Source organism: Rivihabitans pingtungensis (assembly GCF_003201855.1).
GTDB lineage: Bacteria > Pseudomonadota > Gammaproteobacteria > Burkholderiales > Aquaspirillaceae > Rivihabitans > Rivihabitans pingtungensis.
In genome coordinates this window covers 1-115,343 of record NZ_QJKI01000007.1, presented here as the reverse complement: position 1 = coordinate 115,343, position 115,343 = coordinate 1, and the positions used below count along the sequence as shown (strand labels likewise).

Genomic DNA, 115,343 nt, shown 5'->3' with positions numbered 1-115,343 from the left:
ACACACCCCGCACGGCACGGACATGACAACGCCCCGACAGGCGGGGCGTGGACAACAACATCAACACACTACACTCAGGCGACTTTGGCCAGCAGCTCTTGCAGCTCACCAGACTCATACATCTGCGCCATGATGTCCGAGCCGCCGATGAATTCGCCGTTGATGTACAGCTGCGGAATGGTCGGCCAATTGGAGAACTCTTTGATGCCCTGGCGGATGTCCGGGTCTTGCAGCACATCCACGGTGGCCAGTTTGCTGACGCCACAGGTTTTCAGCAGCTGCACGGCGCGCGCCGAAAAACCGCACTGCGGAAACTGGGCCGAGCCCTTCATGTACAGGAGCACCGGGTTGTCGGTGACTTGTTGCTTGATGACGTCTTGAATATTGGCGGACATGCTGAATCCTTTGCGGGTCGGTGAGGGGCAGGCAATAATACCCGAGTAATTTGTTAGGATTTTAATCCGCTGCTTTGACAGGGTCAATCCGGCATGGCTCCGCATTCTGGCCTGCACACAACAACGCCACGCAGATAGCGTGGCGTTGTTGTGGTTACTGTGGCTGCGGACTCACTCGCCTGCCTTGCGGTTGTGCAGCAGCATGTCGCATTCCAGCTGACAGATCTGCACCCCCCGAAGGGTTTCAGTGTTGATCACCAGCGGGTTGCGCAGATTGGCGCTCAGCGATTTCAGCAGCGGGTGGGTGTTGGCGTCAATCTCCTGGTTGCCCTTGTAGATCATCACCAGCACGGCGGCGTCTTCCGGCTTGGCCAGTTGCAGCGCATCCACTTGTTCGGCGCTGAGCTCGACTTCGTAGCGCACGCCAAACTCTTCCGGCGTCACCACGCTGAACAGCACGTCGGCGTCGTCCAGCGACTGCATCCAGAACACGCGCGGGGTGTCGGATTCTTCATGGAACAGCTTGAAGCGCTGGCAGGATTCGAACCCTGGCAGCCCATTCGGGAAATTCAGGACGGTGTTTTCATCAACAGTGACTTGTCCGAGCAGGTTCGATTGAAACAGCATTGTAAGACTCCTCCGCAGGGCGGATGACATGGAAACATGAAGTATTCTGGCATAGTCATTCTGTGCCAGCTCTTGCGGCAAGTCAAAGCCCATCCATATCGTTCGCCCTGTCGTGCAGGCGGATGGCAGATCACGCCAGCGTGCCAGCCCGCATATCGGCAATCGCCTGCTCAATCTCGGCGCGAGTGTTCATCACAAACGGTCCCCACTGGGCAATCGGCTGGTGAAGCGGCCGCCCGGCCAGCACCAAAAGGCGCGCCGCCTGTGTTGCACGGACAATCACCCCGTGGCTGCCTTCGGTCTGGCTGAGCACTGCCAGCGTGCGCGCCGCGGTCTGGTGGGCTTGCTCACCCAACTGCGCCTCGCCCGCGTAGACATACACCGCCGCGTGATGGCCAGGCGGCAGCGCCAGGTATTCGCAAGCGCCGGCCGGCAGGCGTACATCCCAATACTGCGGCTCGGTATCTGCCTCTTGAATCGCCCCATCCACACCGTCCAACTGCCCGGCAATCACCCGGATCAGGCTGCCACTGGCGGTGCGCAGCTCGGGAATTTGATCCGCCTCCAACTCGCGGTACGCCGGCGCGCTCAGCTTGCGGCTGGCCGGCAGGTTGATCCACAGCTGAAAGCCATGCATCAGCCCATGCTGCTGCTCGGGCATTTCTGAATGCAGGATGCCGCGCCCGGCGTTCATCCACTGCACCGCCCCCGGACCAATCACCCCTTCGTGACCAACACTGTCGCGGTGGCGCATACGTCCGGCCAGCATATAGGTGACGGTCTGAAATCCCCGGTGCGGGTGCTCGGGAAAGCCGGCCAGATAATCCCCCGGCTGATCCGAGCGAAACTCGTCCAGCATCAGGAAGGGGTCGAGCCGGCGCTGCCAGCCCGCGCCGCTGAGTACACGCAACAAGCGCACCCCGGCGCCATCAGAGGCCGGCTGGCCAGGGACAAGATGCTCGACTTCTCGGCTGATGAAAGAGGACATGGCACAGACTCCAGTACAGGCTTGCTTCAAGGGATCCGACCAAGAGCAAACCGGGTTGAATTGATGATCTGCACTGGATTTTAGGTGCGCCGCCCAGATCAAGATAGCGAGGATTTTGCGCAGGTTTGTTCAGAAAATCCGAACCTTTGCCCATGCCTGCCATATGGCACAATCTCCTGCCATTCTCCTGCTGGTCACCCTCCATGCCCGAACGCCTGCCCCCACTGGATGTCTTGCCCGGTTTTGTCATGGTTGGGCGCACACTGAGCATGACCCGCGCCGCTCAGGCGCTGTGTCTGAGCCAATCCGCCGTCAGCCGGCAAATCCGCCAGCTGGAAGCCGCCGTCGGCCAGCCCTTGTTTCTGCGCGAACACCGCGCGCTGCGGCTGACCGATGCCGGCGCGCGGCTGTTGCTCAGCGCCGAAGCCGCCCTGCGCGCCTGGCAAGACGGGGTGGCGGCGCTGCGCGACGACGCCGCCCGGCAAATCACCGTCAGCGCCAGCATTGGCGTGATTGGCCTGTGGCTGTTGCCACGGCTGGGCGACTGGCAGGCCGCGCACCCGCAGCTGGACATGCGCCTGCTGGCCGACAACCGCAAGCGCGAGCCGCGCGCCGCCGGGGTGGATCTGGCCATCCGCTACGACGCCGCAGACGCCTTGCCGGCCGACGCGCTGCCGCTGTTTGACGAAACCCTGGCCGTGGTGGCCAGCCCCCAGCACGGCCCCGCCGCGCTCAGCCAGCCAGCCGCGTTAGCCGACGCCACCTTGCTGACCTTCGACAGCCCGGCCCACCCCTGGCTGTCCTGGCCGCATTGGCTGGCGGCGCAGGGTTGGCGCGTGGCGCCGCGCATGCTGCATTTCAATCAATACGACCAGCTGATTCACGCCGCGCTGGCCGGCCAGGGCCTGGCGCTGGGCCGGCTGCCGCTGCTGGCCCCCTTGCTGGCCAATGGCCGTCTGCGCCGCATCCCGGCGCCGGCTGGCCCGGTTTGCCGTCATCGCTACGCGCTATTGCGCGCCGCCGAGCCGCCCAGCCTGGCGGTGGCACAGGCGGTGGAATGGGTGCTTAGCCAGGCGGCGCAGACGCGGCGCACATTGCAGGCGCTGGCGAGCGACTGAGCGCGGGCGGCGTTTCGCCCGGCCAGGGCGTTGCCGTAAAACCTGGCGGGCAAGCGCCATGCAATAGCCAGTCGCGGGCAATCGGCCACAGCGTGTCGGCAAAGCGATCATGAAAAAACGCAAAATGGCCGATGGCCGGCACGCCGATCTGCGCCGGGCGCACATGCAGCCGCCAGCGTCGGCAGCCGGTAAAATAGGCCAGCAAGCGCTCGATGGCGGCGTCGCCGGCAAAGGGATCATCGCTGATCGACAAGGCCAGCAAATCGGCGCGCGGCTGCGCACATTGGGTGAGCCACTGCGCGCGCATGCGCGCCGTCACCCGCTCGCCGCCGCGCCGCGCCACCGCCTCAAAACGCGGCGCCCGCGCCGTCCAGTCCTCCACCACCCCGGCCGGCGCATCCTCCATCCAGCCCAACCGCCGCCCCGGAAAATACCCCAAACACGCGGTCAGCGCCGGCATCAGCACATGCCACTTCCACCACATGCCCAGCCGCTGGCCCGGCGCATAATCGCGCCAATGGGCAAACTGTGCGCCCATGGTGAACGCCCGCGTCACCAGATGATTGGACGGCGCCAGCCCCAGCGCCAGGCCGCCGGCGCTGTGCGCCGCCACCAAAATCGGCTGCCCGGCAAAACGCCGCTGCACTTCACGCAAGGCGCCTTCAAAATCCAGGCTGCCCCACTCGATCCAGCCGGCGCGAAAGCCGCGCAAGCGGGCTGGGCGCGAGCCGCCAATGCCGCGATAATCATAAGTCAGCACCTCGCAGCCAGCGGCGTGCAGATAGGCGGCAAAGCGCGCGTAATAACGGCTGAGCACCGCCGTGGCCGGGTTGACGATCACCACCGGCCGGCTGGCGCACGGCTGGGCGTGCGCCCAGACATGGCCGTGCAACACATAGCCATCTGCGGCCGGAAAGCTCAGGGCAAGCGGAACAGACATGACACACACTCCAGCAACATCATCACGCCCCCACTGTAACCAGCCGGCGCGCCCGCTTCAAACGGGTTTTTTGCGCGCTTCGCATGCGTGGCGCGCATGCGAAAACATCCGCTCCGCAGGCTGAACCCCATGCTTCAAGCACCCGTCACCCCATTGGAATTCTGGTTCGACTTGGCCAGCCCCTACAGCTATCTGGCCGCCGCCCGCCTGCCGGCGCTGGCTGCTGAGCACGGCCTGGCGGTGGTCTGGCGGCCGTTTTTGCTGGGGCCGATTTTTCAGCGTCTGGGCTGGGCCAGCACGCCATTTGCCGAACACCCGGCCAAGCAGGCGTATCGTGGCGCGACCTGGCCCGCCAGTCTGACAAGAGCCGCGCACAAAACCCTCCTGGCGTTGTTGTGTGACCTTGCCGTACTTGTTGTACTGTCTGCGGTCACACGCCTAGCCAGGACCGCTTCGCTGGGTTTTGTGAGCGGCTCTAAAATACGGCCTGGCGTTTTGCCAGCCGGCGCGCTTTCCGCAACCGGCGGTGCTGGCCACCCGCCTGGCAGTGCGCCATGCCGACGCCGACTGGCTGCCCGACTTTTGCCAGGCCATGCTGCGCGCGCAGTTTGTCGAGGGCGCAGACCCCGCCGCGCCCGAGGCGATCGACCGCGCGCTGACGGTCAGCGGCCTGGCTCCGCACCGCGCCCGCGCCGACGCCGCCCAGCCGGCGGTGGGCCAAGCGCTGCGTGCACGCATTCACCAAGCCGAAGCGCGCGGCCTGTTCGGCGCGCCCAGCTTCTGGGTGGCGGGGGAATTGTTCTGGGGGAATGACCGACTGGAGGAGGCGGTGGAGTGGGCGGTGCAGCGGTGAGACGGCGCAACTATGTTCTGAGCTGAGGGTGGGCAGCGCCAAGTATTGTTCACCACACTCAGCGCTGCGCCTGCTGACTGGGCGCGCGCAGCCAGTGCGAGGCCGTGCCACAAGGCCAGCAGGCTTTGGTGAGCGGGGCTCAGCCTACCCCGCCCGCCGGCAGCGCTCGCTGCAATACTTCACCTGCGGCCAGTCTTTCGCCCATTTGCGCCGCCAGCTGAACGGGCGTTGGCAGACCGGGCAGATTTTGCTGGGCAAGTCAGCTTTGGCCACGCGGCGGGGCATGGGGCGGCTCAGCGACGGTGGCGGATGCGGGCGAAGGCGGAGTGGTTGTGGATGGATTCGAAGTTTTCGCTTTCCACCACAAAGGCCTGCACGCGCGGGTCGGCCACCAGGGCGCGGGCGATGTCGCGCACCAGATCTTCCACAAACTTCGGGTTGTCGTAGGCGCGTTCAGTCACCCATTTTTCGTCCGGGCGCTTGAGCAGGCCAAACAGCTCGCACGAGGCGCTATGCTCGGCCACCCGCACCAGATGCTCCAGGCTCATGTCGGCGTCGGCGGCCAGCTCCACGCTCAGGGTGATGGCCGAGCGCTGGTTGTGCGCGCCATAGCGGGAGATCTCTTTCGAGCACGGGCACAGGCTGGTGACCGGGGTGGTGACGGTCAGCGTCAGCGTCCAGCCACGGTCGGCGCGCCATTCGCCGCGCATGGCGGCTTCTACGTCCAGCAGGCTGACCGCGCCAGACACCGGCGCGGTTTTGCGCACAAAATACGGAAAGCGCAGGCTGACTTCGGCGGACTCCGCGTTCAGCCGCTGCGCCATGTCGCGCACAAAGCCATGCAGCGCCCGCCCGTCCAGCGGGCCTTGGTGCGCGTGCAATTGCTCAAGAAAGCGCGACATATGCGTGCCCTTTTGCGTGGGCGGCAGCGCCACATACATATCCAGCGTGGCCACGGTGGCTTGCGCGCCACCGTCGGCACTGGCCACTTGCAGGGGGAATTTCACCGATTTGACGCCCACCTGATCGATGGTGAAGCCAAAATCAGCCAGCATGCCTTGTACATCGGGCAGGGTTTCGGGTGCGCCCATGGCGTGTCTCCGGGGGGAAGAAAAATCAAAACTCAGCGGCGCTCGGCCGTGCGTAAATAAGGCTGGATCACTTTCAGCAGCTGCGGCGAATCTGGCTCGACCTCAGAGGCAAACGCCCACACCTGCTTGCCGCCGGGGGCAATCACATATTTATGGAAGTTCCAACGCGGCGCCTGGCCGGTGGCGGCCGCCAGCTGGCGATAAAACGGCATGGCCTGCGCGCCGCTGACCTTGGCCTTTTCGATCATCGGGAAGTCAACAAAATAGGTCAGCTTGCAGAACTCGGCCACTTCCTGATTGCTGGCCAGCTCCTGGTTAAAATCATTGCTGGGAAAGCCAATCACCAACAAACCCTGATCGCGCCAGCGCCGCGACAGCGCTTCCAGCGGCTCAAACTGGCGGGTGTAGCCGCATTTGCTGGCGGTGTTGACCACCAGAATTACTTTGTCCTGCTGCGCGCACAAATCCAGCGGCTGGCCTTGCAGCGTGGTGAAGCGGTGCTTGAGCAACGGCGGGCAGTCGGCGGCCTGAGCCAGGCCGGCGCTCAAGGCCAGCCAGAGCGCGCTAAGGCAATACAGCGGACGCAACATGACGGTTCTCCCGGCGCATGCGCCAGGCGCGCGCCAAATGGTCGGCAATCGATTCAACATAGAATCAGCCCCTGAGTTTGTCAATGTTTTGTCCTGGACAAAATCGTTTCGCCCTGCGCAATGCGGCAAACAGCCCTTGCCGGGCGCTACAATCGGCGTATTGAGTGTTTTTCTGGTGCGCATGATGAATTCCCGCATTGGTTTTGACTGGCGCGACCTGGAAGTCTTTGTCGCAGCCGCCGAAAGCGGCAGCATTGCCCGCGCCGCCGAGCGCTGCCGGCTGGCCCCCTCCGCCGCCAGCAAGCGGCTGTCCGACCTGGAGGCCGCGCTGGGCGCGCCGCTGCTGGAGCGGCACAACCGTGGCGTGCGCCCCACCGCCGCCGGACAGGCCCTGTTGCAGCGTTCGCGCGGCCTGCTGGAAGAAGCCCGGCGCATCGAGCGGGAGGTGCGCAGCTATGGCGAAGGCCTGAGCGGCCATGTGCGCTTGTTCGCCAATATTTCGGCGATTGTCGAATACCTGCCGGCGGCGCTGGCGCAGTTTGCCAAGGCCTGGCCGGGCATTCGTGTGGAATTGGAAGAACATGTGTCCAGCGAGGTGGCGCAGGCGGTGGCGGAAAATGTCGCCGATGTTGGCGTGGTCAGCGACCTGAGCGACTTTGACGGCGTGGCGCTGCATCCGTGCTGGCGCGACCAACTGGCCCTGCTTGCTCCCGCCGGCCACCCGCTGGCCCACGCCGCGCGCGTGCGCTTTGCCCAGGCGCTGGAACACCCGATGGTGGGCCTCAAGCCCGGCAGCACCCTGCACAGCCGGCTATTGCGCGCCGCCGCCGAATTGGGCCGCAGCCTGCCCATGCAAGTGCAGGTGGGCAGCTTTGACGCCATGTGCGCCATGATCGCCGCCGGCATGGGCGTGGGCATCATGCCGCGCGCCGCCTCGCTGCCCTATCTGGACGCCCTGCGCCTGACCGCCACGCCGCTGGACGAAAGCTGGGCCGAACACCAGCTGTATCTGTGCCGCAAAGCCGACGGCGAGCTTTCTCCTGCTGCGGCGCGGCTGTTTGCGCACCTGGCGGCGCAGGCCAGCCCAGCATAAACCGGCTGAGATATGGCGCGGACGATATCGGCGTTGCCAATGTGGGCAAATCGCCACAACTTCCCATCCGTATAAATACCGGATTTTCTTGCATGCAGCGATTTTGCGTAGTTCTGCGCTAGCCAACGGCTTGTTTTGCTTCTTACTCTGTGTCCATCTCCTGTTGCGCCATGGGTTTTGCCTGCTTGCATTGATATGCTGAGTGCAAGATTAAATTGAACCTCAGACGCAACAGGTGATGCTTTGGCATCGCTCATCAAACCCTGCGCAGTGGTTCTGGCCAAGCGTGTGTATACATGCAACAGCGCCCAGAGGAGTTTGTGGGCGACAACCCTTCAACCTGACACAGGAACGCATCATGCTCAACATGATTTCCTCACTGGCCAGTCTCAGCCAGACACTACGCACCAGCCATAGCAAGCCCACAGCTGCTGACTCTTCGACTCATACTCCTCAGTCCTCCCCTTCCGCCAGCACCGCAAGTATCTCTGAGCAAGGCCAGGCGATGCTGGTGCAGTCACGCATGGCAACACAGCAAAACGCGACTGCCGAGCAAGCCCGCTTGGCAGAAGAAGCCAGAGCACAGTTCGCCGTGCCCAAATGGCTGGCAGAGATGAATCCTGCGCCTTATCTGAATGCTGAATTAGGTGGGTCTGAGTGGAGCGGCACACAAAATAGCCCTGAAAAAATGTCATGGTGGGCTTCGCTCAGCCCAACGCAACAACACAGTCGGCTGGAGTTTCAAGAAAAGCTGCATGGCTATTATGCCCAGTTTGTTGATGAGCAAAAGTTCTCTTCTGAGGCAGAACGCTATCAGCGCATGATAGGTGATGCCGTCAGTAGCCAGCGCATGCACAGTCAGTTCAGGGAAATTATTTTAGGTGACAAACGCATGATTGAGCTGGCCAGCTCAATCAACTGGTCGATTTGATCGCAAATCCACCAAGCAAATATTTTATCAAGGAGCTCTTATGCTGGGCATCCATAATAATATTTATGTTCTTGCTGGAACAGCATCAGCAAGTTTAACCAAGCCATTGACCAACCCGCCGCCAGTAAAAAATGAGGTAGCCAAGGCGACAATATCCAGTATTTCTGCACAAGGCCAAGCCATGCTGGCGCAAGAGGATGCCCATCATGCCAGCTCTTCTGCCACATCGAGCGAATGGCCGGTCGAGATGTATCAAATTCCACCGTGGTTGGCTTCTGTGTTGCCGATGTCAGGTGGTGAGCTGCCTAAACTGCTGAATGGTTTTGGTGATGGCCACGTCACGCTGAACAAAGATTTTCTTTCTGATGGCAAAGACGCCCAGCGTGTGGCGTACACCAATATGTTCAATCAGCATTGGCGTAATTTGCTGGATGAACACGGCATTCATACGCCAGAAGTGTTTCATCAGAAGATGATCGCCGATGTTCAGTTCAGTGAAAAAATCCACCAGCAACTCAAGGAGTTGATACAGGGAGACCGGCAGATGATTGCCTTGGCATCACAATTTGACTGGAATCCAAGCTAAGGTCTTTTCGGAGCGTTACGCCATGTTGAACATCGTGTCTTCTATTTCTGAAGCCAGCCGAACTTTTCGTCAGAATAGCGTAAAACCAGCCGCTGCCACCGCTGCTTTAGCGAGCGAAAATACTCGGTCTGCATTCAGCACTGTCAATATTTCTGACCAAGGCCGAGCGATGGCGCCTCAAGTGGCAGCGCCATCGGATGCTGCCGAGCAGGCCAGACTCTTTGAAGAAGTAAAAATGTTTTGCGCCATTCCAAAATGGTATGCCGCAATGATGCCAGCGCTTTATGCCGAGTGCGGCGAAGGTGAAAGCCTGAATACACCAGAGCGAAAAGCCTGGTTTGAGAATCTGAACTCAGAAGCAAGCAGGGTCGAGTATCTTGGCAAGCTTCAGGATTATTACCAGAAATTTCTGAGTGAAGAAGGCATCACCTCCCGCGAAGCACATTATAAGGTCATGGTGGAGGACCAAAGCAACAGCACAAGAATGCACGAAAAGTTCCGGGAAATCATTCTGGGCGACAAGCGCATGATCGAGCTGGCCAGTTCGATGAATTGGCAGATCTGAACCTGAGGGTCTGGGGAAGTATGCAAAAACCGAGTTTCTGATTTTTGCTGCGCTTTATCCTGTCGCCCCACCCAAATCCAGAGGCTGTTGCGAGGGTTGTGGCCAAGCGCCACCGCTGTCGCGATGGCCTCTGTCTTTTGTGGCAAGCAAACACGCCTGACTTCTCTGTGCGCGTTTCTTGCCTTGTCTTGCTGCACTGAGCGCAGCGCTGAGTACAAGCCACACTTGAGATGGCCCAAAGCGTCACACACGGCACACAGGCCATGCCCCCTCACTCTGTCGCCAAATTGCGACAGTTTTATCTCCGTATGAATACTGAATTTGCCAGCATCATGCCGGGCTTAGGTAGTTCTGCGCTGGTCAAGCGGGATGGTCTGTCCCTAAGCTGGGTTCGTTGCTACGCCGCACCAAGCATCGACCCAGATGCATACAGACGGCTTTTTCTGACCGACAGGATTTGATCATGCCCAACCTTGCCACTGCCCGAACCAGTCTTACCCAAATAGCGCGCGCCCAGCGCGCCGCACCTGGCGCTACGCCGGCGGCTGACCGTCGTGCACCTTGGCTGGCGCGTTTGCGGGTGTGGTTGCGCGGTGATGCGCGTTTGGCTGAGCGTTTGAATGCGGTGGATTGGTCGCTGTAAGCGCTGCTAAGGGGGTGCGGATTGATTCAGTAAAACCGCGTTTTCCAAAAGTAAAATCTTGAAAAATCAAAACCCTGGATTCCCGCCTTCGCGGGAATGACGGTTTTCTCAACGTCTTCTAAACAGAACGCGCCTGGCGCATGAAAACGCGCGTCAACTGCGCCTGCTGTTCGCGCCGCTCATAAAAAACCCGCCGCCAATTCTGGCGACGGGTTTTTTTGTCCAGTCGGGCCTCACCAGGCCGCGCACGTCATCAGTCAACGTGGTAGTTCGGCGCTTCTTTGGTGATTTGCACGTCGTGCACATGCGATTCGCGCATGCCGGCGGAGGTGATTTCCACAAACTCGGCGGTTTCGCGCATCTTGTCGATGGTGGCGCAGCCGCAGTAGCCCATGGACGAGCGCAGGCCGCCCATCAGTTGGTGGATGACGGCGATGGCCGAGCCCTTGTAGGGCACGCGGCCTTCGATGCCTTCCGGCACCAGCTTGTCGGCGTTGGCTTCGTTGTCCTGGAAGTAACGGTCGCTGGAGCCTTGCTGCATGGCGCCCAGCGAGCCCATGCCACGGTAGCTCTTGAACGAGCGGCCTTGGTAGAGCTCGATTTCGCCCGGCGCTTCTTCGGTGCCGGCCAGCAGGCCGCCCAGCATCACGCTGTTGGCGCCAGCGGCGATGGCTTTGGCGATGTCGCCAGAGAAGCGGATGCCGCCGTCGGCGATCATCGGCACGCCCGTGCCCTTCAGCGCTTCGGTGACGTTGTGCACGGCGGTCAGCTGCGGCACGCCCACGCCGGCGACGATGCGGGTGGTGCAGATCGAGCCGGGGCCGATGCCCACTTTCACGCCGTCAGCGCCGGCTTCCACCAGCGCCAGCGCGGCGGCGGCGGTGGCAATATTGCCGCCGATCACGTCCACTTGCGGGAAGTTCTGCTTCACCCAGCGCACGCGGTCCAGCACGCCCTGGCTGTGGCCGTGGGCGGTGTCCACCACGATCACGTCCACGCCGGCTTCCACCAGCAGGGCCACGCGTTCTTCGGTGCCTTCGCCCACGCCGACGGCGGCGCCCGCGCGCAGGCGGCCTTGCTCGTCTTTGTTGGCAAACGGTTTTTCGCTGGTCTTGACGATGTCCTTGACGGTCATCAGGCCCTTGAGTTCAAAGGCGTCGTTGATCACCAGCACGCGCTCCAGGCGGTTGGCGTGCATCAGCTCGCGCGCTTCGTCCAGCGAGGCGCCTTCCTTGACGGTGACCAGGCGCTCGCGCGGGGTCATGATGCTGCGCACCGGGGCGTCCAGGCGCGATTCAAAGCGCAGGTCGCGGTTGGTGACAATGCCCACCACCTTGCCGTTTTCGATCACCGGCAGGCCGGAGACTTTTTTCTCGCGCACCAGGCGGATGACCTCGCCGACGGTCATGTCCGGCTTGATGGTGATCGGATCCTTGACGATGCCGGACTCGTGGCGCTTGACCTTGGAGACTTCCGCCGCTTGACGGGCGGCCGACATGTTCTTGTGGATGATGCCGATGCCGCCTTCCTGCGCCAGGGCGATGGCCAGGCGGCTTTCGGTGACGGTGTCCATGGCGGCGGACACCAGCGGCAGGTTCAGGCGGATGTTGCGGGTCAGCTGGGTGGCCAGGCTCACGTCGCGCGGCAGGATGCTGGAATGGGCGGGGACGAGCAGGACGTCGTCGAAGGTGTAGGCTTTCTGGACGATGCGCATGGGAATTCCTTTGCGGCAAAGGCTTATTATACCGAAAAATCCTTGCTTGGCAAAATTTGGTCAAGGGCGCACAATACCCGGTTAACCGCTGTGGGCATTGCCGCCCACCCCCGCCGGATTGCCCGCCCATGTTCGACCCCAAACCGATTCTGGACACCCTGCCCAATCTGCCGGGTGTTTACCGCATGCTGGACGCTGACGCGCAGGTGTTGTACGTCGGCAAGGCTATCGACCTGAAAAAACGGGTCAGTTCGTATTTCCAGAAAACCGACCTCAGCCCGCGCATCCAGCTGATGGTGCGCCAGATTGCCGCCATCGAAACCACGGTGGTGCGCTCTGAGGCCGAGGCGCTGATTCTGGAAAACAACCTGATCAAGGCGCTGGCCCCCAAATACAATATTCTGTTCCGCGACGATAAATCCTATCCCTACCTGATGCTGTCCGGTCACGACTGGCCGCAGCTGGCGTATTACCGGGGGGCGCTGAACCGGCACAACCAGTATTTTGGCCCCTACCCGAATGGCTACGCGGTGCGCGAGTCGATTCAGGTGTTGCAGCGGGTGTTCCGCCTGCGCACCTGCGAAGACAGCGTATTCGCCAACCGCTCGCGCCCGTGTTTGCTGCACCAGATCAAGCGCTGTTCAGCGCCGTGCGTCGGGCTGATCGACGCCGCCAGCTATCAGGCCGATGTGCGCCGCGCGGCGGCGTTTTTGCTGGGCAAGCATTCCGAGCTGATTGATGATCTGTCGGCGCAGATGCAGGCGGCGGCCGAGGCGCTGGCGTTCGAGCAGGCGGCCACCTTGCGCGACCAGATTCAGGCGCTGGCGCGGGTGCAAGAGCGCCAGTTTGTCAGCAGCAACGCCTCGCAACTGGATTGCGACGTGATTGCCGCCGTGGTGGCGCAAGGGCTGGCCTGTGTCAATCTGGTGATGATTCGCGGCGGCCGTCATCTGGGCGACAAGAGCCATTTTCCTGAGCATGCCGCCGATATGGATGCCGGCGCGGTGCTGGAGGCGTTTTTGGCCCAGCACTACGTGGGCGCGCCGCTGCCGCCGGTGATTTTGGTCAACCAGCCGGTCAACGAGGCTTTGGTGGCGGTGTTGCAGGCGCAGGCCGAGCAGCGCCTGACGGTGGTTCACCATACGCATAGCGAGCGGCGGGTGTGGCTGGAGATGTCAGAAAAAAACGCCAGGCTGGCCATTGATCAGCGCGCCTTGTCCAAGGCCACCCAGCACCAGCGGCTGAGCGCGCTGGCCGAGGCGCTGGCGCTGCCCGGCGTCGAGCGCATGGAGTGTTTTGACATCAGCCACACCCTGGGCGAGGCGACGGTGGCGTCCTGCGTGGTGTACGACCACGGCGCCATGCAGTCCAGCCAGTACCGGCGCTATAACATCAGCGGCATTACCCCAGGCGATGATTACGCGGCGATGCGCGACGCGCTCATCCGCCGCTACAGCAAGCTGGCCGACGGTGAAGGCGAGCTGCCGGATGCGCTGCTGATCGACGGCGGCAAGGGCCAGGTGGGCGTGGCGGTGGCGGTGCTGGACGAGCTGGGTTTGTCGTCGCTGCCCATCATTGGCGTGGCCAAGGGCGAGGGGCGCAAGCCGGGGCTGGAAACGCTGATTCTCCCGCGCGAACAAAAAACGTTACAATTGCCAAAAGATCATCCGGCGTTGCACTTGATTCAAACCTTGCGCGACGAGGCGCACCGCTTTGCCATCACCGGCCACCGCGCCCGCCGCGCCAAGGCGCGCACGCAGTCGCGGCTGGAGGACATCCCCGGCGTGGGCCCCAAGCGCCGCCAACGCCTGCTCACCCGTTTTGGCGGGCTGAAAGGGGTTATGGCCGCCAGTGTGGCCGAGTTGGCCCAGGTGGAAGGCGTCAGCCTGGCGCTGGCGGAAAAAATCCACCAGGCGCTGCACTGAGCGCCGCTCAGCGACTCAGAGCGGCTCACAACACGCAGCGCAGCGCGCCTCGCTGCCCGCCCGGATGAATCTTGTGTGACCCTGCGCCCTTGCTTGCACTGGCGCGCCGGCCGTCGCGCTACACTGACGGCTGTTCCCCGAAACTGTTATTGCCGACGCGCCGCCCGCCGGCGGAAAAGCGCCAGATCGCCCATGCCGTTCAATGTTCCCATTCTGCTCACCTGGTTGCGGGTGGCCCTCATCCCGGTGTTTGTCGTGCTGTTTTATTGGCCAGACCCCTCTTTGCATCTACCCATGCGCAATGGCCTGGCGGCGCTGATCTTTGCCCTGGCGGCCATCACCGACTGGCTGGATGGTTATCTGGCGCGCAAGTGGGGGCAAACCTCTTCTTTTGGCGCTTTTCTTGACCCGGTGGCCGACAAGCTGATTGTCGCCGCCGCGCTGATTTTGCTGGTGGAGCTGGAGCGCACCCAGGCCTGGCTGGCGATGGTGATCATTGGCCGCGAGATCACCATTTCGGCATTGCGCGAGTGGATGGCGCAAATTGGCGAGCGCCGCAGTGTGGCGGTGGCCTATATCGGCAAGCTCAAAACCGCCGCGCAAATGCTGGCCATTTTGCTGCTGTTGTACTGGCAGCCCTTGTGGCCGGGTTTTGATACGCCGCTGTACGGAAACATCCTGATGGTGATTGCCGCCATTTTGACTTTATGGTCAATGGTTTATTACCTGCAAATGGCTGGCGCGCAGTTGCGCGGCGAAAAAAAATTGCAATGAAGTGTTGACACAAAAAAAAACCTGCTTATAATGCGCAGTCTCTTGCAGCGATTGCTGTAACGCAAGAAACAACAGCGCGGGAATAGCTCAGTTGGTAGAGCGCAACCTTGCCAAGGTTGAGGTCGCGAGTTCGAGCCTCGTTTCCCGCTCCAGTTTCTTATGTTTCAGCATGCGACAAGTTTGGCGATGCGGGAATAGCTCAGTTGGTAGAGCGCAACCTTGCCAAGGTTGAGGTCGCGAGTTCGAGCCTCGTTTCCCGCTCCATCCCTTCCTGGGGCCGCCAGAATTGTCATCGTCGCCGCATCTGCGGGAATAGCTCAGTTGGTAGAGCGCAACCTTGCCAAGGTTGAGGTCGCGAGTTCGAGCCTCGTTTCCCGCTCCAGTTTTCGCGCAAGGCGCAGCCTGACTGCGAATTGCAACGCCTTCGGCGGGGTAGCAAAGTGGTTATGCAGCGGCCTGCAAAGCCGTCCACGCCGGTTCGATTCCGGCCTCCGCCTCCAAGACGCACCCATCAAGCCCTGGACACTGGTTCAGGGCTTTTTGCATGGCGCGCCGTCTTTTGATCCATGCCAAAATCCCACGCAAAACCCGTCACCCACACCCTTGGGTAGCTACCCGCTCTCGCCCGACAATGGTAGTCTCTCGGCCTGATTGTTGTTAACGAGTGGCTGACGATGCTGGTTTTCCATCCGGCAAGACATAAGCTGCCCCAGAGGGTGGCAAACGCATGAAGGGCGTGCTGCACACCTGGCTTTGGTTGCTGGGCCTGGCGCTGGCGTATTTTGCCAGCGGCCAGTTGGGCCTGACCGTGCCCTATCTGGGCGCATTTGTGTCGCTGATCTGGCCGCCCACGGGCGTGGCGGTGGCGGCGCTGTGGCGCGGCGGGCTGTCGCGCTGGCCTGGCGTCTGGCTGGGCTCGCTGGCCATCAACCTGGACTCGGGCGGCACACCGCTGATGTCGGTGGCGATTGCCTGTGGCAATACCCTGGCCCCCTTGCTCACTGTCTGGGCCTTGCGCCGGGTGGGCGCCAGCCTGCACTTTGACACCCGCCGCGACATGAACCACTACCTGCTGGCCATCAGCGGCGGCATGCTGGCCTCGGCCTCGGTGGGCACACTCAGTCTGTGGCTGTCCGGCGTCATGCAGCCGGCGCAACTGCCCAAGATTTTTTTGATCTGGTGGGCTGGCGATGCGGTGGGGGCTTTGCTGCTGGGCATTCCGCTGCTGACCTTTGTGCCCCGGTTGTGGCACGAATTATCACCTACCCGCCGATTGGAAGGGCTGGGCTGCCTGGCTGGCATGCTGATCATCGGCCAGTTGCTGCTGTATTCCCCCTCGCACGCGGCGCTGTTGCCCTTGGTGTTTATTCCCTTCCTGCTGCTGTCCTGGCTGGCGGTGCGCACCGGGTTGATGCTGTCTTCGCTGGCGGTGCTGCTGTTGTCGGCGCTGATGGCCTGGGGCACGGTGCAGGGCATGGGGCCGTTTCATCGCCCCTCGGTGCACGAAGGCCTGGCGCTGCTGTGGGGCTATATGGCCACGCTGATGGTGGTGGCGCTGCTGCTCAGCGCGCTGGTGGCGGAACTGTCCGCCAATGAACGGCGCTGGCAGTTTGCCCTGGAAGGCGCTGACACCGGGGTGTGGGATTGGCACGCGCGCAGCCAGCGCATCCAGTATTCGCCGCGCTGGCGCATGCTGCTGGGGGTGAGCGCCGCCGAGCTGGGTAATAAACTTACCGGCTGGGAAACCCGTGTCCATCCGGACGACTTGCCTGCTTTCATTGCCGTACTGGCCGGACGTGAGCAGCCGGCCAGCAGCCACGAACTGCGCCCGCACGGCAGCGAAATCCGCCTGCGCGCCGGCAATGGCCAGTGGCGCTGGTATGGTCTGCGCAGCCAGGTGGTCAGCCGCGACCGTGACGGCGCGCCGTCACGGGTGATTGGCACCCTCACCGACATTACCCGCTACAAAGACACCCTGTACTGGCTCAAGCTCCTGGAGCGGGCGCTGCATTCGGCGCGCAATGGCGTCATCATCAGCGATGTGCGCCAGCCCGATCAGCCGATTATCTACGTCAACGACGCTTTTGAGCGCACCACCGGCTACCGGCGCGACGAGGCGCTGGGGCGCAATTGCCGCATGCTCAATCAGGGCGACCGCGAGCAGCCGGGGCTGGACGCCTTGCGCACGGCCATGGCCGCGGGTAAATCCTGTCAGACCGTGCTGCGCAATTACCGCAAGGACGGCTCGCTGTTCTGGAACGAGCTGAGCATTGCGCCGGTGTATGACGAGCGTCAGCAGCTCACCCACTATATTGGTGTGCAAACCGACATCAGCGCGCAAATTCTTGCCCAAGAGCGCTTGAGCGCGCGCGACAAGCTGCTGCATAAATTATCCGAACAGGCGCCAGGCCTGATCTGCCAGATGCATATGGACGGCAAGCGGCTGAGTCTGCCTTATGCCAGCGAGGCGATTCGTGAAGTATTTGGCCTCAGCCCGGAAGACGTGCGCGAAGACGCCAGTCCGCTATGCCGGGTGCTGCACCCGGATGACCGCCTGCGCCTGTATCGCGGCCTGCATCAGGCGGCGCGCCAGCAAGCGCCATGGCGCGATGAATTCCGCGTGGAATTGCAGCCCGGTCAGCCCGAATGGCGCGAAGCCCACGCCATGCCGGAAGCGCTGGAGGACGGCAGCGTGCTGTGGTATGGCTATGTGGCCGACATCAGCGAACGCAAAGCGGCCATGCTCAAGCTGGAAGAAGGCAGCGCCTTTTATCAGGCGATGTTCGAAACCAATAACGCCGTCAAGCTGCTGGTTGACCCGGCGCGCAAGCAGGTGGTGGACGCCAACCCGGCGGCCAGCGCGTTTTATGGCTACCCGCACGAGGTGCTGGTGGGCATGCCGATCAGCCAGATCAACACCGCCACCCCAGAACACATCCGCGCCGCGCTGGCGCGCGCCCAAGCCACGGGCCAACAGCGTTTTGAATTTGTTCACCGCCTGGCCGACGGCAGCACCCGCGATGTGGAAGTCTATTCCGGCCCGATCCGCCTGGGCGGGCGCGAGCTGTTGTTTTCCATTATTCACGACATCAGCGAACGCAAGCGCGCCGAAGAGCAACTGCGCTTTACCGCCAGCGTGTTCGAACACGCCCACGAAGGCATCATGATCACCGACGCCAACGCCCAGATTGTTGACGTCAACCGCACCTTTACCGAAATCACCGGCTATGCCCGCGAAGACGTGCTGGGTCGCTCGCCCAATCTGCTGCGCTCGGGCTACCACAGCCAGGCGTTTTACAGCGAAATGTGGGCGGCTTTGTACACCGAAGGCTATTGGCGCGGCGAAGTGTGGAACCGGCGCAAAAACGGCGAGGTGTACCCCGAGCTGCTGACCATCTCCAGCGTGCGCCCGCCCGACGGCCGGGTGACGCACTATGTGGCGGTGTTCTCCGACATCACCGTGCTGAAAGAACACCAGCAAAAACTCGAGCGCATGGCGCATTACGACGCGCTCACCCAACTGCCCAACCGGGTGTTGCTGGCCGACCGGCTGATGCTGGCGCTGACCCAGGCGCGCCGCTCGGGCAAGCTGCTGGCGGTGTGTTATCTCGATCTGGACGGCTTTAAGCCGGTGAACGACACCTTTGGCCACGAAGCCGGCGACGCCCTGCTGGTGGAAGTCGCCAGCCGGCTCAAGCAGGTGCTGCGCAATGGCGACACCGTGGCGCGGCTGGGCGGCGATGAGTTTGTGCTCTTGCTCTCGGGGCTGGACGACATCGGCAAATGCCAGCAGGCGCTGGACCGCGTGCTGCACACCATTGCCCAGCCGTATCAACTGGGCAAGGAGCGGCTGGCCAATCTGTCGGCCAGCATCGGCGTCACCCTCTATCCGGTGGACGGCGCCGACGCCGACACTCTCTTGCGCCACGCCGACCAGGCCATGTATCTGGCCAAACAGGCCGGCCGCCATCGTTATCACCTGTTCGACCCCGAACACGACCGCCAGGCGCACGCCCACCGCGAGGCGGTGGCGCGCATTGAGGCGGCGCTGCACGCTGGCGAATTCAGGCTGTATTACCAGCCCAAGGTGAATATGCGCCACGGCGTGGTGGTGGGCGCCGAGGCCTTGATCCGCTGGCAGCACCCCGAGCGCGGCCTGCTGCCGCCGGGCGAGTTTTTGCCCATCATCGAAGACAGCGAATTCTCGGTGGAGCTGGGCGAATGGGTGATGGAAGAAGCCCTGCGCCAGATGGCCGCCTGGCGCGCACAAGGGTTGACCCTGCCAGTGAGCGTGAATATCTCCGCCCGCCACTTGCAACACCCACAATTCAGCCAGCGCCTGCACACCCTGCTGGCGCGTCACCCCGACACCCCGCCCGGCCAGTTGGAGCTGGAAGTGCTGGAAACCGCCGCGCTGGACGACATTGCCTATGTCTCTGCGCTGATGGAGCGCTGTCGTGCGCTGGGGGTGATGTTTGCGCTGGACGACTTTGGCACCGGCTATTCCTCGCTGACCTACCTCAAGCGCCTGCCGGCCAATGTGCTGAAAATCGACCAGAGCTTTGTCCGCGACATGCTCAAAGACCCGGAAGACCTGGCGATTATCGAAGGCGTGATCGGGCTGACTCAGGCCTTCCGCCGCACGGCGATTGCCGAAGGGGTGGAAACCCTGGAGCACGGCGCGCTGTTGATTCAGCTGGGCTGCGACCTGGGCCAGGGCTACGGCATTGCCCGACCAATGCCGGCCGAGGCCGTGCCAGGCTGGGTGGCCGGTTTTAGCGCGCCGGAATCCTGGCGGCGCGCCGGCTTGCACCCCTGGTCACGCGATGATTTTCCGCTGCTGGGCGCCAGCATCGACCATCAGCACTGGATTGAAGAGCTGGTGCAATGCCTGGAGCAAGACGCCAGCCACTGCCCGCCGCCGCTGGACATTCACCACTGCCGCTTTGGCCGCTGGTATCACGGGCCAGGCCAGGACCGCTATGGCCAGCTGCCCGCCTTCCGGGTGATCGACGCCAGCCACCATCAGGTGCACGAACTGGCCAGCCAGCTGCACGCCGCCCACCTGGCCGGCGAGCTGGCGCGCGTGCGCGCCGGCATCCCTGAGCTGTACGCCCTGCGCGACCAGATGCTGGCGCAATTGGATGCCCTGCGTCGGGTGGTCGCAAGCCGCAGTGGCGGGCAGGATATGGGCGGGTTGTAGCGCGGGCGGAATTTGTCGTCGCGATCACCCCCAGCACGGGCCTTGCACAATGCAAGGCCCGTGTTGCTTTCTGCCGGCTTTGCTGTGCAGTAGCATCAGACGGCCTGTCGCTCGACTGTGGACACTATGTCTATTTTTGCAGGTTTATGCGTACCGGATGATTGCCTAAGTGTCTAATTAACCGTAATCTGCTTGTGAGTATCCAGTAAGTCTGGATTTTACCTCGCTTATTCACGTAAAAATTAGACATTTTGACAAAGAGCCAGCTCTCATGCCGCTTGCCATCGAACAACTGATCGCCGACTTTGGCGGCGTGGCCCGCCTGGCCACCCTGTTGGCCGAACATTTTCCGGCCGAGCCGGTGTCGCGCGGCGCGATTTACAAATGGCGCGAGCGCGGCAGCCTGCCGCTGGCGCAGGCCGAGCGCCTGCGCGTGCTGGCGCAGCGCCTGGGGCGGGGGTTTGAGCTGAGCGACTACCAACGCGGCCAGGCCGCCAGCCCGGCGCCGGTGACGGCCTTGCGGGTGCTGGACGTCAGCCTGGCCCAGGCGCCGGCCGGCGTGCACGCGTCTTGGTTGGCGGCGCTGGATGCGTTGGGCCTGACCGGGGTGTGTCTGGGCGATGCGCTGGGCGCGCCGCGCGCCCTGCTGGCGCACTGCCACACCCCGCCCTGGCTGGAAGCCCCCACGCAAGAAATGGCGGTGTGGCTGGCGGCGCAGGCGTTTGCCGGCCGGCGGCAAGGCGGCGTGCGCCTGTGTCTGGACGCCCACCCGCCCGACGCCGACGAACTGCGCCGCTGCCTGCGCCTGCTGGACGCACTGGGCCTGCGCGCCGCCTTGCGCCTGCCGGTGCGCGCCGAGTGGCCCGCTGACTGGCTGCATGCCTTGCGCCAGGCGACGGCGCTGGGCGCAGATAGTCTGACGCTGGACGACGCCGGCTTGCACTGGGTGCCCGAGCAATGGGCGGAAACCCTGCGCCGCCTGCGCGCCCGGCTGGGCAGCGAAGTGTGCCTGGGCGCGCGTTGCCACAATCGCCACGGCCTGGCGCTGGCCAATGCCCTGGCCGCGCTCAGCGCTGGCGCGCGCCAGCTGGATGGCGCGCTGTCTGGCGAACACGCTGCGCCGCTGCCGGCGCTGGCCGCCACGCTGGACATTCACGCCGCGCGCTACCCGGTGCGACTGAGCATGCCGGCACAAGCGCTGGCGCGCGCCCAGGCGCTGCATATGCACTGAGTAACCCACACAACACTAAGAGTCGCTCACAAAACCCAGCGCAGCGATCCTGGCTAGGCGCACGACCGCAGACAGTACAAAGGCGTACGGCAAGGTCGGGCAACAACGCCAGGAGGGTTTTGTGAGCGGCTCTAACGCCCCATCCTGCGCGCCCATCAGGCTCGCCGGGAGGGCGGTGTCTTGCCCTGAGCATCCACCACCACAGGAGAACCCTCAATGTTGCGCCAACCTCAGCACAAATACCCGGCTTTTGTCCCGCTGGCCTTGCCCGACCGGCAATGGCCCAACCAGATCACCCGCACGCCGCCCGTCTGGCTGAGCACCGACCTGCGCGACGGCAATCAGGCGCTGATCGAGCCGATGTCGGCGGCGCGCAAGCGGCAACTGTTTGCCTTGCTGGTGGAGATTGGCTTCAAGGAAATCGAAGTGGCGTTTCCATCGGCCTCGCAAACCGATTTTGATTTTGTCCGCCAGTTGATCGAACAAGACGCCGTGCCGGCGGATGTGACGCTGAGCGTGCTGACGCAATCGCGCGAGGATTTGATTGCCCGCACCATTCAAGCGCTGCATGGCGCCCGGCGCGCCATTGTCCATCTGTACAACCCGATCGCCCCGGCGTTTCGCCGCATTGTGTTCAATAGCGACCGCGCTGGCGTCAAGGCGCTGGCGGTGCGCGGCGCCGAGCAGATTCGCGCCCTGACCGCGCGCTGCCCGGATACCGAGTGGGTGTTTGAATACTCGCCAGAAACCTTCTCTGCCTGCGAGCCGGAATTCGCCCTAGAAGTCTGCGATGCAGTCAGCGCAGTGTGGCAGCCGACGCCGCAGCACAAGATGATCATCAATCTGCCGGCCACGGTGGAGCTGTCCACCCCCAACACCTACGCCGACCAGATCGAATGGATGCACCGCCATCTGGCGCGCCGCGACAGCCTGATGCTCAGCGTGCACCCACACAACGACCGTGGCACGGCGGTGGCGGCGGCCGAGCTGGCGATGATGGCTGGCGCCGAGCGGGTGGAGGGCTGTTTGTTTGGCAATGGCGAGCGCACCGGCAATGTGGACTTGCTCACCTTGGCGATGAATCTGTACTCGCAGGGCGTGGCGCCGGGGCTGGATTTTTCTGACATCGACCGCGTGCGCGCGGTGGTCGAGGACTGTACCCAACTGCCCGTGCACCCGCGCCACCCGTATGCTGGCGATCTGGTGTACACGGCGTTTTCTGGTTCGCATCAGGACGCCATCAAGAAGGGCTTTGCCCAGCAGCACGCTGGCCAAGCGTGGACGGTGCCGTATCTGCCGATAGACCCGGCCGACGTGCGGCGCGGCTACGACGCGGTGATTCGGGTCAACAGCCAGTCGGGCAAGGGCGGGGTGAGTTATCTGCTGCAACAGGCCTATGGCCTGGCCTTGCCGCGCCGGCTGCAAATTGAATTCAGCCGGGTGGTGCAAACCTATAGCGACACGGCTGGCGGCGAGGTGGACGCCGCCGCGCTGCACCGATTGTTCAGCGCCGAATATCTGGACATTGACACCCCGTATGCCTACGCCAGCCACCAGCAACACGACAACGATGGCCGCACCCGGCTGAGCGTCACCCTGCGCCGCCAGGGCGAACCGTATGCGCTGCACGGCGAGGGCAACGGCCCGATTGACGCCTTTGTCGCCGCGCTGGGCCTGCCGCTGACCGTGCTGGACTACCACGAACACGCCATCGGCGCAGGCGCCGATGCCCGCGCGGCGTGCTATGTGGAGCTGCGCCTGGGTGAATCGGCCGGTGTGTTTGGCGTGGGGGTGGACAGCCATATCGTCGCCGCAGCGCTGAAAGCCGTGCTGTCGGCGTTGAACCGGCAACTGCGCGCCGGGCGCTAAGCGTTGTCACAAACCCCGCGCAGCGATCCTGGCTGGGCGTGTGCAGACACGGCAAGGTCAGCCAGGAGGGGTTTATGCGCAGCGCTAAAACCCCAGCGCCAGTTGTTGCGGCGGCGGTTGGTGGCGGCTGCGCCGCGCGGGCGCGGCCGGGGTGATGATGCGCGCTTCGCGCGGTGGCTGGCAGGCGCGCAGCTGTTCGCGCGCGGCGCGCTGGGTGGGCTCCCATGGCACGCAGGGCGCTGGGTAGTCGTGGCCGATGCGCACGCCGCAGTGGACTTGCACATCCAGCGGCATTTTCCACGGCTCAAAGCGCCAGGCCAGCGGCACTTTGCCCAGCACAGGCAGCCAGCGGGCGACAAATTTGCCGTGTGGGTCCAGCTCCAGCGCCTGTTTGACCGGGTCGTAAATGCGCAGGGCATTGCGGCCGGTGCTGCCAGACTGCATTTGCGCCTGCGGCCAGTGGATGCCCGGTTCGTAATCGACAAACAAGCGCGCCAGGTGCTGGCCGGTAAGCTGCCAGGGCAGCCACAGGTTATAGCTGGCAAAGCTCATCAGCATGGCGCGCATGCGAAAATTCAGCCAGCCGGTGGCGCGCAGCATGGCCATGCAGGCGTCCACCAGCGGATAGCCGGTGTGGCCGTCGCGCCAGGCGGCCAGCCATTGCGGGTTGGGGTCGGCGCGCAGCGCGTCCACCGCCGCCAGTTGGGCATGATGTTCCAGCTCGGGGCGCTGTTCGAGTTTTTGAATAAAGTGGCAATGCCAGGCCAGCCGCGATTCAAAGGCGTGCAGGCCATGCGCCAGGCGCTGGGCGTGTGGATCAAAGGCATCCAGCCGCGCCAGACGCGCGCGGGTGGCCTGGGTGACTTCGCGCAGCGACAGCGTGCCCCAGGCCAGATGCGGCGACAGCCGCGAACAGGCGTCCACCGCGGTCAGCGGGCTGGACAGGCCGTGGCGATAGCGCGCGGCGCGCTCATCCAGAAACCCCGACAGCAGCGCCAGGGCCAGGCCGCGCCCGCCGCGCTGGCGACGGCAGGGGCCGGGGTCGAACAGTCGCCAGCGCGCCGGCGCGTGCGCCAGCGGCGGAATGTCGGCGGCGATGATGCGCTCGGGCAGCGTGGCTGGTGGGGCGCTGACAAAGGCCTCGCGCCGGCTGGGCCAGTGGCCGCGTTTGCCGCCGCGAAACACCGCCATTTGTGGGTATTCATGCCAGGCGATGTCGTGTGCGCGGCTCCACTGCGCCACGGCGCGGTCGCGGGCGTAGCTGAGCGCATTGCCGGTTTCCTGATGGCTGTGGATGGCCGCCAGCGGCAAGGCCTGGCGTAGCGCCTCCAGCACGTCCACCACCTCGCCGCGCAGGCGCAACAGCGGCAGGCCCAACTCGGCCAGCGCCTTGCCCAGCGCAGTCAGGGATTCTTCGACAAAGCCCCATTGCCAGGCCGAGGCGTCGTCGCCCTGCCAGAGCGAGGGCTCGGCGATATACAGCGGCAACACCGGCCCGGCGCGACAGGCGGCGGCCAGGGCGGCGTGGTCCACAGTGCGCAGATCGCGCTTGAACCAGACAAGATGAACAGGGTCAGCGGCATTCATGAGCGTGACAGTAACGCAGAAAAACTCGCGACGGCAAGTCTGGCGCAGTACTGATCGGCAAGAATGCAACAGTCAGCGTGCGGCCAGGCGTTGGCGCCGATAGCGGGCCAGCGCCAGCGTATAGCCCAGTTGGTGCGTCAGCCACAATCCCAGGCAGGCAGGCGTCAGTCCGCGCGCACTGGCCTCGGCCCATGACAGGCCAGGCGACAGCCACAGCGTTTCCAGCATGCGGTAGCCCAACTGGCTGACGGTGAACAAAAACACACTGCCGCCCAGCCAACGGTCAGGCTGATAAAAAATGCCCTGCCGGGTGGGCTCAAAGCGGGTGCGCCGCCAGCTCAGCCAGGCCAGCGCCAGACCTAGCACCGCGCCGCCGGCCAGATGCAGCAAAACGGATGGCTGCGCACGCCATAGCCAGGCCAAGGCGGCCAGCAGTGTGGTGAACAGGCTCAGGTGAATCTGCGTGCGCCGCGGCGAGATGCGCTGGCGTGCAGTCAGCCGCCGCCAGCGCGCGTGCAAGCGCCAGGCCAGCAACGGAACAAGCCACAGCAGGGTAAAAATGGTCAACAAGTGGCCAGGGGGTTCGCCTCCGGGTACGGTGGTCATGGTGTCAGCGCAGACGCACCGAGGCGCCATCCGTCAGCTTGGCGGAAGGCGCCAGCACCACTCGATCGCCTGCGCGCAATGCTCCTTGAACCTCTACCCAATCGCCATGTGTGGCGCCGGCTTCCACCTCCACACGCTGCACATGGTTTTGCGTGACTTTCCACAGCTGGCGATGGCGGCCTTCTCCGCGCAAGGCATGCTTGGGGGCGACCAGACGGCTGCGCCATTCATCAATGCTGGGACGGCGTTGCAGACATTGCACTTTCACCGGGCTATCTATCGGCCAGGCAGCATGGGCCGGCACCTGGACGTCCACACTGACCCTGGGGGAGGCACCCAGTGGCGTCATATTGACGATTTCGCCCAGCAGACGCTCGTCTGGGTGAGCGTCGAGAATCAACAGGCAGGGTAAACCCACTGAAAGCTGTGGATTCAGCGGAAACTCTACTGCCACGCGCAGGCTGGCTGCATCGGCCAGGCTGATCAACGGTAAGGCTGGCGATACTTTTTCGCCGACTCCGGCATAGATATCGCTGACCATGCCGGCAAATGGCGCCAGCAATAGGGTACGGGCCAATGCCTGTCCAGCTGCCTTGAGTGCCAGTTCGGCACGTGCCAGGGCCAGTTGCTGGTCACGTTCGGCAGCCTGGGCCAAACCCAGCTGCATGCGTGCTTGTTTGATTTGTTCAGGTGTTTTTGCCTGAATCAGGCTGTCGCGCGCCTCTGCCAGAGCACCCTGGGTGCGTCGGGATTGGTCGCGCGCCACCGCCAGTGCCGCTTCGGCATGTTCACGAGCCAGATCCACTTTATCCGGTTGCAAGCGCACCAGTACATCGCCGGCCGCCACCCGTGCACCAACTGGCAGATGCCATTGCACCCGTCCGCTTTCATTGGGCTGGATCTCCACTTCGCGCAGCGCGCGCACCCGTCCGGTATCGTGAGCCACCACCAGTGCCTGCACAGGCTCGTACCATCGCACAGGCACGGCATCTACCGATGGGGTCAGCCAGTCACAGCCAGCCAGACCCAGGGCCAGCAGGCCGGGCCAGACAATGCGAGACAATACGGGCCACAAGGTCACGGCGTACCCTTCATGGGTTTGGACACGAATCAGAAACAGGCAACAGGCAGAGCAACGAACAGCCGGCCGCCTCGGGAAGATACGCTGACTTGATCCCCATTCAGTGCGGACAGTGTTGTGCACTGGCTGTGGATAAATGCGCTAACTGATTGTCAGAGAGGGGCTTTCCGCTGCCGCGTATTTTTTAGGCAGAACAGGAAAAAAGTACAGTCATACGGATTTTACGTGTTTTTACGTTTGCTGTTTGTGTAAATCATCAGCAGAACAACATTCGCCATGGGCATATCCGGTGTACATGGGCACACCGGCATACGCCATCTCCATCGGCTTAGAGCCGCTAACAAAACCCCCTGTCGTTGTTGTGTGACCTTGCCGTACTTTGTTGTACTGTCTGCGGTCACACGCCTAGCCAGGGGCGCTTCGCTGAGTTTTGTTAGCGACTCTTAGCTCCGAACGCCCACCTGGCCAGATCACCGTGCTGGTTTTGTCCGTGCCGCCTGGTTGTATGGACGCCATCTGGCGTCGCACAGTTAACCCGCCACGCCGTGGCGGGCAATGGCAAGCAGCTCAACCGCGCCAGATACGTTGAGTCAGCAGTGCTCAGGCCAGCACGTAACCCCAGATCTTGGACAGATTGGTGATCTTGATCGAATCCGCCGCTGGCAATGAAGTTTCGATGCCGAATTCAGCCGAACGGGTGTCGCGCGGAATCGGCATGGCATAGGGCATGCCCTGGCCGCTGGCGATGCTCATCACCCTGGGGGTGCTGGCATTGGCGCCGCGGTGGGTGACCAAGGCCACATCGCCATTGCGGATGCGCACATACGAGCCGGGCGGGTAAATGCCCAGTTCTTTTACCAGCAGTGCGGCATATTGCATGTCGATGGATTTGCCACGGTTCATGAACACCTGCGACAAGGCCACATTGGGGCGCACCGGGTCGCGGTAGCGGCGCGGCGTCAGCTTGGCACCCACCACATCGGCCAGATACAGCAAATGCGACAGTGGGTGGATTTCTTCTTTGGTCATCCGGTAGGGATAGCCCGAGCCTTCCCAGTTTTCGTGGTGTTCGAGCACCACACGCAGCCAGAGTTCATCGCCGACAAAACAATCCTGCAGGATGCGCACGGATTCTTCCGGGTGATGGTCGATTTCCATGCGCTGGTTGTCCGACAGCGGCAGCGCCTGGTGATACAGCTGGTTTTGCACCTCGTACATGCCGATATTCATGGTCAGCGCCGCCGACAGCAGGCTGATGCGCTCGGGCAGGGTCAGCCCCAGACGCTGCATCAGGATGGCCAGCAGAATACTCACATGCAAGGAATGCGCAGAAGAATAATTGGTGAACGGCAGCAAAAAAATCGAGCCAATGCAGGCGTCTGGCGCTTTTTGCACGGTTTCGTCCACCACCACCGCCAGCGAGCGGATGCGCTTGCCGAATTCATGACGGAAACTGGCCGGGCGTGCCAGCATGGCGTCCAGCGAAGCGTATACCTGATCCAGCCGGCGGAAGGGGTTGAATGGCTCATTGACAGGTTTGGGCGCGGTGTAATCCTCGGGCGTGGCCACGCTGCGCACATACAGCCCCAACTTCAGCAGCTGATCGCGCTGCTTGTCGTTGAGAATCATATTGCCTTTGCGCAAAATCAGCCGGTTGCCCTTGGTGTAGATGTCCCAAGGCAGCGGAACGCCCACCATCAGGTGTCTTGGTTCCAACTCTTCCATAATATGCAGGTTCCCCGTTGAACTCGCCGATGGCTCAGGGGAGAGCCCTGGCCGTGGGCGGCAATGCCGCAGTATTCTAGGGAGGCGGGGCAGGTCAAACAAGCCACCCACCGGTTTTTTGCCCGGATTACCGGGTAATTGTCGGTAAAATAATCATATAGCATGCATTGCTGTATTTTTTATGCAATCAATGGAAATCTTCAGCACTTGCCAAGTCTTATGTAAACGCCGCAAACTTTTGGCCGTTTTGCGACGTCTACCCACGGCTCCTTTGCCCAGAACACTCACACCATGACTTCTTCTGTTTTTTCATCCCGCGCTGCGCTGCTGGCGCTGCTGTGCATGCTGAGCGCCCTGGTGCTGGCTGCCCCTGATGCTCCGCCTGCGGCTCGTCCGGCATTGAAACTTTCTCCGCAGGACCTGGCCGTCGCCAGCCGCGCGCCGCTGGCCGAGCGCCTGTCGTTCACCGGCGCCCTGCAAGCCCTGCGCGCCACCACGCTAGCGGCGCGCACCGAAGGTGTGGCGGTGGAAGTCAGCGTGCGCGAGGGCGAGGCGGTGCGCGCCGGCCAGGTGCTGGCGCGGCTGGAGGCCGCCGACCTGCAAGAGCGGGTGAACGAGCAGGCCGCGCTGGTGGCCACCGAACGCGCCCGACTGGCGCTGGCCCGGCAAAAGCTGGAAAAACAACGCGAGCTGTACGCGCAGAACTTTATCTCCAAACTGGCGTTTGACGAGCTGGACAGCAATTTTCAGGTCAGCCAGGCCCAGCTGCGCGCACAAGAAGCCCAACTGGCGCGGGCGCGCAAGGCGCTGGAAGACACGGTGATCCGCGCGCCGTTTGCCGGGGTGATTCACGAACGCGCCATCAATCTGGGCCAGCGGGTGGCGGTGAACGGCAAATTGTTTGCCCTGGCCGATCTCACCCAGCTGGAAATCGCCGCCAGCGTGCCGGCGCGGCAAATTGCCCGCATCGCCATTGGCCAGCGCGCCCGCTTTACCGTGGAGGGCGGCGCGCGTGAGTTTGCCGGCCAGGTGGCGCGCATCAACCCGGTGGCGCTGGCCGGCACGCGCAGTTTCAATGTGTTCATCGCCGTGGACAACCGCGACGGCCAGCTGCGCGGCGGCCAGTTTGCCCAGGGCGCGCTGCTGCTGCGCGACGCCGGCCAGGCGTTGTCGCTGCCGATTCCCGCCATCCGCGACGCCGCCAGCGCCCAGCCCTGGGTGCTCAAGCTGGTGGGTGACAAGGCCGTGCGCCAGGCGGTGACGCTGGGCGTGCGCGACGACGCCGCCAACCGCGTGCAGATTATCGCCGGCCTGCAAGACGGCGAGCGCGTGTTGCTGGCCGGGGTGCTGGGCGTGCAGGCGGGCGACCGCGTGCAAGCGCCGGCCGTCGGCAAATAAGGGGGCGGCGCGATGTGGCTGACCCGTGTGGCGATTGGCAACCCCTATCTGGCGGCGGTGGCCATGCTGGCCATTGTCGTGCTGGGTTTGTTTTCCTGGCAGCGGCTCTCGGTGGAGGAGTTTCCCGATATTCGTTTTCCGGTGGCGGTGGTCACCGTGGGCTATCCGGGCGCTGCGCCCAGCGTGGTGGAAAGCGAAGTCACCCGACCGCTGGAAGAAGCGGTCAACGCCATCAATGGCGTGAAAAACATCCGCTCGTATTCGTTTGAAGGCTCGTCAGTGGTGGTGGTCGAGTTTGTGCTCACCATCGACCCCAACCGCGCGGTGCAGGATGTGCGCGACAAGGTGGCCGGCGTGCAGGGGCGCTTTCGCCGCGAAATCGGCGTGCCTACCGTCAATCAGGTCAACCCCAACGACGACCCGATGATGACGGTGATTGTCGCCTCGGCCAGCGCCAGCCCGCGCATGCTGACCACTCACGCCGACCAGGTGGTGCGCAAGCGCCTGCAAACCGTGCCCGGCGTGGGCGAAGTGCAGCTGGTGGGCGGCGTCAAGCGCGAGTTGCGCGTGCATATCGACCCCTACCGCATGCAGGCGCTGGGGCTGGACACCACCGAAGTGGTCAACGCCCTGCGCAACGCCAATCAGGATTTTCCGGCCGGTCGGGTGCAGGACATCAACCGCGATTATTCGGTGCGCCTGTCCGGCAAGCTGGCCTCGCCCGAGGCGTTTGGCCAGATCACCGTCGGCGTGCGCAATGGCGCGCCAATCCGGCTGGACGACGTCGCCCAGGTGCTGGACGGCCAGGAAGAATACAACTCGCTGGCGCTGATCAACGGTCAGCGCGCGCTGTCCATCGAAATCAAGAGCGCGCGCGGCGCCAATGTGGTGGACACCTCGGCCGGGGTGTACGCCGCGCTGGACGAGTTGCGCAAAAATCTGCCCGCCGGCATGACGCTGACTGTCATTAAAGATCAATCCCGCCAGGTGAAAAACTCGCTGGCCGACGTCAAGATGACCCTGCTGGAAGGCGCGGCGCTGACCGTGCTGATCGTGTTTGTATTTCTGGCGTCGTGGCGCAGCACGGTGATCACTGGGCTGACCTTGCCGATTGCGCTGATTGGCACGCTGTTCGCCATCGCCGTGGCGGGTTTCACCCTGAATGTGATGACCCTGCTGGCGCTGTCCTTGTCGATTGGCCTGTTGATCGACGATGCCATCGTGGTGCGGGAGAACATCGTCCGCCATGCGCGCATGGGCAAGGGGCATTACCAGGCGGCGGTGGATGGCACCGAAGAAATCGGCCTGGCGGTGCTGGCCACCACGCTGACCGTGGTGGCGGTGTTCCTGCCGGTGGGCTTTATGGGCGGGATTATTGGCAAGTTTTTCCAGCAATTTGGCCTGACCGTCACCGTGGCGGTGCTGATCTCACTGCTGGTGAGCTTTACCCTCGACCCGATGCTGTCGTCGATCTGGCACGACCCGCACGCCGCCGGCACCGCCGCGCGCGGCCGCCTGGCGCAGGCGCTGGCGCGCTTTGAAGCGTGGATGGACCGCCAGGCCGAACGCTACGCCCGCGCGCTGGCCTGGGCGCTGGCCCACCGCAAAACCACACTGGCCGCCGCCAGCGCGCTGTTTGTCGGCAGCCTGCTGCTGGCGCCCGTGGTGGGCGGCGAGTTTGTGCCCAAGAGCGACACCGGCAAATTCATCGTCAAATTCAAGACCGCGCCTGGTTCATCGCTGGAATACACCGAAGCCAAGGCGCGCGAGGTGGAAGCTCTGCTGCGCCGCCAGCCAGAAATCAAGGACGTGTACAGCAATATCGGCGGCGGGTTTGCCGCCGGCCGCAACCAGGCCACCCTGCGCGTGTTCGCCACCCCCAAGGCCGAGCGTCAACGCAGCGTGTTTGCCCTGTTTGCCCCCATCCGCCAGGACATCACCCAACTGGCCGGCGTGCAGTTGGAATCCATCGAGGCCGAGGGCGGGCCGGGCGGCGGCGGCAAGCCGGTGCGCGTGGGCATTCGCGGCGCCGACTTTGCCACCCTGGCCGTCATCGCCAACCAGCTGCGCGGCAAGCTGGCCGCCATCCCGCATGTCAGCGATGTGGAATCCAGCTTTGACGACGCTGACCCGGCGCTGTCGGTGGAGGTCAAGCGCGACGCCGCCGCCCGCGCGGGGGTGAATCTGGACCGCGTGGGCGCCACGCTGTCCACCCTGCTGGCCGGGACCACCGCCACCACCTGGGAAGCCCCGGATGGCGAAAACTACGATGTGCGGGTGCAAATCCCGCGCGACGCCCGCTCGACTGAGCTTTTGGACGTGCTCACCGTGGCCAGCGACCAGCGCGACGCCGACGGCCAGGCGCGCATGATTCCGCTGTCCACCGTGGCCGACGTGAAAGTGTCCACCACCCCGCGCCAGATCGACCGCATGGACCAGGCGCGCGAAGTCACCCTCACCGCCAATATCCAGGGCAAGGACGCCCGCCAGGTGTTCCAGGCCATCGACCAACTGCTGAAAGACACCCCGCTGCCGCCCGGCTATCGTTTTGACCACGGCGGGCAAAGCAAGGACATGGCCGAATCGTTCAGCTATGCGGTGCAGGCGCTGGCGATTGGCGTGATCTTCATTTACATGATTCTGGTGGCGCAGTTCCGCAGCTTCAGCCAGCCGCTGGCCATCATGATGTCGCTGCCGCTGGGCATCATCGGCGTGATGCTGGGGCTGCTGCTGTGGGGCAGCACGCTGAACCTGTTCTCGGTGATCGGCGTGATCATGCTGATGGGCCTGGCGGCGAAAAACGGCATTCTGCTGGTGGATTTCGCCAACCAGGCGCGCCGCGAAGGCATGTCGCTGCACGACGCGCTGCTGGAAGCCGGCCGCGTGCGCATGCGCCCGATCCTGATGACCAGCTTTGCCATGATTTTTGGCATGCTGCCGCTGGCCATGGCGCTGGGCGAAGGCGCCGAAACCCGCGCGCCCATGGCCCACGCGGTGATTGGCGGCATGGTGAGCTCCACCGTGCTGACGCTGATCGTCACCCCGGTGGTGTATAGCTATCTGGAAGGCGTGGCGGCGTGGTGGCGGGGACGAAAAGCCAAGACGCGCTCGGCATGAGCGCTTGCAGCATCAGCAAAGCGATGGACTGACGCCAAGAAAGTGAAGCGCCGGGCGGGTGGACATGCCGGCCCGGTGCAGGGGATTTTGCTCGACGGCTTGTTCGGTCGTTCACCGCATTTCAACCTCCACAGCATCCGCCTCGTCTTGCTCAGCTGCCTATTCGGCAGTTCACACGCGCGAACGCCGATGATCTCGACCGGCTTCTTTCTCAGCTGCCTATTCGGCAGTTCACCGAGATCAGCGCGCTGTACATGCCGCTCGGCTTTTCTCAGCTGCCTATTCGGCAGTTCACTAGACCGCTTCTGCGCCAAGTCTTTGCCTGGTCAGGCTTTTTCCAGCGCATGCCGCAGTGTACCCTTTTTTTCTGCCGTTGAATAAGTCATTGATTTTGCGACACCCAAATATGGCGGCAAAAAAGAGGGTTGATGCAGGGGAGGCCCGCCGCGCGGGGAGTGGCGCGGCGGGTTGGCGCTTAGCCTACCTTGAACTGATTGACCAGTTGTTGCAGGCGGTTGGAGGCAAACAGCGTTTGCTGGGTGGTGTGGCCGGTTTCGGCCAGCACCTGGCTGGTGCTTTGCGTGGCGTCGCTGACTTGTTTGACCTTGTCGTTGTGCGCGCGGCTGGTGGCGGCGATGCCGTCGATGGCGTGGAACAATTGTTCGACCAGCCGATGCACTTCGCCGTTGTCCGAGGCGGTTTCTTCGGCCAGTTTCAGGCCTTCTTCCATTTCGCGCATGCCCACCCCCATGCTTTGCACGGCGCCGTGGGCCTGGGTTTGCACGCCTTCGATCATGCCGCGAATTTCGCCGGTGGCCTTGCTGGTGCGTTCGGCCAGCTTGCGCACTTCATCGGCCACCACGGCAAAGCCGCGCCCTTGTTCACCCGCGCGGGCGGCTTCAATCGCCGCGTTCAGCGCCAAGAGATTGGTCTGGTCGGCGATTTCGCTGATCACGCCCACCACGCGGCCGATTTCTACCGTGCTGGTTTCCAGCTGGGTCAGCGTGCGGCTGGATTCGGCCACCGAGTCGCGGATGCCTTGCGAGCGCTGGCGCACCAGCGACACTTGCTGGCTGGCGGCTTCCATCATCTCTTGCATCAGCCGCTTCATTTCCACGGCGGACAGATTGGCGGCGTCGATTTCGCGCATCTGGCCGGCCAGCGAGGCGAACATATCGTCCATCAGACCCAGCACTGAATGGGTGGTGTCGCGGGTGTCCTGGTGGCCGCGCTGCATCACCTGGTTGGTGGTGGACAGCTCGTTGGAGGTGTGGATCACCCGGCGCACGATCCCTTCGAGGTTGTCGATAAAGCTGTTGAACCATTGCGCCATGACGGTGAGTTCGTCGGTGCGGCCGGTGCTGCGGTCCAGCCGCTGGCGCAAATCGCCCCCGCCTTCGGCAATGGTGCGCACCATGCGGATCATCTGGCGGAAGCGGTTGGTCAGCTTGCGGGTGCCAAAGGTGAGAAACAGCCACGCACCAAACAAGTGCGCCATTAACGCAACTGCACTACGATAGTGCAAATCCAGATCAAATACCGCGTCCATACCACTGGCGGCTGCCCAGGTAATGAGCATGGTGGTGATATAAAGCCGGGTCAGCCGGTAACTGATGGTGCGGTGGCGGTAGACTTCTTCCAGGTCGGCTTCGCACATCATGCCCCAGGTGTCGGGCGAGCCCGGCAGCTGGAAGGTGACCCCCCGGCCGATGACCGGAATATGCCGGTAGTCGGAATAGCCGGGGTAGGTGACAAACAGATTCTCGCCACAGCGGATGGTTTCGCGCACGCCAGGGTGCAGCTGGCCGGTGGCCGGGTCGTTGAACACCAGTTCAAATTCAGTGTGTTGCTGCACGCGCACCACGCCCCAGGCGGTGCGGATGCCGTCCTTGAGGTTGTCGCCCAGCGAGAAGGTTTTGTCTTCAAAGCGCGAGCGGGACAAGGCGGTGCCGGGGGCGATGTTGGGATCAAACGCCGACTTGGCCATGAACAGATAGTTGTCGCCGGATTCATGAAAGATATGCCCGGCTTCGCGCTGGATCAGGTCGCTGACCACGTCGTTGGGCACGCGGCCGCACACGGCGCCCACCGGCTGGCCGTTTTGCAGCAGCGGCTGATAAAACATCAGGGTGACGGCGTCGTGAAATTTGGACGTGCTCGGGCCCAGCGCCAGCGTCACCGGATCGACATACGGGCCGTGCAAAAAGCGCTGCTGCACGCCGCGCGCCACGGCGGCGGCCGGCAAGTCCTGGCGGCCTTCGCGGTTGCTGGCGGTAGAGGCCAGCACCACGCCACGCGCATCAATGACAAATAGCTCGGAAAAGGCATCGGCCAGTTGATGGCGAAAACGCAGGATGTCTGCATCCACCTGCGGCATGCCTTCTGCCAGTTGGTCGGCCAGCGCGTCCAGGTGCTGCCATTGCTCCTGCGCCCATTGTTGCAGGATGTTCACCCGGGTTTCGGCAATACCGGTGAATGATTGCTCAAGCCCTTCCAGTCGGTGGCGGTTCAGGAAGGTAGCCCAGCGCATCGACAGTTTGCCGGTCTTGCCCAACCAGGGCAGCCATCGTCGTTCGCGGTCGCTGAGCGCCATGCGCATGCTGGCAAGTGCCATATCGAGTTTCCCTCTCGGTCTGCATTTTTTAGGGCGGCTTAATCTGGCTGCCAAGGCAACATCGGGATGTTGCTGACCGCACTTCCCGGGTGCGGTCTGGCTTGGTACGCCCTGTGCCGGGCGCTTTTCAGCGAGAGTAAGACGCGTGTTCGAATGTTATCTGTTGTAATGTGCGGGAAAGCAAAGCACATGCCTAATTGAACAGGCGTTTTTCCCGCATCCTTGGCGGCCCGGACTGGCACATGACGCTGACACGGGGCACGTGGCGCAAAAGTAAAAATATGCTAGAATCGTGAACGCTTGTCAGATGGGCGTTTTCGCCATCTATCCCCCTTCTTGCGGGCCTGTAGCTCAGTCGGTTAGAGCAGAGGACTCATAATCCTTTGGTCGTGGGTTCGAACCCCACCGGGCCCACCATCTTCCCTGATGGCTTCCTGATTTTTTCTCTGGCATGCCTCTGGCGGACGCACCAAGCCGGCTCTTGTGCACCGCAGCGAAACCAGTCGGGCAGTGTCCGCGACCGTGTGGCTGTCGTCAACTGTCCCGGGAGTCCATCCTGGCCATGTCGCATTGTTCTGGCCCCTGCGGATGTGATATACCCATTGGGCCTTTCACGGAGAAGCCCTATGCATCCGGATCTTAGTCTGGCCAACAGCCAGGACACCCCAGCAGACACCCTGCATGCGCTGGCGCAGTCGAACGACGAAATGCTGCGCGCGGCCGTGGCGTTGAACCCTGCCAGCGAACGACGCACGCTGGACATCCTTAGCCAGGATAAAAGCACTTGGGTAGCCGGGTTGGTCGAGCAACGTGCCCAGCGTGAAGCTGGCCTGCTGTCGATTCATCCCAGCGCCATCATTCATCCTGAGGCTCAACTGGGCGCCAATGTCACCGTCGGCCCGTACACCGTCATTCATGCCAATGTCTGTATTGGTGACAATACGGTGATTGGCTCGCATTGCGAGCTGGGGCATCCGGTGTTTCGTGGCGCCAGTGGCCCGCTGACTATTGGTCGGGACAGCCTGATTCGCAGTCATTCGGTGTTTTATGCCGGATCGTCGTTTGGCGATCGTCTGGTCACTGGCCATCGGGTTACCGTGCGCGAAGCCACTCATGCTGGCGCCAATCTGCAGATCGGCACTTTGTCGGACATTCAGGGCAGCTGCGAGATTGGCAACCATGTGCGTTTTCACAGCAATGTACACATCGGCCAGCATTCCAAAATCGGCAACTATGTGTGGATCTTCCCGTATGTGGTGCTGACCAACGACCCGCATCCACCCAGCGACATGATGCTGGGGGTGACAGTCAAGGATTTCGTGGCCATCGCCACGCTGTCGGTGGTGCTGCCGGGCGTGACCATTCACGAAGGCGTGCTGATTGGCGCGCACAGCTCGGTGGCGCGTGATGTCGAGGCCGATATGGTGGCCGCTGGCGTGCCGGCCAAGGTGGTGTGCCCTACCTCGCAAATCAAGCTCAGGGACGGCAGCGGTCAGCCAGCCTATCCATGGCGTCGGCATTTTCACCGTGGTTACCCGGATGATGTGGTGGCGCAATGGCTGGCTGAGTTTCCGTAAGCGTGCCTGACAAGATCTTCCTGGGCGCTGAGCAGGGCTTCATCCCGCGCGCAGCCGCATGGTTCTATCCTGCATATTTTGTCTGCGTCAGGCATTGAAATTCGTCACATGCCCCCTATTTGCGAAAGGTCTTCACTCAACCACGACATCAAGCACATCATGAGCACTCAAAAGGAAACCCTCGGATTCCAGGCAGAAGTCAAACAACTGTTGCAGTTGATGATTCACTCCTTGTATTCGGACAAGGAAATTTTCCTGCGTGAACTCATTTCCAATGCCTCGGACGCTGCCGACAAGCTGCGCTTTGAAGCCCTGGACAAGCCGGATTTCTACGAGCAGGACAGCGAGCTGCGCATCCGCCTGAGCGTGGACCGCGAGGCGCGCACGCTGACCCTGATCGACAACGGCATCGGCATGAGCCGCGATGAGGTGATCGACAATATCGGCACCATCGCCAAATCCGGCACCCGCGCCTTCTTTGAAAAACTCACCGGCGACGCGCGCAAGGACGCCAACCTGATTGGCCAGTTTGGCGTGGGCTTTTATTCAGCCTTTATCGTCGCCGACAAAGTCACGCTGACCACCCGCCGCGCCGGCCTGCCGGCCAGCGAAGGCGTGCGCTGGGAATCCAGCGGCGAAGGCGACTACACGCTGGAAACCACCGACGCCCCGCGTGGCACGCATATCGTGCTGCACCTGCGCGAAGGCGAGGACGAACTGCTGGACGAATGGCGGCTCAAGCAAATCATCCGCAAGTACTCCGACCACATCACCCTGCCGATCGAAATGCCCACTGCCGCCGTCACCGACGAAGACGGCAAGGAAACCCAGCCGGCCGGCTGGGAGACGGTGAACAAGGCCTCGGCCCTGTGGGCGCGCGCCAAGAGCGAAATCACCGACGAAGAATACAAGGCGTTTTACCAGCACGTCGCCCACGACTACAGCGACCCGCTGGCCTGGACGCACGCGCGGGTGGAAGGCCGTCAGGAATACACCCAACTGCTCTACCTGCCGGCGCGCGCGCCGTTTGATCTGTATGACCGCGACGCCCGCCACGGCGTGAAGCTGTATGTGCGCCGCGTGTTCATCATGGACGACGCCGACAAGCTGATGCCGCAATACCTGCGCTTTGTGCGCGGGGTGATTGATTCGGCCGACCTGCCGCTGAACGTCAGCCGCGAGCTGCTGCAAGGCAATAAAGACATCGACGCCATCCGCGCCGGCTGCGTGAAAAAAGTGCTGGCCATGCTGGAAGACCTGGCGGAAAACCAGGCCGACAAGTTCGCCACCTTCTGGAAAGAATTCGGCCAGGTGCTGAAAGAAGGCGTGGGCGAGGACTTTGCCAACCGCGAGCGCATCGCCAAACTGCTGCGCTTTGCCTCCACCCACACCGGCAACGATGGGCAAACCGTCAGCCTGGCAGACTACCTGGGTCGCATGAAGCCGGAGCAGGACAAGATTTACTATCTGACCGCCGACAGCTACACCGCCGCCCTGGCCAGCCCGCACCTGGAAGTGTTCCGCAAGAAGGGCGTGGAAGTGCTGCTGCTGACCGACCGCGTGGACGAATGGGTGACCTCGCACCTGACCGAGTTCGACGGCAAGAACCTGGTGTCGGTGGCGCGCGGCGCGCTGGACTTGGGCGCGCTGGAAGACGAAAGCGAAAAAGCCAGCCAGAAAGCCAGCGAAGAAGCGATGAAACCGCTGGTGGACGCGTTGAGCGACACGCTGAAAGACACCGTCAAGGAAGTGCGCGTCACCCACCGCCTGACCGAATCGCCCGCCTGCCTGGTGGTGGACGAATTCGCCATGAGCAACCACTTGCAGCGCATGCTCAAGGCCGCCGGCCAGGACGTGCCGGTGAGCAAGCCGATTCTGGAAATCAACCCGGAACACCCGCTGGTGAAAAAGCTCGACGCCTCGCGCAGCCAGGACACCCGCTTTGCCGACCTCGCCCACATCGTGTTTGATCAGGCGCTGCTGGCCGAAGGCGGCCAACTGAGCGACCCGGCCGGCTTTGTTAAACGCATCAACGCGCTGATGCTGGAATTGTCGGCCTGATTGCGCTGACACCCCGCCCGCGCCTCGCCGCCGCGTCAACTGACGCGGCGGTTTTTTTATGGCGCAAGTCTGTTGTCGCTGGTGCGGCGTCTGCAGAGTCAGTTCAATCCCAATACAAGCCAGGCGCGGGCTATACTTTCGCCCCGCGCTGGCGCATAGCCAGCAGGATCATCGCCGCGGTGATGGCGTCGTTCAGCGCATCGTGGCGCGCCAGGGTGGGGATTTCCAGCTCGTCCAGCATCGGCTGCAAGCGCAGGTCGATGTAAGCATCCGGGTTTTGCTTGAGTTTCCAGTCGTAATACAGGCCGGAGACTTCGATCTGCTGTTGCGGCAGGCCGATATTCAGCAGGCCTTTGACGTATTTGTTCAGCACCCCGACGTCGTATTCCAGATAGTAGCCAACCAGCGGGCGGCCGCCGATAAAGTCCAGCAGTGCCTTCACCGCCTCCATCGGCGGCACGCCATTGGAGACATCAATCGGGCGCAGACCGTGCACCGCCACGCTGGCGCCTTCAGGCAGGCGTTCGGGTTTGACCAGCATATAAAACGATTCGCTGGTCAGCACGCGGTTGCCGCGAATGCGCACCGCGCCAATCGACAATAGCTCGGCTTCGCGCACGTTCAGGCTGGTGGTTTCGCAATCGACGCTGACCATTTCGTCGGGGTGGCCGTCGAACAGGTGGGCATAGTCGGGAGAGGACAGGCGCTTGCGCGCCCAGGCAGTTTTCAGCGCGGCCAGCATATCAGAACCCGGTCATCTTGAAGTGGTGGCGAATGGTGGTCTTGAAGCGTTTGACCACCGCCAGCGCGTCCTTGAGCAAGTCGCGCTCCAGCGTGGACAGCCGGTCTGGCTGAATCTGATTGCTCGGCGTCTTGCCGTTGGCCAGCATATCCAGCCCGGCTTTCAGGCGCATTTCCAGCAAGAAACCCAGTGCCTCGGCGGTGTCGTGGCCCAGTTGGGATTCCAGATTGCCCTGATCCACCAGCAGCTTGATACGCTCCAGTGTGTTGCTGGCTTCCAGTTTGTACTCCAGCGCCATGGCGCGAATACCGTGCACGATGGGGAAGATGCCGCCTTTTTTCAGGTCCAGCGTGGCCACACCGCCTTGCGACTTGGTCAGCAACTGCGAGAACAGGCCCAGCGGGGTGTCGAACTGCTCGATGGCGCGGGCAAAGCGCAGGAAAAACCCGACATCGTCCGACATGATCGAGCGCAGATAGTCCTTGGCCTGGAGCAACAGCGCCGCGTCGCCGGCCACGGCTTCGGCATCGACAAAAATGGCCAGGTTCATTTGCGCGTCGGCGTCCGGCAGGTACACCCAGCGGTAGAGTTGATCTTGGAATTCGCCCTGCGGTTTGCGCCACAGCGGGTTGTTGACCATGATTTGCCCCGGACAGGGCGGGTAGCCAAATTCGATCAGCACTTCCGAGAAGCGCGCGCAGGCGTCTTCCAGGTAGGGGTGGCTGAAGCCATCGCGCAGAATCAGCGCATTGTCCTGGTCGGTCTTGATGATTTGTTCGCCACGGCCTTCGCTGCCCATCACGATCAGGCAGCTGTTTTCCACCAGCTCTTCCGGGGCGATCAGCTTCCAGGCGCGGGCAAACAGCTGGGCGTTCAGTGTTTGCACCAGCCGCGCCAGTTGCGGGGCTTTCACGCCGTGGCTGGACAGCACGCCTACCAGCCGGTCGATCTGTGCGGCCACGCTCTTCAGGGTGTCCAGCGAGTCGGCCAGCTCGATTTGCTGGGCAATCAGGTGCGAGTGGTTGGAGAAATACGACAGCAGGTCGATTTGCTCCAGCACGCCGGTGGGCTGGCCGTTTTCGGTGACGACCACGCGCTGGATATTGTGGCGGGTCATGGTCAGCAGGGCGTTGAACAGATAGTCGCCGGAGTCTGTGGTCACCAGATTGAAGTGCGCGGTGTCGGCCAGTGTGGCGCTGGCCGGGGTACCGGTGAGGATGATGTCGCGAAAATCGCTGGCGGTGAAAATGCCGATGCGTTCGCCCGCGCGCACCAGAATAGACTTGGCGCGGTGGCGCTTCATCGCCTGGGCGGCGTCCAGCACGGTTTGTGCGCCATCGAGAAACACCGGGGTTTTCACACAGGCTTCACGCACGGTGGCGGTGAGCAGGGTTTGCAGCTCGCGGTTGCCCGAGCGCTGGGCCATGGCGGAGAATTTTTCGGACACGCTCTGGAAGAAAAACGCGCCAAACACCGGGTTGGATTCGATCAGCCCCATCACCAGTTCTTTGGGCAGCGAGAACACCAGGGCTTCTTCGTGCACTTCAAAACGGTGGACGGATTGCCCGGCAATCAGCGCGCGGGCGTCGAAGGTGTCGTTGCTGTGGTAGACGGCGATGATTTCGCCATCGTCGGAGACTTCGCGGACAATGCCCTTGATCACCATATACAGGGCATCCACCGACTGGCCGGGGGCGAGGATGACGTCTTCGTTGGGGTGGAACACGATATCAACCGCTTTTTCCACCTGGTCGCGCTCACCGGCGGTCAGCACGTCAAATGGGGGATGCAGAAAATCAAAGCGGCTCATGCGTGCTCTCCGACGTTATCGACAAACGTCAATCATAACGCTTATGTCATGGTTTGCACATGCTGGCAGTAGGGTTTTCAGTGGGTTTTTGTGTTGTGCTGCGATGCAGCAAGGCCTTGTTTTTAATGAATATAAATTTAACAGTGAGCGCGGCGGGATGGCGTTGGGTGGGGCGGATTGCGCCAGGGGCAGGGCATCACCACAGAAAATGGGGCGAAAAACAGGGGAGTACAGACGCAAAAAAGCCTTCGCAAAGCGAAGGCTTTTTTGTCGAATCAGTGGCGTCCCCACGGGGATTCGAACCCCGGTTATCGCCGTGAAAGGGCGGTGTCCTAGGCCTCTAGACGATGGGGACTTGCTGGCGCATCCGGAGCGATTCGAACGCCCGACCCTCTGGTTCGTAGCCAGATACTCTATCCAACTGAGCTACGGATGCGCTGTCTGGCGGAGAAAGAGGGATTCGAACCCTCGATACAGGTTTAAGCCCGTATGCTTCCTTAGCAGGGAAGTGCCTTCGACCACTCGGCCATTTCTCCGTCGAGAGATGCGAACTATACGCGCCCGCCTCTCTCATGTCAACAGTTCAGTGCAAAATCTTACTGCGCCTGGTCCAGACCGAAGGCTTTGTGCAACACGCGCACGCCCAGTTCCAGATATTTTTCGTCGATCAGCACCGACACCTTGATTTCCGAGGTGGAGATCATCTGGATGTTGATGCCTTCTTCAGCCAGGGTGCGGAACATGGTGGAGGCGATGCCGGTGTGCGAGCGCATGCCCACGCCGATGATGGACACCTTGGCGATCTTGTCGTCGCCGTCCACCTTGGCGGCGCCAACGTGAGTTTGCACGTCGCGCAGAATGGTCAGTGCCTTTTGGTATTCGCCGCGCGGCACGGTGAACGAGAAATCGGTGGTGCCGGATTCACCCATGTTCTGGATGATCATGTCCACTTCGATATTGGCGTCAGCCACCGGGCCCAGGATTTGGTAAGCGATGCCCGGTTTGTCAGGCACGCCCTTGACGTTGATGCGAGCTTCGTTGCGATCAAAGGCAATGCCGGAGACAACGGCTTTTTCCATGTTTTCGTCTTCCTCAAACGTAATCAGCGTGCCCTCGCCCTCTTCTTCAAAGGAGGACAGGACGCGCAGCTTGACTTTGTACTTGCCGGCGAATTCCACCGAGCGGATTTGCAGCACTTTCGAACCCAGGCTGGCCATTTCCAGCATTTCTTCGAAGGTGATGGTGGACAGCTTGCGGGCTTCCGGCACCACGCGCGGATCGGTGGTGTACACGCCATCCACGTCGGTGTAAATCTGGCATTCGTCGGCCTTCAGCGCGGCGGCAATCGCCACGGCGGAAGTGTCCGAGCCGCCACGGCCCAGCGTGGTCAGGCTGCCGGATTCGTCGATGCCCTGGAAACCGGCCACCACCACCACGCGACCGGCGTCCAGATCGGCGCGCATGCGCTTGTCGTCGATCGACTGGATGCGGGCCTTGGTGTAGGCGCTGTCGGTGATCATCGGCATTTGCCAGCCGGTGTAGCTGACCGCGTCCACGCCGATGTCCTTGAGCGCCATCGACAGCAGGCCGATGGTGACCTGCTCGCCGGTGGAGGCGATCACGTCAAGTTCGCGCGGATCGGGGTTGGCCTGGATTTCACGGGCCATGGCGATCAGGCGGTTGGTTTCGCCGCTCATTGCGGACACCACCACCACCACCTGGTGGCCTTGGGCCTGCCATTTGGCCACGCGGCGGGCGACGTTCTTGATGCGGTCAGTGGTGCCCACCGACGTGCCGCCGTATTTCTGAACGATAAGAGCCATTGCTTGTAGCTTCTTGATAGTGAAAATGAAAAAACGTCACGGCCCACAGTGTGCCCGATGCGCTTCGCGAGCCAGTTTTGCCGGCGGCGACACGATGCAAGGCGCTGCGAAACGCCGCTGAGCAAACCGGCCACAACCGGCTGGCTCAGCAACGCTTGACACCGCCATCAGGCGGTTGAAGCGGTGAAAGCCCATGATTTTAACCAAATTGCCCGACCAATACGAGAGCCGCTTATGTGCAAACGCGGCAAACGGGCTTGCTTTCGGCATGCGCCCGCCTTCTCGGCAGCGCGCAGCGGCGCTACACTGGCCGCCTTGCTGACTTTTTGCTCCCTGTCACGTCCATGTCCCCGCGCATTCTGTTTGTTGAAGACGATCTTGAACTGGCCGGACTGATCGGCGAATTCCTCACCCGCAACGGCTTTGTGCTGCACCACATCGACCGTGGCGACCAGGTCGAGGCAGCGATTGCCGAGCACAAGCCGGATTTGCTGCTGCTGGACATCATGCTGCCCGGCAAAGATGGCCTGTCCATTTGCCGCGACCTGCGCCCCGGCTTCACCCGCCCCATTATCTTGCTGACTTCAGTGGGCAGCGACATGAATCAGGTGCTGGGGCTGGAGCTGGGCGCCAATGACTATGTGATCAAGACCACGCCGCCGGCCGTGCTGCTGGCGCGCATCCGCGCCCAACTGCGCCAGCACGAGGCGCAAGGTGGCCCTGCCCCGGCGCGCCCGTCCGCTGCCGCGCCGGCCAATATCCTGCACTTCGGCCGCCTGGTGGTGGACGCCGCCAACCGCGATGTCAAACTGGACGGCCACAGCGTGATCCTGTCCACCAGCGATTTTGATTTACTGTGGCTGCTGGCCAGCCACGCCGGAGAAATCTTGTCCCGTGATACCTTGCTCAAGGCGTTGCGCGGGGTGGAGTACGACGGGCTGGACCGCAGCATTGACGTGGCAGTGTCGCGGCTGCGCAAAAAACTGGGCGATGACCCCAACGAGCCGCACAAGATCAAGACCGTGCGCAACAAGGGCTATTTGTTTGTGCGCGCCGGCTGGGATGCCTGATGCTGCGCGTATTCATCCGCTTTTATCTGACCCTGGTGGTCAGTTTTATCGGCGCCATCGTGCTGGCCGGGGCCATTTATGGTCAGGTGGTGGCCAATGTCAGTGACCGCTATCTGAACGATATTTTTCGCGCCACCGTCAGCCTGGTGCAAACCGAGCTGGCCGACCAGCCGATTGAGCGCTGGAACGCCAAGCTGGAAACTCTCAGCCTGTCATTGCCCTATCCGATCAAGGTCGAGCCGCTGGACACCTACCGGCTCAGCGACAGCAACCGCGAAGCATTGACCGATGGCGATATTGTCATGCTGACCGACAGCTATCTGTTTTTGCAGCGGGTGCCGGACACCGGCTATATGCTGACGCTGGGGCCGATTGACTATTTGTATTTTTTGCGCGAAATCCAGTCGTTTGATTATCTGCTGCTGGGGCTGGCCGCTTTGTTTTTGGGCGTGCCGGCCTTTCTCTGGATGCGCCCCCTGTGGCGGCAGCTCACCCATCTGAAATGGGTGGCCAGGCAGTTGGGCGAAGGCAATCTCAATGCCCGCGCCAAGCTGCCGGATGATTCCGGCGTGGCCGAACTGGGCTCTGCATTCAATGGCATGGCAGATAATCTGCAATCCTTGATCCAATCCCGTCGCGAGCTGCTCAATGCCGTGTCACACGAGCTGCGCACGCCCATTGCCCGCCTGCGCTACCGGCTGGCCATGCTGGAAGAAGGCGTGGCCGACGATGTGCGCAGCGCCATGGATCGGGATATTTCCAGCATCGACAAGATGATTGAAGAGCTGTTGCTGTATTCCCGTCTGGAGCAAGCACGCGATGTGCTGCAGCCGCAGACGCTGGCGCTGTGGCCATGGTTGAATGGCGTGGTGGCGCAGCATGCCGCGGATTTTCCTGATACCGATTACCAACTGACTGCCGTTGCGTCGACGCTGCATGCCCTGACGGTAGACGCCGATCCGTTTTATCTGGAGCGCGCGCTGTCCAATCTGCTGCGCAATGCCGCACGTTATGGGCAAGGTCGGGTCGAGGTCAGCCTGGGTGCTGACGAGAGACAATGCTGGATCAAGGTGGCCGACAATGGCCCAGGCATCCCGGAAGGTGAGCGGGAGCGGGTGTTCGAGCCCTTTGTGCGGCTGGATCGCAGTCGCGACCGGCGCACCGGCGGTTATGGCCTGGGGCTGGCGATTGTTCAGCGCATCATGGGCTGGCATCACGGCCAGGCCAGCGTGGCGACGGCGGACTTGGGCGGCGCATGCTTCACCTTGTGCTGGCCGCGTGTACATGTGGTTACATCCGGACACACAAGCCTCACAGACGAGGGGGAGTCGGCGGCGTAATCTGGTTTCAACAACACAGCACACAGCACGCGGTGTTGTCCTCATACCGAAACCCGCTTGATTGCCTCTGAATTTTGAAAGGATGTCCGCCATGAACAAACTGACCAGCGCCCTGATCGCCACCGTGTTTGGCCTGTCCGCCGCCGCCGGCTTTGCTGCCGATGCTGCCAAGCCGGAAGCCGCCGCCAAGCCGGCCGTCGAGCAAAAAGCAGAAGCCAAGCCGGAAGCCGCCAAACCGGCTGCCAAGCCGGCTAAAGTGAAAAAGGCCAAAAAAGCCGCCAAGAAGCCGGCCGCTGAGGCCAGCAAGGATGCGGCTGCCAAGCCGGAAGCTGCCAAGCAGTAAGCAGCCAAGTAGTAAGAGCCGCTAACAAAATGCAGCGAAGTGGCCCTGGCTAGGCGTGTGACCGCAGACAGTACAAGCAGTACGGTAAGGTCACACAACAACGCCAGGGGATTTTGTTAGCGGCTCTAAGCTGCATGATGTTTTCCGCCGCGCGCTGATCTACGCGTGGCGGTCTGCTCCTCCAGATTGTGTTTCCTGTGGTTTTTCTCCGCTTGCAAGGACGCCGCTTTGGCGTCCTTCTTTTTTTGCCCGGACACAAAAAAGCCCGACGCATACACGTCGGGCTTTTTGCGGCAGTGGCTGCGCCTTACGCTTTTTTGCGCGCGGCTTTCAGCTCAGCCGTATGGGTGTGTTCGGCGCGGCGGCCGTCCCAATAGTGGGCGTTGTTGATGCCCAGCGCCTGCGGGTGGAACAGCGGATCCTTGCCCTGCGCTTTTTGCGCCTCATAGTCTTTCAGCGCCGCCAGCGCCGGCTTTTGCAGCATCAGGATGGCGGCGATGTTCAGCCAGGCCATCAGGCCCACGCCAATATCACCCAGCCCCCAGGCCAGCTCGGCGGTTTTCACCGTGCCGTACACCGTCGAGGCCATGATGGCGAACTTCAGCAGCAAGGTCAGCCACGGGCGGTTGATCTTGCGGTTGATGTAGGCAATATTGGTTTCGGCAATGTAGTAGTAGGCAATGATGGTGGTGAAGGCAAAGAAGAACAGCGCCACCGCCACAAACAGATTGCCAAAGCCCGGCATGATGTTTTCCATCGCGGTCTGCACATAACCCGGACCGGCGGCCACGCCGGCAATGCCGGTGTAAATCGCCTTGCCGGCGCCATCCTGCACATTGTACTGGCCGGTGATCAGCAGCATGAAAGCAGTGGCCGAGCAGACAAACAGCGTATCCACATACACCGAGAACGCCTGCACCAGACCCTGCTTGGCCGGATGAGTAACGGCAGCGGCAGAAGACGCATGCGGGCCGGTGCCCTGGCCGGCTTCATTGGAATACACGCCGCGCTTGACGCCCCATTGAATGGCCAGGCCCAGCAGGGCGCCAAAGCCGGCGTCGGCGCCCACGGCGCTGCGCAGGATCAAACCCAGCACGTCCGGCAGACGGTCGATGTGCAAGGCGATGATCACGCAGGCCACAATGATGTAGCCCAGGGCCATGAAGGGCACAATGATTTCGGCAAAGCGGGCGATGCGTTGCACGCCGCCAAAGATGATAAAGCCCAGCAGCACGGCCAGAATCGCCGCCGTGGCTTCCGGCACAATGCCCAGCGCGGTGTTCAGGCTGCTGGCGATGCCGTTGGCCTGCACGCCCGGCAGCAGCACGCCGCAGGCCACAATGGTGCAGACAGCAAACACCCAGGCGTACCACTTCATGCCCAGGCCTTTTTCGATGTAAAACGCCGGGCCACCGCGATACTGGCCGTCGATTTTTTCTTTGTAGATCTGGCCCAGGGTGGATTCGACAAACGCCGAGCTGGCGCCCAGAAACGCCACCATCCACATCCAGAACACCGCGCCAGGGCCGCCAAAGGTAATGGCGGTGGCCACGCCGGCAATATTGCCGGTGCCCACCCGACCGGCCAGGGTCATGGCCAGCGCCTGAAACGACGACACCCCGGCATCGCTGCTCTTGCCGTCAAACATCAGGCGAATCATTTCCCGGAAATGGCGCACTTGGGCAAAGCGGGTGCGCACCGAAAAATACAAACCCACGCCCAGGCACAGATAAATCAGCGCCGGGCTCCAGATCAGTGCATTGAGGTCGTTGACCAAGCTGTCAATCGTCATGCTTTTTCCTTATTTTCATGAACCGCTCACCCCACACGCCTGATGTGCGCGCCTGGCTTGCTGGTGCGTATGGCGCACCTGGCGGGACACACCGCACGCAGTAGCGTGAGCGACGCTAAACATGGCCACAGCCACCCCCTTGGTCAGGCGCTATTTTTTGCGCGCGGCCGGGCCGGCTACTTGCGGCGCAAGATAGCGGCTTTGAGTGAAATCAGCCACAGATTTATAAAAAATTGGCAAAAAACTGTGATTTTTTGAAATTCAAGGTCACTTATCTATAATAAACAGCGGCAAGAGCGGGGTTTTTTGGGGTTTTTATTTGCCCGCCTGATATGACCTGGCATGTTGCAGCACACATTGAGTTTGCCGGGCAAAGCAGCTATAGACCTTGTGTGCGCTGGCGCTCCAGAAAATCACCGGCCTGACGACATCATGCCTATGACCCCCGCGCTTAACTGGCGCGGGTTTTGCTGAGGTCAAATCAGGACAAGTTCACCACCTCACGTGCCCCCGCGCCGCATCAAGACAGGGAGAAACATCCAGCCGAATTTTTTGCCGCCTTGCCTGCCCAATGCTGTGCTTTTTGCGTGATTGGCATATTTGTTGGGCTGTGGCGTGACGACATGCTATACCGAAGCAAGGCCCTTCCCGTGTGAAGGGACGGGTTCTGCCCCCTTGCCTGCCCGCACCCATGCATCGCAGCTGTCTAGGAGCTCCATCATGAACGCCGATATCTTTGCCAGTTTTGCCAGCCGATATGACCGCAGTCGGGAAGAGGAATACTCGCTGAAGGAATATCTGGAGATCTGCCGTCGGGACGCATCCGCCTACGCCACGGCGGCCGAACGCATGTTGATGGCCATCGGCCAGCCCGAGCTGATCGACACCCGGCATGACTCCCGCCTGTCGCGCATCTTCAGCAACAAGGTGCTGAAAGTGTATCCGGCCTTCCGCGAGTTTTACGGTATGGAAGACGCCATCGAGCAGGTGGTGGCCTACTTCCGCCATGCCGCGCAGGGCCTGGAAGAGAAAAAGCAGATTCTGTATTTGCTGGGCCCGGTGGGCGGCGGCAAGTCGTCGATTGCCGAAAAGCTCAAAGAGCTGATGCAGCAGGTGCCGTTTTATTGCATCAAGGGCTCGCCGGTGAACGAATCGCCGCTGGGGCTGTTCAACGCCGATGAAGACGGCGCGATTCTGGAAGAAGAATTCGGCATTCCGCGCCGCTACCTGAAAACCATCCCCAGCCCGTGGGCGGTGAAGCGGCTGCATGAGTTCAACGGCGACATCAATCAGTTCCGCGTGGTCAAGCGCTACCCCTCGGTGCTGCGCCAGATCGCCGTGGCCAAGACCGAGCCGGGCGACGAAAACAACCAGGATATTTCCAGCCTGGTGGGCAAGGTGGACATCCGCAAGCTGGAAAAATACGCCCAGGACGACCCGGACGCCTACAGCTATTCCGGCGGCCTGTGCCTGGCCAACCAGGGCTTGCTGGAATTTGTGGAAATGTTCAAGGCGCCGATCAAGGTGCTGCATCCGCTGCTGACCGCCACCCAGGAAGGCAACTTCAAGGGCACCGAAGGCTTTGGCGCCATTCCCTTTGAGGGCGTGATTCTGGCGCACTCGAACGAATCGGAGTGGAAGGCGTTCCGCAACAACAAGAACAACGAAGCCTTCCTCGACCGGATTTACATCGTCAAAGTGCCGTATTGCCTGCGGGTGAGCGAGGAAATCCAGATTTACGACAAGCTGCTGAAAAACTCTTCGCTGGCCCACGCCCCCTGCGCGCCCGGCACACTGAAGATGATGGGACAGTTTGCCGTGTTGTCGCGGCTGAAAGAACCAGAAAACTCAAGTATTTTCAGCAAAATGCAGGTGTACGACGGCGAAAACCTGAAAGACACCGACCCCAAGGCCAAGTCGATTCAGGAGTATCGCGACTACGCCGGGGTGGACGAGGGCATGAGCGGGCTGTCCACGCGCTTTGCCTACAAGATTCTGTCGCGGGTGTTCAACTTTGACCACACCGAGGTGGCGGCCAACCCGGTGCATCTGCTCTACATCCTGGAGCAGCAGATCGAACGCGAGCAGTTTCCGCAAGAGATCGAACAAAAGTACATGACCTTCTTGAAGGAGTATCTGACGCCCAAGTATGTCGAGTTCATCGGCAAGGAAATCCAGACCGCCTATCTGGAAAGCTATTCCGAGTATGGCCAGAACATTTTTGACCGCTACGTGACCTTTGCCGACTACTGGATTCAGGATCAGGAATTCCGCGACCCGGACACCGGCGAAAGCTTTGACCGCAACGCGCTGAACAACGAGCTGGAAAAGATCGAGAAGCCCGCCGGGATTTCTAACCCGAAAGACTTCCGCAACGAGATCGTCAACTTTGTGCTGCGCGCGCGCGCCAACAACGGCGGCAAGAACCCGGCCTGGACCAGCTACGAAAAGCTGCGCACGGTGATCGAGAAAAAGATGTTCTCGAATACCGAAGAGCTGCTGCCGGTGATCTCGTTCAACGCCAAGTCCAGCGCCGACGAAACCAAGAAGCACGAGGACTTCGTCAACCGCATGGTGGAGAAAGGCTACACAGCCAAGCAGGTGCGCCTGTTGTGCGAATGGTATCTGCGCGTCAGAAAATCGTCCTGATCGCGGTCCGGCGCACCCCCGCCCGCGCCGTCAGCCCCTGAGCTGGCGGCGCGGGCCCCGGCTTACCGGAGTCGCCCGGCGTGCGCTTGCCGCGCGCGCGGCTCCGACTCAGTGAAGGACGCAACCATGTCTCACCTCATCGACAGACGGCTCAACGGCAAGAACAAGTCGGCGGTGAACCGCGAGCGCTTTTTACGGCGCTTTCGCGCGCAAATCCGCCAGTCCGTGGCGCGCGCCATCAAGGGGCGCAGCATTACGGATATTTCCAGCGGCGAAAAAGTCTCCATCCCTGTGCGCGATGTGTCCGAGCCCACCTTTCACCACGGCTCGGGCGGCACGCGCGAGGTGGTGCATCCGGGCAATGAAGAATTCGTCACCGGCGACCGCATCGCCCGCCCCGACGGCGGCGGCGGCGCGGGCCGTGGCGGCAAGGCCTCCGACCAAGGCGGCGGCGAGGATGACTTTGCCTTTGAACTCAGCCGCGAAGAGTTCATGAACTTCTTTTTTGAAGACCTGGCGCTGCCCAATCTGATCAAAACCCAGCTGACCGGCAATAGCGAATGGAAAACCGTGCGCGCCGGCTACACCAGCGACGGCACGCCCACCAATATCAGCATCGTGCGCTCGTTGCGCGGCGCGCAAGCGCGGCGCATCGCCCTGGGCGCGCCCAGCCTGGCGCGGCTGCACGAGGCGGAAGAAGAGCTGGACGAACTGCTGGAGCGCTGCGACGAAGACGACCCGCAAGTGCGCGAACTGCGGCGCGAAATTCATCAACTGCGCGAAAAAGCCAGCAATATCCCGTTTCTGGACCCATTCGACCTGCGCTACAACAACCGCGCGCGCGTGCCCAAGCCCACCAGCCAGGCGGTGATGTTCTGCATCATGGACGTGTCCGGCTCGATGGACGAAGCCAAAAAAGACATCGCCAAGCGCTTTTTCATTCTGTTGTATCTGTTCTTGCAAAAGAGCTACGACAAGATCGAGCTGGTGTTCATCCGCCACCACACCAGCGCCATGGAGGTGGACGAAGAAAATTTCTTTCACTCGCGCGAGTCGGGCGGCACGGTGGTGTCGTCGGCGCTGGTGCTGATGCGCGACATCATCCAGCAGCGCTACCCCACCGATGAATGGAATATCTACGCGGCGCAAGCCTCGGACGGCGACAACTGGGACAGCGATTCGGCCAATTGCGGCCAACTGCTGGACACCCAGCTGCTGCCGCTGGTGCAGTACTTCGCCTATATCGAAATCACCGAGGGCGAGCCGCAAAACCTGTGGTACGAATACCTGCGCGTGCAGGCCGGCCATCCGCAGTTCGCCATGCAGAAAATCCGCAATGTGGCGGATATCTACCCGGTGTTCCGCGAGTTGTTCAAACGTCAGCCCAGCACGGGCCGCGAACCCGCCTGAACGCCAGGCGCAGCGACCCTCAAGGAGGATGCATCATGGCCACCCCGATCTCCACCGGCTCGGAATGGACTTTCGAGCTGATCGAAACCTACGACCGGGCCATTCACGACATCGCCGTGGGCGAATATGGGCTGGACATCTACCCCAACCAGCTGGAAATCATCACCGCCGAGCAGATGATGGACGCCTATTCGTCGGTCGGCATGCCGGTGAACTATCACCACTGGAGCTTTGGCAAGCAGTTTGTCTCCACCGAAAAAAGCTACAAGCGCGGCCAGATGGGCCTGGCTTACGAGATTGTGATCAACTCCAATCCGTGCATTTCGTATCTGATGGAAGAAAACTCGATGACCATGCAGGCGCTGGTGATTGCCCACGCCGCCTATGGCCACAACAGTTTTTTCAAGGGCAATTATCTGTTCCGCACCTGGACCGACGCCTCGGCCATCATTGATTACCTGGTGTTTGCCCGCGACTACCTCAGCCAATGCGAAGAGCGTTATGGCTTTGATGCGGTGGAAATGCTGCTGGATTCTTGCCATGCGCTGATGAACTACGGCGTGGACCGCTACAAGCGCCCGGCCAAGCTGTCGCTGGCGCAGGAAAAACTGCGCCAACGCGAGCGCGAGGAACATCAGCAACTGCAAATCAACGACCTGTGGCGCACCATTCCGCGCCGCCAGGCCAACGGCGAAGACAGCGAACCGGTGCGTTTTCCGGCGGAACCACAAGAAAACCTGCTGTACTTCATCGAAAAATCCGCCCCGCTGCTGGAGCCCTGGCAACGCGAGGTGGTGCGCATCGTGCGCAAGGTGGCGCAGTATTTTTATCCGCAGCGGCAAACCCAGGTGATGAACGAAGGCTGGGCCACCTTCTGGCATTACACCCTGCTGAACCGGCTATACGAAAAAGGCCTGTGCACCGACGGCTTCATGGTGGAATTTTTGCAGTCGCACACCAATGTGGTGTACCAGCCGCCCGTGACCAGCCGCTGGTACTCCGGCATCAACCCCTATGCGCTGGGCTTTGCCATGTATCAGGACATCCGCCGCATCTGCCAAGCGCCCACCGCCGAAGACCGCGAATGGTTTCCGGATATTGCCGGCCGGCCCTGGTTGCCGACGCTGGACTTTGCCATGCGCAACTTCAAGGACGAGAGCTTTATCTCGCAATATCTGTCGCCCAAGCTGATGCGCGACTTCCGCTTGTTTGCCGTGCGCGACGACGACCGCGAAGACAAACTCTATGTGCCGGCGATTCACGACGAAAGCGGCTATCGCCAGGTGCGGCAAACGCTGGCCGAGCAGTACAACCTGGGCTCGCGCGAGCCGAATATCCAGGTGTGGTCGGTGGACGTGCGCGGCGACCGCAGCCTGACCCTGCGCCACACCCAGCACAACCGCCGGCCGCTGGAACCCAATAGCGCCGACGAAGTGCTCAAGCATATCGGCCGGCTGTGGGGCTTTGATGTGCGGCTGGAAAGCGTGGACGACCACGGCCAGGTGAGCAAGACCTTTGAGTGCAAGGTGGATAAGGCGCACCGCGAGCTGCTTATCTGAATGTGCCCCGTGCAGCGTGCTTGACGGCGCGCTGCTGCAACGGCCGCGTTTGCCCAATGCCGCCAGCACAGGAAGGGAGAGCAATGAAATCATAAGGCGCAGCATACGGGAAGATACGCATGGACTTTATTGCCATTGGCATGCATGATGAATTCTGCATTTCAGGCCATGTCCATACCCCCAGGAGGCTGCATGTATCCGGAAGTCCAGACCCAACAGCAGTTTGAATTCCTGATCCAAACCATTGAATCCGAGATTTCCGCCGCTGCGCTGATGATCATCCAGGATGGCTATGTGCGCTCCTTGTATTCATCAAAAATCCGAGAAATGGCCAATGAACTGGCCCAGAAAGCGGCCAGAGGAGAAATCACCTGGACACAGGCAGCGCAGGAAGCCACGCAAGTGCGCAATCAGGTGATGGAAAAACTGCGCAGCATCACCAGTCCGATCGGGCTGGCCCAGGCACAGCGAATGAAAGCCAGCGGCAAAACCTTCAATCAATTGCTCGACAAGAAAGCGGCAGAAGTGCAAGCTGGTGCGCGCTTTGATCAGTTGACGGCCAGCCAGCAAAACAAGGTGTACGCCGCCATCGTAGAATCGGCCGGCAAATCCAATCCGGATGTCAGTCGGCGCGTGGCACTGCGTTCACGGGCGGGAGGCGGCTTGATTGTGCTGTCGCTGGCTGTTTCTGTTTATGAAATAGCCACAGCCGCAGATAAGCTTGATGTGGCCAAACGTGAAGTGGCTGTCACCGCCGCCAGTAATTGGCGGCAGTATGGCCGGTGGGGCGCTGGCCGGACTGGCCTGTGGGCCCGGTGCCCCGGTGTGTGTCACCCTTGGCGCCTTCGTGGCGGGTACGCTGGCGGCATTTGGCGTGAGCACATTTTGGTGAAATCCTCATGATTGCATTTAGCTCGGACTTCTCTGCTCAGCCCGTCCTGACCGACCAGCCAGACCTGACCCAAGTGAACGAGCATGGTCCACTCAGTTGGCTGTCGCCCCCCGCCGCACCCAGCACACCAGAACGGCTGTGGCTGCTGCGTGACGGCGAGTGGCTGAATTGCCAGGTGGTGGGCGAGCGGCTGAAGGCTGTGCTGCGCACCGAGCGCCATTATCTGTGCATCACCGAGAGTGGCGATTTTGAATCGTGGCTAACCTTGTCGCTGCTGGATGGCCAGTATCACTTGCTGGAGCGGGTGGTGCTATTCAACTGCCTGTTGCTTGAGCAGGACATGCTAGAGCTGGAGCAACCGGACAGCCTGCTGCTGCATGGCCAGGTGAACACCTGGCGCATCCAGCTATTTGCACAGTGGCGCAGACGCTGGCCATTGTGGTCTGACCCTTATGCTTATTTTTCTGGGCCCGTGCCCTACGGCATCATGTGGCGAACATCGCGCCGCTGGTGGCAGCGGCATCTTGGCGTGAGCAAAAAGCCAGCCAAGCGCAGCGGATAGTCCGCCGTTGCGCGTCTCAAAGCGGCCTAGCGCCTCTGAAGTTTTATTGCGGTGCAATATCCATACGCACGAGAACACACCTGTCTGCGGTAAGCCAACCGCAATCATCCGTAGCTTCCCCCGGTTTTTGTAGAGTTTTTGTGCAAATGCACATACGACCTAGGTAAAGACACGTAATGAGATTGAAAATAACATTGTTTCTCGTTAACATACGGGCATGTTACGTGAACATCCTCTTTCTCCCTGGCTGGGTGCGCTGGGTTTGCACGCGCTGCTGCTGTTGGCTTTGCAAGCCAGCGCCGGCGCGCCGGTGACGCCGCCCACGCCGCTGATCACCGAAGTGGTCGCCCTGGCACCTGAGGCGGCGCCCACGCCGCCTGCGCCCGAGCCCAAGCCCACTCAGCTGCAAGCCAAGCCAGAGCCGGTCAAACGCCAGGCGGCGGCGCCCAAGCCACGCCCGGTGAGCGCGCCGCTGACGCCCAGCGCCTCACCTCTGGCGCAAGGCCCCAGCGCCAGCAAAGACGCCGACCCCACGCCGCCCGCGCCCGCCGCCAAACCCACGGCCACCACGGGTGAGCCCGGCCCGGCCAAGGAAACCCCGCCATCGTTCTCGGCGGCGTATTTGTCCAACCCCGAGCCGGCCTACCCGGCCGCCTCGCTGGAGCTGGGCGAAAGCGGCAATGTGCTGCTGCGGGTGGCGGTCAGCGCCGAAGGCCAGCCCACTTCAGTCGAGATCAGCCGCAGCAGCGGCTACGGCCGGCTGGATCGGGCGGCGCTGTCGGCGGTCAAGCGCTGGCGCTTTACCCCGGCGCGACGCGGCAGCGAGGCGGTGGCCGGCGTGGTGCTGGTGCCCATCAATTTTCAAATCAAGCAACAACAAGGATAAGTAAGCCATGGATCTGAGTCTGGTATTTCGCCAAGGGGATGGCGTGCTGATGAGTGTGTTTCTGCTCTTGCTGGCGATGTCGGTGACCAGCTGGTGGCTGATTTTGCGCCGCAGCCTGTCGCGCTGGAGCGTGCGCCAAGCCAATCAGCAGCTGTCACAGGCCTTCTGGGATGCGCCGGATCTGGACGCCGCCGCCCGTCTGGCCGAACAGCACGACGCGCCGCTGGCGCGCATTGCCCGCGCCGGCCTGGATGGCCTGGGCCACTATCGCCGCAACCAGAACCACGCGCTGGGCCAGGCCTGCGGCATTGACGAATTTTTGGTGCGCACCATCCGCATGGCGCTGGCGCGAGAAACCGCCCGGCTGGAATCCGGCCTGACCTGGCTGGCCACCGTGGGGTCGGTGGCGCCGTTTGTTGGCCTGTTTGGCACGGTGTGGGGCATTTATCACGCGCTGGTGGGCATTGGTGCGGCCGGGCAAATCACCCTGGCGGCGGTGTCCGGCCCGATTGGCGAGGCGCTGGTGGCCACCGCCGCCGGCCTGGCGGCGGCGATTCCGGCCGTGGTGGCTTACAACGCCTTCACCCGCGTCAACCGGGTGGACAGCCAGGAAATGGACGGCTTTGCCCATGATTTTCACGCGCAACTGATTGCCGCAGGAGGCCAGCATGGCGTTCGGGAGCTTTGACAAGGGAAGCAATGCGCCGATGGCGGAAATCAACACCACGCCGCTGGTGGATGTGATGCTGGTGCTGCTGGTGGTGTTCATCATCACCGCGCCGCTGCTCACCCACGCGGTGAAGGTGGACCTGCCCAAGGCGGCGGCCAGCGCACACGAAGAAAAACCAGAAGCCATCCGCCTGGCGATCAACGCCCAGGGCGAGCTGTTCTGGAACGATCAGCCGGTGGCGCAAGACGATTTGCCGGCGCGCTTTGCCGCCGCCACCCAGGCCAATCCGCTGGTCGAGCTGCATTTGCGCGCCGACCGCGAGGCCCGCTACGACGCCGTGGCCCGCGCCATGGCCGCTGCCCAGGGCAATGGCGTGGCCAAGATTGGCTTTGTCACCGAAGCCAAGTAACCCAAACCCTTCCGCCAGACGGCGGCCCGAACGCCACACGCCGACCGCTTGCCGGCGTGTGGATCGGCGCGCCGATTTTTTTTGACTTCATAACGAGAATGGGAATCACACCATGAGAAAACCCCTGCTTGCCAACCCTGGCGTGCGTCACGCCAAACGCCCACACTGTCTGGCTGCCGGTATGCTGGCTGTGGCGCTGAGCCCGGCCCTGGCCTACGCCGCCGAGCCGGCCAAGGCGGATGCCGACAACAAAGAAGCCGCCAAAACCCTGGCGCCGGTAAAAGTCATCGGCACCCAAGGCGAGCGCGTGCAGGGCTACAAGGCAGAAACCACGCGCCTGGGCCGCATGAAGCAGGAGCTCAAGGATGTGCCGCAGGCGGTGAGTGTGGTGACCCATGATCTGATGGCCGAGCAGGGCGCGGCCAATCTGAAAGACGTGCTGAAGAACGTCTCCGGCATCACCTTTGCCGCCGGCGAAGGCGGCCGCAGCGGTGACCAGGTGATTTTGCGCGGTTTTGCCGCTTTTAATGATATGTATCGCGACGGCCAGCGCGACGTGGCGCAGTACAACCGCGACCCGTTCAACGACGAAAAAATCGAAGTGCTCAAGGGCGCCAGCTCGATGCTGTTTGGCCGGGGCTCGACTGGCGGGGTGATCAACCAAGTCAGCAAGGCGCCGTTTGCCGGCGAGCTGCTGGGCGCCGACCTGACCATTGGCAGCAATGACTACCAACGCATCACCCTGGACGTGAACAAACCCTACTCCGACACCACCGCCGTGCGCTTGAACGTGATGGGCACCGAAGACGGCTCGCCCAATGGCAAATCACAATCCAAGCGCTGGGGCGTGGCGCCGTCGGTGGCTTTTGGTCTGGGCGAGCCCACCACCATTGTGCTGTCGCACCATCACCTGACCGAAAAAAACCGCCCTGACCTGGGCGTGCCCTACGACCCGAACACCCTCAAACCGCTGGATGTGCCGCGTTCGCGTTACTACGGCGTGGATGGCCTCAATATGGAGGACATCACCACCGACATCACCACCGCGCGGCTGACCCACAAGCTGGACAGCCAGAACGAGCTCAACGCCCAACTGCGCCACGGCCGCTACGACCGCATGGTGCTGGTCACCGCGCCGCGTCTGGTGGGGGTGAGCGCTGGCGTGCCGGTAACCGACAACACCCAGATTGCCCCCGGCCCCAAGCTGCGCGGCTCGCTGAACGAAACCACTGCCCTGTCGCTGGACTACACCGGCAAGCTCAACACTGGCGCCTTGCGTCACAACCTGCTGGCCGGCCTGGAATTCACCCACGACACCCAGCACGCCACCACGGTCGTGATGAATGGCAGCGTGCCGAATATGACAGTGGGCAATCCGACCACCAGCGGCTGGAAAGGCTCGCTGGCGGTGCGCCCAAGCAATGAATACCACAGTAACAACCTGGCGCTGTACGCCACCGACACCATCGAGCTGACCCCACAATGGAAAGTGATGGCCGGCCTGCGCCTGGACCGCCTGGAAGGCACGTACACCACGTATAACGCCACTACCGGCGCGGTGACTGGCCGCACCAAGCGTGAAGACAAGGGCATGAGCTATCGCACCGGCCTGATCTGGCAGCCGACCGATACACAAAGCTACTACGCCGGCTACAGCACGCTGATGAACCCGTCGGGCGAAACCTATGCGCTGGACAAACCTGGTGAAGACGTCAAGCCCGAGCGCAATCAGCACTACGAAATCGGCGCCAAATGGGACTTGCTGGACGGCGACCTGAGCCTGCGCACTGCGCTGTTCCGCACCGTCAAGCTGAACGAGCGCAACACCGACCCGCTGGTGCCGGATGTCTCGGTGCTGTACACCAAGCGCCACACCAACGGCATTGAATTTGAAGCCGCGGGTCGCATCACTGCGCAATGGTCGGTGTTTGCCGGTGCCTCGCTGATGGATCCGAAGATTGACCAGGGTTACAACACCAGCGCCAATAATGGCGCGGTGCCCAAGTACACCCCGAAGAAAACCTTCAATCTGTGGACCACCTACAAGGTGACCGACACCGTCACCGCCGGCCTGGGCGCCTACTACGTGGGCAAAACCTACGCCAGCGACGGCAACGCCAACCAGACGCGCACCAACTACCTGCCGGCCTACACCCGTCTGGACGCCATGCTGGCTTACGACACCCGCAACTACGCGGTGAAGCTGAATATCAACAACCTGACCAACAAGAAGTACTACGACGGCCAATACAGCGGCCACGCCAACGTCGCCCCGCCACGTGAGGCGCAACTGACCGTGTCGTACAAGTACTAAGCTGTTGCTTTTGCCGCCCCATCCGGGGCGGCTTGCCCAAGCGGCCCTAAGCGCCGCTCACAAAACGCTCCTGGCGTCGTTGCGCGACCTTGCCGTACTACCCCGTACTGTCTGCGGTCGCACGCCTAGCCAGGACCGCTGCGCTGAGTTTTGTGAGCGGCTCTTACCCCCTGCGGGCGGCTTGGGCAAGCCACCTTCTTTTCGTCATCCGCCGTTGCGAGGCCCACCATGCTGCTGCACATTCCCAACGTCCTCACCCACGACGAACTGCGCCAGGCGCGCCAACTGCTGGCCGAAGCGCCGTGGGAAGACGGCCTGGCCACCGCTGGCGCTCAATCCGCCCTGGTCAAGCACAATCTGCAACTGGCGCAAACCTCGCCACAGGCTCAAGCGCTGGGCAGCCTGGTGCTGGTGGCGCTGAACCGCAATGCGCTGTTTTTCTCGGCGGCGCTGCCCAACCGGATTTTTCCGCCGATGTTCAACTGCTATCAAGGCGGCATGACTTTTGGCAATCACGTGGACAACGCCGTGCGCAGCGATCCGTTCAGCGGCCAATGGCTGCGCACCGATGTGTCCTGTACGCTGTTTTTCACCGACCCGGACGAATACCAGGGCGGCGAACTGATCGTGGAAGACACCTATGGCAGCCACGCCGTCAAGCTGCCGGCCGGCGATATGATTTTGTATCCGTCCACCAGCGTGCACCGCGTGGAGCCGGTGACCGCCGGCGCGCGGCTGGCGTCGTTTTTCTGGACGCAAAGCATGATCCGCGACGACAACCGCCGCGCTATGCTGTTTGATATGGACAGCGCGATTTCCAGTCTGCGCCAGCGCCATGGCGACAGCGAAGAGACAGTGAACCTGACGTCGGTGTATCACAATCTGCTGCGGCAATGGAGCGAGGTGTAAACCTGCGCCTGCCGATACGCGTCGATAAAAAAGCCCGCAACTGCGGGCTTTTTCCTGAGCGGGGTGACTTTAGGCTTGCGACGCCGCTGGCGCCGTCGGCAAGCTCACCGGCTTGCGATGGTAGCCCAGTGCGTAATACAGCACGATCAGCAGCAGCAACCAGCCCGGCCCCACCAGCAAGGCAATGCGGGTATCCGGAAAATACGCCATCAGACCGACCACCAGCACCAGGAAGGCCAGGGCAATATACGAGCCATACGGGAAGAACGGCATGCGGCAGGCCAGCGCGGCCACTTCGCTGCTGGACAATGTCTGGCGGAACTTCAGCTGCGACAGCAGGATGATCACCCAGGTCCAGATGGCGCCAAAGGTGGAAATCGCCGTCAGCCAGGTGAATACCTCTTCCGGGGCCAGATAGTTGAGCAGTACGCCGCCCAGCAGCATCACCACTGAAATCAGCACAGCAGCATTGGGCACGCCGTTCTTGCCCACCTTGGCAAACATGGGCAGCGCCTGCTCTTGCTGCGCCAGGTTGTACAGCATGCGGCCGGTGCTGAAGATGCCGCTATTGCACGACGACAGTGCGGCGGTCAGCACCACAAAGTTGATCAGCCCGGCGGCGGCCGGAATGCCCATTTTTTCGAAGGTCATCACGAAGGGGCTGCCCTGCGCGCCGATTTCATTCCACGGGTAGATCGACATCACCACAAACAGCGCGCCGACATAAAAAATCAGAATGCGCCAGAACACCGAATCCACCGCGCGCGCCAGCGTCTTGCGCGGGTTTTTTGCTTCGCCAGCGGTCAGGCCGATCATCTCCACGCCCAGATAGGCAAACATCACCATTTGCATCGACATCAAAATGCCCTGCACGCCATTGGGCATAAAGCCGCCGTGCTGCCACAAATGGGCGATGCCTGTGGCCACGCCGCCATTGCCAAAGCCAAACAGAATCATGCCCAGGCTGGAGATAATCATCAGCACAATGGTGACGATCTTGATCAAGGCAAACCAAAATTCAAATTCCCCATAGGCCTTGACGGCAATGAAATTGACCGAGCCCATGATCACCAGCGCCGACAGCGCCCAGACCCAGGACGACACGCCCGGAAACCACACGCCCATATATACGCCCACGGCGGTGATTTCCGCCATGCAGGTGACAATCCACAAGAACCAGTAATTCCAGCCAGTCAGATAACCGGCCAGCGGGCCCAGATAGTTTTGAGCATAGCGGCTGAACGAGCCTGCCACCGGGTCGTGGATGGCCATTTCGCCCAGCGCACGCATGATCAAGAAAATGGCAAAGCCGCCCAAGGCATACGAAATCATGATGGCGGGCCCGGCCATCTGGATGGCCTTGGCCGAGCCCAGAAACAGACCCACACCGATGGCGGCGCCCAGCGCCATCAGATTGATATGCCTCTCCTCAAGACCGCGATGCAGATTTTGTTGTGAATCTTGCACGGGGTGTTTCCTCCTATATTGTGATGGCGCTCAGGCTGGATGGGCCTGGCGCCGTTTTTTGTGGCAGCAGATACGCTGTATCAGGCCGCGCGCCATGCCAGGGTGCGGCCGGGCGGGCGTGTTTCGCGCAGGAACTTCCCCTACGGAAGCGGCTAGTATAAGAATTTGCCCCGTGGGTTTTTCACCATACTTCAGCCAGAAATCGCAGGAATTTTCAGTTTTTCACTGCTTCTGGCGGGAATATCACAAGGGCATGGTGTGGGCGTGGCGGCAATGGCGCAGAGAGGCGGGCGTATCAACTGGTGACGCCAGCATGCAAAAGCCCGCACGGTGTGCCGTGCGGGCTTGGGCGGGGTAAATCAACGCAAAGGGGGTCAGCGTACCGTCGGGCTGCTGAGTTCTTCCAGCAAAATTGCCTGGGCGCTGCGCGGCTTGCCGCGTTGCGTCTTGCGCTTGTAGCTGCCGTCACCCTGCATTTCCCAGGCGTTGACGTTATCGAACAGATACGGGCGCAGGCCTTCTTTGATTACCCGGCGCTTGAGCTTGGTGTCGCGGATCGGCACGCAGGTTTCGATGCGGCGGAAGAAGTTGCGGCCCATCCAGTCGGCGCTGGCGATGTAAAGGTCTTCCTGGCGGTCGTTATAGAAGTAGAACACCCGTGGATGTTCCAGAAAACGGCCCACCACCGAGCGCACTTCGATATTGTCCGACAGCCCCGGCACGCCAGGGCGCAAGGCGCATACGCCACGGATGATCAGGCGGATTTTCACCCCGGCTTGCGAGGCCTCGTACAGCGCAGCGATGATTTGCGGCTCCAGCAGCGAGTTCATCTTGGCGATGATCGCCGCCGAGCGGCCGGCGCGGGCGTGTTCGGCTTCGCGGCTGATTGCCGCCAGCATGCCGCTGTGCAGCGAGAACGGCGATTGCAGCAGGTGCTTGAGCTCGCCCACCCGGCCCAGGCCGGTGATCTGCACAAAGATGTCGTTGACGTCGCTGGCGATTTCCTCGTTGCAGGTCATCAGGCCAAAGTCGGTGTACATGCGCGCGGTGCGCGGGTGGTAGTTGCCGGTGCCCAGATGCACATAGCGGCGCAGCTGGCCGTCTTCGCGGCGCACCACCATCAGCATCTTGGCGTGAATCTTGTAGCCGTACACGCCGTACACCACATGCGCGCCCGCATCTTCCAGGCGCGAGGCCCAGCCGATATTGGCTTCTTCGTCAAAGCGCGCCATCAGCTCGACCACCACAGTGACTTGCTTGCCGGCGCGCGCCGCCGCCAGCAGCGAATCCATCAGGGCGGACTCGGTGCCGGTGCGGTACACCGTCATCTTGATCGCCACCACTTGCGGGTCGGTGGCGGCGATGTTCAGCAGGTCAATCACTGGCTGGAACGACTGGTATGGATGGTGCAGCAGCACATCACCTTTGCGGATGGTGGCCAGCAGGTCGTTCTTTTTGGCCAGTGGCAGCGGCAGGCCGGGCACAAAGGGGCGGTATTTCAGGTCGGGGCGGTTCACCAGGTCGGGCACTTGCATCAGCCGCACCAGGTTGACCGGGCCTTCCACCCGATAGACGTCGGCTTTTTCCAGACCAAACTGGCCGAGCATGAATTCTTCCATGTGCTCGGGGCAGTTGTCGGCGATTTCCAGCCGCACCGCATCGCCGTACTGGCGATGGCGCAGCTCGCCTTGCAGGGCGGTGCGCAGGTTTTTCAGCTCGTCTTCTTCGACGGTCAGCTCGCTGTCGCGGGTCAGGCGGAACTGGTAAAAGCCCTTGATCGCCATGCCGGAGAACAGCTCGCCAATATGGGCGTGCAGCATCGACGACAGGAAGATAAAGCAGTTGGGCTTGCCGGCAATGTCTTCGGGCAGCTTGATGACGCGCGGCAGAATGCGCGGCGCCTGCACGATGGCAATGCCAGAGCTGCGGCCAAAGGCATCGCGGCCTTCCAGCTCGATGGCGAAGTTCAGGCTTTTGTTCAGCAAACGCGGGAAGGGGTGGGATGGATCCAGGCCGATGGGGGTGAGCACCGGCATCACTTCGCGCAGGAAGTATTGGTGAATCCATTCGTGCATCTCGGCGGTCCATTCGGCGCGGCGGACAAAGTGGATGCCTTCTTCGGCCAGCGCCGGGAACAGCACTTCGCGCATCAGCCAGTATTGGCGCTCCACCAGCCCATGCGCGGCCTGCGAGACCTTGGCCAGCGCCTGGCTGGGCAGCAGGCCGTCGGGCAGCGCCTGGCCGGGCGACAGCCGTTGCGCTTCTTTGAGCGAGGCGACGCGGACTTCGAAGAACTCGTCGAGGTTGGACGAGACAATGCAGAGAAACTTGAGCCGCTCCAGCAGCGGCACGCCGGTGTCTTCGGCTTGCGCCAGCACGCGGCGATTGAATTCAATCAGGCCCAGTTCTCGGTTCAGCAGCGGTAGTGGCGGTGTCGTCATACAGAAATGGTCGGTCAGAGAAAACGGCAGGGCCGGCAGACCGTCCGCCCGGCGCGGCGCCGGGCGGTCAGTGCGGGCGTCAGGCCTGGGGCGGCACGTAGCCCGTGGGCATTTCCGAACCCGAACCAAAGAAATGGTTTTGCATTTGCTGGGTCAGGTATTGCCGGGCGCGCGGGTCGGCCAGGTTGAGACGGTTTTCGTTGATCAGCATGGTTTGCAGCTTCAGCCACGCCTGCCAGGCTTCCTTGGAGACGGAGTCGTACAACTTTTTGCCCAGTTCGCCGGGCATCGGCGGCACATCCAGGCCCTCGGCTTCACGGCCAAGCTTGATACAGTTCACCATGCGGGTCATCGCAATTCCTTTTTGACAGTATACGGACAGCGCGCGCTGCCATGATGACGAAACGATGACAGCGTGCGTAAAAATACGACGGGCAAGCCCGCCGAGTCGCAACAGGCAGTTTTAAGCGAAATCGGCGCTTGGGGCAAGGTTTTCGCACGCAGTTGGGTGGCGATGGCGGTGGCTGGCGGGTTCAGGCGGTTTTGGCCTGGGCAATGCAGGCAGCCAGGGCCGCACGGGCTTGCGGGCTGTTGCGCCAGCAACTGCCGCCCACCAAGGTGGCCACACGTTGGGCGAGCACGTCGGCGTCTTCTGTCGCCAGTTGGGCAAAGCTGTGAATGCCCAGTTGCTCCAGACGCAGCACCACGGTGGGGCCAACGCCTTTGAGAGCCAGCAGGGCGGCGTGTTCATCGGCTGAAAAGTGCGGGCATGCCATGATGTAAACCCTCAAAGATGTTAAAAGCATCAATTTTACACCATGCGGAAAAATGCAAGAAGGCAAGCCGCGTTGCCCTCCGAGTGGCCAGCCGCCCTGAAACGCAACAGTGCATGCGAGCAAGCCGACATTGATCTGCCTGGGTGAGTCAAATAAAAACAATGGTTAGCGTCAAAAGCAAAACTCAGCATGGCAGCCCTGGCCAAGCATGCGACCACTGACAGCACAAGGATTATGGCAAGGTCACGCCGCAACGCCAGGTGCATTTTGTCTGCGATGCATAACATGATTTATATATATTAAATATAAGGTAATTGTAATAAGCCAACCCTGGTCTGAAATACTAATTTGATAGATTTAATCAAATGGCAACCAGTTATGTCGAATGTTGAGACAGGCTGCATTGGCGAGGCGATAACATATTGGAGGTGGTAAGTGTATTTACCTAATTAGCCGTATCAGTAGGAAGGTTTTAAGTATATTTACTGAGCGCCTTGTGATTTCTCCTAAGTAAAACTACGTGTGCGGCTTTGATTTTTATCAAGAAACAACAAGAAACGCGCTATGTACTGCGGAGATGGAATATCATAAAAAAACTCTGTGGTATCGACTTCTGATACTTAATAAGTGTTTGATATTCTCACGCTACAAGGAATAATCTCATGGCTACAACTAATGGCAATTTGATCACCTTTTCTGCTACTGACACCAATTACACGTTGACAGCGCCAGGCGCATTCAAGATTTTTGGCAATAATCTGACCAATAATATTAGCGGCAACAATGACGCTAATTTGATTTCTGGCGCTGATGGTGCAGATAGCCTGTTGGGCAATGGTGGCAATGACAGCCTGTATGGCGGGGATGGTGGCGATACGCTGAATGGTGGGACGGGCGCTGATTTTATGGCTGGTGGTTACGGCAACGACTCCTATGTGGTGGATGATGCCGGCGATGTGGTGGTGGAAAATGCCAATGAGGGCACAATGGATATTGTGTATACCTCGACGGTCAGCAACTATACCCTGCCTGGTGAGGTTGAATTTCTGACCCTGCAAGGCGCTGCCCATTTAAATGGCGTGGGCAATCAGTTGGGTAATCGCATGATTGGCAATACAGGCAATAATGTCTTGTCGGGCCTGGATGGTAATGATCAATTGTACGGTGGCCTGGGCAATGACACTTTGTATGGTGGCAATGGCAATGATATTCTGAACGGCCAGCAAAACGAAAATGAATTGCATGGCGGCGCCGGTAACGACACGTATTACATTACGGTTGGGCTGGATACTGTCTTTGAAAATGCCAATGAAGGCACTGATACCATTGTTGCAGATGCTAGCTTTACCTTGGCAGATAACTTTGAAAATCTGACTTTTTCAGGAAGCAGTAATGCCACTGGCCGTGGCAATGCCTTACGCAATACGCTGATTGGCAATGATGGTGATAATGTGCTTTATGGTGAGGCTGGCAATGACTCCCTGGATGGCCGTGGGGGTGCCAATACCTTGATTGGTGGTACGGGGGATGATATTTATACTATTCAGGGAGGGGTTGATATCATTATGGAATATTATTTGGAGGGTTACGATACGGTTTATTTTAGCTCTAATGGGTTTAGTTATATTTTGCCGTCAAATGTGGAGAGGCTAATCACAACTAAGGAAGGGTATCTCTGGGAAAATCTGGTAGGAAATGGTGCAGATAATTATATGGCTGTTGAGGGAGTAGCGAGCTTAGATGGTCAAGATGGTAATGATACAATCCAGATTAAAAATGTTAAGAAAACGCATGGCGGCAATGGCGATGATCATATCACTGTTCTAGATATGACAAAAGGGTTTTTTCCTGAGGTGTATGGAGATGCGGGGAATGATAAAATCATTTTTATGGCGAATTCAGGGACTGCGTATGGTGGAGAAGGTAATGATGTCATGGATTTTAGCCATGCCTTCACCGGGCACATGGAAGGTGGGAGTGGGGATGATGTCTATGTATTTGTTGGCAGTGAATACGACTACCAGAACCATTACATTGTTGAGCTGGCAAATGAGGGTGTAGACACTATTAAAACAGATATTTCATTTAGCTTGGACAGCAATAGCCCTGTTTCGGCGTTTGTTGGGGAAGGTTATTACGTCGAAAACCTCACCCTGGTTGGCTCCGGCAACATTGATGGCTATGGCAATGCACTCAACAACTATCTCTACGGCAACAGCGGCAACAACCTGCTGGAAGGCCGTGGCGGCAATGATTACCTGATTGGCTATGGTGGCAGTGACACCCTGCTGGGCGGTGATGGCAACGACACCTTGTCGGTCAACCACAGTCAGCCTGCGGGTGTCATCCTCAATTCGACGGGCGCTGTGCAGATGACCGGCGGCGCGGGTTTTGACATCTTCTGGATGCCGCGCGGCCTGGTGGGCGACCACACGACCGGCGTCAATCAGATCAGCATCACCGATTTTGTGCATGGTGTAGACAGAATCATGCTGAGCATTGGCCGCAGCAGCGCCACGCCAACCGTATTGAACACGCTGACAGCCAGTGCCGGCGATACCTTGGCCAGCCTGGTAAATCAGGCTGCTGCGGCTAACGCATCCAGCGCAGCGCCGGCATTGAGCACCTTCACCTTCTCTGGCGATACCTATCTGGTGTTTGACCAAAGCGCTGGCGCTAGCTTCAACGCCAGTGCTGATTTGGCTGTGAAAATTGTCGGTACACCTGTGCTGACACTCAGTGACTTTACCTACCAATCGCTGACCTAAGCGCCGCAGGGAGCGCATGCATGGATCCACGCATGCCCTTCCGTACATCGCTCAGCACAAGGGCCCACATGGTGTTAAACCATGTGGGCCCTTGGTGTTTTATCTGGCCAAACGATCGCTTACACCGTGGCCGCCAGCTGTGCGCGCAGTTGTCGCGTGGCCGTCAGCATATTGGTCAGCGCGGCTTCGGTTTCTGCCCAGTTGCGGGTTTTCAGGCCGCAGTCCGGGTTGACCCACAGCCGGCGCGCCGGGATCACCGCCAGCGCCTTGTTCAGCAGCTTGACCATCTCGGCGCTGTCCGGGATGCGCGGCGAATGGATGTCGTACACGCCGGGGCCGATTTCATTGGGGTAGGCAAATTCGGCAAAGGCGTCCAGAAGCTCCATGTCCGAGCGCGAGGTTTCGATGGTGATCACGTCGGCGTCCAGCGCGGCGATGGCTGGCAGGATGTCGTTGAACTCCGAATAACACATATGGGTGTGGATTTGCGTGGCGTCGTCCACCCCGGCGGCAGACAAGCGAAAGCTCTGGCCGGCCCAGTCCAGATACGCGTCCCAATCGGCGCGCTTGAGCGGCAGGCCTTCGCGGAAGGCCGGTTCGTCGATCTGGATCACCCGGATGCCGGCGTTTTCCAGATCCAGCACCTCGTCGCGGATGGCCAGGGCAATTTGCCGGCACACCTCGGCGCGGGCCAGGTCGTCACGCACAAACGACCATTGCAGAATGGTCACCGGGCCGGTGAGCATGCCCTTCATCGGCCGCTCGGTCAGCGACTGGGCAAACACCGACCAGGCCACCGTCATCGGCTGCGGACGCGACACATCGCCAAACAAGACCGGCGGCTTGACGCAGCGGCTGCCGTAGCTTTGCACCCAGCCGTGGCGGGTAAAGACAAAGCCGTCCAGCTGCTCACCAAAGTATTCCACCATATCATTGCGCTCGGCCTCGCCGTGCACCAGCACGTCCAGGCCCAAGGCTTCCTGCTTGCGCACCGCCAGGGTGATTTCTGCGCGCATGGCGGCGTCGTAGCTGGCGGCGTCCAGCTTGCCGGCGCGCCAGGCGGCGCGGGCGGCGCGGATGTCGGCGGTCTGCGGGAAAGAGCCAATCGTCGTGGTGGGCAGCAGCGGCAGCTGCAGCCAGTCATGCTGGGCGCGGGCACGTTGCGGGTAAGCGCTGCGGCGCTGGTCGTCGCCAGGGCGAATATCGGCCAGGCGCTGGCGCACCGCCGGGTTGACCACGCGCGGGCTGGTGCGGCGGCTGTTGTGGGCGTGGCGGCAGGCGGCCAGTTCGTTGGCGATGCTGTCGGCGCCGTGGTTCAGGCCGCGCGCCAGCAGTTTCAGCTCGTTGAGCTTTTGCACGGCAAAAGCCAGCCAGGTTTTGACTTCGGCGTCCAGCTCGGTTTCCTGCGCCAGATCCACCGGCACATGCAAGAGCGAGCACGACGGCGCCAGCCACAGCTGTTCGCCCCATTGCGCCGCCAGCGGGGCCAGTTGCGTCAACAGGGCGTTCAGGTCGGCGCGCCAGATATTGCGCCCGTCGATCACCCCCAGCGACAGCACCCGCTCACGCGGCCAGTCGGCGACAAAGCCGGCCAATTGCTCGGGCGCGCGCACCACGTCCAGATGCACGCCGGCCACCGGCAGGCGTTTGAGCAAGTCGCGCTGCGGCAGCACGCTGGCAAAATAGCTGGCCAGCAGCAGGCGCGGCGCTTGCGCGGCCAGTTGCGTATAGGCCGGCTGGTAGGCGGCCAGCCAGTCGGCCGGCAAATCCAGGCCCAGAATCGGCTCGTCGATCTGCACCCAGTCCACGCCGTGGATGCTCAGCGCGCTCAGCAGCTCGCCATAGGCGCTCAGCAGCGCCGGCAGCAGGCTCAGGCGGTCCACGCCGTCCTTGCTTTTGCCCAGCCACAGCAAGGACAGCGGCCCAAGCAGCACCGGCTTGGCGGCCAGGCCCAGCGCGCGCGCTTCGGCCAGCGGCTCCAGCAGCCAGCGCGGCTGGGCGGCAAAGGTGGTGTGGCGGTCAAATTCCGGGGCCAGATAGTGGTAATTGGTGTCAAACCACTTGGTCATTTCCATCGCCGGCTGGCTGGCGTTGCCGCGCGCCAGGGTGAATTGGTCGGCCAGGGTGGCCTGCGCCGGGTCGATGGCAAAGCGGCTGGGCAGTGCGCCCAGCAGAAACAGGGTGGACAGCACATGGTCGTAGCAGGCAAAGTCCCCCACCGGGATCCAGTCCAGCCCGGCGGCTTTTTGCGTCAGCCAGTGGCGCTGGCGCAGTGTGCGGGCGGTGTGCTCCAGCGTCTCCAGGCTGTCTTCGCCGCGCCAGTGGCGCTCCAGGGCGAATTTCAGTTCGCGCTGCGCGCCAATGCGCGGAAAGCCGAGGTTATGAATCTTGATCATTGTTTATCCTTTACGCCATGAACTAAATTTGAGTGGCGCTAGGATGCCGGAAGGTTGTTGTATGATACAAACTCATTATTTTGATGAATTCAATGAACAGAATTCATAGAGAACGCCATGGCGACTTCCCTGCTTGAACTGCGCCACTTGCGCACCCTGCTGGCGCTGGCCGAATGCGGCAATGTCTCGGCCGCCGCCCGCCGGCTGAATCTCACCCAGTCGGCGCTGTCGCACCAGCTGAAAACCCTGGAAAGCCACTACGGCTGCGCGCTGGTGGATCGCCGCCGCCAGCCGCTGGCGCTCACCGCCGCCGGCGAGCGGCTGCACACCCTGGCGCGCAGCGTGCTGGCGCAGGTGCAGCAGGCCGAACGCGAGCTGGCGCGCATTGCCCAGGGCGAGGCCGGCCAGCTGCGCATTGCCGTGGAATGCCACACCTGTTTTGACTGGCTGATGCCGGCGATGGACGATTTTCGTGGCCACTGGCCCGAGGTGGAGCTGGATATCGTGTCGGGCTTTCATGCCGACCCGGTGGGCCTGCTGCTCAGCCGCCGTGCCGACCTGGCGGTGGTGTCGGCGCCAGAAGACGAAGCCGCCGTGCGCTACCACCCGCTGTTTGGCTATGAAATGGTGGCCGTGCTGGCGCGCGACCATCCGCTGGCCGGCAAACCCTGGCTGAGCGCCGCCGACTTTGCCCGCGAAACCCTGATCACCTACCCGGTGCCAGACGACAAGCTGGATCTGGTCTGCCAGGTGCTGCGCCCGGCCGGCGTCAACCCGCCGCGCCGCACCACCGAGCTGACCGTGGCCATGGTGCAACTGGTGGCCAGCCGGCGCGGCGTGGCGGCGCTGCCGTTCTGGGCGGTCAAGCCTTATCTGGAGCGCGGCTATGTGCAGGCGTTGCCGATTGGCGAGCACGGCCTGCGCAGCGAGCTATACGCCGCCACCCGCGCCGACGACGCCGGGCTGGCTTATCTGGAAGATTTTTTGGTGACGGTGCGCGAGCTGAGTTTTGCCACCTTAGCCGGCATTCGTCCGCTGGCGGGTTAAGAGCGGCGAACAAAACCCACTGCGGCAAGACTTGCACTGTCCGCACATGTTTGGCCAGGCGCGCCGCGCGGAGTGTGGCCAGCCGCAGCGCCATGATTGATTCAATAAATTGAAGGAGAAACCCGATGCTGTTTCGTGCTGTTGTCGTGTGCGCCGCGCTGGCGCCCTTGATGGCCGCCGCCGAAGAAGTCGGCTGCGTCACTACTGCCTGGAAGCTGCTGGGAGCCAATCACCGGGTGTGCGTGTCGGCGTTTGACGACCCGAAAGTGCCCGGCGTGGCCTGCCACATCAGCCAGGCGCGCACTGGCGGCATCAAAGGCTCGCTGGGCGTGGCGGAAGACCCTTCGCAGTTTTCCATCGCCTGCCGCCAGATCGGCCCGATTACCTTGCCGGCCGACCTGCCCAAAGAAGAAACGGTGTTCAGTGAAGGCACTTCGCTGATCTTCAAGGAAACCCGCGTCAACCGGCTGTGGGATCCCAAACGACGCACCCTGGTGTATCTGGCCATCAGCCGTAAGGTGATTGAAGGCGCGCCGGCCAATAGCATTTCGTCGGTGCCGGTGATGCCCTGGCGTTGAGGATGTGCGTCAGACTGCGGGCTAAGAGTCGCTAACAAAACCCAGCGAAGCGTTCCTGGCTAGGCGTGTGACCGCAGACAGTACAAGCAGTACGACAAGGTCACACAACAACGCCAGGGGGTTTTGTTAGCGGCTCTAAGCGTGGCTCACAAAACCCCCTGGCTATGGTGACTGCCGACTCGCCAGGGCCGCTTGGCTGCATTCTGTGAGCGGCACCAATTAATAGCCCATGCAAATCAATCTACGCTGAATTCAAATTGTTCTGCTCATGATCTTGGCTAGCATGGCCCACATCATGATCTGAATACTTTGGAGTTGAGCGCATGTCGATTGACAGCCTGACCCTGCGCCTGGGCGCACGCTGGCCGCTGCCAGTATTGTCGCCGCGCACCCTGGCGGTGGCTGCCGGCTTTGCCATGCTGTACCTGAGCTGGGGCAGCACATTTCTGGCCAACCATCTGGCGCTGCAAGGTTTTCCGGCGCTGGTGCTGGCCGGCTTGCGCTTTTTGCTGGCCGGCATGTTGTTTGCCGTGCTGGCCGTTGCCCGTGCCGGCGGCGCGCGTCTGGGCTGGCATGATGCCCGGCTGGCGCTGATTGGCGGCGTGCTGATGCTGGCCATTGGCCAGGGCGCCATGGTGTATGGCGTGCAGCATCTACCTTCGGGCCTGGCGGCGCTGGTGTGCGCCAGCCTGCCGTTGTGGACGGTGATTTTGCAAGCCGTGCTGCCCGGCGAGCGCCGGCCCAGCCCGCTGGCGCTGTTTGGCCCGGGGGTGAGCATGGTGGGCATGGCGGCCTTGTTGGGCAGCCGCATGGACGTGCTGGCCGAGCCCGAGCGTCTGGGCGCGGTGGCGGTGCTGGCGTTGGCGCAGTTGGCCTGGGCGTGCGGCAGCTTTTTGTTTCGCCGCACCGGACGCGGCTACAGCCAGCTGTGGTGGGGCATGAGTGCGCAGATGCTGCTGGCTGGCGTGGTGTTGCTGGCGGCGGCGGCGATTTGCGGCCAGTGGCAGGCGTTTGCCTGGCGTGAAGTCAGCACCGATAGCGCCTTGGCGCTGGCCTATCTGGTGGGAGTGGTGACTGCGCTGACCTATCCAGTGTATTTTTGGCTGCTTAAAGTCAGCACGCCGGCCAAGGTATCCACCTTTGCTTTTGTCGCACCGGTGGTGGCGTTGACGCTGGGTTGCCTGGTGCTGGGCGAAACCGTCAGTACCGCCATGTTGGGCGCGGCGGCATTGATTGTGGCGGGGGTGGTGGCGCTGACGCTGGGCCAGCGCGGCGGATGAGCTTCGGGGTAACGCAAAAAAACGGACTGGGCAGGCGCCGCAGTCCGTTTTTTTTATTGCTTGGCCACTGAGGCGGTGGATTTGGGGATGATATTCCACCTGGTGGACAGCATGTATCGGCGGATTAATCGTGGCCTGAAGTGACTTGTTGTCTGCGTCAGACAAAGAAAAAGCCCCTCAGCAGTGCTGAGGGGCTTTTTGCGGATGGTGCCCAGGAGAAGACTCGAACTTCCACAGTGTTGCCACCGCTAGGACCTGAACCTAGTGCGTCTACCAATTCCGCCACCTGGGCAAAAACTTCTCGGATTGTTGCTGAAAACCAGTTAAACTACTGCTGGTTTCCTTTGAAACCTTTGGTGCCCAGGAGAAGACTCGAACTTCCACAGTGTTGCCACCGCTAGGACCTGAACCTAGTGCGTCTACCAATTCCGCCACCTGGGCACATCGCGCTGTGCTGTTTTGCTTTCAGTGCAGCGCTGAATGAGTTGTGCATTATAAGCCCTTTTTTGAGACTGTCAATGGTTAGCAAGCAAAAAAAACAAAAAAACTTTTCCCTGCGCGAGCAGGACCCGTATTTGGCCCGTGAACGGGAGAAATACGACCACCCGCTGCCCAGCCGGGAGTTCATCCTGCAACAGCTGGAAAACGAAGGCGCGCCGATGTTTCCCGACGAGCTGGCCGCGCTGCTGGACATCCAGACCGACGAGATGAGCTTTTTTGTCCGCCGCTTGCGCGCCATGGAGCGCGAAGGGCAGGTGATGATCAACCGCAAGGGCGCGGTGTGCGTGGTCGATAAGCTCGACCTGAAAACCGGGCGCATCATCGGCCACAAGGACGGCTTTGGTTTTATCAAGCCGGACGACGGCAGCGCCGACCTGTTTGTCGGCGAGCGTGAAATGCATAAAGTGCTGCATGGCGACCGGGTGATGTTCCGTCAATCAGGCCTGGATCGGCGCGGTCGGCCAGAAGCCTCCATCATCGAAGTGATCGAGCGGGTCAATCAATCGGTGGTGGCGCGGCTGTATTGCGAGCGCGGAGTCTGGTTTGCCGTGCCGGAAGACCGCCGTCTGAACCAGGATATTCTGATTGAGCCCGACGGCCACGCCGACGGCGAGCATGGCCAGGTGGTGATGGTCGAGCTGGTGGAACAACCCAGCCGCCACAAGCAGCCGATGGGCCGAGTGATTCAGGTGCTGGGCAATTACGCCGACGCCGGCATGGAAATCGAAATCGCCCTGCGCAAGCACGACCTGCCGCATGAATTCTCTGAAGGCGCGCTGGAACAAGCCCGCCACACTCCGAAGAAAGTCCGCAAAAAAGACCTCACCGCCGACCGCCGCGACCTGCGCGACCTGCCGCTGGTGACCATCGACGGCGAAACCGCGCGCGACTTTGACGACGCGGTGTATTGCGAGCCGCAGGGCAAGGGTTTCCGTCTGGTGGTGGCGATTGCCGACGTCAGCCATTATGTGCAGCCTGGCGACGCGCTGGACCTCACCTCGATCGAGCGCGGCAATTCGGTGTATTTTCCGCGTCGGGTGATCCCGATGCTGCCCGAGGCGCTGTCCAACGGCATTTGCTCGTTGAACCCGGAAGTCGAGCGCCTGTGCATGGTGTGCGACATGAACATCAACAACCGTGGCGAGATTCGCGGCTACACCTTCTACCCGGCGGTGATGCTGTCCAAGGCGCGGCTGACCTACAATCAGGTGTGGGACTGGCTGCAACACGGCAGCGAACACCCGATGCTGCCGCATGTGCAAAACCTGTATGCGCTGTTCAAGGTGCTGCTGGCCTCCCGCAACCGTCGCGGCGCCATCGACTTTGAAACCACCGAAACGCAGATGCTGTTCAACGAACAGGGCAAAATCGAGCGCATTGTGCCGGTCACCCGCAACGACGCGCATCGGCTGATCGAAGAATGCATGCTGGCCGCCAACGTCTGCTCGGCGGATTTCCTGCTCAAGCACACCCATCCTTGCCTGTATCGCGTGCACGAAGGCCCCACCCCGGAGAAACTGGAAGTCCTGCACGGCTTTCTGCAACTGGCCGGCCTGACCCTGCCCGGCGGCGATGCGCCGACCGCCAAGGACTACGCCAAGCTGATGGACAAGATCAAGCCGCGCCCGGACGCCGCCGTGCTGCAAACCATGCTGCTGCGCAGCCTGCAACAGGCGATGTACAGCCCGGACAACGTGGGCCACTTTGGCCTGGCGTATGAGGCTTACACCCACTTCACCTCGCCGATTCGCCGGTATCCGGATTTGCTGGTGCACCGCGCCATCAAGGCCATCCTGCAGGGCGGCCAGTACACCCCGCCGCAAACCTGGGCGGCGTTGGGCGAAAACTGTTCGATGACCGAACGCCGCGCCGACGACGCCACCCGCGATGTGGACGCCTGGCTGAAGTGCTACTTCATGCGCGACAAGGTGGGCGAAGTGTTCACCGGCAAGATCAGCGCCGTCACCAGCTTTGGCGTGTTTGTGCTGCTGGACGACGTGCACATCGAAGGCCTGCTGCATATCTCTGAGCTGGGCAAGGATTACTTCCACTTCGACATGCAGCGCCAGGCGATTGTCGGCGAAAAGAGCGGCATGACCTTCAAGCTGGGCGATGCGCTGGCGGTGAAAGTGGTGCGCGCCGACCTGGAAAGCGCCAAGATCGACTTTGTGCTCAGCGCCCTGCCCAAGGCCAAGCCGCAAGACGCCGCCGAACCGGCCCCGCGCAAAAGGCGCAGCAGCAAGAAACCCGCCGAGGGCAACGACGCAGCCTGATGCGGCGCCACCGCGCGAGATCAACATGGCGGCCTGCGGGCCGCTGTGTTTTTTTACGCTGAGCGTGGCTGTGTGGATATGCTGAAGATTGTTCTTTTCGCGCTGGAATGAATTCAGTGTTTTGATTTTAATAGATTTTTATTTTATAGAACACGGTTTTCCTGAATCAATCAGTGCATCTTTTTTGATAGTTTTTTGCTATTGAAAAAGTAGAATCAATTCATTTTATCCATGCCAAGCCCCGGCCTATACTGGCTTCATCAGGCCCACGCACCCCGCGCCGGCCACCCACCCGGAGGCTGCCATGCTCACCACATTCACCCACTGGCTGGACGCCTGGCTGGCCGATGACGCCTGCCAGGACATGCTGGCCAACTGGTTTTATCTGCAATAGCGGTGCTGGCCAAACGCGGCAGGCTGGGGTGCCGCGCTGTGCGCCATCGACAAAGCCGCGCCATGCTGTCAGGATAAGTGATCCCCCAGCCGAGCGCCGATCATGACCCCACTTTGCTTTGTGTTGATGCCGTTTGGCAAAAAACCCACCTCCGATGGCCGGCTGGTGGATTTTGACGCGGTGTACCGTCAGTTGATCCATCCGGCCATCTGCGCCGCTGGCCTGCAAGCGCTGCGCGCCGATGAAGAGCAGGTGGGCGGGGTGATTCACAAGGCGATGTTCGAGCGCTTGATTCTGTGCGAATTTGCCGTGGCCGACTTGACCAGCGCCAACGCCAATGTGTTTTACGAACTGGGCCTGCGCCATGCCGTGCGCCCGCACGCCACCCAGCTGTTGTTTGCCCAGGGCTGGGGCCAGTTGCCGTTTGACGTGAACCTGCTGCGCGCATTGCCCTATACCCTGGACGCCAGCGGCGCGCCCGACCCGGCTGCGCTGGCCGGTGAAGTGGCGGCGCTCAGCCAAAAACTGCGCGACGCGCGCCATGCAGAGGCCGATAGCCCGGTGTATCAGCTGCTGGAGGGCTTTCCGGATATTGCCCGGCTGAAAACCGATGTGTTCCGCGAGCGGGTGGATTACGCCGAAACGCTGAAAACCGCGCTGGCCCAAGCCCGCGCCAGCCGTCAGCTGGCCGCGATTGACCAGGTCGCCGCCCAGCTGGGTGACGTGGCGCGGGCCGACGCGGGCGTGGTGGTGGATGTGTTGCTGTCCTACCGGGCGCTGAGCGCCTGGGCGCAGATGGTGGACTGGGTAGGCAAGATGTCGCCGCCCTTGCGCGCCAGCTCCCTGGTGCGCGAGCAGTTGGGCCTGGCGCTGAACCGCGCTGGCCGCAGTGAGGAGGCCGAGCAGGTATTGCTGGATGTGATCCAGCAGCGCGGCGCCAGCAGCGAAACCTGCGGCATTCTGGGTCGGGTGTACAAAGACCGCTGGCTGGCGCGGCTGGGGGAAGGTCGGGCAATCGAGGCCGCTGGTGTACTCAGGAAAGCGATTGCCGAATACCTGCGCGGCTTTGAGGCCGACTGGCGCGATGCCTACCCCGGCATCAACGTGGTGACGCTGATGGAAATGCAAGAGACGCCCGACCCGCGCCAGGCCGAGCTATTGCCGGTGGTGCGCTACGCGGTGGCGCGGCGCATGGCCAGCGGCCAGCCGGATTACTGGGATTACGCCACCCAATTGGAGCTGGCGGTGCTGGCACGCGATATCATCGGCGCGCAAACCGCGCTGGCGGATGCGCTGGCCCGACGGCGCGAGCCTTGGGAGGGGGACACCACGGCCAAAAATTTACAGTTCATCATTGATGCCCGGCACCCGCGTGGTGAAGATTGCGGGTGGATGCATGCGCTGGTGGCGGCGCTGCGCGCCTGAGCCCGGCGTTCTAACCATATAGAAAACCATTCTGTGCTTGCTCCGCGCCACGGCGGCGGCCAGGGCTATAATCCGCTGAACTCTTTTTCAGTTTCAGGAAGCCGCCGATGTCCATCCCCCCGACTTTTCACACCCTCGAAGACTTTGTCGGCCACACCCCGCTGGTGCGGCTCAAGCGCATGGCGCGCGGGCGCAATAATGTGGTGCTGGTCAAGCTGGAAGGCAATAATCCCGGCGGCTCGGTAAAAGACCGCCCGGCCTTGTCGATGATTCGCCGCGCCGAGGCGCGCGGCGACATCCGCCCCGGCGACACGCTGATTGAGCCGACCAGCGGCAACACCGGCATCGGCTTGGCCATGGCGGCGGCGATGCTGGGCTATCGCATGGTGTTGGTGATGCCGGAAAACTCCAGCGCCGAACGGGTGGCCACCATGAAGGCCTATGGCGCCGAAGTGGTGCTCACCCCGGCCTCGGCGTCGATGCCGGGCGCGATTGACGAGGCGCGCCGGCGGATTGCAGCCGGCGAAGGGCGCTTTCTGGATCAATTTGGCAACCCGGACAACCCACAGGCGCACTTTGACAGCACCGGCCCGGAAATCTGGACAGACACGGCCGGCACCATCACCCATTTTGTCTCCAGCATGGGCACCACCGGCACCATCATGGGCACCTCGCGCTATCTGAAAAGCCAGAACCCGGCCATCCAGATTGTTGGCGTGCAGCCAGAGCCGGGCAGCCAGATTCCCGGCATCCGCAAGTGGGAGCCGGAATACCTGCCGAAGATTTGTGATTTTTCCCGTATCGACCGCCTGGAGTTGATCAGCCAGGCCGAGGCGGAAGACACCGTGCGCCGGCTGGCGCGCGAAGAGGGCATTCTGGCCGGGCCATCGTCTGGCGGCGCGCTGGCGGTGGCGCTGAAATTGTCCGAACAGCTGGAAAACGCGGTGATTGTGTCGATTGTCTGCGACCGTGGCGACCGTTATTTGTCCACCGGCTTGTTTCCTGACTGAGCTTCCCGTCTGAATCGAGCATGCCTGCCAAGGCCGCTTGCCGTATCCCGGTGGGCGGCCTTTGTTGTGTCTGTCGGCAATTGTGCGGTGGCCTCACTATGATTCAGGCATGAGTTCAGGATTTTTTTGTGCAGCCCGTGTAAGGTGGGTCAGTGCTGAGGCGACCAAAAGGACATACGCCGCCATCGCCTGACCCGGCGCGCTGTGTTCGCTCCCGATTCTTGACGATTGCTTTATGCAGGAGAATGTCTTGTTACGCCAACTCACCATCGGCCCGCGCCTGGGCGCCGGCTTTGCCGTGCTGGTCATGCTGATGGCGCTGATTGCCGGCGCTGCCACCCTTGCCATCAATGCCATGCAGGCTGGCGCGCGTCAGATTGTCGGGCGCGATCTGGTCAAAACCGAACTGGCGCATACGGTGATGGAAACCGCTGCCGCCAATGCCATGAAGCTGGTGCGGCTGGTGGCCGCGCCCAGTCAGGAGGCGCGCATTCCTCTGTACAAAGATATCGACGCCAACAAGGCAGTGCTGGACAAGGCGCTGGCCCAGTTGCTGCCGCTGGCCGACAGCCCGCAGGAAACCACGCTGCTGGAGCAGGTTAAAGCTCAGGGTCAGGCGTATAACCAGATTTTTGTCGATGCGGCGGATTTGCTGGAAGGCGATGAACGGGCCGAAGCGCAAAAACTACTGGAAACCCGCACCCTGCCGGCGCTGGATAGCCTGGTTGCGACCAGCCGTCAGGTGGTGGAGCTGGAAACCCACCGGGCCGAGCAGGGTGCGCAGGACGCCGATGCCCGCTCACAGCAGGCCAAGCAAGCCATGCTGGCGCTGGGCGGCGCTTCGCTGCTGATCAGCGTGCTGCTGGCCTGGCGCATCACCCGCAGCATTGTGCGGCCCTTGCATGAAGCCGGTGCAGCAGTGGAGCGGGTGGCCGCCGGGGATTTGCGCACCCCCTTGCAGGCAGAGGGGCGGGACGAGCCTGCCCTGTTGCTGCGCGGGGTGGCGCGCATGCAGGGCAGCCTGCGCGAGATGATTGGCGCCGTCAATGCTGGCGCGGCGCAGGTGGGTGAATCGGCCGATACCCTGGCGCGTGCTGCTGAACAAATTGCCCAGCGCTCACAGGCGCAGGATCGTATGGCCAGCACCATTGCCACGGCGGTGGAGGCACTGAATCAGCAGGCTCACAGTGTGGCCGACACTGCCCAGCATACCCGCAGCCTGGCCGAAGAGGCCGTGGCGCTGGCCGAACATGGCCGTGGGCTGGTGGGCGATGCTGCCCGCGATGTGGGGCGCTTGTCCGATGCAGTGGCGGCCTCGGCCCGCGAGGTCAATGCTGTGCAGCAACGCTCGGACAGTATTGCCGGCAGCGTGGACACCATTCGTGAACTATCCGACCAGACCAACCTCCTGGCGCTGAACGCCGCGATTGAGGCGGCCCGTGCCGGCGAGCAGGGGCGCGGCTTTGCCGTGGTGGCCGACGAGGTGCGCGCGCTGGCCACCCGCGCCACCCAGTCCACACATGAGATTCACCAGATGATCGACGCCATGCGCCAGCAAACCCGTGCTGCCGTTCAGGGGATGGACGCCGGGGTGGGCGAGGTGCGCCAGGGGGTGGCGCAGGTGGAGAGCATTGTCGAGCCGCTGGCTACGCTCAGCCAGCGCTCGCGCGCCTCGTTTGAGTCCATGGAACAACTGGCCCATGCTGCCGAGCAGCAGTCCGGGGCAGCGCAGGACATCCTGCGCCATTCGCGCGATATTGCCGTGCTGGCCAGTGAAAATCATGGGCTGGTGCGCGATGCGGTCAGCACCAGTCAGGCTCTGACCGAAGCCGCCAGCCGCATGCGTCAGGCCATGGCGCAGTTCAGCTGTTGAAGGGCCGGACATTTTTTGCGGTCCCCTTGCTGACAGGCGGTGAATTTTATCGCGGAACACAGTATATTGGTTTGCAATATGCTTAATTTCTCTCGCATGATCCGCATTGCCTTGTCCTTGTGGCTGTGCACGCTGTGCTGGCTGGCTACTGCGGCCGAACCGGTGCGTATTGGCGTACTGGCCTATCGCCCCAAGGCACAAACCCTGGCGCAATGGCAACCGCTGGCGCAGGCGCTCAAGCAGGCGATTCCCGAGCGGGATTTTCGCGTGGAAGCCTATAGTTTTCCCGAGCTGGAAGCGGCCGTCGCGCGCAAGCAGGTAGACTTTGTCCTGACCAATCCCGGGCATTTCGTGCTGATCAGCCACCAGCAAAAATTGTCTGCCCCGCTGGCCACCCTGGTGAACGATGTACATGGCACACCCAGCGCCAGCTTTGGCGGGGTGGTGTTCTCGTTGCGCGGGCGCGGGTTGGATACGCCCGAGCGCCTGCATGGCAAAACGGTGGCCTTTACCAGCACGATGTCGCTGGGCGGCTATCAGATGCAGGCGCTGGCCTTGCGCGAGGCCGGGCTGGATCTCAAGCGTGACACCCTGTGGCTGACCACCGGGGCGCCGCACGACAAGGTGGTGCAGGCTGTGCTTAGCGGCCGTGCCGATGCCGGCCTGGTGCGCACGGGCTTGCTGGAAGAGCTGGCTGGTGAAGGCCGGCTGCGGCTGGAAGACATCGAGGTGATGCATCTGCCTGATACCCCCGATGGCCAGTTGCCCTGGCTGACCACCACCGAGCTGTATCCGGAATGGCCATTTGTTGCGCTGGCCGGTGTGGACGCGGCACTGGCCAAACGGGTGGCGGTGGCGCTGCTGCAATTGCCACACGATGCCCCGCTGACCCGTGCCATGGGGATTCATGGCTTCACCATTCCTGCCGACTACGGCAGCATTGAGCACCTGCTGCTGACCTTGCGCATGCCGCCGTTTGATCGCGGCCCTGCCTTTACCCTGAGCGACATCTGGGCACGTTATGCCTTGTCTGTGGTGCTGGGGGCGCTGGGGCTGCTGGTGATTGCCGGTTTGCTGTTTCGCCTGTGGTTGACCAATCGCTCGCTGGCGATTGAGCGCCAGCGTGTGCTGATGCACAGCCAGGCGCTGCGCGACAGCGAGTTTCGCTGGCAATGCGCGCTGGAAGGCACTGGCGACGGCATGTGGGACTGGGATTTGCAGGATAATCGGGTGGAGTACTCGCGTGGCTGGCTGGACATGCTGGGCTACGCCCCCGGCGAGTTGCCCGCCCATTACCAAGCCTGGCTGGATCTGCTGCATCCGCAAGACCGTACTGCTGCACTGGCCGGGCTTGCCGCCTATCTGGATGGCCACCATGGCCACTACCAGCTGGAGTTCCGCCTGCGCAGCAAGCAGGGTGACTACAAATGGATACTGAGCCGGGGCATGGTGGTCAGCCGTGGCCCAGATGACCAACCACTGCGCATGATCGGCACCCATACCGACATCAGCGAGCGCCATCTGGCCGAACGCCACGAGCAGTTCCGCAGCCGGGTGCTGGATTTGCTGGCACGCGGCGAGCCGCTGCCGGCCTTGCTGATGACGGTGGTGCACGAAGTCGAGCAGATGCACCCGGCCATGCTGTGCAGCATCCTGCTGCTCAATTCGCAAACCGGCTGTCTGGGCCAGGGCATTGCTCCCAGCTTGCCGGCATTTTACAACGCCGCAGTGGAAGGTCTGAAAATCGGCCCTGATGTGGGCAGCTGCGGCGCAGCGGCCCATCGCGGCCAGCGTGTGGTGGTGGCTGATATCGCCCACCATCCCAACTGGGCGCCTTATGCCGAGCTGGCCTGTCAGGCCGGGCTGGCCGCCTGCTGGTCGCAGCCCATCCTGTCGGCTGATGGCCAGGTGCTGGGCACTTTTGCCATCTATCATCGCCAGCCACATACCCCGACCGCCGCCGATATTGTGCTGATCGAACAATGCGCACGGCTGATCAGCCTGGCCATTGAGCGTCGTCAGGCTGAGGCGCAGCTGGCCGAGAGCGAAACGCGCTATCGCAGCCTGATCGAGCTGGCACATGAAGGCATTGTGGTGGTGCAGGATGGACGCATCTGCTACTGCAATCCCACCATGGAACACATGGCCAATGCTGGCCCTGCCGGCCTGTATGGCCAGGGTTTTCTCGCCCTGGTGCATGCCGATGACCAGCGCCAGGTGGCCCGCCAGCTGCATCCCCTGCCCGGCAGCAGTGGTCATGGGGTGCCGCGCTGTCAGTTTCGCCTGGGCAATGGCGAATCGCCGCGCTGGATCGAGATGAGCAGCACGCCCATCAATTGGCAGGGCCGACCGGCCATGCTCAATTCGCTCAGCGACATCAGCGAGCGCCGGCGCACCGAGCAACAGCTGCAACTGGCTGCCAGCGTATTTGTGCATGCCCGCGAAGGCATCATGATTACCGACGCCGAAGGCAATATCATTGACGTCAACGACACCTTTACCCGGATAACTGGCTACAGCCGTGACGAGGCCTTGGGGCAAAACCCGCGCATGCTGCGTTCTGGTCGCCACGACCGCGAGTTTTACGCCGCCATGTGGCGCAGCCTGCTGGACAAGGGCCATTGGTATGGCGAAATCTGGAATCAGCGCAAAAATGGCGAGATCTTCGCTGAAATGCAGACCATCAGCGCAGTGTGCGACGAAGATGGCCATACCCGCCACTATGTGGCGCTGTTCTCTGACATCACCCTGATCAAGGCGCACGAGCAGCAGCTGGAGCATATTGCCCATTACGATGCGCTGACCGGCCTGCCCAACCGCGTGCTGCTGGCCGATCGCCTGCAACAGGCCATGAGCCAGACGCAGCGGCGCAGCCAGCGCCTGGCTGTGGTGTATCTGGATCTGGACGGCTTCAAGGCCATCAATGACCGCCATGGCCACGATATTGGCGACCAATTGCTGATGCAGCTGGCGCGGCGCATGCGCGACACCCTGCGCGACAGCGATACCCTGGCGCGGCTGGGCGGTGACGAGTTTGTTGCCGTGCTGATGGATCTGGACGACACCCAGGCCAGCGCGCCAGCACTGACCCGCCTGCTGGCCGCTGCCGCCCAGCCGGTGATGCTGGGCAACCAGCCACTGCAAGTGTCTGCCAGCCTGGGGGTGACGTTTTACCCGCAGGAAGGCGAGGTGGACGCCGACCAACTGATGCGTCAGGCCGACCAGGCCATGTACCAGGCCAAGCTGGCCGGCAAAAACCGCTATCACCTGTTTGATGCTGCCCACGATCACCACATCAAGGGGCAGCACGAAAGCCTGGATCGCATCCGCCGGGCGCTGCAAGCGGGTGAATTCGTGCTGCACTACCAGCCCAAGGTGAACATGCGCCGGGGCGAAGTGATTGGCGCCGAAGCCCTGTTGCGCTGGCAGCATCCAGACAAGGGCCTGCTGCCCCCCGCCGCCTTCCTGCCGCTGGTGGATGCCCACCCGCTGGCGGTAGACCTGGGTGAATGGGTGATCGACCAGGCGTTGACGCAAATGAGCCTGTGGCAGGCACAGGGCCTGATCCTGCCGGTCAGCGTCAATATTGGCGCCCGCCAGTTACAGCAAGCCCGGTTTGTCAGTCGACTGCGCGAAATTCTGGACAGCCACGCCGAGGTGGATCCTGAGCATCTTGAGCTGGAAATCCTGGAAACCAGCGCGCTGGAAGACCTGGCCGAAGTGGCCCAGGTGATTGCTGCCTGCCGCGCCATGGGCGTCAAGTTTGCCCTGGACGATTTTGGCACCGGCTATTCCTCGCTGACCTACCTTAAGCACCTGCAAGTGGCTCGATTGAAGATCGACCAGAGCTTTGTGCGTGACATGCTGGACGATCCAGACGATCTGGCCATTCTCAGTGGCGTGATCGGCCTGGCGGCGGCTTTCCGCCGCGATGTGATCGCCGAAGGCGTGGAAACCGCCGAACACGGCGCCATGCTGTTGCAACTGGGCTGTGAAGAAGCCCAGGGTTATGGCATTGCCCGGCCCATGCCGGCCAGCAAGCTGCCCGCCTGGGCCGCCCACTGGCAGGGTGACCCCAACTGGCGCAATTTGCCGGCACTGAACCGTGATGACCTGCCCTTGCTGTTTGCCCGCACCGAGCTGCGCGCCTGGATGACCGCCGTGACCCTGTATCTGCGCGGCGAGCGCGCCAGCGCGCCCACCCTGGATGAGGCGCACAGCCGGTTTGCCCACTGGCTGGCGAACGAAGGCGCACGTCGGCATGGCGCCGAGCCCCTGTTCATTCACCTTTGCGAGGTCCACGCCGAGCTGCATGCCTTCGGCCGTCAGCTGTGCCAAGCCAGCGCGCAGCCGGCGCCTGGCGAACTGGGGCAACTGCATCAGCGGGGCGAGGTGGTGCTGGCCACCCTGCGCCAGCTGGCGCGCAATGTATAGCCGCGCTCAGCCGCCAGTAAATGCCTGTCGCCAAGCACTGGGCGATACAGCAAAACTGCGGCGAAAATGCAGCCGGAACGCCTCGGGCGAGCCAAAGCCGGCCAGCACGGCAATCCGCTCGATGGGCAGCGCGCTGACTTCCAGCAGGCGCTGGCTGAACGCCAGCCGCTCGCCCAAGAGCCAGGCCTGAAACGATTGCCCGGTCAACTGGCGAAAACGCCGGGTGAAGGTGCGCCGACTCATCAAGGCCCGCGCCGCCAGCGCATCCAGGCTGTGCGGCGCATCCAGCTGGGCGCGCACCTCGTCCAGCAGACCGGCCAGCCGGGCGTCGTCGCGCGTGCGGGGCAAGGGCCGCTCGATAAACTGCGCCTGGCCGCCAGCGCGATGCGGGGCAATCACCAGCCGGCGCGCCGCGCGGTTGGCGTCTTCCGCGCCCAGGCGCTCGCGCAACAACTGCAAGCAACAATCCAGCGCCGCCGCCGTGCCGGCCGAAGTCAGCAGCGCGCCATCAGCCAGATACAGCACATCGGCGTTCAGCCGCACCTGTGGGTGACGGCGGGCAAAATCCGCCGCATACGCCCAGTGCGTGGTGGCGCCGCGCCCGTCCAGCAGCCCGGCCTGCGCCAGCAAATACGCGCCCAGACACAGCCCCACCACCTGCGCGCCACGCGCATGCGCCGCCCGCAAGGCATCCAGCACCGCTTCGGGCGCCCGCTCGGCCGGGTCGCGCCAACTGGGCACAATCACCACTTCTGCACGGGCCAAGGCTTCCAGCCCGTGCTCGACGCTCAGGGTAAAGCCCGACGTGGTGCGCAATGGCCCGGCCTCCCAGGCGCACACCTGCACCGGAAAGCGCTCTGGCAGCGGGCAGGCCTCGCCAAACACCACGCACGGCGCGGCCAGATGAAAGGCGCTGATGCGGTCAAAGGCCAGGATGGCCACGGGATGCACGCGGGGCATAAAGCCTCCTGCCAGGACAATACAGATTGGCCCGATCTTACCGTTTACTGTCCTGCGGGTCACTGCCGGGCGCAGGTTGGCGCTGCGATGATGGGCGCTCACCACCACCCTGAGGAAACACCCCGCCATGAACCAGCCCGCCCTGATTGTGATTGACGTACAAAATGATTATTTCGCCGACGGCGCTTTTCCGCTGTGGCAGACCGACGCCGCGCTAAGCCAGGTGGAAGCCGCCGTGGCCCACGCCCGCGCCCACCATGTGCCGGTGATTCTGGTGCAGCACATCGCCGCCGGCCCGGCGCCGTTTTTTAACCGCGACAGCCACGGCGTCGCCATCCACCCACGCCTGCTGGCCGCCGCGCCGGACGCGCCAGTGGTGATCAAAACCCACGCCGACAGTTTTCTGGAGACCGACTTGCAAGCCACGCTGGATGCGCTGGGCGTGGATAGCCTGTGGCTGTGCGGCATGATGACGCACAACTGTGTCACCCACACCGCGCTATCGCCTGCCGCCGCACGCTATCCGGTCACCGTGCTGGGCGACGCCAGCACCACGGTCAGCGAGATCCTGCACATTCTGGCGCTGCGCGCGCTGGCGCCACGGGTGGCGGTGAAGACGGTGGCCGAGCTTGGCGTGGCATAAACCCCGTTGCATTGGGCGCACGCTATGTGCCATCACGGCCGCCAACCCGCCTTCAGTCGCCGGTACAGCGTGCGCTCACTGATGCCCAGCTGTGCAGCCAGCGCTTTGCGGCTGGCTGGGCTGTTTGCGCTTGGCGCCGTGGCTGCAGGGGGCGTGTCGGCGGGCGCCAGCCAGGGGCTGTCCAGTGGATCGTCCAGATGCTCTGGCTCAATGCGCGGGCCATCGCACAGCAGGCTGGCGCGCTCCAGCAGGTTGCGCAGTTCGCGCACATTGCCCGGAAACGGCAAGCTGGCCAGCCGGGCCAGTGCCGCCGGGCTCAGGCGCAGGCCACGGCTGGGCGCGACGCGTTCCAGCAGGGCGTCGGCCAGCGCCGGGATGTCTTCGCGTCGGGCGCGCAGGGGCGGCAGGGCAATCGGAAAGGTATTCAGCCGGAAAAACAAATCCTGACGAAAGCGCCCATCCGCCACCATTTGCCGCAAGGGCCGATGGGTGGCGGAGATCACCCGCACATCGGCGTGACGCGGTTCGACCGAGCCCACCCGGCGAAAGGCGCCGGTTTCCAGCAGGCGCAGCAGCTTGACCTGCAAGGTCAGCGGAATATCCCCCACTTCATCCAGAAACAGCGTGCCGCCTTGCGCGGCTTCGATCAGCCCGATCTGGCGGCTGACCGCGCCGGTGAACGCGCCACGCTCGTGACCAAACAGCGCGCTTTCGAACAGGGTTTCTGGCAGTCCGGAACAATCCACCACCACAAAGGGCCGGTTGGCGCGCTTGCTGGCGCGGTGTATCGCCTGCGCCACCAGCTCCTTGCCTGAACCCGATTCGCCTTGCAGCAGTACGGTGGCGTCTGACGGCGCCACCCGGCTGATCTGTTCCAGCATGCGCACAAAGGCCGGCGCCCGGCCAATCAGGTCGTCGTTGCCATGGCGGCGGGCGCTGGGCAAGGGGGTCATGCGCTCGACAAACCAGCTGATCTCACCATGGGCATTGCGTAGCGGCATCAGCTCGATAGCGACGTATTCCTCGCCGTGCGGGGTGTGATGCAGGTGCAGCACACGCTCGCGCTGGCCGGATTCCCGGCTGCGCGCCAGCGGGCAGCTTTCGCCGGATTGGTCACACGGTGCGTCGTAGTGATGCGAGACGTGATAGCAGGTTTGCCCAAGCAATGCGCGCCCGCTGCCGTGTGAATCACGGTAGGCGCGATTGGCGAACACGATGCGGTAGTCCGGGGTGAACAGGATGTGCGGCTCGGGCAGTTGTTCCAGCAGCGAGCGCAGCTCGGCCGGGATGGCGGGCAGGCTCATCGCGCACCTCGCACGGCAGGCTTGCGACGATATGCCGCATCGGCAGCGCGCGGGGCAGGCGTTAAAGTGTCGAAGCTGTCAGTCATGGCTGACATATTGTCACTGACAAAACTGCCATGCTGCCTGCTTATCCATGGCAAGAAACGCGCAATCATTTGAATTTTATTGATTTTCATCATTGGCACGGAAGTTGATAAAGCCTGGGGCTATCAGGAGGAGGTATGTCCCGTTCCCATCTTTCCCCGCTGGCCCGCCATCTGTGGTGGATTGTGCTGGCCAAGCTGTGTGTGTTGTGCGCGCTGTGGTGGGTGTTCATCCGCCCCGAGCGGGTCAGCGTGGACGACGCGCACATGGCCGGGCGGCTGGCTGCGCCGCCCGTTGCCGTTTCCACGAAAGGATCTACGCATGAGCATTGACCATGTGGTGGACGTGTCACGGCTGCAATTTGCCGTGACCGCACTTTACCACTTTCTGTTTGTTCCGCTGACGCTGGGCATGACCTGGCTGCTGGTGATCATGGAGGCCACCTATGTGATGACCGGCAAGCAGGTGTACCAGGACATGACCCGCTTCTGGGGCAAGTTGTTCGGCATCAATTTTGCGCTGGGGGTGACCACCGGCATCACCATGGAATTCCAGTTTGGCACCAACTGGGCGTATTACTCGCATTATGTGGGGGATATCTTTGGTGCGCCGCTGGCCATCGAAGGGCTGATGGCGTTTTTTCTGGAGTCCACGTTTATCGGCCTGTTCTTTTTTGGCTGGGACCGGCTGTCGCGTCGTCAGCACTTGCTGGTGACGGTGTTGATGGCGGTAGGCAGCAATCTGTCGGCCTTGTGGATTCTGATTGCCAATGGCTGGATGCAAAATCCGGTGGGCGCAGAATTCAGCTATCACACCATGCGCATGGAGATGACCGACTTCTGGGCGGTGGTGTTCAACCCCGATGCCCAGGCCAAGTTCGTGCACACCGTGTCGGCAGGTTATGTCACCGGGGCGATGTTCGTGCTGTCGATTTCCAGCTGGTATCTGCTGCGCGGGCGCGATATTGAATTTGCCGGCAAGAGCTTTCGCATTGCCGCCGCGTTTGGCTTTGCCAGTGTGTGTTCGGTGATCGTGCTGGGTGACGAATCCGGCTATACCGTCGGCGAGGCGCAGCAGACCAAGCTGGCTGCCATGGAGGCAATGTGGCACACCGAGCCGGCGCCCGCGCCGTTCAATGTGCTGGCCTGGCCGAACGAAGCCACCATGCAGAACGACTGGCAGCTGCAGGTTCCCTGGTTGATGGGCTTGATCGGCACCCGCTCGCTCAGCCAGCAGATTCCCGGCATCCACGACATCATCGCCGTCAATCGTGCGCGGATTGTTTCTGGCGCACAGGCGGTGACCGCATTGGCGCGGCTGCGTCAGCAGCGCGATGATGCAGTGGCGCTGGCGCGCTTTAACGCCCACAAGGCCGACCTGGGTTTTGGCCTGCTGCTGAAAAAATACACCGACGATGTCAGCACCGCCACGCCAGCGATGATCGACGCCGCCGCGCGCGACACCATCCCGAAAGTGGCGCCGATGTTCTGGAGCTTCCGGCTGATGGTGGCGCTGGGCATGGCCATGTTGACGCTGTTTGGCCTGGCGCTGTGGGCATCGGTCAAGGGCGATTTTGCCCGGCGTCCGCGCCTGCTCAAGGCGGCCTTGTATTGTTTGCCGATGCCCTGGCTGGCCTGCGAGGTGGGTTGGTTTGTTGCTGAATACGGCCGTCAGCCGTGGACCATCTACGGCGTGCTTCCCACCCATCTGTCGGTGTCCACGCTGTCGGTGGAATCCTTGTACGGCTCGCTGGCGGGGTTTATTGGCTTTTACACCGTGCTGTTGTGCGTGGAAATGTACTTGATGGTGCGCTTTGCCCGTCAGGGCCCGGGCAGCCTGGGGACTGGCCGCTACGCCGGCGACAGCGCCTCGCTCCATCTTGCCCACTGAAGCCAACGCAAAGGAACTGTGATGCTGGAATATGCAACCCTGAAACTGATCTGGTGGGGGCTGGTTGGCGTGCTGCTGATTGGCTTTGCCATCATGGACGGCCACGACATGGGCGTCGGCACGCTGCTGCCCTTTGTCGGCCGTGACGATGTCGAACGCCGGGTGATCATCAATACCGTTGGCCCGCACTGGGATGGCAACCAAGTGTGGTTCATCACCGCTGGCGGGGCGATTTTTGCCGCCTGGCCGCTGGTGTATGCCACGGCGTTTTCCGGATTCTACTGGGCCATGCTGGCGGTGCTGTGGGCGCTGTTCTTCCGCCCGGTGGGGTTTGATTACCGCAGCAAGATTCATCATCCGCGCTGGCGGCAGCTGTGGGATTGGGGCCTGTTCATTGGTGGGGCGGTGCCGCCGCTGATCTTTGGCGTGGCGTTCGGCAATCTGCTGCAAGGCGTGCCGTTTTACTTCCGCCCGGATCTGGTGTCGGTGTATCAGGGCAGCTTCTGGGCCTTGCTCAATCCGTTTGCCCTGCTGTGTGGCGTGGTGTCCAGCGCCATGGTGACTGCCCACGGGGCGATTTACCTGATGCATCGCACCGAAGGCGAGATCCAGCGGCGTGCCGGGCGCTGGCTGAATGCCTGCCTGGCGGTGGCGGCGCTGGCCTTTACCGTGGCCGGCCTGTGGCTGGCGCGCAGCATTGACGGCTATGTGATCACCTCAGCCGTGGCGGCCAATGCCCTGCCCGACCCGCTGGCCAAGGAAGTCAGCCGTGAGGCCGGCGCCTGGCTGGCCAATTATCAGCGCTGGCCGTGGCTCTGCGGGCTGCCGCTGCTGGCTTATCTGGGATGGTTGGTCACTGCCGGGCTGGCGCGTGCTGGCCGGACGTTTGCCGGCTTCTGGACATCCGCCCTGGCGCTGGGCGGGGTGATTGCCACGGCAGGGGCGTCGATGTTTCCGTTCATCATGCCGTCCAGCACGCATCCGGCGTCCAGCCTGACGGTGTGGGACAGCGCCTCCAGCCAGCTGACGCTGGGGCTGATGCTGGCCGCCACGGTGATTTTCATGCCGCTGATCATTGTTTATACCCGCTGGGCTTACCGGGTGATGGCCGGCAAAGTCACGGCGGATTACATCCGTGAACACAGCCACAGCGCTTACTGAGCCGGCTCACCCGCCCAGAAAGGACACCAAGCCATGCGCATTGCCATGTGTTGTCAGAACGGCCGGGAGGTCAGCGCCCATCCGGGCAAATGCACCCGCTTTATCCTGGTGGACACCGACAGCGGTCTGGCGCAGTGGCTGACCCTGCCGGCTGACGCCATGCTGCGGCAGGCCGCGCTGACCGATCACGCGCTGGGTGATTGTCAGGTGCTGCTGGCTCGGGATGGCGGTGCTGGTCTGGCCCGGCGGCTGGCTGAGGTGGGCGTGAGCCTGGCGCTGACCACGCAAACAGAACCGGGTGCTGCCGTTGCGGCGTATCTGGCCGGCGACAGCCTGCCGGTCACCCGGCTGGGCAAAGGGGTGTGCGCCGCCGCCTGAGCGCCGCCCGACATTATTTGACATCATTGTCTGAAAGGATCGTCATGTGGTATTTCGCCTGGGTGCTGGGGCTCGGTTTTGCCGTGCTGCTGGCCATTCTCAACGCCATGTGGGGCGAGTGCGCCCCTGATCGTCAGGGCGGCAGCGATGAAGGCCCAGCCTGAGTTGCCCCGGCCGCGTGCGGCCTTGTTGCTGCTGGCGGTGGCGCTGATGCTGGGGCTGACCTTGGCGCCCCAGCTGTTGCGCCATGCCGATGGCAGTGCCGACACCTTGGCCGCACTGTGGCTGTGCTGGGCGATGTGCGCCGGCTTTGTGCGCGGCGTGGGCTTTGTGCCGGTCAGCCGGCCGCTACGCTGGCTATTGGGCGCGCCAGCGTGTGGGTTGGCCTTGGCGCTGGCGGCCTGGCGCGTGCTCTGACGCTGCCATCGCCGCCTGCTGTCAGCGGTGCGCCAGGGTTTGGCCATCGTGGACGCCCGTGCCGGCATTTTCTTGCGAAAATACTATGCATATTGCAAGAAAATGTCATTTCATGTTTTTGCAATCTTCGGCGCGCAAGATGGCGGCCGTGTCTGACTCACGCCAACATTGCCCCATGAAGGTTTCCACTCGTTTATTTGCCCAGGCCCTGCTGGCGGCGCTCACCCTGTTGGCGGTGATGGCCGCATGCGCCTGGCAACTGGCGGACATCCGCCACACCCTGGAACGGGCCCAGTCCAGCCAGGCCGCCGTGCATCAGCTGACTGCCGCCAAAGCCGCCGCGCTGGAGCTGGCCAAGGCCGACCCAGTGTTGCCCGACACCGCCGCCCTGCTGACCCGCACCAGCGCCGAGGTGACGCGCGCGCTGAACAGCGTGGCGCGCGCCGAGCCGGCCGCTGGCAAGCTGCTGACGCCCTGGCGCGAGTATGTGCGCCAGTTTGACAGCGCCGTGCGCATTGCCGCCAGCTCGCCGGCCGACGCACTGGCGATTCCCGAACAAATCTACGCCATGCACCTGCAACCGATGCTGCGCCAGCTGGATGCGCTGAGCAATGCCTTGTCGGCTCAGGCGCGCGCCGATGCCGAGGCGGCGGATGCCGGGCTACGGCAATTGCTGTGGAGCGTGCTGGCTCCGCTGGGGGTGTCGGCGCTGTTGATTGTCGGCAGCCAGACTTGGCTGGCCGGGCGCTTGTCGCGCCGCTTGGCGGGCCTGGCGCGCGATGCGCGCGCGCTGGCGGCCGGCGATCTGGCGGTGCGCCTGCCTAATCAGGGCCGCGATGAAATTGACCAGCTGGCGGCCGCGTTCAATCATTTTGTCGATGACCTGGCCACCCTGCTGACGCGCGCCCAGCATGAGGCGCAGGTGATCGACGACAATGCCCGCTCGCTGGCCGGCATGGGCGCCAGCGTGTCGGCGCAAACCCGTGATCAATCCGAAGCCGTGCATGCCGCCAGCGCGCAGATCGAGGCCATCAGCCAGGATGTGCACCACATTGCCCTGGCCGCCAGCCAGGCCAGCGATGAAGCCGCCGATGCTGAATTGTTGGCCAGCCAGGCCAGCGAGATGGGCGGGCGCGCCATGCGCGCGCTGGATGAGTCGCAACACGCGGTGACCGGCGCTGGCGGGCATTTTGCCGTGTTTGCCCAGCGGCTGGCCGGCATTGAGCAGCTGTCGCAGGCGATTGGCGAGATTGCCGAGCAGACCAATCTGCTGGCGCTGAACGCCGCCATTGAGGCGGCGCGCGCGGGGGAATCCGGCCGCAGCTTTGCCGTGGTGGCCGATGAGGTGCGCAAGCTGGCCGAGCGCACCCGGCAATCCACCCAGGACATCACCCGGCTGGCCAGCGAGGTGCACGATGATCTGGGCGCGGCGCGCACGGCAATGACCGTCTCGCGCGATGCGGTGGAAGGCGCCGCCGCCGAAGGCCAGGCCATGGCCGATGCGCTGGTGTGCATCACGCGCGGCGTGCGCCAGGTGGCTGGCCATATTCACGATATGGCCGAGCGCACGGAAACCCAGTCCCAGGCATGTCATGCGCTGGCCGGTCATCTGGAGCGGGTGGCCAGCGGCGCCTGCCAGGCGGCGGCCGAGGTGGACGCCACCCACCAGCGCATCGAGGCGCTGGCCTCGATTGCCCAGGCCAAGCAGCAGAATATGGCGCGCTATGTCGGGGTGGTGACATCGTGAGGCCCGGTTGACCTTATCCGGCGGATGACGAAGCCGCCGTGATCTGGCATAATCTTAGGTTCGGTGCGCCTATGGCGGAATTGGTAGACGCAAGGGACTTAAAATTCCTCGACTTCGGTCGTGCCGGTTCGACCCCGGCTGGGCGCACCAACTTGCCCGATTACTGACAAACAGCCTTGCCCGTGTTTCACGGCAAGGCTGTTTGTCTATGTGCGCTTGCAATGCCGCGCAATTGACAGCCAGGGGTGGCGCTCTCTAATGTGGCTGGCATTTGCCTTTGCCTGCCTCAGGAGATCGTCATGTCCCACGCTGCCCCATTGCCCGACCTGCCTCAGTATCAAAGTCCGATGTTCATTCCCCGTTATCAGCCATTCAGCGGCGCGCGCTGGAGCCTGCGCCATGCCGATATGGTGCTGTGTCCGGGCTACTGGACACCGCCGCAACTGGTGAATGGCATGGCCCTGCTGACTCGCATCGACGACAGCGGCAAGCCGCATACCTGGATGTCGATGAGCCCGATGGAAATCGAAAGCCAGGAAATCGGCTGTCAGCACGCCAGAGGCCATGTGGTGGTGATGGGGCTGGGCATGGGCTGGGCGGCAGCCAATGCCGCGCTGCACCCGGCGGTCAGCCAGGTGACGGTGGTGGAATTCGACCCGGAAGTGATTGCCGCGGTCAGCCAGTCGGGGATTTTTGACCAATTGCCCGAATCTGCCCGTGCGCGGGTGCGGGTGGTGCAGGGCGATGCCTATCAGTATGTGCCGGACACGCCGGCAGATACCTTGCTGGCGGATATCTGGCTGCCGCTGTTTGGCGCCGAGCGCGATGCAGAAGTGCGCCGCATGTGCGCCAATACCGGCGCTGGCCAGGTGTATTTCTGGGGACAGGAAATGGTCATCGCCCACCGTGCCCGTCAGCGCGGACTGGCCATCAACACCGACACGGTGGCTGAATTGGTGGCCGAGATGGCCTTGCCGCTGATTGGCCCGGCCGAATGCCCGGATTACCCGCAGCGCATCGAGCTGGCGGCCGCGCGCTGGCTGAAGGCCTGAGCCATCCTGTGGCCATGTTCAGGCACGGTGCTGGCGCAAAAACTGGCCTGGCGGCACGCCAAAAGCGCGCTTGAACATGGCGGAAAACGCCGGCTGGCTGGCGTAACCCAGCTCGCTGGCCACTTCGCCCAGCGGCCGGCCACGGCTGATGCCGTCCAGCGCGTGCGCCAGGCGCAGTTGCTGGCGCCAGGCGGCAAAACTCATGCGCAATTCGCGCTGAAACCCGCGCGCCAGCGTGCGCTCGCTGGCCCCCACCCGCGCCGCCCACTCGGCCAGCGTCAGCGGCGACGCCGGCTGAGCGATCAGCGCCTGACACAGGGCGTGCAGGCGGCGGTCCTGCGGCATCGGCAAGCCCAGCGACAAGGGCGGCGCGCGACGGATTTCGGTCAGCAGCAGCGCGGTCAGCTGCTGGCGGCGCTGTGGCGCGTCGGCGCTGTCTGGCTGGGTGTCGCTCAGCGCCTCGAACAGCGCGCGCATCAAATCCGACACTTCAATCACTGCGCACGATGACAGTGACAGCGGCGCCACTTCAGGGGCGATATACACCGTGCGCAGCTCCACCTCGCCCAACACCACCACTTCGTGCTCGATCTGCGGCGGAATCCACACCGCGCGCAAGGCCGGCGCCAGCCACACCATGCCGGCGGCCGACAGCCGCATGGCGCCGCGCAAGGGATAAGCCAGCTGCGCCCAGTCGTGCCGATGCACTGGCACCCGCACATCCGGCGGCAAATGCCGCAGGTTGACGATGACCGGCTCGTCCGCCGTCGGCGGGCGTCGCGGGAGTGGGTCGCATTCCGGGTATGTCTGCATGGCGACAATTCTTGTCTGCTTATCGAGTTCCAGTCAAGGCGCCAGCCGGGCTAGACTGGCCGTCCCCCTGGATGGAACAAGGCTTCTGCCATGAATACGCTTTCTGCGCCGCTGGACGGTCGCCGCGACCTGGAAGTCATCAGCCTGATTGGTTTGGTGCACGGTGTGTCGCATTTTTTTCATTTGCTGTTGCCGCCGTTGTTTCCCTGGCTGATGGCCGAGTTTGGCTTAAGCTTTGCCGCCATCGGCGTGACCATGACGGTGTTTTTTGTGGTGTCTGGCGTTGGTCAGGCTATGGCCGGTTTTCTGGTGGATCGCTTTGGCGCGGCGCGGGTGCTGGCCGGCGGCATCAGCTGCTTTGTGCTGGCTGGGCTGACCCTGCACTTTGCCACTGGCCTGCCGATGCTGGTGGCCGTGGCGGCGCTGGCCGGGCTGGGCAATAGCGTGTTTCACCCGGCGGATTTCACCGTGCTCAACCGCCATGTGTCGCCAGCGCGCTTGGGGCATGCGTTTTCTGCGCATGGTCTCTCGGCCAATCTGGGCTGGGCCTGCGCGCCCTTGCTGTTGACCACGCTGGCCAGCGCCTATGGCTGGCGGCAGGCAGCCTTGGGCGCGGTGTTAGTGGCCTTGTTGGGTTTGCTGGCGCTGGCCTGGCGGCACGCGGCGATTGCCGACCCGCGCCATGGCGCCAGCCGCGCCACGGAGGCGCGGGCGTCCACGCTGGATTTTTTGCGCTCGCGTCCGGTGTGGCTGTGTTTTTTGTTTTTTCTGTTTACCGCCGCCGCGTTTGGCGCCATCCAGAACTTTGTCAGCCCGATTCTGCACGCCGTGTACGGCCTGGCGCGGCCCACCGCGGCGCTGGCCTTGTCGGTGTATATGCTGGGCTCGGCCGCCGGGGTGATTCTGGGTGGGTTTCTGGCGCAGAAAAACGCCCATGATCACCTGATTGCCGCCGCGCTGGGCCTGGCGGCAGTGCTGGCGGCGCTGCTGGCCGGACAGTGGCTGCCGGGCTGGAGCATGCTGCCCTTGATGGCCGGCATGGGGTTTTTTACCGGCGTGGCCGGGCCGTCGCGGGATTTGCTGGTGCGCCGTGCCGCCACCGCGCGCTTTGGCCAGTCGGCGTTCGGGCGGATTTATGGCTTTGTCTATTCCGGGCTGGATCTGGGCCTGGCCTGCGCGCCGCTGCTGTTTGCCGGCTGGATGGACGCCGGTCAGTTCAGCGCGGTGCTGGTGGGCATTGCCGTGTTGCAGGCGCTGGCAATCTTGACCGCCCTGCGGGTGGGCAAGGCCGGCTGAACGGGTATTTGGCGTCGCGATCCTGGCTAGCGTGTGACCGCAGGCAGTGCAAGTCGCACGGCAAGGTCACACTACAACGCCAGGAAGGGGGTGTGAGCGGCGCTTATTTACGAATTTTGCCCAGGCTGATGTAGTACAACAGCAGCCGCACCGCGCCCTTCAGGCTGGGCGACAGCACAAAGCTATACCAGGCAAATTTGGCAAAGTGGGCGTGCTGGCGCAGCGCCAGCAGCTTTTGGCTGTAGGCGTGCATGACGTCGTCGAGGTAGTCGATATCCAGCGCCAGGATGTACTGGCAACTGCTCAGGTGATCGACATGGGTTTGCGCCAGCCGGTGCTGGCCGCTGGCGGTGACATTGCCGCCATGACGGCGGTAGCGGCCGAGTACTTCATCCAGATAACGCACGCTGCCGCCGTGGTGCAGGGTTTCCACCCAGTACAGCCAATCCGAGGCCATCGGAATGGCCGGGTTGAAGCCACGTGCCGGGGTTTTGTCACGGCGCACCATGGTGGAGCAGGCGCCATTGAAGGTGCCGTGGCGGATGGCGGTGCGCACATCGCCTTCGGGGTGAAAGCGAGCGTTGAACAAAAACAGCGTCTGATCGGTGTCGGACTGGAACACATCCAGATTGTGGTAGCACAGCGTGCAGTCCGGGTGGGCTTCCATGAATTCCACCTGCCGGCGAATCTTGCCGGGCAATAGCAGATCGTCGCCGCCCATCCAGGCGATGTATTTGCCGGTACAGGCAAAGTGTGCGGCGTTGGAATTGGCGGTGATGCCCTGGTTGCGCTCGGCCAGCCGCAGCACAAACTTGCCGGGGTAACGCGCCTGATAGTCGCGCAACATCTCATGTGTGCCATCTTTTGAGCCATCGTCGGCCACGACGATTTCCAGATGGGGGTAATCCTGCGCCAGGGTGGATTCGATGCACTCGCGCAGGAAGTCTTTCTGGTTGTAGGTGACGATGCCGATGCTGACCAGAGGCAGGCTGGCGTCGTTCAAGGTGGCGGGCATGGGGCTTCCTGCGTGTGCCATCAGTCAGTCAGCGCCGCCAGCAGCTTGCCGTGCACGCCGCCAAAGCCGCCGTTGCTCATCACCAGCACATGGTCGCCGGCGCGCGCCGCCTGGCGCACCGCCGCCACCAGGGCGTCGAGCTGGTCAAAGGTTTGCGCCTGCGCGCCCAGCGGGGCCAGCGCCTCGGCGGCGTCCCACCCCAGGTTGGCGCCGTAGCAAAACACCTGATCGGCGTCGGCCAGGCTGCCGGGCAGCTCGGCCTTCATCGTGCCCAGCTTCATGGTGTTGGAGCGCGGCTCCAGCACGGCCAGAATGCGCGCTGCGCCCACCTTGGCGCGCAGGCCGGCCAGCGTGGTGGCGATCGCCGTGGGGTGGTGGGCGAAATCATCGTACACCGTCACCCCGCCAGCCACGCCTTTGACTTCCATGCGGCGCTTGACGTTGGCAAAGCGGCTGAGCGCATCAATCGCCACGGCTGGCGGCACGCCAACGTGGCGGGCGGCGGCAATGGCGGCCAGTGCGTTCAGGCGGTTGTGTTCGCCCAGCAGGCCCCAGTTCAGCCGGCCTTGCGGCATGCCCACCAGCAGGATGTCGCAGGCGCCGTCGGCGTCCACCGGGCCGCAGCTCCACTCGCCCTGCTCGCCAAAGCGCTCCACCGGCGTCCAGCAGCCGCGCGCCAGCACGCGGTCCAGGCTGGCCTCGCGGCCGTTGACCACCAGCCGGCCTTTGCCGGGCACGGTGCGCACCAGATGGTGAAACTGGGTTTCAATCGCCGCCAGATCGGCAAAGATGTCGGCGTGGTCAAATTCCAGATTGTTCAGCACGGCGGTACGCGGGTGGTAGTGGACAAACTTGCTGCGTTTGTCAAAAAACGCCGTGTCGTATTCGTCGGCTTCGATGACAAAAAACGGGCTTTGCCCGCCCGGCTCGGCGCGCGGCGCGCCCGGCAGGCGTGCGGATACGCCAAAGTTTTCCGGGATGCCGCCAATCAGAAAGCCCGGCGCCAGGCCGGCGTCTTCCAGAATCCACGCCAGCATCGACGAGGTGGTGGTTTTGCCGTGGGTGCCGGCCACCGCCAGCACCCAGCGCCCAGCCAGCACATGCTCGGCCAGCCACTGCGGGCCAGAGACATAGGGCAAGCCCTGGTCGAGAATGGCTTCCATCAGCGGCATGCCGCGCTTGACCACATTGCCGATCACGTACAAATCCGGTGCCAGGCTGAGCTGGTCGGCGTCAAAGCCGCTGATCAGCTCGATGCCCATGGCTTCCAGCTGGGTGCTCATCGGGGGATAGACGTTGCTGTCGCAGCCGGTGACGGTGTGACCGGCAGCCTTGGCCAGGGCGGCGATGCCGCCCATGAAGGTGCCGCAAATGCCAAGAATGTGGATATGCATGGTGGGGTGTGCGCGAGAAATTCAGTCAGGTGGCAAGGATACCGCAAAGCCGGCCAATTGGCTGCCGGATGGCATGCGTGTGCGATGGCGTGCGGCAGAAGCACCCGTGGCCCGGCAGAGGCCGGGCCACGGGTAAACAGGTCAAGCGCCGCTCACAAAACCCGCTTGGCGTGGTGACGCGACCTTGCCGTACTGCTCGTACTGTCTGCGGTCGCGTGCCCTGCCAGGAAGGCTTCGCTGAGTGTGCTGAGCGGCGCTAAATTAGCGTGTGGGTTTACGCTTCCAGTCGCTCGCCCCACAGATCGTATTCATCGCTTTCAACAATGCGCACGGTCACCCAATCGCCCACTTGCAGGCCATCGCTGTCGGCGACAAACACCAGGCCGTCGATTTCCGGCGCGTCGGCGTAGCTGCGGCATACCGCGCCTTCCTCGTCGATCTCGTCCACCAGCACGGTCATGGTTTGCCCGACGCGGGTGGCCAGGCGGCGGGCGCTGATTTCGGCTTGCAGCTCCATCAAGCGCGCCTTGCGGTCTTCTTTTACTTCTTCTGGCACCGGGTCGGGCAGCGCGTTGGCGGCGGCGCCGTCCACCGGCGAATAGGTGAAACAGCCCACCCGATCCAGCTCGGCTTCGCGCAGGAAGTCCAGCAGGATATTGAAGTCTTCTTCGGTTTCACCGGGGAAGCCAACGATAAAGGTGCTGCGGATCACCAGCTCCGGGCAGATTTCCCGCCATTTGCGGATGCGTTGCAGCACATTGTCGGCATTGGCCGGGCGCTTCATCGCTTTCAGCACTTTTTGTGAAGCGTGCTGGAAGGGGATATCCAGATACGGCAGGATTTTGCCCTCGGCCATCAGCGGGATGACTTCATCCACATGCGGGTAAGGGTAGACATAGTGCAGGCGCACCCAGGCGCCCAGCTTGCCCAGCTCTTCGCACAGCTCGGTCATGCGTGTGCGCACCGGGCGGCCTTGCCAGAAGCCGGTGCGGTATTTGATGTCCACGCCGTAGGCGCTGGTGTCTTGCGACACCACCAGCAGCTCTTTGGCGCCGCCCTTGACCAGCGCTTCGGCTTCTTTCAGCACTTCATGCACCGGCCGGCTGTCCAGATCGCCGCGCAAGCCGGGGATGATGCAGAAGGTGCAGCGGTGATTGCAGCCTTCTGAGATTTTCAGGTAAGCGTAGTGGCGCGGGGTGAGCTTGACGCCAGCAGCCGGCACCAAGTCCATGAACGGATCGTGCGGCTTGGGCAGGTGTTGGTGGATGTGGTCCATCACCTCGCTGGCGGCGTGTGGGCCGGTGACGGCCAGCACCGAGGGGTGCATATCGGTGACCATCTTGCCGTCGTCGCGCGCGCCCAGACAGCCGGTGACGATCACCTTGCCGTTTTCGTTCAGCGCCTCGCCGATGGCGTCCAGCGATTCGGCCACGGCAGAATCAATAAAGCCACAGGTGTTGACCACCACCAGGTCGGCGCCATCGTAGCTGGGGGCGATTTCATAGCCTTCGGCGCGCAGTCGGGTGAGGATGTGTTCAGAGTCAACCAGCGCCTTGGGACAGCCTAAGCTGACAAAGCCGACTTTGGGTACGGTATGGGACATGGGGGAATACTCGTGAAAACAAATAAAGCCGGACATCGGTGATGCCCGGCTGGATCATGCCCACAAGTATACAACAGCCATGGCGGCGCGAAAGGCGCATGCTCATGGCGGCGGCGGGCAGCCCGTGCCCGCTGGCAGATCAGTTTTTCGGATCTTTGTCGCTGGAGGGCGGGGTGTAGGGCTGGAAGGGAAAGCCGCTGAACAGGTTTTTGGTGCGGGTCTGCATCTGGTTCTGCATTTCCACGAACATATTGGTGCTTTGCTCCAGGTAGCTGGTCATCATGTTCTGGATGGCCGGGGCCTGGAACTTCATGTATTCGCTCCACATATTGTGGTTGCCGAACATCGGGTTGTCGCCCACCATCTGGCGAGTCTGGTCTTGCAGTTTTTGCTGCATCTGCGAGAAGAGTTCGAGGTTCTTTTCCAGATAGTTGCCCATCAGGCCCTGCATGGTGTTGCCGTAGAAGCGGATGATCTGGGTCAGTACATCGTAGGTGAACATCGGCATGCCGCCGGCTTCTTCTTCCAGGATGATTTGCAGCAGCACGCTGCGGGTGATGTCGTCCTGGGTTTTGGCGTCCACCACTTGCAGGTCAACGTGATCCAGCACCAGCTGCTTGACGTCGCCCAGGGTGATGTAGGAACTGGTGGCCGTGTCGTACAGACGACGGTTGGGGTATTTCTTGATAACGCGCTTCTCTCCGCTCATGTCGAGCCTCCGGTTTTTTTTGGTATGTCATTGCGCACCGTGGCGAACTTGCAACAGCGCGCGTGTCGCAGTGGATGTCGAGGGGCAGGACTGCACCTTGCGCTCGCCGGCCATTGTCTGGCTCTCCCCTTGTCGGCTGAAGGCGCACTCCGGCTGGCATGATGCCAAATTTTGCCCGGTCTGTGGCAAGCGTCGTCCGCACGATATTGGCCGCACAGGCCTTGTCAGGCCTGCATCCACCGCTTGCCATATGCATGTGGGCCATGCATCGGACAGGTCTGCGATGCTGCGGGTGGCGCACGGCATGATGGCCGGATGCGTCCTCTGCTGCCAAGTTGCCGCAAACCGTATTGCAGTGCAAAAGAGAACTTTACCATAGCCGTATGACTTGTCTGCATCTTTTGCCACCGTGTTACAAGGTATTATTTTTACTGAAGAAAAATTTTGTGCGACGCACAAAATAGTGCTTGACGCGTCGCACAATGCTTCCTAGAATGCAATCGTCTGAGGGGAAGCACACACCAAATTCCCCTTATCAAACAATTGTCTACGAGGAGATTGACATGGTGAACCCGCAAGCCCAATTCAGCCAGGCCGCCCTGCATGGTGTTGACACCGCCATGCGCTTGACTCAAATCGGCCTGAACAGCGCCGAACGCTTGTTCAAGCTGCAATTCCAGGCTGGTCGCGCCCTGCTGGAAGAACATGTGCGCAACCTGCACAGCCTGACCGAAGGCGCCCCGCAGGAACTGCCGGCACGCATCAACACCCTGGCTGCGCAAACGCTGGAGCAAATGGTCAATCACTCGCGCAACACCTACGAAGTGCTGTCGGCCACCCAAAACGAACTCACCCAACTGGTGGAAGATCAGTTCAGCCAGCTCAACCGCACCGTGATCAGCTCGATCGACGTGCTGGCCAAGAATGCCCCGGCTGGCTCTGACGCCGCTGTCAACGCGCTGAAATCCTCGCTGGCCGCCTCTGCCGCCGCCGTGAACAGCATCACCAAAGCTGCCCACCAAGTGGCCGAGTTCACCGAAACCAGCGTCAAGGCCGCCACTGCTGCCACCGCTGATGCCGTGAAGACCGCCGCAAACAAGGCTTCTACCCCGGCAGCCTGATTCACCCGGCTCCACACGCTACATCCAAACCCCGCGCCAGTTGTCGCGGGGTTTTTTTACGCCCATTTGGCGCTACAATCGACTTTTCCGACCCGTGGACACCGCCACATGAAAATCAGCAGCACCTTTGACGCCGGCAGCATCGACGTCGTGGCCCTGGACAGCTTTGACGACATCCGTCTGCGTCTGCGTCCGGACAACGCCGCCGAGTTTGCCCAGTGGTTTTACTTCCGTTTGCAGGGTGCCGCCTATCAGCCCTGTACCATGCGCATCCTCAACGCCGGTGAAGCGGCCTATCCGGAAGGCTGGGTAAATTACCAGCCCTGTGCTTCCTATGACCGCGTCAACTGGTTCCGGGTTCCCGCCCGCTATGAAGACGGTGTGCTGATCATCGAACACACCCCGCTGGCCAGCAGCATTTATTACGCTTACTTCGAGCCGTATTCCTACGAGCAACATCTGCGCCTGATTGGTGACGCACAAAGCTCGGGCCTGGTGCAATTGTCCGACCTGGGCTCGACCCTGGACGGGCGCGACCTCAATCTGCTGACCATCGGCCATGAAGTCAGCTCGGATCTGAAAGTCTGGATCATCGCCCGCCAGCACCCTGGCGAAACCATGGCTGAATGGTTTATCGAAGGCCTCTTGGGCCGCCTGCTGGACACCCACGATCCGCTGGCACGTGCACTGATGGATAAAGCCACTTTTTATGTGGTGCCCAATATGAACCCGGATGGCTCGGTGCGCGGCAATCTGCGCACCAATGCCGCCGGCGCCAACCTCAACCGCGAATGGCTGGAGCCCAGCGCCGAGCGCAGCCCGGAAGTGCTGTGGGTGCGGGAAAAAATGCAGGAAACCGGGGTGGATTTGTTCCTGGATATCCACGGCGACGAAAGCCTGCCTTATATCTTTGTCGCCGGCACTGAGGGCGTGCCCAGCTACAGCCCGCGCGTGGCGGCGCTGGAAACCACCTTCAAGCAGCACTTCCTGCTGGCCAGCCCGGATTTTCAGGATGAACACGGCTACGCCAAGGATGCGCCTGGCCAAGCCAATCTGAGCATGGCCACCGCCTGGGTGGGCAATCACTTTGAATGCCTGGCCTTCACCCTGGAAATGCCGTTCAAGGACAACGCCAATCTGCCGGACGACGACATGGGCTGGAACGGCCAGCGCAGCCTGCGCCTGGGCGAAGCCATCCTGCAGCCGGTGTATGCCGTGCTGAACGAGCTGCGCGAGGCGTAAAGCGTGTGCCGGGCTGGGCGTTAACACCCGCCCGGCTGCCATCATCCCAGACATGCCGGCTTGCCGGCTTGTTGGTTTTTTCTTTCCCTGCAAGGACTTGCCATGGCAACCGTTTCGCTTGCCGGCCGTGATGTGACGGTCAGCAATATTTTCTGCATTGGCCGCAACTACGCCGCCCACGTCGCCGAGCTGGGCAACCGCCCGGAAGCCGAGCCGCTGGTGTTTCTCAAGCCGACTTCTGCGCTGCTGGCCGATGGCGGGCAGATTGAGCTGCCGGTGTATTCGCAGGATGTGCACCACGAAACCGAGCTGGTGGTGCTGATTGGCCGCGATGCCCGCCATGTGGCCCAAGCCGACGCGCTGGACTATGTGGCCGGCTATGGCATCGGCTTGGATCTTACCGCGCGCGACACGCAAAGCGAGCTCAAGGCCAAGGGCATGCCGTGGACCAAGGCCAAGGCCTTTGCCACCGCCGCCTGCGTCAGCGCATTTGCCCCGGCCAGCGCGGTGGCCAATCCGCAGGCGCTGACCTTCAGCCTGACGGTGAATGGCGAGCGCCGCCAACAGGGCGACACCGCCTTGATGCTGTTTCCGCTGGCGCAGCTGATCAGCTTTTTGTCGCAGCACTACGGCCTGACCGCTGGTGATCTGATTTACACCGGCACCCCGGAAGGCGTGGCGCGCTTGCAATCGGGCGACGTGCTGGCGCTGAGTCTGGATGGTCTGGCTCAGGCTCAGTTTACGGTGGCGTGATGAGCGAATCGGCCAACGACAAGGTGCGGCTGGACAAATGGCTGTGGGCGGCGCGCTTTTATAAAACGCGCGGCCTGGCGCAAGATGCCATCGAAGCCGGCCATGTGCGGCTGAATGGCGAGCGCCCGAAACCGGCGCGCACGGTGAAAGTGGGCGACCGGCTGGAGTTGCGGCTCAATCAGCTGGAATACCATCTTGAGGTGCGCGGGCTGTCGGAAAAACGCGGCCCGGCGCCGGTGGCGCGCGAGTTGTACTTTGAAAGCGAAGACAGCATGGCCCGCCGTGAGGCGCGCCAGTTGGAGCTGAAAGCGGAATACGCCAGCTTTCCGCATGGCGAAAGCCGGCCTACCAAAAAAGCCCGTCGGCAGCTCACCCGCTTTCGTGAGGGGGGTTAGTAGCCAGTCACGTTGAAACACAAGGGTTCATGCTCCACGAAGAACCCCTCGCCGCACCACACCGAGTCATTCCCGCGCAGGCGGGAATCCAGGCGTGTCCACAGCGTACTGCGGTCCAAGCACCGGCCAGTCGGTTCAGATCATAGTGACTGGCTATTAGCGCGGCTGACCAAACCCGCCCGGCGTGGTGTGTGCGGCTGTACTGTTTTCCGTCACCTGCTCTGCCAGGTAGGCCGCGCTGAATGCAGTGAGCTGCCCTTTCTTGTTTTTTACGCGAGTGTCTGATGCCCCATCCACGGCCAGCCGCGCGGCAGTTATGGCCGTTTGCCGGGTTTTACTTTTGTTATTTTTCTTTTGTCGGCGTGACCTCGCCTTACTGGGGGCTGTATCTGGCCTCGCTGGGGCTGACGCCCTGGGCGATTGCCGTGCTGGCATCCATGCCATCACTGGCGCGCGTGACCGCGCCGGGTTTTTGGGGCTGGCTGGCGGATCGCCACGGCCAGCGGCGCCGGCTGGTGCGCCTGACCACCTCGCTGGCGGCGCTCAGTTTTGCCGGGCTGTTTCTGGATAGCCGTTTTGCCTGGCTGTTTGCCGTGCTGGCGCTGGCGCATTTTTTCTGGGCGGCACCCTTGCCGCTGGTGGACGCCAGCGTGCTCAGCCGCACGGCTGATTCGCCAGGCGCGTATTCGCGGGTGCGGCTGTGGGGCTCGATTGGCTTTGTGGTGATGAGCTTGCTGGTGGGCTATCTGCTGGAATTCATGCCGATGGCGCAGTTACCGTGGGTGGTGCTGGCCACGCTGCTGGGGCTGGCGGCATTTGCCTGGCGTTTGCCAGACACCCCCAGCCCGCCCGTCAGACACAGCCAGCAGCCATTTATGGCCACTTTGCGCCAGCCGGTGATGCGGCGGGTGTATCTGGTGACGGTGTTAATGGCCGTGGCGCACGGGCCGTATTACGCGTTTTACTCGATTGGCCTGAAAGCGCATGGCTGGCAGGCCAGCCAGATCGGCTGGTTGTGGACGCTGGGGGTGCTGGCGGAAATCACCGCCTTCTGGTGGATGCCGCGCATTCTGGCGCGGGTCAGCCTGGCGCAATTGCTGCGCTTTGGTCTGTTGATGGCGGTGCTGCGCTTTGCCGTCATGGCCGTCTGGCCGGATGTGTCGATTGCCATGGTGGCCATGCAACTGCTGCACGCCTTTACCTTTGCCACCCACCATACAGCCACCCTTGGTCTGATTCATCAAACGGCGCCGCCCGAGCACCAGGCCAAAAGCCAAGGCTTGTACTGGGTGCTGGGCTATGGCCTGGGCGGCGGCATCGGCGGGCTGGCGGCAGGGGCGCTGTGGCCGCACGGGCAGATGCTGGCGGCGTTTGGTTTGTCTTGCGCCGCCGCCTTGCTGGGCTGGCTGTGCGCCCTGCGTTGGCCTACGTCGGCCCAGCAGGCGCACGCCATGCCCAGCGCCTCACCATCAAGACGAGTGCCGTCTTGACCAGCAAAGGTCATGCGAAGAAACCCTCATTCAGAATCAGGCGCTGGCTGGCGTGATAAAGCCAAACCTAGCCTGCGCCTTGATCCAGCGGGGCGTGGCACCGGGTGCGCTTCATCATCTGTCGCGCAATCCCGGTCACGCTCGCGTCGCGTCTTGATTGTTCGCAATTCTTTACGGTCACACGCCTAGCCAGGGTCACTTCGCTGGTTCTTGTTAGTGGCTCTAAGTATACATACGTATTTCTGTTGGGTTGGCAAGCCGATATCATCAAATTTTCACTCAACCAAGGAAATGATCATGGCCATTAAAGAATATGCTGATACTCGTGTTTATACCATGACGCCAGATGCAGATATTTTGTATCTGTTTGGCGGCCAAACGCTAAGCAATAATGGGGTTTACCTATATGGCGGCAGTGGGGTCGGCAACGATAAAGATAATGTAATGTATGGCACTGGCAATATTTACTTGGAAGGAAATGGTCTTCCAGGAAACTACACTGATGGGTTGACCGGCGGCGCAGGCAACGACCGGTTGTTTGGCTATCTTGGCAATGATGTGTTGTCTGGCGGCGATGGCAATGATCGTCTGGATGGCGGCGGCGGCGGCGACTGGCTGGATGGTGGCGCAGGCAACGACACTATCATCGCAGGCAATGGCGACAACATCGAATGGGTCTATTACGCCTCAAACCCGGGTGGCGTCTGGATTTCGCCAGGCATTGCCCAAGTAAAAGGACAATATTCCTTTGACCGCATTTATGGCGGCGAGGGGGACGACCTGATTTATTCTGATGGCTATGATGAGATCTACGGTGGCGTTGGCAATGATCGCATCGTGTTGCCCGCAGGAGAGTCTGCTTTTATTCGAGCCTATGGTGATGAAGGCAATGATCGTTTTATCGTCAGTGGCTATACCGATGCGTATCTTTATGGTGGAGATGGCACTGATACGGTGGTGGTGCGCCCACCGGCAGGTGCTCAAGGTCAAGTTTTTAACATGTCTCGCACGGCGACGGATATTGAACGCCTTGTGGTGAGATCCACTGAGGGTGTCAAGATTATCGGGCGTGCCACGGATGATCAGATCACCGGCGGCATGGGCAACGACACTATTATTAGCAATGGCGGTAAAGATCGCCTGGCTGGCAATGATGGCGACGATGAGCTGCAAGTGAATGGCTTGGGACGCACCAATTTGTTTGGCGGTGCGGGCGCAGACACCTTTTATTTTGGCGATGGCCTGATGGGCAATCTGGCGCAAGGCGCCGATGATGCCGTGGTGATTCAAGACTTTGAGGACGGTGTAGACAAAATTCGCGTCAGCTATGATATGCCGGACACCACCAGCCAGTTGACCTTGCAAGGGATTACCGTAGGTTCTACCATCACCAAAATCGCTAACACAGGTCAAAGTTTTGGTGCGTTGTACAAACAAGCCAAGGCTGTGCATGGTACAGCTGGTGGTATGTCTTTGGCTTATTTTGAGTACAATGGCAACACTTACGTCGTCAAAGACAATTCTGTTTTCGACACTGTGCCTGAGCTCTCGTTCAAACTCGTGGGTGTACATGATTTTTCCATGTCTGACTTTATTATTTCGTCATACTAGGCGTCGTTAGTAAAACTCAGCGTAGCATCCTGGCGTGGCTTGCCAGTACACAGTTAGCCAGGATGCACAATGCTGAATATTTTTGATAATGACGGTCTTGGGCGTCGCTAACAAAACTTAGCGAAGTGCTCTTGGCTGCTCGAACATGTTTCGAACTATCCCATAGCGGTAAAATTCAAGCTCCATCGAGAACCACAAACCTTACCCATCCGATGTCAGCGACGAAGAATGGGCGTTCGTTGCTCCGTACTTGCCCCTGTTTCTTCTGGATGCAGGGCAGCGCAAACACTCACTGCGCGAGGTGTTCAACGCCGTGCGCTATGTGATGCGCTGTGGTTGCCCATGGCGCATGCTGCCTAATGATCTGCCGCCATGGTCATTGGTTTATCAGCAAATGCAACGCTGACTGAAAGCCGCTTGCTTTGAAGAAATGGTGCATGAATTGCTGCGGGTGCTGCCGCGTCGCTGGGTAGTTGAGCGCAGCTTTGGCTGGGCTACTCGCTTCCGGTGTTTGGCCAGAGCCTACGAGAAGTTGCCGTAGACGCTGGCCGGATTAGATGATGTGGTGTTTGCCATGTTGATGCTACTGCACCTGCCTGCTGTTATTGGCATGGTTCAGAACATGCTTTAGGCGCATGACCCGCAGACAGTACGGGTAGTACTGCAAGGTCGTGCAAGGCTCTTGCCTGGGCGTTTAAATCTGCCGGCCAAACCACACTACACGGCCAATAATGGCCACGTCTTCGCCCAGCGCCTGTAAATCCAGCTCAAATGGCAGATAGGATTCATTGGCGCTGCTCACCTGCACACGCCCCCCTGGCAAGGGTTGCACGCGCTTGACCACCAGATCGTTGTTCAGGCGCAGCACATACAGGCCATGGCGGGGCTGAGTGTCAGCATGATTGATCAAGATCACATCTCTTTCGTTCAATACGCCTTCCATTGAGTCTCCTTTGACCGATATCACGGAGAGGTCCCGCGCGTCGGCGTGCAGATAGTTCTGCACCCAGTAACGGCGAAAGGCCATGGAAAACAAGGGGCGTTCACCCTCGCTGCTGTAGCCATAACCCGCCGCCGCCTGGAGGTTGAAGCGTGGAATGAAAACAAAGTCGTCCAGATTCACCGGATTGCCCAGGGTGTCCAGGCAGGGTGTAGACGTAGGCGGGTCAGCCGCTTCAGCGCCCTGGCGCATGGGGCCCTCACCCGTGGCCAGCCAGGCCACACTGACCCTTGCGGCGCGAGCCAAGGCCACCAGGGTGGACAATGTCGGCTCGCCGCCATTGATCAGGCGCTGCAAGCCCGTTTGCGAGACGCCGGAGGCCGTGGCAAAAGCGCGCACGCTTTTGAAGCCGGGCAACAACAGGTTCAGTCGGGCATGGAAACCTGAACGTTCAGGTTCGCCCGCTGGGTCAAGGCCATGGTGTTCATCATGAGATTGCATGTTTATTGCGTCCATAGTCCGAATCTATGTCGTATAGTTTACGCCAATGCTAGCATAAATGTCAGCACACATGTTCATTATAATAGCAAACACGTTCAAAAGTGGTTTACATCACCCATATTTGCCGTTAACATGAACCCACTCGTTGATATCAAAGGTTCGCTACAACGCGCCAGATATCACGACAGGGACGCATGCCAATGGCGCACGTCACTCCCGTTTGACACGTTATTTTAAGCCGGATTACGCGCTTTGCCGCATATGTCGGCAATTCCGTCACGGCGTAATATCTGAATAAAGGAGTTTCAACATGACCCCGCAACATCTCACCCAAGTTCAGCACTTGCTGCCCGCCAGCGCCCAGACACTGGCAGAACTGATTGGTCTGCCTGCTACGCTGAAATTGGTCAGCGAATTGGGCGGTCGTACATGGTCTTTTGTCAAACATCAGCGCAACCCGCGTGAAGAAGGCGATGCCCTGGCGCAGATAGTGGGCGAGCGCGAGGCCGAACTGCTGACCCATCACTTTGCCGGCGATGCCGATGTGCATATTCCCTTGTGCAAGGCAGCCTTGCGCGAGCTGCGCGACCGCGAGATTCGCGCCCGCTTTGATGAAATGACCATGGAACATCACTACAGCGCCCGTCAGGCCGTGGCTGAGCTGGCCGGTTGCTACGGCATTGCCAGCCGTCACGTGTGGCGGCTGCTCAAGCAGGCTGATAAAGAGCCGGGCACTCGGCCGCTGAACTGAGCGGGGCATGCCATGAAGCTGATTCCCGACTGGCGGCAGGCGCGTCGTTACTGGAGTGTGCGTCTGGCCGTACTGACAGCGGCAGTGGCCGCGCTGGAATCCGCCCTGCCGGCGCTGCGCGAGGCTTTGCCTGCACACTGGTATGGCTTGGCCGCCGTGTTGATTGCGCTGGCACGCGTGGTGCAGCAAACCCCACGTCACCATCAACAGGATTGAACCATGCCGGCACAATACCTTGCGCGTTTCCGGCCGGCGCCGCCGGGCACGCGAACACGGCATGTGCAGGCAATGAAAAGGAGGCGCCGAATGGCGGATGAACACACCGACCTGGCCAGGGTGCTGGGCCGGATCGAAGGCAAGCTGGACATGATTGTCACCAGCCAGCATGTACAAAGCGAACGACTGGACGCCATGGACAGCCGTTTACGGCAGGTAGAAACCCAGGCAGCCAAGGCTGGCGCACTGACCGGTGGCCTGGTGGCCGTGCTGACAGCCATTGTGGTCGAATGGGTCAAGCGCTTGAGCTGACAGTAACAGGCAGACAGATACACAGGCATCACCCATACAGGCGTGATGCCAGGCATGACAGGATGTCCGGCAGCAGAATGACAGACACGCCCCACTGTGGTCATTGTGCAGCTTGTGGGGCCGGACATGCTTCAATGGATGGCGCAGACGAAAAAACACCACGCCCGGCAGACGCCGGGCGTGGTGTTTTGGTACAGCCAGTTGCGGTTACGCGGCCAGCACACGGAACACCGCGTGCCGACAGGCTTACGATTCTACCTGCGCGTCCACGCGCTCGCGCAACTCCTTGCCGGCCTTGAAGTGTGGCACGTACTTTTCTGGCACTTCCACACTGCTGCCCGACTTGGGGTTGCGGCCGACGCGCGGCGGACGGTAGTTCAAATCGAAACTGCCGAAACCGCGAATTTCAATCCGCTGCCCGCGCGAAAGACTGGTCGCCATCGCGTCAAGAATGGTCTTGACGGCGAGTTCGGTGTCTTTCGCGACGAGCTGCGGGTAGCGTTCCGCGAGCCTGGCGATGAGCTCGGACTTGGTCATCGCCTACCCTGCTTACTCGTTGCTGCCGGACAGCTTGGCCTTCAGCAGAGCGCCCAGGTTAGTGGTGCCTGCGGTGGCGCTGTCGGTGGATTGCAGCTTGCTCATGGCGCCGGCTTCTTCAGCGGCATCCTTGGCCTTGATCGACAGCTGGATCGAACGGCTCTTGCGGTCCACGTTGATGATCAGCGCTTCGACTTCGTCACCTTCCTTCAGGTGGGTGCGGATGTCTTCCACGCGGTCACGCGACACTTCCGAGGCGCGCAGGTAGCCTTCGACATCGGCTTCCAGCTGAATCACGGCGCCCTTGGCGTCCATCGACTTCACAGTGCCCTTGACCAGGCTGTTCTTGTCGTTCATGGCCACGAAGTTGCTGAACGGATCGCCTTCCAGTTGCTTGATGCCCATGGAGATGCGCTCGCGCTCGACGTCGATGGACAGCACCACGGCTTCCACTTCGTCGCCCTTCTTGAAGTTGCGCACGGCTTCTTCGCCAGCCACGTGCCACGACAGGTCGGACAGATGCACCAGACCGTCGATGCCGCCCGGCAGGCCGATGAACACGCCAAAGTCGGTGATCGACTTGATGGTGCCACGGATCTTGTCGCCCTTCTTGTAGTTGGCGGCGAAATCGTCCCACGGGTTGGACTGGCACTGCTTCATGCCCAGGGAGATACGACGACGGTCTTCGTCGATTTCCAGGATCATGACTTCCACTTCGTCGCCCAGGGCCACAACCTTGGACGGGTGGACGTTCTTGTTGGTCCAATCCATTTCGGACACGTGCACCAGGCCTTCGATGCCCTGTTCGATTTCGACGAATGCGCCGTAGTCGGTCAGGTTGGTCACGCGGCCGAACAGGCGGGTGCCTTGCGGGTAACGACGGGACAGGCCCACCCACGGATCTTCGCCCAGCTGCTTCAGGCCCAGGGACACGCGGTTCTTCTCTTGATCGAACTTCAGCACCTTGGCTTCGACTTCGTCGCCCACTGCCAGCACTTCGGACGGGTGCTTCACACGACGCCATGCCAGGTCGGTGATGTGCAGCAGGCCGTCGATGCCGCCCAGGTCCACGAATGCGCCGTAGTCGGTGATGTTCTTGACGATGCCCTTCACCACTGCGCCTTCGGTCAGGCTTTCCAGCAGTGCCTTGCGCTCTTCACCCAGGGTCTCTTCCAGCACGGCGCGGCGGCTCACCACCACGTTGTTGCGCTTGCGATCCAGCTTGATGACCTTGAATTCGACTTGCTTGCCTTCGAACGGGGTGGTGTCCTTGACCGGACGGGTGTCCACCAGCGAACCCGGCAGGAAGGCGCGGATGCTGTTGACCATGACGGTCAGGCCACCCTTGACCTTGCCGCTGATCACGCCGGACAGGATCTTGCCGGTTTCCAGGGCTTCTTCCAGCTCGATCCAGGCGGCCATGCGCTTGGCCTTCTCGCGGGACAGCTTGGTTTCGCCGTAGCCGTTTTCCAGCGAGTCGATGGCGACGGTCACGAAGTCGCCGATCTTGACGTCAACTTCGCCCTTGTCGTTCTTGAACTCGTCAACCGAGATCAGCGATTCGGACTTCAGGCCGGCGTTGACGGTCACGAAGTTCTGGTCAACGTTCACAACTTCGGCGGTGATCACTTCACCAGCGCGCATTTCCTGGAGGGCGAGGCTTTCCTCGAACAGCGCGGCAAAGCTTTCTTGGGTGGAGGTAGTCATTAAAGGAACTCTTGCATGCACGCCAGCCAGCGTGCGGGGTTGGTTAAACACAACCGCGCCCGGTTAGGCCGGACGCGGCGATGAAAAATTGCTTTGAATTCAAATGGTTTGGCGACTCAGTTGGCTGTATTGCGCCACCAGGCGAGCACCTGCGCCACCGCTTGATCCACCGTCAGATCGGTGGTGTCCAGCATATGGGCGTCGGCTTCTGCCTTCAGCGGGGCCACCGGGCGGGCGGCATCGCGCGCGTCCCGTTCCTCAATGTCCTGCTGAATCTGAAGGATGTTAGCAGCTTCCCCCTTGTCGATCAACTGCTTATGGCGGCGGCGCGCGCGTTCGGCGGCGCTGGCGGTGAGGAACACCTTCACCGTGGCGTCGGGAAACACCACCGAGCCCATGTCGCGGCCGTCGGTCACCAGCCCCGGCGCCTGGCGAAAGTCGCGCTGACGCTGCAACAAGGCCGCGCGCAGCGCCGGCAGCACCGCCACTTTGGAGGCACCGATGCCCACTTCTTCGGCGCGGATGGCGTCGCTGACATCCTCGCCCTCCAGCTTGACCACGCCCTCGGCAAAGGTGGCCGGCAGCCGCACCGCCGCCATGGCCAGCCGCGCCTCGTGATCCAGCGCAATCTGGTTGCGCATGGCGTACAGCGCCATCAAGCGGTACAGCGCGCCCGAATCAAGATAATGAAAACCCAGGCTGGCCGCCACCCGCGCCGCCACCGTGCCCTTGCCGGAGGCCGACGGGCCGTCCAGGGTAATGACCGGAATTGTCATGAATGCACCTTGCAAAATAATCTCGCCAGCGCTGCCCGACGGGCAGGCCCAAACGCGCGCATTGTACCGGCGCGGCCGAGGGGAGGATAGCCGCGCTTCCCCCTGCGCCGCCGCCGTGGTAGCGTGCAGCCTGTTTGCATTTCACAGACCTTGCCGGACTTCGCATGGAACACCTCGACCTCGCCCCCATCGCCCGCGCCGAAGGCAGCATCGTGCTGCCCGGCTCCAAGAGCATTTCCAACCGCACCCTGCTGCTGGCCGCGCTGGCCGAAGGCGTCACCGAGGTGCTCGGCCTGCTGGATTCTGATGACGTCACCGTCATGCTGGCCGCACTGGACCAGCTGGGCGTGCGCATCCAGCGCCATGGCGACAGCCGCGACTTTACCGTCAGCGGCGTGGCCGGGCCGTTTCCGGTGAAATCCGGCAATTTCTTTCTGGGCAACGCCGGCACGGCGTTTCGCCCGCTGACCGCCGCGCTGGCCTTGTCTGGCGGCGACTACCAATTGTCGGGCGTGCCGCGCATGCACGAGCGCCCGATTGGCGACCTGATCGACGCGCTGCGCGGCCTGGGCGCGCAAGTAGCCTACACCGGCAACCCTGGTTACCCGCCGCTGACGCTCAGCCCGGCCCAGGGCACTGGCGCTGACCAGGTGGCGGTGCGCGGCGATGTGTCCAGCCAGTTTCTCACCGCCTTGTTGATGGCGCTGCCGCTGACCGGGCGGCGCGTCACCGTGCAGGTGATTGGCGAGCTGATTTCCAAACCGTATATCGACATCACCCTGAACCTGATGGCGCGCTTTGGCGTGACGGTCGAGCGCGACGGCTGGGCGGCGTTCACCGTGGATGGCAGCCAGCGTTACCACAGCCCTGGCGTGATCCATGTGGAAGGCGACGCCTCCAGCGCCTCGTATTTTCTGGCGGCTGGCGCGCTTGGGCGCGGTCCGGTGCGGGTGGAGGGCGTGGGCAGCGGCAGCATCCAGGGCGATGTGCGCTTTGCCGATGCGCTGGCCGCCATCGGCGCCGACATCCGCTGGGGCGACAACTGGATCGAGGCGCGCGGAACCGGCCGGGTGAAGGCGTTTGACGCGGACTTCAACCACATCCCCGACGCCGCCATGACCCTGGCGGTGGCGGCGCTGGCCGCCGATGGCCGCTCGGTGTTGCGCAATATCGGCAGCTGGCGCGTCAAGGAAACCGACCGCATCGCCGCCATGGCCACCGAGCTGCGCAAAGTCGGCGCCGTGGTGGAAGAAGGCGAAGACTGGCTGGCCATCACCCCGCCGGCGCAACTGACCCCGAATGCCGCCATCGACACCTACGACGACCACCGCATGGCCATGTGCTTTTCGCTGGTGGCGCTGCTGGGCGCGCCGGTGCGCATCAACGACCCCAAATGCGTGGGCAAGACCTTCCCCGGGTATTTCCAGGCTTTCGCCAGCATTTGTCAGCCGGCCTGAGCGGGTGTCTACAAAATCCAGTAGTTCAGTCACCATGATCTGAACCGACTGGCCGGCGCTTAGACCGCTGTACGCGGTGGATGCGCCTGAATTCCCGCCTGCGCGGGCATGACTCGGTGTGGCGCGATGAGGGGTTCCGACGAGGGGTTCTTCGTGGCGCATGACCCCTTGTGTTTCAGTGACCGACGACTCGCCAGGCGCGCTGCGCTGGGTGTTGTGAGCTGCGCTTAGAGCCTGTTCTGAACTATCCCATAGCGGTAAAATCCAAGCCCCATGGAAAACCGCAAACCTTACCCATCCGATGTCAGCGACGAAGAATGGGC

91 protein-coding genes, 11 tRNA genes and 2 pseudogenes are annotated in these 115,343 nt (G+C 62.1%); 66 read left to right on the top strand and 38 right to left on the bottom strand.

The features are described from left to right. Positions 1 to 74 precede the first annotated feature (74 nt). From grxD to DFR34_RS07535, 3 genes are all read right to left on the bottom strand, one after another. Positions 75 to 395: a Grx4 family monothiol glutaredoxin gene (gene grxD, locus DFR34_RS07545; RefSeq protein ID WP_110390541.1), complete on the bottom strand. Its 321-nt coding sequence runs from the start codon at positions 393 to 395 to the stop codon at positions 75 to 77. Between the two features lie 171 nt (positions 396 to 566). Further along, positions 567 to 1,022 carry a flagellar assembly protein FliW gene (gene fliW / locus DFR34_RS07540; RefSeq protein ID WP_110390540.1) on the bottom strand — a complete coding sequence of 152 codons (456 nt, stop codon included), beginning with the start codon at positions 1,020 to 1,022 and terminating at the stop codon, positions 567 to 569. 130 nt (positions 1,023 to 1,152) lie between these two features. Continuing rightward, positions 1,153 to 2,010 carry a pirin family protein gene (locus DFR34_RS07535; protein WP_110390539.1) on the bottom strand — a complete coding sequence of 286 codons (858 nt, stop codon included), beginning with the start codon at positions 2,008 to 2,010 and terminating at the stop codon, positions 1,153 to 1,155. A gap of 203 nt (positions 2,011 to 2,213) precedes the next feature. On the opposite strand from DFR34_RS07535, the gene DFR34_RS07530 reads away from it, so the two are divergent. Then, positions 2,214 to 3,128 (top strand): LysR substrate-binding domain-containing protein, encoded by a 915-nt coding sequence (locus DFR34_RS07530; protein ID WP_110390538.1) that lies wholly within the window; start codon positions 2,214 to 2,216, stop codon positions 3,126 to 3,128. Here the strand turns inward: DFR34_RS07530 and DFR34_RS07525 are convergent. Next, positions 3,076 to 4,068, bottom strand: coding sequence for an alpha/beta hydrolase family protein (locus DFR34_RS07525; RefSeq protein ID WP_110390537.1), 993 nt, complete (start codon positions 4,066 to 4,068; stop codon positions 3,076 to 3,078). The genes DFR34_RS07530 and DFR34_RS07525 overlap by 53 nt on opposite strands. Positions 4,069 to 4,164: 96 nt before the next feature. Between DFR34_RS07525 and DFR34_RS17875 the strand changes: the two are divergent. Continuing rightward, positions 4,165 to 4,341 (top strand): annotated as a pseudogene (locus DFR34_RS17875) (DsbA family protein); the annotation flags it as partial. A gap of 214 nt (positions 4,342 to 4,555) precedes the next feature. Beyond that, complete coding sequence (locus DFR34_RS17550; protein WP_110390536.1) at positions 4,556 to 4,921, top strand: DsbA family protein; 366 nt, start codon at positions 4,556 to 4,558, stop codon at positions 4,919 to 4,921. 144 nt (positions 4,922 to 5,065) lie between these two features. On the opposite strand, the gene DFR34_RS07510 is transcribed toward DFR34_RS17550, so the two are convergent. Genes DFR34_RS07510 through DFR34_RS07500 form a run of 3 tightly spaced genes read right to left on the bottom strand, consistent with a single transcriptional unit; the run spans position 5,066 to position 6,602 of the window. Continuing rightward, a complete protein-coding gene (locus DFR34_RS07510) occupies positions 5,066 to 5,206 on the bottom strand; it encodes a DUF2256 domain-containing protein (RefSeq protein ID WP_110390535.1) in 141 nt (46 codons plus the stop codon). Between the two features lie 8 nt (positions 5,207 to 5,214). Continuing rightward, the gene (gene folE2, locus DFR34_RS07505; protein ID WP_110390534.1) at positions 5,215 to 6,012 is read right to left on the bottom strand and encodes a GTP cyclohydrolase FolE2; all 798 of its coding nucleotides are present in this window, start codon (positions 6,010 to 6,012) and stop codon (positions 5,215 to 5,217) included. A 32-nt stretch (positions 6,013 to 6,044) separates the two neighbouring features. Beyond that, a complete protein-coding gene (locus DFR34_RS07500; RefSeq protein ID WP_110390533.1) occupies positions 6,045 to 6,602 on the bottom strand; it encodes a glutathione peroxidase in 558 nt (185 codons plus the stop codon). Between the two features lie 181 nt (positions 6,603 to 6,783). Between DFR34_RS07500 and DFR34_RS07495 the strand changes: the two genes are divergently transcribed. From DFR34_RS07495 to DFR34_RS07480, 4 genes are all read left to right on the top strand, one after another. Next, the gene (locus DFR34_RS07495; protein WP_211309327.1) at positions 6,784 to 7,695 is read left to right on the top strand and encodes a LysR family transcriptional regulator; all 912 of its coding nucleotides are present in this window, start codon (positions 6,784 to 6,786) and stop codon (positions 7,693 to 7,695) included. 358 nt (positions 7,696 to 8,053) lie between these two features. Next, positions 8,054 to 8,626 carry a hypothetical protein gene (locus tag DFR34_RS07490; protein ID WP_146215077.1) on the top strand — a complete coding sequence of 191 codons (573 nt, stop codon included), beginning with the start codon at positions 8,054 to 8,056 and terminating at the stop codon, positions 8,624 to 8,626. Between the two features lie 40 nt (positions 8,627 to 8,666). Beyond that, positions 8,667 to 9,212: a hypothetical protein gene (locus DFR34_RS07485; protein WP_146215076.1), complete on the top strand. Its 546-nt coding sequence runs from the start codon at positions 8,667 to 8,669 to the stop codon at positions 9,210 to 9,212. Between the two features lie 22 nt (positions 9,213 to 9,234). Next, on the top strand, positions 9,235 to 9,777 hold the full coding sequence (locus DFR34_RS07480; protein ID WP_146215075.1) for a hypothetical protein: 543 nt from the start codon (positions 9,235 to 9,237) through the stop codon (positions 9,775 to 9,777). An 896-nt stretch (positions 9,778 to 10,673) separates the two neighbouring features. Here DFR34_RS07480 and guaB read toward each other — a convergent pair. Next, positions 10,674 to 12,134 carry an IMP dehydrogenase gene (guaB, locus tag DFR34_RS07475; protein ID WP_110390529.1) on the bottom strand — a complete coding sequence of 487 codons (1,461 nt, stop codon included), beginning with the start codon at positions 12,132 to 12,134 and terminating at the stop codon, positions 10,674 to 10,676. 128 nt (positions 12,135 to 12,262) lie between these two features. Between guaB and uvrC the strand changes: the two genes are divergently transcribed. The 9 genes from uvrC to leuA all read left to right on the top strand — a co-directional run bounded on the left by uvrC (position 12,263) and on the right by leuA (position 23,136). Beyond that, positions 12,263 to 14,059, top strand: a complete 1,797-nt coding sequence (uvrC, locus tag DFR34_RS07470; RefSeq protein ID WP_110390528.1) for an excinuclease ABC subunit UvrC — start codon at positions 12,263 to 12,265, stop codon at positions 14,057 to 14,059. A gap of 192 nt (positions 14,060 to 14,251) precedes the next feature. Continuing rightward, positions 14,252 to 14,833, top strand: a complete 582-nt coding sequence (gene pgsA, locus DFR34_RS07465) for a CDP-diacylglycerol--glycerol-3-phosphate 3-phosphatidyltransferase (RefSeq protein WP_110390527.1) — start codon at positions 14,252 to 14,254, stop codon at positions 14,831 to 14,833. A 76-nt stretch (positions 14,834 to 14,909) separates the two neighbouring features. After that, positions 14,910 to 14,985, top strand: a tRNA-Gly gene (locus DFR34_RS07460). Between the two features lie 36 nt (positions 14,986 to 15,021). After that, positions 15,022 to 15,097 (top strand) — tRNA-Gly (locus DFR34_RS07455). A 42-nt stretch (positions 15,098 to 15,139) separates the two neighbouring features. Continuing rightward, a tRNA-Gly gene (locus DFR34_RS07450) sits at positions 15,140 to 15,215 on the top strand. A gap of 44 nt (positions 15,216 to 15,259) precedes the next feature. Further along, positions 15,260 to 15,333 (top strand) — tRNA-Cys (locus tag DFR34_RS07445). Between the two features lie 227 nt (positions 15,334 to 15,560). Beyond that, entirely contained in the window at positions 15,561 to 20,036 is a 4,476-nt protein-coding gene (locus DFR34_RS07440) for a PAS domain S-box protein (protein WP_110390526.1), read from the top strand. 271 nt (positions 20,037 to 20,307) lie between these two features. After that, positions 20,308 to 21,267: a carph-isopro domain-containing protein gene (locus DFR34_RS07435; RefSeq protein ID WP_110390525.1), complete on the top strand. Its 960-nt coding sequence runs from the start codon at positions 20,308 to 20,310 to the stop codon at positions 21,265 to 21,267. 216 nt (positions 21,268 to 21,483) lie between these two features. Continuing rightward, positions 21,484 to 23,136: a 2-isopropylmalate synthase gene (gene leuA, locus DFR34_RS07430; RefSeq protein ID WP_110390524.1), complete on the top strand. Its 1,653-nt coding sequence runs from the start codon at positions 21,484 to 21,486 to the stop codon at positions 23,134 to 23,136. Between the two features lie 84 nt (positions 23,137 to 23,220). Here leuA and DFR34_RS07425 read toward each other — a convergent pair whose 3' ends face one another. The 4 genes from DFR34_RS07425 to DFR34_RS07410 form a co-directional block, all read right to left on the bottom strand. After that, complete coding sequence (locus tag DFR34_RS07425) at positions 23,221 to 24,723, bottom strand: cryptochrome/deoxyribodipyrimidine photo-lyase family protein (protein ID WP_110390523.1); 1,503 nt, start codon at positions 24,721 to 24,723, stop codon at positions 23,221 to 23,223. Between the two features lie 72 nt (positions 24,724 to 24,795). Next, positions 24,796 to 25,329 (bottom strand): CcdC protein domain-containing protein, encoded by a 534-nt coding sequence (locus DFR34_RS07420; RefSeq protein WP_146215074.1) that lies wholly within the window; start codon positions 25,327 to 25,329, stop codon positions 24,796 to 24,798. A 4-nt stretch (positions 25,330 to 25,333) separates the two neighbouring features. Next, positions 25,334 to 26,410: an efflux RND transporter periplasmic adaptor subunit gene (locus DFR34_RS07415; protein ID WP_158281762.1), complete on the bottom strand. Its 1,077-nt coding sequence runs from the start codon at positions 26,408 to 26,410 to the stop codon at positions 25,334 to 25,336. A 600-nt stretch (positions 26,411 to 27,010) separates the two neighbouring features. After that, on the bottom strand, positions 27,011 to 28,108 hold the full coding sequence (locus DFR34_RS07410) for an HD-GYP domain-containing protein (protein ID WP_158281761.1): 1,098 nt from the start codon (positions 28,106 to 28,108) through the stop codon (positions 27,011 to 27,013). A gap of 318 nt (positions 28,109 to 28,426) precedes the next feature. Between DFR34_RS07410 and DFR34_RS07405 the strand changes: the two genes are divergently transcribed. After that, entirely contained in the window at positions 28,427 to 29,533 is a 1,107-nt protein-coding gene (locus DFR34_RS07405; RefSeq protein WP_110390519.1) for an efflux RND transporter periplasmic adaptor subunit, read from the top strand. A gap of 12 nt (positions 29,534 to 29,545) precedes the next feature. Next, positions 29,546 to 32,650, top strand: coding sequence for an efflux RND transporter permease subunit (locus tag DFR34_RS07400; protein WP_110390518.1), 3,105 nt, complete (start codon positions 29,546 to 29,548; stop codon positions 32,648 to 32,650). 475 nt (positions 32,651 to 33,125) lie between these two features. On the opposite strand, the gene DFR34_RS07395 is transcribed toward DFR34_RS07400, so the two are convergent. Further along, a complete protein-coding gene (locus DFR34_RS07395; RefSeq protein WP_245906833.1) occupies positions 33,126 to 35,264 on the bottom strand; it encodes a methyl-accepting chemotaxis protein in 2,139 nt (712 codons plus the stop codon). A gap of 340 nt (positions 35,265 to 35,604) precedes the next feature. On the opposite strand from DFR34_RS07395, the gene DFR34_RS07390 reads away from it, so the two are divergent. From DFR34_RS07390 to htpG, 3 genes are all read left to right on the top strand, one after another. Continuing rightward, positions 35,605 to 35,681 (top strand) — tRNA-Ile (locus DFR34_RS07390). Positions 35,682 to 35,890: 209 nt separating this feature from the next. After that, positions 35,891 to 36,841, top strand: a complete 951-nt coding sequence (locus DFR34_RS07385; protein ID WP_110390516.1) for an acyltransferase — start codon at positions 35,891 to 35,893, stop codon at positions 36,839 to 36,841. 159 nt (positions 36,842 to 37,000) lie between these two features. After that, positions 37,001 to 38,902, top strand: coding sequence for a molecular chaperone HtpG (gene htpG / locus DFR34_RS07380; protein ID WP_110390515.1), 1,902 nt, complete (start codon positions 37,001 to 37,003; stop codon positions 38,900 to 38,902). 130 nt (positions 38,903 to 39,032) lie between these two features. Here the strand turns inward: htpG and DFR34_RS07375 are convergent, their stop codons facing one another. The 6 genes from DFR34_RS07375 to DFR34_RS07350 all read right to left on the bottom strand — a co-directional run bounded on the left by DFR34_RS07375 (position 39,033) and on the right by DFR34_RS07350 (position 43,277). Beyond that, entirely contained in the window at positions 39,033 to 39,644 is a 612-nt protein-coding gene (locus DFR34_RS07375) for a 3'-5' exonuclease (protein WP_110390514.1), read from the bottom strand. Between the two features lies 1 nt (position 39,645). Further along, on the bottom strand, positions 39,646 to 41,454 hold the full coding sequence (locus DFR34_RS07370) for a putative nucleotidyltransferase substrate binding domain-containing protein (RefSeq protein ID WP_110390513.1): 1,809 nt from the start codon (positions 41,452 to 41,454) through the stop codon (positions 39,646 to 39,648). A gap of 279 nt (positions 41,455 to 41,733) precedes the next feature. After that, positions 41,734 to 41,809: transfer RNA gene (locus DFR34_RS07365), tRNA-Glu, on the bottom strand. A gap of 4 nt (positions 41,810 to 41,813) precedes the next feature. Continuing rightward, positions 41,814 to 41,890 (bottom strand) — tRNA-Arg (locus tag DFR34_RS07360). A 6-nt stretch (positions 41,891 to 41,896) separates the two neighbouring features. Continuing rightward, positions 41,897 to 41,990: transfer RNA gene (locus tag DFR34_RS07355), tRNA-Ser, on the bottom strand. Between the two features lie 60 nt (positions 41,991 to 42,050). Further along, entirely contained in the window at positions 42,051 to 43,277 is a 1,227-nt protein-coding gene (locus DFR34_RS07350; protein WP_110390512.1) for an aspartate kinase, read from the bottom strand. Between the two features lie 344 nt (positions 43,278 to 43,621). Here DFR34_RS07350 and rstA point away from each other — a divergent pair, with 344 nt between their 5' ends. The 3 genes from rstA to DFR34_RS07335 all read left to right on the top strand — a co-directional run bounded on the left by rstA (position 43,622) and on the right by DFR34_RS07335 (position 46,030). Next, a complete protein-coding gene (gene rstA, locus DFR34_RS07345; protein ID WP_110390511.1) occupies positions 43,622 to 44,347 on the top strand; it encodes a two-component system response regulator RstA in 726 nt (241 codons plus the stop codon). Continuing rightward, positions 44,347 to 45,687 carry a two-component system sensor histidine kinase RstB gene (gene rstB / locus DFR34_RS07340; protein ID WP_110390510.1) on the top strand — a complete coding sequence of 447 codons (1,341 nt, stop codon included), beginning with the start codon at positions 44,347 to 44,349 and terminating at the stop codon, positions 45,685 to 45,687. Before rstA ends, rstB begins: the two co-directional genes overlap by 1 nt. A gap of 91 nt (positions 45,688 to 45,778) precedes the next feature. Continuing rightward, positions 45,779 to 46,030: a hypothetical protein gene (locus tag DFR34_RS07335; RefSeq protein WP_146215073.1), complete on the top strand. Its 252-nt coding sequence runs from the start codon at positions 45,779 to 45,781 to the stop codon at positions 46,028 to 46,030. Positions 46,031 to 46,337: 307 nt separating this feature from the next. Here DFR34_RS07335 and DFR34_RS07330 read toward each other — a convergent pair whose 3' ends face one another. Further along, positions 46,338 to 47,822, bottom strand: a complete 1,485-nt coding sequence (locus DFR34_RS07330; RefSeq protein ID WP_308418006.1) for an alanine/glycine:cation symporter family protein — start codon at positions 47,820 to 47,822, stop codon at positions 46,338 to 46,340. Positions 47,823 to 48,542: 720 nt separating this feature from the next. Between DFR34_RS07330 and DFR34_RS07320 the strand changes: the two genes are divergently transcribed. From DFR34_RS07320 to DFR34_RS07275, 10 genes are all read left to right on the top strand, one after another. Next, a complete protein-coding gene (locus tag DFR34_RS07320) occupies positions 48,543 to 50,471 on the top strand; it encodes a PrkA family serine protein kinase (RefSeq protein ID WP_110390507.1) in 1,929 nt (642 codons plus the stop codon). A 126-nt stretch (positions 50,472 to 50,597) separates the two neighbouring features. Then, a complete protein-coding gene (locus DFR34_RS07315) occupies positions 50,598 to 51,881 on the top strand; it encodes a YeaH/YhbH family protein (protein WP_110390566.1) in 1,284 nt (427 codons plus the stop codon). Between the two features lie 35 nt (positions 51,882 to 51,916). Continuing rightward, positions 51,917 to 53,440: a SpoVR family protein gene (locus DFR34_RS07310; protein WP_110390506.1), complete on the top strand. Its 1,524-nt coding sequence runs from the start codon at positions 51,917 to 51,919 to the stop codon at positions 53,438 to 53,440. 192 nt (positions 53,441 to 53,632) lie between these two features. Beyond that, positions 53,633 to 54,343 (top strand): hypothetical protein, encoded by a 711-nt coding sequence (locus DFR34_RS07305; RefSeq protein WP_211309326.1) that lies wholly within the window; start codon positions 53,633 to 53,635, stop codon positions 54,341 to 54,343. Beyond that, positions 54,340 to 54,894, top strand: a complete 555-nt coding sequence (locus DFR34_RS07300; RefSeq protein ID WP_110390505.1) for a hypothetical protein — start codon at positions 54,340 to 54,342, stop codon at positions 54,892 to 54,894. Before DFR34_RS07305 ends, DFR34_RS07300 begins: the two co-directional genes overlap by 4 nt. Before the next feature lie 217 nt (positions 54,895 to 55,111). Next, entirely contained in the window at positions 55,112 to 55,780 is a 669-nt protein-coding gene (locus tag DFR34_RS07295; protein ID WP_110390504.1) for an energy transducer TonB, read from the top strand. A 7-nt stretch (positions 55,781 to 55,787) separates the two neighbouring features. Beyond that, positions 55,788 to 56,468 (top strand): MotA/TolQ/ExbB proton channel family protein, encoded by a 681-nt coding sequence (locus tag DFR34_RS07290; RefSeq protein WP_110390503.1) that lies wholly within the window; start codon positions 55,788 to 55,790, stop codon positions 56,466 to 56,468. Next, the gene (locus DFR34_RS07285; RefSeq protein ID WP_110390502.1) at positions 56,449 to 56,859 is read left to right on the top strand and encodes an ExbD/TolR family protein; all 411 of its coding nucleotides are present in this window, start codon (positions 56,449 to 56,451) and stop codon (positions 56,857 to 56,859) included. Before DFR34_RS07290 ends, DFR34_RS07285 begins: the two co-directional genes overlap by 20 nt. Positions 56,860 to 56,971: 112 nt before the next feature. Further along, complete coding sequence (locus tag DFR34_RS07280; RefSeq protein ID WP_110390501.1) at positions 56,972 to 59,173, top strand: TonB-dependent receptor; 2,202 nt, start codon at positions 56,972 to 56,974, stop codon at positions 59,171 to 59,173. 228 nt (positions 59,174 to 59,401) lie between these two features. After that, positions 59,402 to 60,082, top strand: a complete 681-nt coding sequence (locus tag DFR34_RS07275) for a Fe2+-dependent dioxygenase (RefSeq protein WP_110390500.1) — start codon at positions 59,402 to 59,404, stop codon at positions 60,080 to 60,082. A gap of 69 nt (positions 60,083 to 60,151) precedes the next feature. Here DFR34_RS07275 and DFR34_RS07270 read toward each other — a convergent pair whose 3' ends face one another. From DFR34_RS07270 to DFR34_RS07255, 4 genes are all read right to left on the bottom strand, one after another. Then, a complete protein-coding gene (locus DFR34_RS07270) occupies positions 60,152 to 61,549 on the bottom strand; it encodes an amino acid permease (RefSeq protein WP_110390499.1) in 1,398 nt (465 codons plus the stop codon). A gap of 374 nt (positions 61,550 to 61,923) precedes the next feature. Further along, positions 61,924 to 63,990 (bottom strand): polyphosphate kinase 1, encoded by a 2,067-nt coding sequence (gene ppk1 / locus DFR34_RS07265; RefSeq protein WP_110390498.1) that lies wholly within the window; start codon positions 63,988 to 63,990, stop codon positions 61,924 to 61,926. Positions 63,991 to 64,069: 79 nt separating this feature from the next. Beyond that, complete coding sequence (locus DFR34_RS07260; RefSeq protein ID WP_110390497.1) at positions 64,070 to 64,342, bottom strand: oxidative damage protection protein; 273 nt, start codon at positions 64,340 to 64,342, stop codon at positions 64,070 to 64,072. Positions 64,343 to 64,523: 181 nt separating this feature from the next. Then, complete coding sequence (locus tag DFR34_RS07255) at positions 64,524 to 64,766, bottom strand: helix-hairpin-helix domain-containing protein (protein WP_110390496.1); 243 nt, start codon at positions 64,764 to 64,766, stop codon at positions 64,524 to 64,526. Positions 64,767 to 65,428: 662 nt separating this feature from the next. Between DFR34_RS07255 and DFR34_RS07245 the strand changes: the two genes are divergently transcribed. Then, on the top strand, positions 65,429 to 67,534 hold the full coding sequence (locus DFR34_RS07245; RefSeq protein ID WP_110390494.1) for a calcium-binding protein: 2,106 nt from the start codon (positions 65,429 to 65,431) through the stop codon (positions 67,532 to 67,534). A 119-nt stretch (positions 67,535 to 67,653) separates the two neighbouring features. Here DFR34_RS07245 and metE read toward each other — a convergent pair whose 3' ends face one another. Continuing rightward, entirely contained in the window at positions 67,654 to 69,930 is a 2,277-nt protein-coding gene (metE, locus tag DFR34_RS07240) for a 5-methyltetrahydropteroyltriglutamate--homocysteine S-methyltransferase (RefSeq protein ID WP_110390493.1), read from the bottom strand. Positions 69,931 to 70,047: 117 nt separating this feature from the next. On the opposite strand from metE, the gene DFR34_RS07235 reads away from it, so the two are divergent. From DFR34_RS07235 to DFR34_RS07225, 3 genes are all read left to right on the top strand, one after another. Beyond that, positions 70,048 to 70,977: a LysR family transcriptional regulator gene (locus DFR34_RS07235; RefSeq protein WP_110390492.1), complete on the top strand. Its 930-nt coding sequence runs from the start codon at positions 70,048 to 70,050 to the stop codon at positions 70,975 to 70,977. Between the two features lie 125 nt (positions 70,978 to 71,102). After that, on the top strand, positions 71,103 to 71,555 hold the full coding sequence (locus DFR34_RS07230) for a CreA family protein (protein WP_110390491.1): 453 nt from the start codon (positions 71,103 to 71,105) through the stop codon (positions 71,553 to 71,555). A 323-nt stretch (positions 71,556 to 71,878) separates the two neighbouring features. Next, positions 71,879 to 72,835 carry an EamA family transporter gene (locus tag DFR34_RS07225; protein WP_110390490.1) on the top strand — a complete coding sequence of 319 codons (957 nt, stop codon included), beginning with the start codon at positions 71,879 to 71,881 and terminating at the stop codon, positions 72,833 to 72,835. Between the two features lie 205 nt (positions 72,836 to 73,040). Here DFR34_RS07225 and DFR34_RS07220 read toward each other — a convergent pair. Further along, a tRNA-Leu gene (locus tag DFR34_RS07220) sits at positions 73,041 to 73,127 on the bottom strand. A 62-nt stretch (positions 73,128 to 73,189) separates the two neighbouring features. After that, positions 73,190 to 73,276 (bottom strand) — tRNA-Leu (locus tag DFR34_RS07215). A gap of 77 nt (positions 73,277 to 73,353) precedes the next feature. Here DFR34_RS07215 and rnr point away from each other — a divergent pair. The 5 genes from rnr (at position 73,354) to DFR34_RS07190 (ending at position 84,745) form a co-directional block, all read left to right on the top strand. Next, on the top strand, positions 73,354 to 75,609 hold the full coding sequence (gene rnr, locus DFR34_RS07210; protein WP_110390489.1) for a ribonuclease R: 2,256 nt from the start codon (positions 73,354 to 73,356) through the stop codon (positions 75,607 to 75,609). Between the two features lie 496 nt (positions 75,610 to 76,105). After that, positions 76,106 to 77,428, top strand: a complete 1,323-nt coding sequence (locus tag DFR34_RS07205; protein ID WP_211309325.1) for a TRAFs-binding domain-containing protein — start codon at positions 76,106 to 76,108, stop codon at positions 77,426 to 77,428. Positions 77,429 to 77,535: 107 nt separating this feature from the next. Continuing rightward, a complete protein-coding gene (cysM, locus tag DFR34_RS07200) occupies positions 77,536 to 78,438 on the top strand; it encodes a cysteine synthase CysM (RefSeq protein ID WP_110390487.1) in 903 nt (300 codons plus the stop codon). A 250-nt stretch (positions 78,439 to 78,688) separates the two neighbouring features. Next, positions 78,689 to 80,311: a methyl-accepting chemotaxis protein gene (locus DFR34_RS07195; RefSeq protein WP_158281760.1), complete on the top strand. Its 1,623-nt coding sequence runs from the start codon at positions 78,689 to 78,691 to the stop codon at positions 80,309 to 80,311. A 78-nt stretch (positions 80,312 to 80,389) separates the two neighbouring features. Next, on the top strand, positions 80,390 to 84,745 hold the full coding sequence (locus DFR34_RS07190) for an EAL domain-containing protein (RefSeq protein WP_110390485.1): 4,356 nt from the start codon (positions 80,390 to 80,392) through the stop codon (positions 84,743 to 84,745). 6 nt (positions 84,746 to 84,751) lie between these two features. On the opposite strand, the gene DFR34_RS07185 is transcribed toward DFR34_RS07190, so the two are convergent. Beyond that, entirely contained in the window at positions 84,752 to 85,705 is a 954-nt protein-coding gene (locus DFR34_RS07185; protein ID WP_110390484.1) for a helix-turn-helix domain-containing protein, read from the bottom strand. Between the two features lie 127 nt (positions 85,706 to 85,832). Here DFR34_RS07185 and DFR34_RS07180 point away from each other — a divergent pair, with 127 nt between their 5' ends. Next, positions 85,833 to 86,348 (top strand): isochorismatase family protein, encoded by a 516-nt coding sequence (locus DFR34_RS07180; protein ID WP_110390483.1) that lies wholly within the window; start codon positions 85,833 to 85,835, stop codon positions 86,346 to 86,348. A gap of 32 nt (positions 86,349 to 86,380) precedes the next feature. Here the strand turns inward: DFR34_RS07180 and DFR34_RS07175 are convergent, their stop codons facing one another. Beyond that, positions 86,381 to 87,652 (bottom strand): sigma-54 interaction domain-containing protein, encoded by a 1,272-nt coding sequence (locus tag DFR34_RS07175; RefSeq protein ID WP_110390482.1) that lies wholly within the window; start codon positions 87,650 to 87,652, stop codon positions 86,381 to 86,383. Positions 87,653 to 87,873: 221 nt separating this feature from the next. On the opposite strand from DFR34_RS07175, the gene cydP reads away from it, so the two are divergent. The 9 genes from cydP (at position 87,874) to DFR34_RS07130 (ending at position 94,381) form a co-directional block, all read left to right on the top strand. Continuing rightward, entirely contained in the window at positions 87,874 to 88,068 is a 195-nt protein-coding gene (gene cydP / locus DFR34_RS07170; protein WP_110390481.1) for a cytochrome oxidase putative small subunit CydP, read from the top strand. Further along, complete coding sequence (locus tag DFR34_RS07165; RefSeq protein ID WP_110390480.1) at positions 88,058 to 89,626, top strand: cytochrome ubiquinol oxidase subunit I; 1,569 nt, start codon at positions 88,058 to 88,060, stop codon at positions 89,624 to 89,626. Before cydP ends, DFR34_RS07165 begins: the two co-directional genes overlap by 11 nt. A gap of 21 nt (positions 89,627 to 89,647) precedes the next feature. Next, the gene (gene cydB / locus DFR34_RS07160; RefSeq protein ID WP_211309324.1) at positions 89,648 to 90,787 is read left to right on the top strand and encodes a cytochrome d ubiquinol oxidase subunit II; all 1,140 of its coding nucleotides are present in this window, start codon (positions 89,648 to 89,650) and stop codon (positions 90,785 to 90,787) included. A gap of 33 nt (positions 90,788 to 90,820) precedes the next feature. Continuing rightward, positions 90,821 to 91,165 carry a NifB/NifX family molybdenum-iron cluster-binding protein gene (locus DFR34_RS07155; protein ID WP_110390478.1) on the top strand — a complete coding sequence of 115 codons (345 nt, stop codon included), beginning with the start codon at positions 90,821 to 90,823 and terminating at the stop codon, positions 91,163 to 91,165. 44 nt (positions 91,166 to 91,209) lie between these two features. Continuing rightward, a complete protein-coding gene (gene cydX / locus DFR34_RS07150; protein ID WP_110390477.1) occupies positions 91,210 to 91,329 on the top strand; it encodes a cytochrome bd-I oxidase subunit CydX in 120 nt (39 codons plus the stop codon). Then, positions 91,313 to 91,582 carry a cyd operon YbgE family protein gene (locus DFR34_RS07145; protein ID WP_110390476.1) on the top strand — a complete coding sequence of 90 codons (270 nt, stop codon included), beginning with the start codon at positions 91,313 to 91,315 and terminating at the stop codon, positions 91,580 to 91,582. The genes cydX and DFR34_RS07145 overlap by 17 nt, the downstream gene beginning before the upstream one ends. 175 nt (positions 91,583 to 91,757) lie before the next feature. Then, a complete protein-coding gene (locus tag DFR34_RS07140; protein ID WP_158281759.1) occupies positions 91,758 to 93,329 on the top strand; it encodes a methyl-accepting chemotaxis protein in 1,572 nt (523 codons plus the stop codon). A 65-nt stretch (positions 93,330 to 93,394) separates the two neighbouring features. Beyond that, a tRNA-Leu gene (locus tag DFR34_RS07135) sits at positions 93,395 to 93,479 on the top strand. 149 nt (positions 93,480 to 93,628) lie between these two features. Further along, on the top strand, positions 93,629 to 94,381 hold the full coding sequence (locus tag DFR34_RS07130; protein ID WP_110390474.1) for a hypothetical protein: 753 nt from the start codon (positions 93,629 to 93,631) through the stop codon (positions 94,379 to 94,381). A gap of 18 nt (positions 94,382 to 94,399) precedes the next feature. Here the strand turns inward: DFR34_RS07130 and DFR34_RS07125 are convergent, their stop codons facing one another. Then, positions 94,400 to 95,194, bottom strand: coding sequence for an AraC family transcriptional regulator (locus tag DFR34_RS07125; protein WP_110390473.1), 795 nt, complete (start codon positions 95,192 to 95,194; stop codon positions 94,400 to 94,402). 90 nt (positions 95,195 to 95,284) lie between these two features. Between DFR34_RS07125 and DFR34_RS07120 the strand changes: the two genes are divergently transcribed. After that, a complete protein-coding gene (locus tag DFR34_RS07120) occupies positions 95,285 to 96,490 on the top strand; it encodes an MFS transporter (protein WP_110390472.1) in 1,206 nt (401 codons plus the stop codon). 103 nt (positions 96,491 to 96,593) lie between these two features. Here DFR34_RS07120 and DFR34_RS07115 read toward each other — a convergent pair whose 3' ends face one another. The 4 genes from DFR34_RS07115 to phaR all read right to left on the bottom strand — a co-directional run bounded on the left by DFR34_RS07115 (position 96,594) and on the right by phaR (position 101,211). After that, positions 96,594 to 97,505, bottom strand: a complete 912-nt coding sequence (locus DFR34_RS07115) for a glycosyltransferase family 2 protein (protein WP_211309323.1) — start codon at positions 97,503 to 97,505, stop codon at positions 96,594 to 96,596. A gap of 20 nt (positions 97,506 to 97,525) precedes the next feature. Beyond that, positions 97,526 to 98,899, bottom strand: coding sequence for a UDP-N-acetylmuramate:L-alanyl-gamma-D-glutamyl-meso-diaminopimelate ligase (gene mpl / locus DFR34_RS07110; protein ID WP_110390471.1), 1,374 nt, complete (start codon positions 98,897 to 98,899; stop codon positions 97,526 to 97,528). Positions 98,900 to 99,173: 274 nt separating this feature from the next. After that, positions 99,174 to 100,502: a 30S ribosomal protein S12 methylthiotransferase RimO gene (gene rimO, locus DFR34_RS07105; protein ID WP_110390470.1), complete on the bottom strand. Its 1,329-nt coding sequence runs from the start codon at positions 100,500 to 100,502 to the stop codon at positions 99,174 to 99,176. Positions 100,503 to 100,641: 139 nt separating this feature from the next. After that, positions 100,642 to 101,211, bottom strand: coding sequence for a polyhydroxyalkanoate synthesis repressor PhaR (gene phaR / locus DFR34_RS07100; RefSeq protein WP_110390469.1), 570 nt, complete (start codon positions 101,209 to 101,211; stop codon positions 100,642 to 100,644). Positions 101,212 to 101,774: 563 nt separating this feature from the next. On the opposite strand from phaR, the gene phaP reads away from it, so the two are divergent. From phaP to DFR34_RS17865, 8 genes and pseudogenes are all read left to right on the top strand, one after another. Continuing rightward, a complete protein-coding gene (phaP, locus tag DFR34_RS07095) occupies positions 101,775 to 102,332 on the top strand; it encodes a TIGR01841 family phasin (protein WP_110390468.1) in 558 nt (185 codons plus the stop codon). Between the two features lie 108 nt (positions 102,333 to 102,440). After that, positions 102,441 to 103,574: a M14 family metallopeptidase gene (locus DFR34_RS07090; RefSeq protein ID WP_110390467.1), complete on the top strand. Its 1,134-nt coding sequence runs from the start codon at positions 102,441 to 102,443 to the stop codon at positions 103,572 to 103,574. Between the two features lie 102 nt (positions 103,575 to 103,676). Beyond that, positions 103,677 to 104,327 (top strand): fumarylacetoacetate hydrolase family protein, encoded by a 651-nt coding sequence (locus tag DFR34_RS07085; RefSeq protein ID WP_110390466.1) that lies wholly within the window; start codon positions 103,677 to 103,679, stop codon positions 104,325 to 104,327. Continuing rightward, on the top strand, positions 104,327 to 104,722 hold the full coding sequence (locus DFR34_RS07080) for an RNA-binding S4 domain-containing protein (RefSeq protein ID WP_110390465.1): 396 nt from the start codon (positions 104,327 to 104,329) through the stop codon (positions 104,720 to 104,722). Before DFR34_RS07085 ends, DFR34_RS07080 begins: the two co-directional genes overlap by 1 nt. Positions 104,723 to 105,006: 284 nt before the next feature. Next, on the top strand, positions 105,007 to 106,212 hold the full coding sequence (locus DFR34_RS07075; RefSeq protein ID WP_110390464.1) for an MFS transporter: 1,206 nt from the start codon (positions 105,007 to 105,009) through the stop codon (positions 106,210 to 106,212). Positions 106,213 to 106,509: 297 nt separating this feature from the next. After that, positions 106,510 to 107,823 carry a calcium-binding protein gene (locus tag DFR34_RS07070; protein WP_158281758.1) on the top strand — a complete coding sequence of 438 codons (1,314 nt, stop codon included), beginning with the start codon at positions 106,510 to 106,512 and terminating at the stop codon, positions 107,821 to 107,823. A gap of 184 nt (positions 107,824 to 108,007) precedes the next feature. After that, positions 108,008 to 108,226, top strand: a pseudogene (locus tag DFR34_RS17870) (transposase); the annotation flags it as partial. Positions 108,227 to 108,253: 27 nt separating this feature from the next. Beyond that, the gene (locus DFR34_RS17865) at positions 108,254 to 108,364 is read left to right on the top strand and encodes a transposase (protein WP_211309321.1); all 111 of its coding nucleotides are present in this window, start codon (positions 108,254 to 108,256) and stop codon (positions 108,362 to 108,364) included. 153 nt (positions 108,365 to 108,517) lie between these two features. Here DFR34_RS17865 and DFR34_RS07060 read toward each other — a convergent pair whose 3' ends face one another. Next, positions 108,518 to 109,264, bottom strand: a complete 747-nt coding sequence (locus DFR34_RS07060; RefSeq protein ID WP_110390462.1) for an XRE family transcriptional regulator — start codon at positions 109,262 to 109,264, stop codon at positions 108,518 to 108,520. Between the two features lie 310 nt (positions 109,265 to 109,574). On the opposite strand from DFR34_RS07060, the gene DFR34_RS07055 reads away from it, so the two are divergent. From DFR34_RS07055 to DFR34_RS07045, 3 genes are all read left to right on the top strand, one after another. Beyond that, positions 109,575 to 110,015 carry a Mor transcription activator family protein gene (locus tag DFR34_RS07055; protein WP_110390461.1) on the top strand — a complete coding sequence of 147 codons (441 nt, stop codon included), beginning with the start codon at positions 109,575 to 109,577 and terminating at the stop codon, positions 110,013 to 110,015. A 12-nt stretch (positions 110,016 to 110,027) separates the two neighbouring features. Further along, positions 110,028 to 110,231, top strand: a complete 204-nt coding sequence (locus tag DFR34_RS07050; RefSeq protein WP_110390460.1) for a DUF7940 domain-containing protein — start codon at positions 110,028 to 110,030, stop codon at positions 110,229 to 110,231. A gap of 90 nt (positions 110,232 to 110,321) precedes the next feature. Continuing rightward, the gene (locus DFR34_RS07045; protein ID WP_110390459.1) at positions 110,322 to 110,543 is read left to right on the top strand and encodes a hypothetical protein; all 222 of its coding nucleotides are present in this window, start codon (positions 110,322 to 110,324) and stop codon (positions 110,541 to 110,543) included. 246 nt (positions 110,544 to 110,789) lie between these two features. Here the strand turns inward: DFR34_RS07045 and DFR34_RS07040 are convergent, their stop codons facing one another. The 3 genes from DFR34_RS07040 to cmk all read right to left on the bottom strand — a co-directional run bounded on the left by DFR34_RS07040 (position 110,790) and on the right by cmk (position 113,563). Beyond that, positions 110,790 to 111,080 carry an integration host factor subunit beta gene (locus DFR34_RS07040; RefSeq protein ID WP_110390458.1) on the bottom strand — a complete coding sequence of 97 codons (291 nt, stop codon included), beginning with the start codon at positions 111,078 to 111,080 and terminating at the stop codon, positions 110,790 to 110,792. Positions 111,081 to 111,092: 12 nt separating this feature from the next. Further along, positions 111,093 to 112,787 (bottom strand): 30S ribosomal protein S1, encoded by a 1,695-nt coding sequence (rpsA, locus tag DFR34_RS07035; RefSeq protein WP_110390457.1) that lies wholly within the window; start codon positions 112,785 to 112,787, stop codon positions 111,093 to 111,095. Between the two features lie 116 nt (positions 112,788 to 112,903). Further along, entirely contained in the window at positions 112,904 to 113,563 is a 660-nt protein-coding gene (gene cmk / locus DFR34_RS07030; RefSeq protein WP_110390456.1) for a (d)CMP kinase, read from the bottom strand. A gap of 164 nt (positions 113,564 to 113,727) precedes the next feature. On the opposite strand from cmk, the gene aroA reads away from it, so the two are divergent. Further along, positions 113,728 to 115,020: a 3-phosphoshikimate 1-carboxyvinyltransferase gene (gene aroA / locus DFR34_RS07025; RefSeq protein WP_110390455.1), complete on the top strand. Its 1,293-nt coding sequence runs from the start codon at positions 113,728 to 113,730 to the stop codon at positions 115,018 to 115,020. The last annotated feature ends 323 nt before the right edge of the window (positions 115,021 to 115,343 follow it).

Excerpts from the sequence above, each read along its gene's own strand:
- DFR34_RS17865 (WP_211309321.1), top strand. The coding sequence starts at position 108,254 with ATGGTGCATGAATTGCTGCGGGTGCTGCCGCGTCGCTGGGTAGTTGAG.
- DFR34_RS07480 (WP_146215075.1), top strand. The coding sequence starts at position 9,235 with ATGTTGAACATCGTGTCTTCTATTTCTGAAGCCAGCCGAACTTTTCGT.
- DFR34_RS07395 (WP_245906833.1), bottom strand. The coding sequence starts at position 35,264 with ATGGCACTTGCCAGCATGCGCATGGCGCTCAGCGACCGCGAACGACGA.
- DFR34_RS07255 (WP_110390496.1), bottom strand. The coding sequence starts at position 64,766 with ATGGCATGCCCGCACTTTTCAGCCGATGAACACGCCGCCCTGCTGGCT.
- DFR34_RS07190 (WP_110390485.1), top strand. The coding sequence starts at position 80,390 with ATGCTTAATTTCTCTCGCATGATCCGCATTGCCTTGTCCTTGTGGCTG.
- grxD (WP_110390541.1), bottom strand. The coding sequence starts at position 395 with ATGTCCGCCAATATTCAAGACGTCATCAAGCAACAAGTCACCGACAAC.
- DFR34_RS07530 (WP_110390538.1), top strand. The coding sequence starts at position 2,214 with ATGCCCGAACGCCTGCCCCCACTGGATGTCTTGCCCGGTTTTGTCATG.
- DFR34_RS07165 (WP_110390480.1), top strand. The coding sequence starts at position 88,058 with ATGAGCATTGACCATGTGGTGGACGTGTCACGGCTGCAATTTGCCGTG.
- folE2 (WP_110390534.1), bottom strand. The coding sequence starts at position 6,012 with ATGGGCGCACCCGAAACCCTGCCCGATGTACAAGGCATGCTGGCTGAT.
- DFR34_RS07370 (WP_110390513.1), bottom strand. The coding sequence starts at position 41,454 with ATGAGCCGCTTTGATTTTCTGCATCCCCCATTTGACGTGCTGACCGCC.
- DFR34_RS07245 (WP_110390494.1), top strand. The coding sequence starts at position 65,429 with ATGGCTACAACTAATGGCAATTTGATCACCTTTTCTGCTACTGACACC.
- mpl (WP_110390471.1), bottom strand. The coding sequence starts at position 98,899 with ATGCATATCCACATTCTTGGCATTTGCGGCACCTTCATGGGCGGCATC.
- DFR34_RS07495 (WP_211309327.1), top strand. The coding sequence starts at position 6,784 with ATGATGAATTCCCGCATTGGTTTTGACTGGCGCGACCTGGAAGTCTTT.
- leuA (WP_110390524.1), top strand. The coding sequence starts at position 21,484 with ATGTTGCGCCAACCTCAGCACAAATACCCGGCTTTTGTCCCGCTGGCC.
- DFR34_RS07260 (WP_110390497.1), bottom strand. The coding sequence starts at position 64,342 with ATGACCCGCATGGTGAACTGTATCAAGCTTGGCCGTGAAGCCGAGGGC.
- cmk (WP_110390456.1), bottom strand. The coding sequence starts at position 113,563 with ATGACAATTCCGGTCATTACCCTGGACGGCCCGTCGGCCTCCGGCAAG.
- DFR34_RS07290 (WP_110390503.1), top strand. The coding sequence starts at position 55,788 with ATGGATCTGAGTCTGGTATTTCGCCAAGGGGATGGCGTGCTGATGAGT.
- DFR34_RS07075 (WP_110390464.1), top strand. The coding sequence starts at position 105,007 with ATGCCCCATCCACGGCCAGCCGCGCGGCAGTTATGGCCGTTTGCCGGG.
- aroA (WP_110390455.1), top strand. The coding sequence starts at position 113,728 with ATGGAACACCTCGACCTCGCCCCCATCGCCCGCGCCGAAGGCAGCATC.
- DFR34_RS07405 (WP_110390519.1), top strand. The coding sequence starts at position 28,427 with ATGACTTCTTCTGTTTTTTCATCCCGCGCTGCGCTGCTGGCGCTGCTG.
- DFR34_RS07420 (WP_146215074.1), bottom strand. The coding sequence starts at position 25,329 with ATGACCACCGTACCCGGAGGCGAACCCCCTGGCCACTTGTTGACCATT.
- phaP (WP_110390468.1), top strand. The coding sequence starts at position 101,775 with ATGGTGAACCCGCAAGCCCAATTCAGCCAGGCCGCCCTGCATGGTGTT.
- DFR34_RS07055 (WP_110390461.1), top strand. The coding sequence starts at position 109,575 with ATGACCCCGCAACATCTCACCCAAGTTCAGCACTTGCTGCCCGCCAGC.
- DFR34_RS07350 (WP_110390512.1), bottom strand. The coding sequence starts at position 43,277 with ATGGCTCTTATCGTTCAGAAATACGGCGGCACGTCGGTGGGCACCACT.
- htpG (WP_110390515.1), top strand. The coding sequence starts at position 37,001 with ATGAGCACTCAAAAGGAAACCCTCGGATTCCAGGCAGAAGTCAAACAA.
- DFR34_RS07040 (WP_110390458.1), bottom strand. The coding sequence starts at position 111,080 with ATGACCAAGTCCGAGCTCATCGCCAGGCTCGCGGAACGCTACCCGCAG.
- DFR34_RS07510 (WP_110390535.1), bottom strand. The coding sequence starts at position 5,206 with ATGCCCCGCCGCGTGGCCAAAGCTGACTTGCCCAGCAAAATCTGCCCG.
- DFR34_RS07440 (WP_110390526.1), top strand. The coding sequence starts at position 15,561 with ATGAAGGGCGTGCTGCACACCTGGCTTTGGTTGCTGGGCCTGGCGCTG.
- DFR34_RS07090 (WP_110390467.1), top strand. The coding sequence starts at position 102,441 with ATGAAAATCAGCAGCACCTTTGACGCCGGCAGCATCGACGTCGTGGCC.
- DFR34_RS07235 (WP_110390492.1), top strand. The coding sequence starts at position 70,048 with ATGGCGACTTCCCTGCTTGAACTGCGCCACTTGCGCACCCTGCTGGCG.
- fliW (WP_110390540.1), bottom strand. The coding sequence starts at position 1,022 with ATGCTGTTTCAATCGAACCTGCTCGGACAAGTCACTGTTGATGAAAAC.
- DFR34_RS07490 (WP_146215077.1), top strand. The coding sequence starts at position 8,054 with ATGCTCAACATGATTTCCTCACTGGCCAGTCTCAGCCAGACACTACGC.
- DFR34_RS07435 (WP_110390525.1), top strand. The coding sequence starts at position 20,308 with ATGCCGCTTGCCATCGAACAACTGATCGCCGACTTTGGCGGCGTGGCC.
- rnr (WP_110390489.1), top strand. The coding sequence starts at position 73,354 with ATGGTTAGCAAGCAAAAAAAACAAAAAAACTTTTCCCTGCGCGAGCAG.
- DFR34_RS07230 (WP_110390491.1), top strand. The coding sequence starts at position 71,103 with ATGCTGTTTCGTGCTGTTGTCGTGTGCGCCGCGCTGGCGCCCTTGATG.
- rstA (WP_110390511.1), top strand. The coding sequence starts at position 43,622 with ATGTCCCCGCGCATTCTGTTTGTTGAAGACGATCTTGAACTGGCCGGA.
- DFR34_RS07485 (WP_146215076.1), top strand. The coding sequence starts at position 8,667 with ATGCTGGGCATCCATAATAATATTTATGTTCTTGCTGGAACAGCATCA.
- cydX (WP_110390477.1), top strand. The coding sequence starts at position 91,210 with ATGTGGTATTTCGCCTGGGTGCTGGGGCTCGGTTTTGCCGTGCTGCTG.
- DFR34_RS07310 (WP_110390506.1), top strand. The coding sequence starts at position 51,917 with ATGGCCACCCCGATCTCCACCGGCTCGGAATGGACTTTCGAGCTGATC.
- DFR34_RS07085 (WP_110390466.1), top strand. The coding sequence starts at position 103,677 with ATGGCAACCGTTTCGCTTGCCGGCCGTGATGTGACGGTCAGCAATATT.
- DFR34_RS07225 (WP_110390490.1), top strand. The coding sequence starts at position 71,879 with ATGTCGATTGACAGCCTGACCCTGCGCCTGGGCGCACGCTGGCCGCTG.
- DFR34_RS07080 (WP_110390465.1), top strand. The coding sequence starts at position 104,327 with ATGAGCGAATCGGCCAACGACAAGGTGCGGCTGGACAAATGGCTGTGG.
- DFR34_RS07410 (WP_158281761.1), bottom strand. The coding sequence starts at position 28,108 with ATGGTGGGCGTTCCGCTGCCTTGGGACATCTACACCAAGGGCAACCGG.
- DFR34_RS07300 (WP_110390505.1), top strand. The coding sequence starts at position 54,340 with ATGATTGCATTTAGCTCGGACTTCTCTGCTCAGCCCGTCCTGACCGAC.
- cydP (WP_110390481.1), top strand. The coding sequence starts at position 87,874 with ATGTCCCGTTCCCATCTTTCCCCGCTGGCCCGCCATCTGTGGTGGATT.
- DFR34_RS07315 (WP_110390566.1), top strand. The coding sequence starts at position 50,598 with ATGTCTCACCTCATCGACAGACGGCTCAACGGCAAGAACAAGTCGGCG.
- DFR34_RS07525 (WP_110390537.1), bottom strand. The coding sequence starts at position 4,068 with ATGTCTGTTCCGCTTGCCCTGAGCTTTCCGGCCGCAGATGGCTATGTG.
- DFR34_RS07060 (WP_110390462.1), bottom strand. The coding sequence starts at position 109,264 with ATGCAATCTCATGATGAACACCATGGCCTTGACCCAGCGGGCGAACCT.
- metE (WP_110390493.1), bottom strand. The coding sequence starts at position 69,930 with ATGATCAAGATTCATAACCTCGGCTTTCCGCGCATTGGCGCGCAGCGC.
- DFR34_RS07130 (WP_110390474.1), top strand. The coding sequence starts at position 93,629 with ATGTCCCACGCTGCCCCATTGCCCGACCTGCCTCAGTATCAAAGTCCG.
- rstB (WP_110390510.1), top strand. The coding sequence starts at position 44,347 with ATGCTGCGCGTATTCATCCGCTTTTATCTGACCCTGGTGGTCAGTTTT.
- pgsA (WP_110390527.1), top strand. The coding sequence starts at position 14,252 with ATGCCGTTCAATGTTCCCATTCTGCTCACCTGGTTGCGGGTGGCCCTC.
- DFR34_RS07400 (WP_110390518.1), top strand. The coding sequence starts at position 29,546 with ATGTGGCTGACCCGTGTGGCGATTGGCAACCCCTATCTGGCGGCGGTG.
- DFR34_RS07375 (WP_110390514.1), bottom strand. The coding sequence starts at position 39,644 with ATGCTGGCCGCGCTGAAAACTGCCTGGGCGCGCAAGCGCCTGTCCTCT.
- cysM (WP_110390487.1), top strand. The coding sequence starts at position 77,536 with ATGTCCATCCCCCCGACTTTTCACACCCTCGAAGACTTTGTCGGCCAC.
- DFR34_RS07305 (WP_211309326.1), top strand. The coding sequence starts at position 53,633 with ATGTATCCGGAAGTCCAGACCCAACAGCAGTTTGAATTCCTGATCCAA.
- DFR34_RS07120 (WP_110390472.1), top strand. The coding sequence starts at position 95,285 with ATGAATACGCTTTCTGCGCCGCTGGACGGTCGCCGCGACCTGGAAGTC.
- DFR34_RS07205 (WP_211309325.1), top strand. The coding sequence starts at position 76,106 with ATGACCCCACTTTGCTTTGTGTTGATGCCGTTTGGCAAAAAACCCACC.
- DFR34_RS07185 (WP_110390484.1), bottom strand. The coding sequence starts at position 85,705 with ATGCCCCGCGTGCATCCCGTGGCCATCCTGGCCTTTGACCGCATCAGC.
- DFR34_RS07125 (WP_110390473.1), bottom strand. The coding sequence starts at position 95,194 with ATGCAGACATACCCGGAATGCGACCCACTCCCGCGACGCCCGCCGACG.
- DFR34_RS07115 (WP_211309323.1), bottom strand. The coding sequence starts at position 97,505 with ATGCCCGCCACCTTGAACGACGCCAGCCTGCCTCTGGTCAGCATCGGC.
- uvrC (WP_110390528.1), top strand. The coding sequence starts at position 12,263 with ATGTTCGACCCCAAACCGATTCTGGACACCCTGCCCAATCTGCCGGGT.
- guaB (WP_110390529.1), bottom strand. The coding sequence starts at position 12,134 with ATGCGCATCGTCCAGAAAGCCTACACCTTCGACGACGTCCTGCTCGTC.
- DFR34_RS07180 (WP_110390483.1), top strand. The coding sequence starts at position 85,833 with ATGAACCAGCCCGCCCTGATTGTGATTGACGTACAAAATGATTATTTC.
- DFR34_RS07155 (WP_110390478.1), top strand. The coding sequence starts at position 90,821 with ATGCGCATTGCCATGTGTTGTCAGAACGGCCGGGAGGTCAGCGCCCAT.
- DFR34_RS07280 (WP_110390501.1), top strand. The coding sequence starts at position 56,972 with ATGAGAAAACCCCTGCTTGCCAACCCTGGCGTGCGTCACGCCAAACGC.
- DFR34_RS07175 (WP_110390482.1), bottom strand. The coding sequence starts at position 87,652 with ATGAGCCTGCCCGCCATCCCGGCCGAGCTGCGCTCGCTGCTGGAACAA.
- cydB (WP_211309324.1), top strand. The coding sequence starts at position 89,648 with ATGCTGGAATATGCAACCCTGAAACTGATCTGGTGGGGGCTGGTTGGC.
- DFR34_RS07145 (WP_110390476.1), top strand. The coding sequence starts at position 91,313 with ATGAAGGCCCAGCCTGAGTTGCCCCGGCCGCGTGCGGCCTTGTTGCTG.
- rpsA (WP_110390457.1), bottom strand. The coding sequence starts at position 112,787 with ATGACTACCTCCACCCAAGAAAGCTTTGCCGCGCTGTTCGAGGAAAGC.
- DFR34_RS07140 (WP_158281759.1), top strand. The coding sequence starts at position 91,758 with ATGAAGGTTTCCACTCGTTTATTTGCCCAGGCCCTGCTGGCGGCGCTC.
- DFR34_RS07285 (WP_110390502.1), top strand. The coding sequence starts at position 56,449 with ATGGCGTTCGGGAGCTTTGACAAGGGAAGCAATGCGCCGATGGCGGAA.
- DFR34_RS07535 (WP_110390539.1), bottom strand. The coding sequence starts at position 2,010 with ATGTCCTCTTTCATCAGCCGAGAAGTCGAGCATCTTGTCCCTGGCCAG.
- DFR34_RS07385 (WP_110390516.1), top strand. The coding sequence starts at position 35,891 with ATGCATCCGGATCTTAGTCTGGCCAACAGCCAGGACACCCCAGCAGAC.
- ppk1 (WP_110390498.1), bottom strand. The coding sequence starts at position 63,990 with ATGACGACACCGCCACTACCGCTGCTGAACCGAGAACTGGGCCTGATT.
- DFR34_RS07425 (WP_110390523.1), bottom strand. The coding sequence starts at position 24,723 with ATGAATGCCGCTGACCCTGTTCATCTTGTCTGGTTCAAGCGCGATCTG.
- DFR34_RS07295 (WP_110390504.1), top strand. The coding sequence starts at position 55,112 with ATGTTACGTGAACATCCTCTTTCTCCCTGGCTGGGTGCGCTGGGTTTG.
- phaR (WP_110390469.1), bottom strand. The coding sequence starts at position 101,211 with ATGAGCGGAGAGAAGCGCGTTATCAAGAAATACCCCAACCGTCGTCTG.
- rimO (WP_110390470.1), bottom strand. The coding sequence starts at position 100,502 with ATGTCCCATACCGTACCCAAAGTCGGCTTTGTCAGCTTAGGCTGTCCC.
- DFR34_RS07045 (WP_110390459.1), top strand. The coding sequence starts at position 110,322 with ATGGCGGATGAACACACCGACCTGGCCAGGGTGCTGGGCCGGATCGAA.
- DFR34_RS07320 (WP_110390507.1), top strand. The coding sequence starts at position 48,543 with ATGAACGCCGATATCTTTGCCAGTTTTGCCAGCCGATATGACCGCAGT.
- DFR34_RS07050 (WP_110390460.1), top strand. The coding sequence starts at position 110,028 with ATGAAGCTGATTCCCGACTGGCGGCAGGCGCGTCGTTACTGGAGTGTG.
- DFR34_RS07330 (WP_308418006.1), bottom strand. The coding sequence starts at position 47,822 with ATGACGATTGACAGCTTGGTCAACGACCTCAATGCACTGATCTGGAGC.
- DFR34_RS07500 (WP_110390533.1), bottom strand. The coding sequence starts at position 6,602 with ATGTTGCGTCCGCTGTATTGCCTTAGCGCGCTCTGGCTGGCCTTGAGC.
- DFR34_RS07335 (WP_146215073.1), top strand. The coding sequence starts at position 45,779 with ATGAACAAACTGACCAGCGCCCTGATCGCCACCGTGTTTGGCCTGTCC.
- DFR34_RS07070 (WP_158281758.1), top strand. The coding sequence starts at position 106,510 with ATGGCCATTAAAGAATATGCTGATACTCGTGTTTATACCATGACGCCA.
- DFR34_RS07275 (WP_110390500.1), top strand. The coding sequence starts at position 59,402 with ATGCTGCTGCACATTCCCAACGTCCTCACCCACGACGAACTGCGCCAG.